At 60.5% G+C, this 115343-nt stretch carries 82 protein-coding genes, 3 tRNA genes and 1 CRISPR repeat array (1 of these 86 running past the window's edge); of the genes, 18 read left to right on the top strand and 67 right to left on the bottom strand.

Annotation, left to right across the window (positions count from 1 at the left end):
• From ACQQ92_RS02980 to ACQQ92_RS02955, 6 genes are all read right to left on the bottom strand, one after another.
• Positions 1-5699, bottom strand: the 5' portion of a protein-coding gene (locus tag ACQQ92_RS02980; protein WP_427795752.1) for an InlB B-repeat-containing protein. It extends 112 nt beyond the left edge of the window; only the first 5699 of its 5811 coding nucleotides appear in the window; it begins with the start codon at positions 5697-5699; its stop codon lies off the left edge, out of view.
• Between the two features lie 431 nt (positions 5700-6130).
• Positions 6131-7894: an ABC1 kinase family protein gene (locus ACQQ92_RS02975; RefSeq protein WP_427795751.1), complete on the bottom strand. Its 1764-nt coding sequence runs from the start codon at positions 7892-7894 to the stop codon at positions 6131-6133.
• Between the two features lie 8 nt (positions 7895-7902).
• Positions 7903-8313, bottom strand: a complete 411-nt coding sequence (locus tag ACQQ92_RS02970) for a hypothetical protein (RefSeq protein WP_229770640.1) — start codon at positions 8311-8313, stop codon at positions 7903-7905.
• 153 nt (positions 8314-8466) lie between these two features.
• On the bottom strand, positions 8467-9990 hold the full coding sequence (locus tag ACQQ92_RS02965; RefSeq protein ID WP_427795750.1) for a C69 family dipeptidase: 1524 nt from the start codon (positions 9988-9990) through the stop codon (positions 8467-8469).
• A 99-nt stretch (positions 9991-10089) separates the two neighbouring features.
• Positions 10090-10944 carry a bifunctional 5,10-methylenetetrahydrofolate dehydrogenase/5,10-methenyltetrahydrofolate cyclohydrolase gene (locus tag ACQQ92_RS02960; RefSeq protein ID WP_427795749.1) on the bottom strand — a complete coding sequence of 285 codons (855 nt, stop codon included), beginning with the start codon at positions 10942-10944 and terminating at the stop codon, positions 10090-10092.
• A gap of 2 nt (positions 10945-10946) precedes the next feature.
• A complete protein-coding gene (locus ACQQ92_RS02955; RefSeq protein WP_427795748.1) occupies positions 10947-11579 on the bottom strand; it encodes a cyclodeaminase/cyclohydrolase family protein in 633 nt (210 codons plus the stop codon).
• A gap of 449 nt (positions 11580-12028) precedes the next feature.
• On the opposite strand from ACQQ92_RS02955, the gene ACQQ92_RS02950 reads away from it, so the two are divergent.
• The 5 genes from ACQQ92_RS02950 to ACQQ92_RS02930 all read left to right on the top strand — a co-directional run bounded on the left by ACQQ92_RS02950 (position 12029) and on the right by ACQQ92_RS02930 (position 16941).
• The gene (locus ACQQ92_RS02950; protein WP_427795747.1) at positions 12029-13912 is read left to right on the top strand and encodes a hypothetical protein; all 1884 of its coding nucleotides are present in this window, start codon (positions 12029-12031) and stop codon (positions 13910-13912) included.
• Between the two features lie 438 nt (positions 13913-14350).
• Positions 14351-14944, top strand: a complete 594-nt coding sequence (locus ACQQ92_RS02945) for a hypothetical protein (protein ID WP_427795746.1) — start codon at positions 14351-14353, stop codon at positions 14942-14944.
• Between the two features lie 397 nt (positions 14945-15341).
• A complete protein-coding gene (locus tag ACQQ92_RS02940; protein ID WP_427795745.1) occupies positions 15342-15512 on the top strand; it encodes a type II toxin-antitoxin system HicA family toxin in 171 nt (56 codons plus the stop codon).
• Between the two features lie 45 nt (positions 15513-15557).
• Positions 15558-16010: a helix-turn-helix domain-containing protein gene (locus ACQQ92_RS02935; RefSeq protein ID WP_427795744.1), complete on the top strand. Its 453-nt coding sequence runs from the start codon at positions 15558-15560 to the stop codon at positions 16008-16010.
• A 142-nt stretch (positions 16011-16152) separates the two neighbouring features.
• Positions 16153-16941: an ADP-ribosylglycohydrolase family protein gene (locus tag ACQQ92_RS02930; protein ID WP_427795743.1), complete on the top strand. Its 789-nt coding sequence runs from the start codon at positions 16153-16155 to the stop codon at positions 16939-16941.
• On the opposite strand, the gene ACQQ92_RS02925 is transcribed toward ACQQ92_RS02930, so the two are convergent.
• The 12 genes from ACQQ92_RS02925 to ACQQ92_RS02870 form a co-directional block, all read right to left on the bottom strand.
• On the bottom strand, positions 16938-17132 hold the full coding sequence (locus tag ACQQ92_RS02925) for a hypothetical protein (protein WP_427795742.1): 195 nt from the start codon (positions 17130-17132) through the stop codon (positions 16938-16940). The genes ACQQ92_RS02930 and ACQQ92_RS02925 overlap by 4 nt on opposite strands.
• Before the next feature lie 102 nt (positions 17133-17234).
• Positions 17235-17319 (bottom strand) — tRNA-Leu (locus ACQQ92_RS02920).
• Positions 17320-17390: 71 nt separating this feature from the next.
• Positions 17391-18107: a hypothetical protein gene (locus ACQQ92_RS02915; RefSeq protein ID WP_427795741.1), complete on the bottom strand. Its 717-nt coding sequence runs from the start codon at positions 18105-18107 to the stop codon at positions 17391-17393.
• 18 nt (positions 18108-18125) lie between these two features.
• Positions 18126-19923: direct repeats of the CRISPR family, unit length 29 nt; unit sequence GGGATCATCCCCGCGCGTGCGGGGAGCAG.
• Positions 19924-19949: 26 nt separating this feature from the next.
• Positions 19950-20843 carry a type I-E CRISPR-associated endoribonuclease Cas2e gene (gene cas2e, locus ACQQ92_RS02910; RefSeq protein WP_427795740.1) on the bottom strand — a complete coding sequence of 298 codons (894 nt, stop codon included), beginning with the start codon at positions 20841-20843 and terminating at the stop codon, positions 19950-19952.
• A gap of 3 nt (positions 20844-20846) precedes the next feature.
• Positions 20847-21839 (bottom strand): type I-E CRISPR-associated endonuclease Cas1e, encoded by a 993-nt coding sequence (cas1e, locus tag ACQQ92_RS02905; protein ID WP_427795739.1) that lies wholly within the window; start codon positions 21837-21839, stop codon positions 20847-20849.
• A gap of 5 nt (positions 21840-21844) precedes the next feature.
• A complete protein-coding gene (gene cas6e, locus ACQQ92_RS02900) occupies positions 21845-22606 on the bottom strand; it encodes a type I-E CRISPR-associated protein Cas6/Cse3/CasE (protein ID WP_427795738.1) in 762 nt (253 codons plus the stop codon).
• A gap of 3 nt (positions 22607-22609) precedes the next feature.
• Positions 22610-23365: a type I-E CRISPR-associated protein Cas5/CasD gene (cas5e, locus tag ACQQ92_RS02895; RefSeq protein WP_427795737.1), complete on the bottom strand. Its 756-nt coding sequence runs from the start codon at positions 23363-23365 to the stop codon at positions 22610-22612.
• A 2-nt stretch (positions 23366-23367) separates the two neighbouring features.
• Entirely contained in the window at positions 23368-24534 is a 1167-nt protein-coding gene (gene cas7e, locus ACQQ92_RS02890) for a type I-E CRISPR-associated protein Cas7/Cse4/CasC (protein ID WP_427795736.1), read from the bottom strand.
• 33 nt (positions 24535-24567) lie between these two features.
• Complete coding sequence (gene casB, locus ACQQ92_RS02885) at positions 24568-25212, bottom strand: type I-E CRISPR-associated protein Cse2/CasB (protein ID WP_427795735.1); 645 nt, start codon at positions 25210-25212, stop codon at positions 24568-24570.
• A 2-nt stretch (positions 25213-25214) separates the two neighbouring features.
• A complete protein-coding gene (gene casA / locus ACQQ92_RS02880) occupies positions 25215-26873 on the bottom strand; it encodes a type I-E CRISPR-associated protein Cse1/CasA (protein WP_427795734.1) in 1659 nt (552 codons plus the stop codon).
• A complete protein-coding gene (gene cas3, locus ACQQ92_RS02875) occupies positions 26870-29815 on the bottom strand; it encodes a CRISPR-associated helicase Cas3' (RefSeq protein ID WP_427795733.1) in 2946 nt (981 codons plus the stop codon). The genes casA and cas3 overlap by 4 nt, the downstream gene beginning before the upstream one ends.
• A gap of 250 nt (positions 29816-30065) precedes the next feature.
• Entirely contained in the window at positions 30066-31403 is a 1338-nt protein-coding gene (locus ACQQ92_RS02870; RefSeq protein ID WP_427795732.1) for a hypothetical protein, read from the bottom strand.
• Between the two features lie 218 nt (positions 31404-31621).
• On the opposite strand from ACQQ92_RS02870, the gene ACQQ92_RS02865 reads away from it, so the two are divergent.
• The gene (locus ACQQ92_RS02865; protein ID WP_154515887.1) at positions 31622-32803 is read left to right on the top strand and encodes a cation diffusion facilitator family transporter; all 1182 of its coding nucleotides are present in this window, start codon (positions 31622-31624) and stop codon (positions 32801-32803) included.
• Positions 32804-32913: 110 nt separating this feature from the next.
• Here ACQQ92_RS02865 and ACQQ92_RS02860 read toward each other — a convergent pair whose 3' ends face one another.
• The 12 genes from ACQQ92_RS02860 to ACQQ92_RS02805 form a co-directional block, all read right to left on the bottom strand.
• Positions 32914-33870, bottom strand: a complete 957-nt coding sequence (locus ACQQ92_RS02860) for a hypothetical protein (protein WP_427795731.1) — start codon at positions 33868-33870, stop codon at positions 32914-32916.
• 180 nt (positions 33871-34050) lie between these two features.
• Entirely contained in the window at positions 34051-35718 is a 1668-nt protein-coding gene (locus tag ACQQ92_RS02855; RefSeq protein WP_427717820.1) for a formate--tetrahydrofolate ligase, read from the bottom strand.
• Between the two features lie 146 nt (positions 35719-35864).
• Positions 35865-36932 (bottom strand): Holliday junction branch migration DNA helicase RuvB, encoded by a 1068-nt coding sequence (ruvB, locus tag ACQQ92_RS02850; protein ID WP_427795730.1) that lies wholly within the window; start codon positions 36930-36932, stop codon positions 35865-35867.
• Complete coding sequence (ruvA, locus tag ACQQ92_RS02845) at positions 36932-37552, bottom strand: Holliday junction branch migration protein RuvA (protein WP_154515896.1); 621 nt, start codon at positions 37550-37552, stop codon at positions 36932-36934. Before ruvA ends, ruvB begins: the two co-directional genes overlap by 1 nt.
• On the bottom strand, positions 37552-38073 hold the full coding sequence (gene ruvC / locus ACQQ92_RS02840; RefSeq protein WP_035137351.1) for a crossover junction endodeoxyribonuclease RuvC: 522 nt from the start codon (positions 38071-38073) through the stop codon (positions 37552-37554). Before ruvC ends, ruvA begins: the two co-directional genes overlap by 1 nt.
• A gap of 137 nt (positions 38074-38210) precedes the next feature.
• Positions 38211-40196, bottom strand: a complete 1986-nt coding sequence (locus ACQQ92_RS02835; RefSeq protein ID WP_427795729.1) for a hypothetical protein — start codon at positions 40194-40196, stop codon at positions 38211-38213.
• 117 nt (positions 40197-40313) lie between these two features.
• Positions 40314-40676, bottom strand: a complete 363-nt coding sequence (locus ACQQ92_RS02830; RefSeq protein ID WP_427747728.1) for a desulfoferrodoxin family protein — start codon at positions 40674-40676, stop codon at positions 40314-40316.
• 165 nt (positions 40677-40841) lie between these two features.
• Positions 40842-44315: an SNF2-related protein gene (locus tag ACQQ92_RS02825; protein ID WP_427795728.1), complete on the bottom strand. Its 3474-nt coding sequence runs from the start codon at positions 44313-44315 to the stop codon at positions 40842-40844.
• Positions 44316-44477: 162 nt separating this feature from the next.
• Complete coding sequence (dnaE, locus tag ACQQ92_RS02820) at positions 44478-48281, bottom strand: DNA polymerase III subunit alpha (protein ID WP_427795727.1); 3804 nt, start codon at positions 48279-48281, stop codon at positions 44478-44480.
• 263 nt (positions 48282-48544) lie between these two features.
• The gene (locus ACQQ92_RS02815) at positions 48545-52171 is read right to left on the bottom strand and encodes a UvrD-helicase domain-containing protein (RefSeq protein WP_427795726.1); all 3627 of its coding nucleotides are present in this window, start codon (positions 52169-52171) and stop codon (positions 48545-48547) included.
• A 3-nt stretch (positions 52172-52174) separates the two neighbouring features.
• Complete coding sequence (locus ACQQ92_RS02810; protein ID WP_427795725.1) at positions 52175-55273, bottom strand: PD-(D/E)XK nuclease family protein; 3099 nt, start codon at positions 55271-55273, stop codon at positions 52175-52177.
• Between the two features lie 240 nt (positions 55274-55513).
• Entirely contained in the window at positions 55514-55813 is a 300-nt protein-coding gene (locus tag ACQQ92_RS02805) for a YerC/YecD family TrpR-related protein (protein ID WP_154515917.1), read from the bottom strand.
• Between the two features lie 326 nt (positions 55814-56139).
• Here ACQQ92_RS02805 and ACQQ92_RS02800 point away from each other — a divergent pair, with 326 nt between their 5' ends.
• Positions 56140-56505 (top strand): phage holin family protein, encoded by a 366-nt coding sequence (locus ACQQ92_RS02800; protein WP_427717799.1) that lies wholly within the window; start codon positions 56140-56142, stop codon positions 56503-56505.
• Positions 56506-56642: 137 nt separating this feature from the next.
• On the opposite strand, the gene ACQQ92_RS02795 is transcribed toward ACQQ92_RS02800, so the two are convergent.
• Positions 56643-57071, bottom strand: a complete 429-nt coding sequence (locus tag ACQQ92_RS02795) for an RrF2 family transcriptional regulator (RefSeq protein ID WP_154515923.1) — start codon at positions 57069-57071, stop codon at positions 56643-56645.
• A 252-nt stretch (positions 57072-57323) separates the two neighbouring features.
• Here ACQQ92_RS02795 and cysK point away from each other — a divergent pair, with 252 nt between their 5' ends.
• Together cysK and mnmA are read left to right on the top strand one after the other, a co-directional pair.
• Positions 57324-58262 carry a cysteine synthase A gene (cysK, locus tag ACQQ92_RS02790; protein ID WP_154515926.1) on the top strand — a complete coding sequence of 313 codons (939 nt, stop codon included), beginning with the start codon at positions 57324-57326 and terminating at the stop codon, positions 58260-58262.
• A gap of 17 nt (positions 58263-58279) precedes the next feature.
• Entirely contained in the window at positions 58280-59545 is a 1266-nt protein-coding gene (gene mnmA / locus ACQQ92_RS02785) for a tRNA 2-thiouridine(34) synthase MnmA (RefSeq protein ID WP_427795724.1), read from the top strand.
• 8 nt (positions 59546-59553) lie between these two features.
• Here the strand turns inward: mnmA and ACQQ92_RS02780 are convergent, their stop codons facing one another.
• The 4 genes from ACQQ92_RS02780 to ACQQ92_RS02765 all read right to left on the bottom strand — a co-directional run bounded on the left by ACQQ92_RS02780 (position 59554) and on the right by ACQQ92_RS02765 (position 64826).
• Positions 59554-60927: a hypothetical protein gene (locus tag ACQQ92_RS02780; RefSeq protein ID WP_427795723.1), complete on the bottom strand. Its 1374-nt coding sequence runs from the start codon at positions 60925-60927 to the stop codon at positions 59554-59556.
• A 138-nt stretch (positions 60928-61065) separates the two neighbouring features.
• A complete protein-coding gene (locus ACQQ92_RS02775) occupies positions 61066-62109 on the bottom strand; it encodes a M42 family metallopeptidase (RefSeq protein WP_427795722.1) in 1044 nt (347 codons plus the stop codon).
• 604 nt (positions 62110-62713) lie between these two features.
• The gene (gene fucO, locus ACQQ92_RS02770; RefSeq protein ID WP_427795721.1) at positions 62714-63880 is read right to left on the bottom strand and encodes a lactaldehyde reductase; all 1167 of its coding nucleotides are present in this window, start codon (positions 63878-63880) and stop codon (positions 62714-62716) included.
• Between the two features lie 229 nt (positions 63881-64109).
• On the bottom strand, positions 64110-64826 hold the full coding sequence (locus ACQQ92_RS02765) for a YoaK family protein (protein WP_154515938.1): 717 nt from the start codon (positions 64824-64826) through the stop codon (positions 64110-64112).
• A 250-nt stretch (positions 64827-65076) separates the two neighbouring features.
• Between ACQQ92_RS02765 and ACQQ92_RS02760 the strand changes: the two genes are divergently transcribed.
• Positions 65077-67221 (top strand): YgiQ family radical SAM protein, encoded by a 2145-nt coding sequence (locus ACQQ92_RS02760; RefSeq protein ID WP_427795720.1) that lies wholly within the window; start codon positions 65077-65079, stop codon positions 67219-67221.
• On the opposite strand, the gene ACQQ92_RS02755 is transcribed toward ACQQ92_RS02760, so the two are convergent.
• The 7 genes from ACQQ92_RS02755 to ACQQ92_RS02725 form a co-directional block, all read right to left on the bottom strand.
• Entirely contained in the window at positions 67218-68129 is a 912-nt protein-coding gene (locus ACQQ92_RS02755; RefSeq protein ID WP_427795719.1) for a CPBP family glutamic-type intramembrane protease, read from the bottom strand. The genes ACQQ92_RS02760 and ACQQ92_RS02755 overlap by 4 nt on opposite strands.
• Positions 68130-68217: 88 nt before the next feature.
• Positions 68218-68421: a type II toxin-antitoxin system RelB/DinJ family antitoxin gene (locus ACQQ92_RS02750; RefSeq protein WP_117647680.1), complete on the bottom strand. Its 204-nt coding sequence runs from the start codon at positions 68419-68421 to the stop codon at positions 68218-68220.
• A gap of 920 nt (positions 68422-69341) precedes the next feature.
• Entirely contained in the window at positions 69342-70724 is a 1383-nt protein-coding gene (locus ACQQ92_RS02745; protein WP_427795718.1) for a 6-phospho-alpha-glucosidase, read from the bottom strand.
• A gap of 3 nt (positions 70725-70727) precedes the next feature.
• Positions 70728-72344, bottom strand: a complete 1617-nt coding sequence (locus ACQQ92_RS02740; protein WP_427795717.1) for a PTS transporter subunit EIIC — start codon at positions 72342-72344, stop codon at positions 70728-70730.
• Positions 72345-72443: 99 nt separating this feature from the next.
• Positions 72444-73298: a PRD domain-containing protein gene (locus ACQQ92_RS02735; protein ID WP_427795716.1), complete on the bottom strand. Its 855-nt coding sequence runs from the start codon at positions 73296-73298 to the stop codon at positions 72444-72446.
• Between the two features lie 18 nt (positions 73299-73316).
• Positions 73317-73829 carry a PTS sugar transporter subunit IIA gene (locus ACQQ92_RS02730; protein WP_427795715.1) on the bottom strand — a complete coding sequence of 171 codons (513 nt, stop codon included), beginning with the start codon at positions 73827-73829 and terminating at the stop codon, positions 73317-73319.
• A 447-nt stretch (positions 73830-74276) separates the two neighbouring features.
• On the bottom strand, positions 74277-76481 hold the full coding sequence (locus ACQQ92_RS02725; RefSeq protein ID WP_427795714.1) for a DEAD/DEAH box helicase: 2205 nt from the start codon (positions 76479-76481) through the stop codon (positions 74277-74279).
• A gap of 638 nt (positions 76482-77119) precedes the next feature.
• Between ACQQ92_RS02725 and ACQQ92_RS02720 the strand changes: the two genes are divergently transcribed.
• The 4 genes from ACQQ92_RS02720 to ACQQ92_RS02705 all read left to right on the top strand — a co-directional run bounded on the left by ACQQ92_RS02720 (position 77120) and on the right by ACQQ92_RS02705 (position 80772).
• Positions 77120-79462: a heavy metal translocating P-type ATPase gene (locus ACQQ92_RS02720; protein ID WP_427795713.1), complete on the top strand. Its 2343-nt coding sequence runs from the start codon at positions 77120-77122 to the stop codon at positions 79460-79462.
• 147 nt (positions 79463-79609) lie between these two features.
• A complete protein-coding gene (locus ACQQ92_RS02715; RefSeq protein WP_154515953.1) occupies positions 79610-79831 on the top strand; it encodes a heavy-metal-associated domain-containing protein in 222 nt (73 codons plus the stop codon).
• Positions 79832-79882: 51 nt separating this feature from the next.
• The gene (locus ACQQ92_RS02710; RefSeq protein ID WP_427795712.1) at positions 79883-80152 is read left to right on the top strand and encodes a metal-sensing transcriptional repressor; all 270 of its coding nucleotides are present in this window, start codon (positions 79883-79885) and stop codon (positions 80150-80152) included.
• A gap of 146 nt (positions 80153-80298) precedes the next feature.
• A complete protein-coding gene (locus tag ACQQ92_RS02705; RefSeq protein WP_427795711.1) occupies positions 80299-80772 on the top strand; it encodes a hypothetical protein in 474 nt (157 codons plus the stop codon).
• 90 nt (positions 80773-80862) lie between these two features.
• Here the strand turns inward: ACQQ92_RS02705 and ACQQ92_RS02700 are convergent, their stop codons facing one another.
• The 5 genes from ACQQ92_RS02700 to gltB form a co-directional block, all read right to left on the bottom strand.
• A complete protein-coding gene (locus tag ACQQ92_RS02700; RefSeq protein ID WP_427795710.1) occupies positions 80863-82233 on the bottom strand; it encodes an amidohydrolase family protein in 1371 nt (456 codons plus the stop codon).
• Between the two features lie 491 nt (positions 82234-82724).
• Positions 82725-83801, bottom strand: a complete 1077-nt coding sequence (locus ACQQ92_RS02695) for a hypothetical protein (protein WP_427795709.1) — start codon at positions 83799-83801, stop codon at positions 82725-82727.
• 358 nt (positions 83802-84159) lie between these two features.
• Entirely contained in the window at positions 84160-84867 is a 708-nt protein-coding gene (locus ACQQ92_RS02690; RefSeq protein ID WP_427795708.1) for a hypothetical protein, read from the bottom strand.
• Positions 84868-85291: 424 nt separating this feature from the next.
• Entirely contained in the window at positions 85292-86773 is a 1482-nt protein-coding gene (locus tag ACQQ92_RS02685; RefSeq protein WP_427795707.1) for a glutamate synthase subunit beta, read from the bottom strand.
• Positions 86774-86778: 5 nt separating this feature from the next.
• A complete protein-coding gene (gltB, locus tag ACQQ92_RS02680) occupies positions 86779-91467 on the bottom strand; it encodes a glutamate synthase large subunit (RefSeq protein WP_427795706.1) in 4689 nt (1562 codons plus the stop codon).
• Between the two features lie 523 nt (positions 91468-91990).
• Between gltB and ACQQ92_RS02675 the strand changes: the two genes are divergently transcribed.
• Complete coding sequence (locus ACQQ92_RS02675; protein WP_427795705.1) at positions 91991-93247, top strand: Nramp family divalent metal transporter; 1257 nt, start codon at positions 91991-91993, stop codon at positions 93245-93247.
• A gap of 469 nt (positions 93248-93716) precedes the next feature.
• Here the strand turns inward: ACQQ92_RS02675 and ACQQ92_RS02670 are convergent, their stop codons facing one another.
• The 6 genes from ACQQ92_RS02670 to ACQQ92_RS02645 form a co-directional block, all read right to left on the bottom strand.
• A complete protein-coding gene (locus tag ACQQ92_RS02670; protein WP_035137395.1) occupies positions 93717-93860 on the bottom strand; it encodes a rubredoxin-like domain-containing protein in 144 nt (47 codons plus the stop codon).
• A gap of 90 nt (positions 93861-93950) precedes the next feature.
• Positions 93951-94454, bottom strand: coding sequence for a flavin reductase family protein (locus tag ACQQ92_RS02665; protein WP_427717758.1), 504 nt, complete (start codon positions 94452-94454; stop codon positions 93951-93953).
• A gap of 232 nt (positions 94455-94686) precedes the next feature.
• On the bottom strand, positions 94687-95157 hold the full coding sequence (gene smpB / locus ACQQ92_RS02660) for an SsrA-binding protein SmpB (RefSeq protein WP_006235325.1): 471 nt from the start codon (positions 95155-95157) through the stop codon (positions 94687-94689).
• Positions 95147-96064: a hypothetical protein gene (locus tag ACQQ92_RS02655; RefSeq protein ID WP_427727424.1), complete on the bottom strand. Its 918-nt coding sequence runs from the start codon at positions 96062-96064 to the stop codon at positions 95147-95149. The genes smpB and ACQQ92_RS02655 overlap by 11 nt, the downstream gene beginning before the upstream one ends.
• A 95-nt stretch (positions 96065-96159) precedes the next feature.
• A tRNA-Glu gene (locus ACQQ92_RS02650) sits at positions 96160-96236 on the bottom strand.
• 17 nt (positions 96237-96253) lie between these two features.
• A tRNA-Gln gene (locus tag ACQQ92_RS02645) sits at positions 96254-96327 on the bottom strand.
• A 258-nt stretch (positions 96328-96585) separates the two neighbouring features.
• On the opposite strand from ACQQ92_RS02645, the gene ACQQ92_RS02640 reads away from it, so the two are divergent.
• Positions 96586-96849, top strand: a complete 264-nt coding sequence (locus ACQQ92_RS02640) for a hypothetical protein (protein ID WP_427795704.1) — start codon at positions 96586-96588, stop codon at positions 96847-96849.
• 212 nt (positions 96850-97061) lie between these two features.
• Here the strand turns inward: ACQQ92_RS02640 and ACQQ92_RS02635 are convergent, their stop codons facing one another.
• The 14 genes from ACQQ92_RS02635 to rpmE form a co-directional block, all read right to left on the bottom strand.
• Complete coding sequence (locus tag ACQQ92_RS02635) at positions 97062-97427, bottom strand: arsenate reductase family protein (RefSeq protein WP_427717859.1); 366 nt, start codon at positions 97425-97427, stop codon at positions 97062-97064.
• Positions 97428-97543: 116 nt separating this feature from the next.
• Positions 97544-98101, bottom strand: coding sequence for a VanZ family protein (locus ACQQ92_RS02630; protein WP_427795703.1), 558 nt, complete (start codon positions 98099-98101; stop codon positions 97544-97546).
• 129 nt (positions 98102-98230) lie between these two features.
• Positions 98231-98836 (bottom strand): recombinase family protein, encoded by a 606-nt coding sequence (locus ACQQ92_RS02625; protein WP_427717749.1) that lies wholly within the window; start codon positions 98834-98836, stop codon positions 98231-98233.
• Between the two features lie 174 nt (positions 98837-99010).
• On the bottom strand, positions 99011-101146 hold the full coding sequence (locus tag ACQQ92_RS02620; protein ID WP_427795702.1) for a ribonuclease R family protein: 2136 nt from the start codon (positions 101144-101146) through the stop codon (positions 99011-99013).
• Between the two features lie 267 nt (positions 101147-101413).
• Positions 101414-102334, bottom strand: a complete 921-nt coding sequence (gene ftsX / locus ACQQ92_RS02615) for a permease-like cell division protein FtsX (RefSeq protein ID WP_154515997.1) — start codon at positions 102332-102334, stop codon at positions 101414-101416.
• Entirely contained in the window at positions 102321-103538 is a 1218-nt protein-coding gene (ftsE, locus tag ACQQ92_RS02610; protein WP_370450584.1) for a cell division ATP-binding protein FtsE, read from the bottom strand. The genes ftsX and ftsE overlap by 14 nt, the downstream gene beginning before the upstream one ends.
• Positions 103539-103988: 450 nt before the next feature.
• Complete coding sequence (locus ACQQ92_RS02605; protein WP_427793358.1) at positions 103989-104930, bottom strand: transketolase family protein; 942 nt, start codon at positions 104928-104930, stop codon at positions 103989-103991.
• 1 nt (position 104931) lies between these two features.
• Positions 104932-105762: a transketolase gene (locus ACQQ92_RS02600; protein ID WP_427795701.1), complete on the bottom strand. Its 831-nt coding sequence runs from the start codon at positions 105760-105762 to the stop codon at positions 104932-104934.
• A gap of 207 nt (positions 105763-105969) precedes the next feature.
• Positions 105970-106860, bottom strand: coding sequence for a YitT family protein (locus ACQQ92_RS02595; protein WP_427727413.1), 891 nt, complete (start codon positions 106858-106860; stop codon positions 105970-105972).
• A 162-nt stretch (positions 106861-107022) separates the two neighbouring features.
• Positions 107023-108171 (bottom strand): peptide chain release factor 2, encoded by a 1149-nt coding sequence (gene prfB / locus ACQQ92_RS02590; RefSeq protein WP_154516009.1) that lies wholly within the window; start codon positions 108169-108171, stop codon positions 107023-107025.
• The gene (gene secA, locus ACQQ92_RS02585) at positions 108171-110978 is read right to left on the bottom strand and encodes a preprotein translocase subunit SecA (protein WP_427794656.1); all 2808 of its coding nucleotides are present in this window, start codon (positions 110976-110978) and stop codon (positions 108171-108173) included. Before secA ends, prfB begins: the two co-directional genes overlap by 1 nt.
• Before the next feature lie 156 nt (positions 110979-111134).
• Positions 111135-111407, bottom strand: coding sequence for a hypothetical protein (locus tag ACQQ92_RS02580; RefSeq protein WP_427717734.1), 273 nt, complete (start codon positions 111405-111407; stop codon positions 111135-111137).
• Entirely contained in the window at positions 111394-112497 is a 1104-nt protein-coding gene (locus ACQQ92_RS02575; RefSeq protein WP_427717732.1) for a hypothetical protein, read from the bottom strand. Before ACQQ92_RS02575 ends, ACQQ92_RS02580 begins: the two co-directional genes overlap by 14 nt.
• Before the next feature lie 191 nt (positions 112498-112688).
• Positions 112689-113114, bottom strand: a complete 426-nt coding sequence (rpmE, locus tag ACQQ92_RS02570; RefSeq protein WP_154516018.1) for a 50S ribosomal protein L31 — start codon at positions 113112-113114, stop codon at positions 112689-112691.
• Between the two features lie 349 nt (positions 113115-113463).
• Between rpmE and ACQQ92_RS02565 the strand changes: the two genes are divergently transcribed.
• On the top strand, positions 113464-113751 hold the full coding sequence (locus tag ACQQ92_RS02565; RefSeq protein ID WP_006235289.1) for an ACT domain-containing protein: 288 nt from the start codon (positions 113464-113466) through the stop codon (positions 113749-113751).
• Positions 113752-113825: 74 nt separating this feature from the next.
• Positions 113826-115244, top strand: a complete 1419-nt coding sequence (locus ACQQ92_RS02560) for a citrate synthase (RefSeq protein ID WP_427717729.1) — start codon at positions 113826-113828, stop codon at positions 115242-115244.
• Positions 115245-115343: the final 99 nt, after the last annotated feature.

The following is a 115343-nucleotide window of genomic DNA, read 5'->3' as shown; positions in this document are numbered from 1 at the left end:
GCGGACTTCTTAGCGGTAGTCGCGGCAGCCGATCCCGTATCTGACTTGGAGCTGGACTTGCTGGACTTCTTGTCAGACTTCTTGCCGTCCTTCTTGTCGGACTTGTCGGAATCCTTCTTGGAATCCTTGCCGTCCTTGGTCTCGGTCGTGGTCGACGACACCGGCTTCTGCCCAGGCGAAACAGCGCCGCCGCTCTGCTGGCCGTTTGTGCCGTTACCGGAGCCAGAACCAGCACCGGCATTACCCGAACCGCCATTGGAGCCGCCATTGCCGCTATTGGAGCCAGAGTCACCGTTGCCGCCAGGGGTAACGGCATTCTTGGTCCACTTAGCGTAGAGCGTCATATCGGCCGTCACCGCAGCGCTAAAGTCATACGCCTCTGTGCAAGCCTCATCGGTATACCAGCCACCAAAGGTGTAGCCCTCACGCGTCGGATCGGCCGGCTTGGTGACGGTCGAGCCAGAAGCAGGCGTCTGATCGCCAGTCGCAGAGCCGCCCCGAGCATCAAACTTAACGCGATGGGCCTGGGACTTCACACAGAACAAGTGACCTGAGTCGTTCGTGTAGTAAAGGTTGCCGAACTCGTCGCAGACAACCGACGCCATGCAGTAGTTTGCATAACCAGAACCGGGAACAAACACTTCGGTCGCCTCGGCATCGCCCAGCTTGTACATATACACGCCGCCGCCCGAAGTGTAGTTAGGCCAGTTTCCCTTGGCGCCATTTAGGGTGAAGTACACATATGTTTCACCATCGCGCGTGGAGACGAGCGGCGTGCTCTTCGATTCAAAGCCGAGCTCTTCGCCATCGGCTTTCGTAATCTGCCTCACGCTCATATCAGAAAGATCGATGATCGACAGCAGGCCCTTAGCCTTCCAATTGTTCGCAGTCGCACCGCAAATAAAGGCATATTTGCCGCTAAACACGGGCGTTGAAGTCGAGTATGGAGCAAACTGCACCTTCCCGGCCTCGGTAATAGAGCCATCCGAACCAATAGTCAGCTTGTGCAACGTGCCATCATCGCGCGTAACGGCGTATACATAGCCATCGTGGACGGTAAGCGCCGAGCGGATATTGCCACCAGATAGCTTAAACGAGGCGACAAGCTTCGACAGATCGGCGGAATACACGCGCACCTGGCCGAAGTCGCTGCCGACAACGTAGTAGCCGTTGACCATCAGACCACCAGACCAGTAGAAGCCGCCATCGGTGACAGAAGCACTGCCGGCAACTGCGCCCGTGTGAATATTGATGCGCCTGACCGTACCGTTTTGCACGTCATTGCCATTGGCAGACCAATAATCAAGGGTATTGATATAGACGTAGTCGCCGTCAACGGTCAGCGAAGACAGGTTCTGGTTCGTAAACGCATCGGAATACCAAAGCGTCTCAAACGTTTTCGCCGAAACAGCCTGCAGATAGCCACCGGAAAGCGGAATCAGGATGATACCCTGAGCAATAACGGGACGGCAGGTGCTATCCATGGAAGAGCCAAGCTCAAGCGAGCGTACGACGGAACCCGTCTCGGGGTCGATCTCATTCAGAACGGCATTCCACGTCTTTCCGCCCCATACCGAAGCGCCCGTGACAAGGTACACCTTTCCGTTCGCGACAATGGGGTCAGACGCAGAGGCGCTTGCGCCTGCCTTCTGCTGCTCTTCGGTTAAAAGGTTGAGCGCCCAGGAAGGCGTATCGGTCTTTGTCGTAGGCGTAAGGGCATCCGTTGCGGATCCCGAGCCACCGTTCGCAAAGCCATTCCATGCCGTATCGACATCGGGATGCTCAGCCCCAGGATTGGTGGCAGGCGCCGACGAAGGCTTCTGTATGCCATCGCCCTTAACGTAACGGAACTCGACGCAATCGCCGTTCTTGAGGTAGTAGCTCGGAGCGCCGACGCTCGCGTACCCATTGTTCACAAAGAACGACCAATAGCTGTACGGCGCGGCGCTCGTTGTGCCCAGCACGCGGCCATCGGGCATCGTCGCACTCGTAAGACCCAAGGCGTTTGCCTCAAGGTTCGTACAACCGGCAGCCGTCATAAGCTGCTCGAGTACCGACTCGGCCGTCGTGTCATCGTCGGCGGGAAGCGTAAGCTCGGTCAAGGGCACCACCGATTGCTCGGTGTAGTTGCCGTCGGCATCACTTGCGGAGACGCCCGTGACCTTGGCCGTCACCGTAATGGTCTTGCCCTCGTTCGGGTTGTCGAGCCCCGTCGTTCCCTTGACGTTTACCGTCGCAGAAACATCCAAGCCGGCAAGCACCGCGTAGTCCGAATTGTCGGGATAGCGCTCGGCATAACGGGCAAAACGCTCACTCTTCAGACGGCCGCTAATCGTGACTTTCGTGTTGTATTCGGGCTGAGTGAGGATAAGGTTCTCATGCGCGATAACCCTCGGTTTGCTCGACTTGAGCAAACGATAGGTATTCTCCGTGCCACCGGGGAGCTCACTAAACACGAAGCCGTAATGTCCCGCAGCCTCTTCGGTGGAATAGCACCAGTTAACGCCGAGTCCTTGGCCATACACCTTAAGCGGTGCATGCAGGTTGCCCGTCACGCTGGAGGCATTTTGGCCATCAAGAATACCCAAGTAGAACGAAGACTTCGCAAGGCTAAGGTGGAACAACTCGGCATTGAGCTCGTCCTGATTCTGCGGAGAAATCGCAAAGTCGAGGGTCCTGCTTGCCGTGACTTCGGCGTTGGACTTATCGGTCACCGTAAGGGTGACTTTGGTCTTCGCTGCCTCGGCGCCAGGCAGCGGCTGATAGACCGTACCCTTGTAACCGTTAAACGTAATGTCATCGGTGCTGGCGGAGTACTCGACCTTGTAATACTTGCCGTCGACGCCAAGGTTCTTGGGCTGTGGCATTTGCAGGTCGGCGGTTAGGCCGTCCTTGTCGGCAACCGTTTTGGTGCCGTAGTACTTGATATTGTCGTAGGTAAAGGCCGCATCGACCTTTGCCTGCAGGTCGGCCTTGTCGGATGCAACCTTATCGGGGTCGCCCTTGACAGTAACGGCATGCGTGGCCCCACCGGTCACCTTGACATCGGAGACGTTCGACAACACCGAGACTTTGGCGGTCAGCGTGACCTCGCGGTCGCTCGACTTGCGCGCGACCTTGCCCGTGTAGTCGTCCCAGCCGTTGCCCGAAACAGACAGGGCATCGGTATCGGAGCTCGTCCACTCGACGGAGAACTTCTTGTTGGCGCCCGCCCTGTATGGCAGCGTCAGATTCTGGGTAACGCTCTCGGCGGTATCGCCCGTGGCATAGCCGATGGAAAGCTGCTCGGCGGCGTTGTCGAGCAGGTCCTGAAGCTTGCCTTCGTTCCAAGCGATTTCAACAGTTTTAGTCGGCTTGTATTCAACCGACTTGCCATCACGCGAGAGCACGAACGTAACGCTCGCGCGACGCAGCTGGTCAATGCTGCAGCCGCTAGACGCGTTGGGATCGAGATAGAAGAACGTGACATCGCCGTTAGTCTTATCGTACGTAGAGGAGATGCCGACCTCAGCGCCCTCATACGAAGAGCTGAAGCTGGCGGTCTTAGTCTTAACGTCGATATCATCAAAGCCGAGCTGCTTGAGCTGAGCCTTCAACGCGTCGTTGACGTTACCGCCATCAGCACTGTAGGCGACGCTTATCAGCGCGTTTTTATCGCTGAGCTTTTGGACTGCAGCCTCGAGCGAACCGGCCTTGATGACCTTGTTGGCCGAGACGACCTCGACCTCGGAAGAGCCACTCGCAGCAACAGCCTTAAGGTACTTGTTACCGGCCGCATCGGGAACCTGGATCTTGGCACCCGTTACTTCGAGCTTAGTCCAATCATCATCCGCCGCATCGGAGGCGTCGGCCGCATACCAAGAGATATCGGCGCTGTCGGCAGAAAGCTTAACGCCGTTAGTGGTCGAGCCGTTAGTGGTCGAGCCGTCGACGCGCTTAGCGTACACATCGGCAGAGACGCTATCGCCCGCGACAAGGTTGGTCGACTTGCTCTGGAGCTGAGGCGTGCTCACGACGCGCAGCAGGTTATACTCCCCCACCGGCAGCACCGTGTCCCTAGAGGTCCACGTAACGGTGTTGTCGAGCGCCGAGGCCTCGAGCTTGAGGGATTTGCCCACAAGCGCATCGGTGATAGTCAGCGCACCGGTGGAGGCGTCAAGGTTATCGGTGACCTTGGTCCAATTAGCGTCATCGGCGCCCTTGGCATACCAGGTGACGGTCAGCTTGGCGTCATCGGGCAGAGCGGAATCCGACCAACTCGAAGAGTCGGGGATACGGACCTTGGGCGTAAGCGTCGTGCCCACGTTGAGCGTAGCCGTCGAAGCCTCTGCCGGCTCGACAGATTTAAGCGTGTACTGACCGGCAAGCGTCACCGGACCCACGGGGTCAACCGAGGTGGTGCTGCCGTAGTACTTCTTCTGTGTGCTCTTAACGGAGTTTTCACTCGTGGCGATCACGCGGATGTACTTGCCCACCATATCGGCCGCAACCGTATAGCTGGCAGAGTCGGCGGCACCGTCGATATTCTTGAACGCGGCGTCGGACGTCGACTTGGCGTCGGCGTACTGCCACTGATAGTGAACGGTATCGGTAGATCCAACGTTCGTGTAAGAGTTGCCCTTGGTCGCCTTAGCCGTGAGCACGTTGCCCACATGCACGGCCCCAGTAGAAGAAGCGCCCTCGACCGTAACGCCGTACAGCTCGACCGCGCCAGCCTCCGAAACAGGACCAACGGCAACGTAAGGAGTAGTCTCGCCAGAAGCGCTCGTAGCTTTGGCAACGAGGTATTTGCCAAACAGGTCAGCCGTAACCGTAAAAGTACGACTCGTTGCCCCAGTGATTTTATTGGTGCAAGCGCTAACGGAACTCGAGTCGCCGTAGTACCACTGCCAGGAAACGCGAGAGTCCGCGGAGACGTCCGTTGTACCCGACTTCGCCGTTGCAGAAATCACATCTCCGACGTAAACCTTACCGCTCTTATCGAGGGTGACGCTCGAAACACTGACGCTATCGGCGGCGGTGACCAGAGTCGTCCCGCGATTAGCATATGAGTCGCCACCCGCTTTAGGTGTCACCACGCAACGGACAGACTTACCGGCATACTCGGCAAGCTTTAGGGTCTGCTCAGTAGCGCCGGGAATATCGGTGTAATCCGAGTCTTTCCTGCTCTGATTAGGACCCTCTTGCCACTGATAACTGAGATCGGATGAATCAATTTCGATCCTAGCCCCATTAACTTTTTGAAAGGCATGGACCAAAATCGTATCCGACGTAGTGTAACCGGCATAAGACTGCTTGCCGGTCGATAGGTTCTCGAACGTTAGAGAGAAAATCGTAAGTGCGTCATCGCTCTGCACCGCGACGGCACTGCTCCCCGCTGCGCTCTGGACAGCACTCGGCTGCGGTGCGCTCGACTGCTCGGAGGTCGCAACGGTACCGGAAGACGCGGCGGCATCCGTACCGGCAGCATCGGCGTCACCCTCGCCGGCAGCCTGCTCCTCCGCCGACTTCGTCTCCGCAGTCTGCGTCACGGCCTCGGCAATGCCCTCGGCGCCCTCGGCCCAAAGTTGCGCCGGCGTGGTGCCAAAAGCCATGGCAAAAGCCAGGAACGCCACCAGACCGCGCTTGGCTATGCCGCGGGCAATCGCTCCATGACGACGCCACGAGGCGCGCTGGCACTCGTCCTCAAACATATCCATTTGTCTCCTACTGTCTGCACTTGGAGCATTGCCCAGCGGCTGCCCCACGTCATCGCGCACATTGCGCTCGAGTACCCCCATCGGGGTCCCCCTTCCCTCCAGAGCCCAACGCGTACCGGCGGCATGCGCCGCGGCCGCGTGCAAGATGGGAGGCGATCCGACTTAACCTTACCGACCCGGGCGCGCCGTCCGATCTGCGGCGCGGCCATCCCGGGCCAAGAGGAATTACGGTTACTGGTACAGCCGGGGACTTGCACCCCGATTCTCCCAAACGCGCAGGAAAACCGCGCATTCGTGCGTCTCCGCACCACCATCTAGGCCATCGATTATTACTGTCAATATGGTAGCACGCAAAAGGGCCCCGCACGCAGGCGAAGCCCAAGGTAAAAGCTATTGTTTGCGATAGGAGAATGCGGTGACGGTCGCAGTCTCTACCGCTTGCCACCGTGACTGTTGCGCCAGATCTCGCGGCCCAGCATCAGCGCCAGCGCCAGCGCACTCACGTAGCCCATAAAGCCAATGACCGGGATACCGAACACAACCGGCTCGATGCGCGCGTAGTACACCACCGACGAGCCGATAAACAGGCCGGCGATCACAATTGCCATCGACATGCGGTCGACAATTCCACCCAGCTGTCGCAGCGCCTTATCGCTGCTCATGATCTGCGTGTTCACCTTAAGCTGGCCGCGCGTGAGCATGCGCGACGCCAAGCCCAGATACTCGGCCGCCTCGAGCGAGCCTTTTGCCGCGCGATAGCTGCTCGCGGCAAGATCGTGCCCCATTTCGCGGACGCGCGCATAGGTGCTCTTCTCGTTTTTGATGTGCGTCTGGATGATCTGGATCATGTTGACGTCGGGCATATATTCGGTCAGCAGACCCTCGAGTGTCACCATACCACGGGCGAACATCGTCACCACGCTCGGCAGCTCAACGTCGTTTTTGCGCGCCAGATTTAACAGCGAGGTTAAAAACTCGCCGATATCCAGGTCCTTAAGATCGAGCCCTGCAAAGTCGGCGACGATAAAGTCCAAGTCGGACAAAAAGGCCGAATGGTCGAGCTCGGCCGAATCGCCGCGCGTCACGGCAAAGCGCATAAGCGAATCCTTGAGCTTGGGAACGTCACCTTCGGCCACGGCGAAAATCATGTCCTTAACGATACCGCGGTCGTGACTCGACATGCGCCCGACCATGCCTAGGTCGATAAAGTAGACGATGCCGTCCTTGAGGATGATGTTTCCCGCATGCGGGTCGGCATGGAAAAAGCCATCGTCAAGCACCTGCGTCGAGTAGTCCTCGACGATCGCGGCGCCAATCTTTTCCAAGTCATAACCCTCGGCCTCAAGGCGCTTGGGGTCGGCAATGGAGATGCCGTCGATGTAGTCCATGACCACGACGTGTTCGGTGCAAAGGTCCAAGTAGGATTTGGGGCACGAGACGCCATGCACGCTTTTGTGGAAGTCATAGAAATCGTTGAGGTTTTTGGCCTCGGCCAAAAAGTTGGTCTCCTCGCGAAACGAGGTCCACAGCTCTTCGACCACGCCATGCAGGTCCACAAACTGATCAGTGTTGACGAACTTGGAAACGATGCGCACCACCGAGCGAATGATGTCGATGTCCTGAGCCATCACCTGCTGCGCGCCGGGGCGCTGCACCTTAACGGCCACGTCCTCGCCAGTCACCAGACGGGCGCGGTGCACCTGCGCGAGCGACGCGCTACCGAGCGGGTTGGGGTCGATCGCGTCGAATATCTGCCCCAGGCGCTGGCCGTATTCCTCTTCCAAACAGCGGAGCACTACCTCATACGGCACCGGCTCTACGTCGGAGCGCAGACGACGCAGCTCGTCGCAAAACCGCTGCGGCAAAATCTCGGAGCGGTTAGCCAGAATCTGCCCCATCTTGACGAACATGGGGCCGAGCTCTTCGAGCAGACGACGCAGGCGCACCGGCGTGAGGTTATCCCACACGCGGTACTTTTTGATCAGGCGAACGATCTGCCCAATGCGCTCACGACGACCTGCCGGCGTGAGCTGGTATTCCTCGTCCGGCGCCATCGCGTCGGGCTCCTCAGGGACCATATCGACAGCGCGCGGCTTCTTGCGAGCGCCCGAGACGGCGGCCTCGACCTCATCGACAACCGCCGTCTCGTCACCCAAGGGATCTTGATTGTTGTAATCGGTAGTGGAATCTGCCATCTGCGCTGCTACTCGGCCTCTTCGGCGTCCTCTGCGTCGTCGGGCTCAACGGACTCGACGGGCACCGAGGTCACGTTGTCCTCGACCGAATCGACGATGTCGCGCACATGGGCCAAAAAGGCCGTGCGCTCGGGGGCGGTCATGACGCGCACGCGGGCGAGGATGAGCTCGTCGAGCACGCGCTGGGCCGCAGTCTCGCCCTGCATGCCCAGGCGCTCGGTAAGGTCGGAGATGGTACCGCCGGCCTGCTCGAACATGTCGGACACGCTGCGGGCGATATCGGGGGTGCCGGCGTCCTTGCGCACCTGCTCGCCCTTGGCATTGAGGTCGTCGAGGACCTTCTTGCCGCCCTCGACGGCAACGGCGGCGGCACCGAAGCCCACGTTGATGGCACCGTTAACAAGCTGATCGAATTTCATAACCATGGTTGGCTCCAATCGTGAACAACTTCATTGGCCTACTTGTACCCAAGATTGAGCAAACGACACAAAATCGTTTGTCACCGGGATAGAAATCGAGCGAGGCAAAGCCTTTGACGGCGTTTGCCCCGCTCGTTCGCTGCAATGTGGCTTTTACCTAATGTTATCGTTCATCGCGAAGGAATTCTTCATGGCGCAGCTCGTGGTGTAGAGCACCTTGCCCAACAGGGCATCGGTCTCCACGCGCACAAGCTCGGCAAAGGCCTCGTTGGCGCGGGCGAGCTCGGCGGGCACCTCGGCCTCGGGCAGTACGGCTACAACGGCGTCAACGTCGTGGATCTGCTTGTGGCCCATGCCGCCGACCTTCTCCTGATAATCCTCGACCGCGCGACCGCACTCATGGAAGCGAACATCGGCCAAGGCGCCAATCAGGCGATTCGCCCAATAGAAATTCTCGGACGTCACGCGAGCCTGCGTGTCGGCATAGTACTCGGGCATGGTCTCGACATTGGCGTACAGTGGCACAAGCGCGTTAAACGAGTTAGAGCCAAACGCCATCCACTGCACGGCGCGATACGCCGGCTGCGCATAGGGGCGCAGCTGCAGCACGGCGAGCTGGCTGTTGCGGTTGATGCCGATGGGACGATAGGCGCCGCGCGTGGCGGGCGTACCCTTGCTGCCGTAGCAGTCGTACTCCGTGCCCTGGTAGTGGCTCGAAAGCACGTACTTGATGTCCTCGAGGGTCACCTTGCGCTCGGGCACGCGACTCCAGGGAATGTCGTCGCTCTCGGGCGTGTAGTCGGCGTCGGGACCGTCCCACACATCGCTGGGGTTGAGACAGCGCTGCATGTACCAGGCGCGCGGTGTGTTGTAGACGTGGTCGCTGTCGCTGTGCGAGCCAAAGGCCTCGCGCGGGTTAAAGACCGCGGCGGGACCGTCGCCCTTAACGCCCAGCGTCAAATCCAGATGCCACTCGGCCATCCAGGTGCGCAGGTCGGCCGAGCACATGTGGTCGACCTGCGCGCCCTCGGCGTCGTCCAGGTCAAAGCTGTCGATACCCAGCTGGTTGGGCATGGTCACATAGGCGTCGTCGGGCACGCGCTTGGCGATCCAGTGGTGGCCGCCGATGGTCTCGAGCCACCAGATCTCGTCAACGTCGCTAAAGGCGATGCCGTTGTTCTCGTAGGTGCCGTAGCGCTCGAGCAGGTCGCCCAGAATGCGCACACCGTCGCGGGCGGACTTGGCGTATGGCAGCACCAGGGTCACCATGTCCTCCTCGCCCAAACCGCCGGGCTGCGCCGGCGCATAGCCGTCCTCGCCCTCGTTGCCCTTGGCGGGCACGTAGTCCACGAGCGGATCGGCGCCGCGGACGCGCTCGTTGGTGGTGAGCGTCTCGGTTGCGGACATGCCAACATTGAGCTCGTTGAAGCCGGCCTCGGCCCAAATGCCATGACCCGGGACAACGTCGGGGACGCTTGTGTAACGCATGGGATTGTCGGGCAGCTCAACGGTCAGGTGGCTCAGGACACTCGTGTAGACACGAGGCTGCTCGTCGGGATGCACTACGCGCATGCGCTTGGGCTCAAATACCCCATTGGGCGAGTCCTCGTTGCGGGCAACCAGCGTCGACCCGTCGTAGCTCGCGTTCTTACCGACCAAAATCGTTGTGCACGGCATGCGCATCCTCCTTGAGCGAAGAAATCAAACGGCAACAGTGTATCGCTTCGGTGCAAAAAGGGCGAAACCACAGCCTCGGCAGCCCCCGTGGTCAAAAGCCTATTTCGATGTGCGCTCGGCCGCTTCGATCACGTGTTTGGCGAGAATCGCGGTGGTCACAGCCCCCACGCCGCCCGGCACGGGTGTGATGGCGTTAACGATTGGCTCCGCAGCATCAAAATCGACGTCGCCGACCAGCTTGCCGGCGGCCTCGTCCCAGTTAATGCCCACATCGATGATCGTCTGGCCCTCGCGAACCGCATCCGCGCCAATCGTACGCGCGCGTCCAACTGCCGCAACCACAACATCAGCCGCACGACACTCGGCAGCAAGGTCGCGCGTGTGCGTATGGCACGTCGTCACCGTGGCATTGCGAGCCGTAAGCATGGCGGCAACGGGACGGCCAATCACCAGAGACCGACCGACGACCGCGACCTTGGCCCCATCCAGCTCAACACCGTAATGGTCCAGCAACGCCAACACGGCCTCAGCCGTGCAAGGAGCAAAGCCCTCGCCTCGCCCCGAAAGCGTGGTAAGTAGCGAGGCCGGCGTCATGGAGTCGACATCCTTGGCGGGATCGAGTGCCGCAGCAACCGCATCCTCGTCAAGCCCAGCGGGCAGCGGGCGAAACACTAGGCAGCCATGAACGGCGGGGTCGGCATTGATGTCCTTAATAGCCGCCAGCAGCTCATCCTGCGAAGCATCGGCAGGAAGCAAAACGCGGCGAGCCTCAATGCCAGCCTTTTCACAGCGCTTGAGGGCGCCGCGCTCGTACGACAGATCGTCCTCGCGCTCGCCCACACGAACGATGGCCAGCGTCGGCACAATGCCGCGTTCGCGCAAAGCAACGCAGCGAGCGGCAAGCTCCTCGGTCAAAGTACGGGCAACGGGAGCCCCTTTGAGCAGCTCGGCCATGGCTATCCCCTCTTCCTGGCTGCGTCGGCGGCACGGCGCGCCAGCGCATCGGCACGCGGCAGCCACGTATCCAGCAGCTCATCGCACGCCGCCTCGAGCTCCTCGGCGCGTGCCCGGTCTTTCATAGACGTAGTGTTGGCAAAGAGTGTCAGACTCGCGCCCTGCATGGCGGCGCGGCAGAACACGGCGCCACAAGCCACGTCGGACAGCAGCTGGCGCGACCCCTTGTCCGCCATGTCCTCGAGCAGCGCCAGCGCGCGCCCGCAGGCATCCATAATGCGATACGGTGGCATAGCCGCCACGTGCAGCGCATCCTGAATCGCAGCCGGTCGAGCCGGATCGTCACGCGGAATACCGTACGCCGCGGACACCTGCCCGTAGGCACGAACGTCCTCGGCGACCAGACCCACAAGTTCCTGCGCCAACTCATCCGCCTGGGCAAATGCGCGCGTCAAATCGTCCGCGCGATCGGCAAGGGCGGGATTCGTCGCTCCGTAGCGAGCAACCATCCCGCACAGCGAGGCGCCCAGCGCGCCCACGAATGCGCTCGCGCTACCACCGCCGGGAACGGGCTCGCGCGCGGCAAGCGCCTCGGCAAACCCTCGGCAGGTCTTATCCATCATCTCTTGGCTCATGTGCATGCACCCTCAATGTTTGCCAAGCTAATCGGACAGTCGGCGCCGCCCGAACGCATCGTGTATTTCGTGGTGCCTAGTCTAGCCCATAAGAGCATTCGCGTCAGTGCGCCCAGTTATCGCACTTTTCTATGGCGGGCGATAGGCGCAACATCGCTGCGCTTATCGCCAAGCAATCAATCCCGACCCCCTGTCAAGGTCAGTCTTGCGCCCAGCCCATTGGGCCATAGACACACCAAATGCCATCGCGCAAACCACACCGGCAAAACAAATGCATCTTTGTTGCGCAATCCGATGCAACAAAGATGCAGGTATGCGGAATAAATATGCAAGAAGCGTGAGAAAGATTGGCGTACCGATAAAGGCGCGAAATAGAGGTTTAGTAAAATGTCAGAAGTTCTATAATATTAATGCTGATTTAATACTTTTAGAGTCGAAGGAGTCTCAGCATGAAGTCGTTTTTGAAAACGGCCTCTCGTGCGGTCGCAGCGCTGTTTGCCGTTGCGCTCGTCACGATGGGCGTAGCATCGCCTGCTTTTGCAGACGACGGTACCGGCACGGTTACTACCGGATCGATTACCATTGAACACGACGGTAAACCCACCGGTGTGATCTACAATGATCTTAAGACCGCTACCGCCGCAGCGCAGAGCGGCGACACCATCAAGCTCGGCGAGGGCAACTACACGCTTTACGGTGTGGACTCTGTAGTCACCACGAAGGGCAAGGACCTCACGTTTGAGGGCGCTGGTGCCGACAAGACCTCGTGGAGAATCGGCCGCGAGGTTCCCGATCCCGACTATGGCGGCGAGCGCAACGGTGACTACAGCTTTGATGGTGCCGGAACCGTGACGTTCAAGAACATGAGGCTCCGTTCTGCCGAGAAGGCAGTCGACTACCAGGGCTTCATCAGGATTGACAACACGGTCGTGAACAACTGCGTCATCGATGGCAAGACGTTCTACTGGGGTTACAAGACCGCGACGTTCACGAACACGACGTTCAACGCCCCGAGCGGCGACTATGCGATCTGGACGTACAGCTCGCCCGTCATGACGTTTGACAACTGCACGTTTAAGGCCAAGCGCGCGATGATCAAGGTCTACACCGATTACAGCGCAGGCAAGCATGACATCACCGTCAACGTGAACAAATGCACGTTCAATTCGCTGTCGTCTAAGTGGGACCCCTTAGGCTACTATAAGCAGGCGTTGAGCATCAATGACTCCAACATGGGGAACTTCAAGTACATCCTCAACATCACCAACAGCTCTGCCACGGCGCAGCGCGACGAGACCACCTGCTCGCAGCTCTTTGGCTTTGGTGGCAAGGCGAAACAATACAACACCGGCCGCACCGATGTCACCATCGACGGCACGAAGGTGTGGTCCAACGGCCAGAAGCTCACCCACAGCTACACCGACGGCGAGCACGATGATAATTTCAAAGACGAGAAAAAGTATGATTGGGAGAAGAAGCCCGATGGCTGGTACTGCACTGGCCACGCCAAGTGCGGCTATTGCGGCTATGAGATCGCTGAAACCGTGAAGGCAACCTCCGTAGACACGGCCACCTGCACTGAGAAGGGCACGAGGACCTACACCGCCACCTTTAGTCATAAGTGCTTCAAGCCCCAGACCAAGACAGAAGAAATCGCCGCCCTCGGCCACGACTGGGGCGAGCCCGAGTACAGCTGGGCCGAGAAGGACGGCGGTTGGTGCTGCACCGCCAAGCGCGTCTGCAAGCGCGACGCCAGCCATGTCGAGGAGGAGACCGTGAAGGCCTCCGCGAAGAACACCCCGGCGACCTGCACCGGGGCCGGCGAGGACGTCTACACCGCGACCTTCAGCAACAAGGCCTTCGAGGCGCAGACCAAGACCGAGGCCCTCGACCCGCTTGACCACGACTGGGGCGAGCCCGAGTACAGCTGGACCAAGCAGGACGACGGCTGGCACTGCACCGCCAAGCGCGTCTGCAAGCGCGACGCCAGCCACGTCGAGGAGGAGACCGTGAAGGCCACCTACGAGGTGACCACTCCCGCCACGACCGAGAAGGAGGGCGAGGGCACCTATACCGCCACCTTCGAGAATGAGGCTTTCGAAACCCAGACCAAGACTGAGCCGATCTCCAAGCTTCCCGTCAAGCCGCAGGACCCCGCAAAGCCCAAGGACGACAAGCCGAGCAAGACCGACAAGCCAAACAAGTCTGGCAAGACCAACAAGCAGACGCTCCCCGGAACGGGCGATTCCACCGCAAGCGTCATCATGGCGATGCTTTCCATGGCAACCATCTGCTTCGCCGGCAGCGCAATCGCTTCTAAGATGCGCAAGTAATAGCGACCTTCAGCGCACCGTCGCAACTAGCCTGCAGCACAACAGGGCCCGCACCACATAAGGTGCGGGCCCTTCTTTTTGCCCAAACGAATCCACAGTGGACGCTCGCGCCGATGACAATTAGATGCACCCGGTATCCAGGCACGCAGCCATTCCAGTCATTCACAGGCACGACCAACTCCCCTAACCAGCGCAAACATGGACCACATAGCTCTCCTTTCGGGACTCCCGAACAGCACAAACTGGGGCATACATATAACCCAACCCCGGGGAGGGCCGACAGCACCGGCTCTCCCCTCTTTTGCGCCCGGACATATTGCCACTTAACGGCGCAAATCCGGCCATCAGAATGGGACACATGGCCCACCCTAGCGAGCCGTCCACGCGTACAGTAAAGGCAGGTAATCCATGGGCGGTTACAGATGAGGAGACACGACCATGAAAAAGAAGGCCTTTGCGATTCTCACCCTCTGCATCAGTCTCTTTGCTGCAGTTGCCCTGGTGGGTTGCGGCGGAAGCGGTGGCGCTACCGGCAGTGGCGGTGGCGGCGGAGCAGAAAAACCAGCCTTGGATATGAGGACCGACTTCATCTGGTTTAAGGTCGAGGTCCCCGAGGGCGTCGAGATTACCGACGTCGCTGGCGACACCGCCGATAGGGCCCAGTTTAAGTTCACCGAGAGCGAGCACGCCAGCGATCGCTTCATCCCCGTCTTCGACTCTGACAAGAACGCCGACGAGCTGTTCGACTACGAGGCAAAGTGGAAGGCCAACTCCGGATGGACCGAGAGCGACCCCGTTAAGTACAACGGCAAGACCTGGCGCAGCGCCTACTTCACGCACTCCGGCGGTGTGACGACCGAGTACTTCACCGACGTTGACGGTGGCAGCGTGTATGTGCGCATCGACAACGTCGAAGAGCACAAGGACGCTGTCGAGACCATGATGAAGTCCCTGGAGTTTGCCGATGACATCGCCAAGGCCAAGACCGAGGCCATGGACGTCAAGCTCGACGATATCGAGATCAAGCGCTAAAGCTCCAACGGCATGCAGCAGCGCCGTTTTAGCTCAGCCGGGATGCAAGGTGTGACTCCTTGCATCCCGGTTTTTTGTGTTCGAAAGCGCCCGGTCACATCACCATATTGAGCACGTTGACGAATTCCTGCGCCTGGGAGCGGCTGCTCAGGCTAAAGACACAGGCAGTCAACAGCCGGTTACGTAGAAAAACGTCGCGGTCCTTGATCCTGTCGACCCTTTTCGCGGTCGCGCGCAGAACACCAAATCGTGTCCGCACGAGCAAATAAACTAATACCACAAGGAATATAAGCCGCCATCCAAGGATGGCGAAGTGAGACAAAGGGTTAGCAATAGCGAAGATTTAAGTCTAAAACCCTTAGGAAGTGCTAATATATAGTTATTGAAAGAGGCTAAGATGCAGAGACGCGAATTGATCCGCATCCTCGAAGAAGCCGGCTTCATCTCGAAAGGAGGCACTAATCACGAGAAGTTCGTCAAAGGAGATAAACTCGTGCTCGTGAAACGCCACCGAGAGATTGAGGATCAAATTACCAAAAGAATCTTAAGGCAGGCAGGACTTCGATAGCTCATCCTCATCACATTCCGCATCGAGTTTTAGAGGAGGTCTTACATGGTTTACATATGGGAATTCGAGTTCTTTGATTCGGACGGCGTTGTCGACGCTGTGCCATGTGGCTCGCTGGGCGGAGGTGGAACGTTCGGATCCGACCTAAACGACGCTGTCGAAAGCGCCGCTGATTTTCTCGCATGCATGGTCGATGACCACCTAATGGGCGGCGTCGACCTGCCTGCGCCGGACTTTGGCCACGAGCCGCAGCACGGTGGCAAGATTATCGCCGTCGCCGTCAGCCGCGAACTCGGCGACATCCCCGCCGTCACCGCAGCGGATGCCGCTCGTATGCTCGGTGTTAGCTCAGCACGGGTATCGCAACTGATAAATGCAGGACTGTTGGATTCATGGAAGGATGGCACCAAACGCATGGTGTCCAAAGCTTCCATCGAGGCACGACTCGCCGACGCCCCAAAGGCAGGACGCCCAAAAGAGGTCCCTATTGCTGTATAAAGCAATAGCGTTGCGGGTTTTTTCATTTGTCAGATTAGCTGACAAGCTCTCTCAATTCGGGACTCGCTGCGTCCCGAATTGAGCTGGACACACTGCCGCAGGTAGCCGCGCATCCTCAATCCAAAGTACGAGAGGTGTTCCCATGACAGACAGACCGAAAACAACGCTACGCGACTGCATCTATGGGCTTGCCGTCGGCGACGCGCTGGGCGTTCCTTACGAGTTCAGGCTCCGCGACACGTTCGAATGCACGGACATGATCGGCTACGGCACGCATGGGCAGCCCGCCGGTACCTGGAGCGACGACACATCTATGACGCTTGCTACCTGCGACTCGATTAGGGAGCTCGGGTATATCGACACTGCAGACATGCGCGACAAATTCGTAAGCTGGATTGCCCGTGGCGAATATACGATCGACGGCGTTTTCGATTGCGGCGGCACGACCGCTCGAGCCCTGCGCACCGGCAAAGGAGGCTCCGGCGAGCGCGACAACGGCAACGGTTCGCTCATGCGCATCGCGCCCCTGGCGTTCACCGATGCGACAGACGAAGAGATCAGCAAGGTCTCCGCGATCACGCACGCTCACAGAACGTCGACCGAGTCATGCGTCACGTTCATCGAGCTGATGAGGTCCGCGATGGACGGCGCACTCCCCTCGTGGGCGCTGCAGCTGAAAAGCGCGCCCGAGCACGAAATCAGATCCGGCGGCTTCGTGCGCGACACCCTTAAGGCCGCCAGCTGGTGCTTTGTCAACACTAACAGTTACGAAGATTGCGTCCTTGCCGCCGTCAACCTGGGCGACGACACCGACACCACCGCAGCCGTCGCAGGCGCCCTCGCCGGCACGGCCTACGGCATGGACGCAATTCCACAGGAGTGGATCGATACCCTACGAGGGAAGGATCTGATTGAGAACTGCCTGTTTTAGGGCGCATCGGTAGCAGAAACAAGCCAGAAGGCATCATGGAGAGGTCGATGTTGCGTGAGGCTGCGAAAGTCTTTGCGCGACTCATTCAGCGCGTTCTCGTAGAGCGCCTTGTAGTCGGGCTCTTGACCGGTCTCTCCGCCCTGTGCAGGGTCGATCGGATCGGTCTCGGCGGGCGTGGTCTCCTGGGCCATGCTCCCTCCATTTCCGCCCCGTGCGGGGCATCGTCTTGCCCCGTGCGGGGCGCTTTTCGGCATGAAAAAGGCCACCCGTGCGGATGGCCTGGTTCAACGTTTTGGTCGGGGCGGCGGGACTCGAACCCGCACGGGCGATGCCCACGTGCTCCTGAGGCACGCGCGTCTGCCATTCCGCCACGCCCCGATGTGGGGTATAATCAAGTCGACCGGAGAAAGCTTGGGCTACGGGGCCCGGGCAGACCTCCGGTCATTTTTTTAGCTCGTATATTCGGCCGTTTTTACCACGAAGATCTTCGTTATATCCGGATCATCGAGAAGCTGTGCCATGCGGACAAGTGCCTCATCTTCCGTGATTCGGCTTTCCGTAATATCCAGAAGAAACTCGGGGCCTTGCCTATCGAGCTTCGCGGTGATCTCCCCTACCGCCTTCTTGACCTTTGGGGAGCTGATTGTCTTGAAGTCGCAGGTGACGCCGTCGAGGAGGACGTCCGATGTGTTACCGTCCGTGCCTTTATGGTCGTTCGGGTTCCTGAATTTAATCTTATGGCCAGTTTTTGCCAGCCACATCGCCTCCTGAAGCTCCTTTCCGTCGAGTTTCGAGAAGTCCTCGATCTCGATTGGGTTTTCAGGAACCACGGAGCGGACAGCCTTTGCGTAGCATTCGCGATACGTAGTTTTTGTCGAACCGTTTTTTAGGTGAGCCGCCCACGCGTCGTCGAGGGCTCCTTGGAGCGCTTCGGCTTCCGCACCCGCATCATCAGGATAATCTGGAATCTCCTTTTTCGATTTCTTGGCATCCTCGACGCGGTCGCTCCATCTCTGTGCGTCCTTCGGATCGTGCCCCTCGACGAGCACTTCGTACTTGTCACCCGAGAAGCTCGGCACGATCTTGCACGTGCAGTGCCTGTGCCAGTGGTCGAACTGTCCTGCCGTCTTCCGGCTATGGTAGACCGCCCCGCGCCCGGCGAGCATCAGGCAGAACGCGCATGTGGGATCATCCCCGCGCGTGCGGGGAGCAGATGTTCGAGTTCCTGGCGGACGCGCGCTACTCGGGATCATCCCCGCGTGTGCGGGGAGCAGGAGACACCAAAGCACCGAAGCCTGGCAAGATCGGGATCATCCCCGCGTGTGCGGGGAGCAGCACCCCTCCGCGTCATCGCCTCGCCAGCGGCTGGGATCATCCCCGCGTGTGCGGGGAGCAGTACCCCTTCTCCTGCGCACGGTTGAAGTTCTCGGGATCATCCCCGCGTGTGCGGGGAGCAGTACCCCTTCTCCTGCGCACGGTTGAAGTTCTCGGGATCATCCCCGCGTGTGCGGGGAGCAGGGTTAGGTCTGGGCTTCGTTGCGATCTGCTTTGGGATCATCCCCGCGTGTGCGGGGAGCAGGATTTGTAACCAACCACTTATTTACCAACTGCGGGATAATCCCCGCGTGTGCGGGGAGCAGCCGTCTCCGCAGGCCCACGCGCGGTCGGTGTCGGGATCATCCCCGCGTGTGCGGGGAGCAGTCGAGGTCTGCAATGGCGAGGTCTACACCGTCGGGATCATCCCCGCGTGTGCGGGGAGCAGTGGGCGTTGACGTGCGCTGTGACGGCTCATTCGGGATCATCCCCGCGTGTGCGGGGAGCAGTAGCCGGAGCGGTAGCGGAAGGACCCGGCGACGGGATCATCCCCGCGTGTGCGGGGAGCAGTTCTCTTCGGCATCCGGCCCAGTCAGCGGCCTGGGATCATCCCCGCGCGTGCGGGGAGCAGGAGTTGATGACGTTGCGCACGTCCTCGTTTGTGGGATCATCCCCGCGCGTGCGGGGAGCAGCGCCTTACCGTTCGGCGATTACATGCTCGAAGGGGATCATCCCCGCGCGTGCGGGGAGCAGGTTGCGAAAGCCGTTCAGACGATTATCAATGCGGGATCATCCCCGCGCGTGCGGGGAGCAGCTTAGCGACAGAGCGTCGGCCTGGTGGGGGACGGGATCATCCCCGCGCGTGCGGGGAGCAGCGCGAGGGCAGCGCGACCGACAAGGCCGTACAGGGATCATCCCCGCGCGTGCGGGGAGCAGCGACATACATCAACGAGATGCGGTTCGACTACGGGATCATCCCCGCGCGTGCGGGGAGCAGCAGTCATATAATCCTCCTATCGCTGCTTACTGAGGATCATCCCCGCGCGTGCGGGGAGCAGTTGCAGCGCATGAAGTTCGCTCCGAGTACGGCGGGATCATCCCCGCGCGTGCGGGGAGCAGGCGTTCAGGTGGCATATGCGGCATTCAAGACCGGGATCATCCCCGCGCGTGCGGGGAGCAGCTCGCGCTGTAGATGCGCACATTGCCGCTGACGGGATCATCCCCGCGCGTGCGGGGAGCAGGGAAAGCCTTTGCCGTTCCGTGGCGGGGCTAAGGGATCATCCCCGCGCGTGCGGGGAGCAGGATGACACAGCGCCAATCGCCGCGCTGACGATGGGATCATCCCCGCGCGTGCGGGGAGCAGTGAATTGCGCGAAATCGTCCTTCGCGCTGCCCGGGATCATCCCCGCGCGTGCGGGGAGCAGGGTAAACACTACGACCGCCCCGACAAAGAACTGGGATCATCCCCGCGCGTGCGGGGAGCAGGCGAAATGGGACGAGCTGACGCATGGTCGCACGGGATCATCCCCGCGCGTGCGGGGAGCAGGGGGTCGGTATTAATTGCAGCAGTGAGAAGCTGGGATCATCCCCGCGCGTGCGGGGAGCAGAGCTCGTATATTTCGAGAGCCGCATTCTTGCCGGGATCATCCCCGCGCGTGCGGGGAGCAGACTTAAAAATCCCAGCTCAAAACACCCTATCCCTTTGATGTGGGCCCCATTTTAATCAGTTTTCTAAACAAGCTCAAGGTCGCCTCACAATCAGACTCGGCACGATGAGGTATTTGATTGTCAAGGTTCAAAAGGCCGAGCAGGGTCTTCAAGCGATAGTTCGGCGCATCGGGCATCTTCTTCTTTGCCAGTGTAATGGTGTCGATGCACTCATTGTCAAAATCGTCTAGGTCGCATTCTTCGCACGCTGCTTGCACGAAGCCGGTGTCGAACGAAGCGTTATGCGCAACCACTATGCGGCTCCCGACAAAGGAAAGCAGGCCGCTCACCGCTCGCTCAAGCTCGATCCCCTTTTCGGCAAGCATCTCATCGGTAATGCCTGTTAGCTCGACTATCTTCTTTGGGATGCCTTTCTCGTATCGAATAAGCTCATGGAGCCTGCCCGCCTCAACACCCTGCTCAACTTTGATGGCGGCTATCTCGATAATCGCATCTTTGTCTGGGTCCAGCCCCGTGGTCTCAACATCAAGTACAACGTATTCGCGCGGCTCGTCCGTTTCGGCTGCCACGCTCCCGCGACGTGCCTTCGATCGCATCGCCGCGTAACTCCAGCCCACTCTCTTCGTGCCAAGGGCCTTCATGCGCGAAGGCGAAGGCCGCATCATCAGCTTGATGCCATCAAAATCGATAGGTTCCCACGCGGTGTTGTGCACTCGATAGTTGAGGTGTTGCTCGTTGCGTGCAGAAAAAACCATCGTGGCACGCCCTGTTTTGCATTCTTTGCAAATACGACTCCAAAGCTCATCCCTTACACGCGCGCTCACCCTGCCGACATACACGCCTAGGCTAATCTCCTGCAACCATTTCGTTAGGTCGCCGCGAAGTGCAAGGGGGCATTTTTCCAAAACAACAACAATCACCCGTCATCCTTCCACAAGCACTCCGTTATTCTCTTCGGTGGCATCCACCTGGACGTCGTTTTCCTTGCCATAGGACACTCCAAAAGCAACGGCAGGGCGCCTCTCATCCCAGAGGAACATCGTATCGATATCAGGCTCGTCCTCTGTCTCGAAGTCGCCCAACAGCAGACCCCTGATATCGCGAGCACAGCGCTCCATTATCTTCCCGTCAAGAAACGCATCACGAGTGCACCGACGCGCTTCCGCCCCGATATCCTCTGGAGGATCGGAAGCCACTTCGAAAGCGATGGGAATCGTCACCTCTGCTTTATACAAATCGGCAATGTCATACACAAACGAGCGCTCATGGCCAACGTGGACAAATCCCAATGCCGGAGAGCACCCCAGCGCCACAATCACGCTGTGAACGACTCCGTAAAGGCATGCATGGGCAGCCGACAGCGCCTGATTGATTGGGCTTGCATCAAGAAAATCATCGGGGTTGTATTCCCTCCCATCCCATGGGACGTCGTATTGCTTCGACAGCCGCCGATAAAGTGTTCGAATCCGAGCTCCCTCGCGGCCACGGAGCTGCTGCATCGTGTAATTCGATACATCCTCGCCGGGAAAACGCATGCCGTACATCGCTCGTGCCACGGCAAGACGCCTTCGAGTGTTCGACACGAGTTCAGCCTGCGCGACAACCAACCGAGAAGAATGGGTGAGCGGGCGGCCGTGCGCATAGTAGCGAACGCCGTGCTCGCCCACCCAAATCACGCTTGTCCCCGAATCGCCGAGCAACTCAACCGCGCGATGAGAGATATTGGTCCCAGGCCCCAGCATAAGCACCCCAAGAGAAGCCGCGGGGACATACGCCGTTCCGCGCGCATCGGTTATGCTCACTGCGCTATCTTGCCTGCTCACAAGACATCGCTCGACATAAAGAAACGTCATTCGTTCCTTTATCGTGGGCAGTGCGCGCAAATCAGGCTTGATCATGCCAGGATTATCGCCCATGCCGCTCACCTATCCAGTGGAACCAGCGTGAGAAGGCCGCATCCGAATCCTTTGGCATGCCCGATGCCACACACAAGCGCATGGCGCAAGGCATCAGCATCGGTCACGCGCAACACGCCATCGTACTGGGCGCGCGTAAAGGTGACTTTGTCTCCTTGGACACCCTTGGTAAACGAGATTCTGTTGGAATTACTAACAATCAAGCTTGGACAGCCCTCATCGTCGCTCAAAACCTCAAAACCATTCCTTTGGGCACGTGATCCCCGCTCGGGCGCAAAAATGCTTGGCACTTCCTTGTCGGCGCCCTTATATGCTTGAGCTCCAACGAGCCAGGCAGTTTGCTCCAGAATGGTCAGGTGGCCAATTCTATTTCTCTTAGGTTCGCCCTCGCTGTTTAGCAGGTCGCTTTTGCCGCCACGCGTGCTTCTGTTGAGCGACGGATTCGCTACCAAGCGAAACGAATAGGTCTGTCCGTTCGAGATGCGCCCCAAAAACGGATCGTATCCGCGCGTGCCCCACTGCGGTTCGCAGTCGGGCCACCCGATTTGTTCATCAAGCCCTACCAAGCTCGGCTTGCCAGGGCTCACGATATAAAGGCGAGAACCCCCATCAGGCATTCTATCCACGCGCCAAAGCACGCGGCCGTCCCCGCTCGTCTGAGAAAAGGGGAAGCTGCCTGCAATCGCCGCATGCATGCGATAGGGCGAGGCGAGCATCGCACGCGACTCCCTCCGCGTCATATTGATGGGAAACTGGGTAAAGAACATCGGCTATACCTCCTTTCCTAGAGCAGACCAAGGATCATGGTCGGCCTGCGTGCCAACATATTTCGGGTTCCTAACCGTTGCTGTTGTATGGGCAACAGTACGAAAGCTGTATTGGCGATGCTCCTGCGAAAAGCTGATGGGCACGTCGCGCAGCGGAACATCGTAGCCCTCGCCTTCGTCAGAACCCTGCTTATCGTAGAGAATCTCCAGGTCAACGCTTTCTTTACCGCGGAACTTCCAGTTGCCCTGATATCTCTCGCTTGCTTCCCAGGGGTGACTGCGCAAAGCTTGGAGCAACGCCGCATCCTCAAACAGCCCAATATGTACTCTGCACGCGGGTGGACAGGAACGGCGACCTAGAAACAGGGGAAACGCCGGAGCGTCAAGCGCCTCGGCGCACCTTTGCAAGAGTCCCAAATCGCCCTCAAGGGCCGCAACAAACACAGCATCGGCCAGATAATGCCGACAAGTTAAAGGCAGGGCATCGCCCGACACCCATCGAGCGCTCTGCGAGTCCCACTTTCGTTTGTGCTCGGTTTGAAAGTCGCTTACAAATGTTCCAGGCTGATCGATACGCACGCCAAAGCGCAATGCTGCAAGGTCATCAACGGGATCTGTTCGGTAACGGCCCAAAGCTGAGGCAAGCAGACCCACAACGCCGCTCTTCGTCGGCTCGTGCTCTGTTCCGCGCTCAGCGAACCTACTCGAAGACCCCCACGATTGCAGCGGACCCGCCAATTTGAGCAGCAGGACCGCCATGGCTAGTCCACCTCTTCGGTTTGGTAGCCGTTTTCGGCAAGATAAGCAGCGCACGCTTGCGAGATTTGCGCAATTGCGGCGTCAAGACTACATGCCCCTTCGACACCCATGGCACCGGGAAGAGACTGCGCATCCGGAGATGCAGTTATAACGAACGTCTTTTGCGGGGTCGTTCCAAACGCCTTGTCAACCGCCTCTTCCTGCTTGGCCAAACGCTCACAGCCAATTTCAATCTGGCTTTTCCCATGCGATGCCTCAACAGGTTTTTCAAAGGCATTCACCAAGCTCACTGGTTGCGTATCCCTCAGTTGAAGGACAACCGCTCCGGGGAGCGTGCGGTTTGCAAACGAATTCTGCTTTCCCGTGGGCATGGAAGTGACGAATGCCTTCAAAAACGCCTCGATGCCGCGGCAAGCAACCGCAGCCGAACCAAGGTTTTCGCAAAGATGCAGCACATCAATAGTTGCATAGCGATACATTGTCGATGACGTGAACTCCGTTGTCTCAATCATTGCTGCGCCCGCATTGTCTTCGGGCGAGCAATCGTCAAGAGCAGTGAAATAATCGAATTCTGGATTCATCTTCCCGATGCCAATGGCGTGGGCAACCTGAACGGAGGCGTCGACATTCAAACTGGGATCAGTGGCGACCATTCTTCCGAACAGTGAAATATCTACCATATCTTTGGACGCGGATTCTTGACTCTTCTTGTTCTTTACCGCACTCTTTACTTTCGAAACATCCTGCAAGCCCGCAACGCACTTTGCAAGCTCCTGAACCTCATAAGGACTTATAAACAATAGCGCCTTAAGCTTATAAGGGTCTATTTTTTTATCCTCGAATTTTGGTTCGTTATTTCCCTTTAGATAGGCTTTTAGACTTTTCTTCGCACTCTCTAGAGCTTCCTGCTCATCAATCTGCGCATCAAGCTTAGTCGCCTCCTTCGCAATTAACCTAACGGCATATTTGGTACGTGTTCCAAGATTTGCCTCATCCAGAAAGTCAGGGAACAAATCGCGCGCGGCCTTCTTCCACGCTTGGCTTGAAACCCTTGAGCGCTTGACTCCGCCGAAATATGCCGTTTTTGGACTGCCCGTATCATCTCGATTGATATTGCTCGGGGGGACGGTCTGAAGAATGTGGATATCGATGAACTGGGGCTTTTTCATAGCAGGTCCTTTCTTGGTCATTTCCCTCATCAACTATTCTTCCGAAGGGCTGGCATCGATGCCGGACTCGGCCTTTGGTATTCGACTATATTCACGCCCCCACGCAAGACGCACCTTATCTGCTGTATAGGGGTTTTGCAGTGTGTATAGCTGTGCTGCAAAACGCGCGTAATCAACGGGAATCTCGGCAGCTCGCAGCTGCTGTATAAGCTGCCTTGCATAGTGAAGTGCCTCTTCCATGGAATCGGCCGTTATAAAGGCCCTAAACCTTCGAGGCATTTCGCCCTCTTCGAGATTCGAGTAACGTCCCTTATCACTCCGCACGAGCTGTCGCAGGGCTGCACCAAACGAATGTTCATCGCCAGGCACATACATTGGCTTGGTTTTGCCCTGTTGATGAACCGCATAGAGCGTGAGCGCGGCATGAACCGCCGTCTCGGCCCACGATGGTTCGGCACCCCTCCCCACAAGCTCGGCAGGCAGGCCCTCGAACTCAAGCGGCCATGCATCTGCATTTGAGCCCATGGGCATAAGAAACGCATGGCGCAATGTTGCCAGCTTTCGTGCTCCTCGTGGTTTTCCGCTGGCAGACAGATAGTCGTTTTGGATAGAGCATATGCGCCCGTGCACGAATGCGAGCATAAGCTGCTCTGGCTTTTGCGCGCTGTTTTCCGTCATATCTAAACCTCCTTATCTCTAGGTTCGTCTTCTTCAAGCGGCAGATACTTTTTTAGGGCAGTGTCGAGCATTGCCTTGGCTCGCGATGCCGTCATCCACCCGCTTATCTTGCCTGTTTTCATAGGAGCCCCAACGATTGCCTCTGGGCCAGCCTCGCGAAGAAGGGCGCTGGCATTTGCTTCGATAATCGCGCGGGCAGTGCGGCGCCACCGCTTCCGTTCAACTTCCGCGTTGCTGCTCTCGTTAAGGCCGGCAAGCCATTGACGAAACGGCATATCAATCTCGAAGAAAGTACGCGTCTCCGCTTTCTCTTTCGCGCCCTTAAGCTCATCTGCCCCATTTCCGCCAGACGCTACACAGAGGTTTGCGGCAAAGGTACCCAAGGTAAAAACCGAGTCCGACGTTGAAGAAGCAAGGCTTTTGGCAAGAGCAGCCAAGTCTTTCCCTTCGCTTGACAGGAGAAATGCGCTCAACTTAACCGTGTCATTGATGACATTGGAGACGACTGAGTTTTGTGTACCATATTCCATTCCAATCGCGTGGACTTGAATAAGCGCATCATCGAGCTGACATCCCGCATCTCTGCTCGCAAGATAAGAGACCCAACCTTTCAGCCCGGACCCAAGAACGGTTGAGTCCGCTTCTGGCGAACTGACGCCAAACACGGAATCGAGACCTCGCCAGAGGGCTCTTCTGGGCTGATGCGTCTTGGGCAGGTAAACGAGAGGCAGTTTCAACTGTCTTTCCTGGTTCGGACTACGCCTCCATGCCGTCATGGGTTCATAGTCCTGACGGTTAATCTGCGCCAGCTTGTCGCCGTTCGTCAAAACCACGGCAACCACGTAGCCGCTCTCAGGAATCAAACGAACTCTTCGAGCTTGCCACGTGTATAGATCAAGCCTGCCAGTCGGAGCAAGGTCATCGACTCCGGCGGGCGCCGTCGACTTCTCCCAACAGGGCAAGTCATCGTCCGAAAACAGCTCGTTTATCTCATCGCCACACAGAATAGAATTAAGCAAGAGGGTTTCTTTAAGCGAAGGGCCCTCAAAACACAACCCTCCTAAACAGCCCGACCATCCGGTACCAATTGGATAGCTCTTCCCTTTCTTAACGCGCGCATCGCCAACCGTTCCGCTTTTAATGCCAGCAGTATCAAAAGCGTGAACGTGAATAAGCCAGCGTGCGGATTCCGAGAAAGTCAGACGATCCGCCCCCTCACCGGATCGAAGCGAAAAGAGCGTATCCCCATCCGGTATATCAGCAATCACCTTTCTTATTTCAGAGAACTCGTTCTTTGCCGTATGCAGACCAGCGACCTGCATAAAAGGCTGTTCCTCGTCAAACAAATCGAAACGATGGTGCCACTCGTCGAGGTATTCGTGAATCTGGTCGATGGGCAGTTCGTGCGCACGCCATAGGCGCCCCCAAACCTCCGCTGGAACGTCGTCATCGTCGAGCGTCGGAGAAATTGCCCTTTGCAGCACTGCCAGCAAAACGCGCAGAATCGCAAAATCCTGTGTGGGTAGATCGTTAGCCAAGCACTTGATGCTTGACGCTTGCTCAAATAGCTCGAGCAGTGATACCTCGCGCGTCGCCCCGCCCAAATCGCGAACGCAGATCCATGGTTCGTCCACGAGGTTAAAACTCACATTCTGGTTCATTGCGCATCTCCTTTCTTCCTCACTGTTTCAACAAGTTCAAGCCCGGCCTTACGCGAATAGTGCATGCGATAGATAGCATCTTTCGTTTCTATTACCGTATCTAGGTTTGAATCAAACGCCAAGACCAGTTGACCTTGAAGCCATCTTGACTCTTGCCATCTGAGCGCCTGAGATTTTGTCTCCAGGGCATCAATTACCTGCTCAGACGATAGCCAGAATGGCAGGCTCACGGTACAACTCGCCGCAAGGCGGGCAACCTCATCGTCAGGCGCTTCACTTCCATCCCCTAAATAGCCCTGACACGGACGGCTCCCCTTTATGTCGGTGACCCAGGGAAGCAGCGTGAAACCGTCGTTGCCTACTTGGACCGCAATAACCTCAACCGTGTCACCAGAATCGCGAACGGCAGCGCGTGCTTTTGTCTCGTCTGAAAGCGAGAAGGTTTCATTCAGCCAGCCAATAAGACTTTGCGTCCCCTTCTGTGGCTTGCTCAGAAGCCAGGTATTTGCCTTGAACTGCTTGTTCTCTTTTGTCTTCTCCAGCTCTTCTTCTGCGCTTTGCAAAGCATGAACCCATTCCGGTGCTGCGCCCGCATCGCACAACTCTTCCGCCGCAATGCTTCGTGAATACGTCTGCTCGACAAGGCCAGCAATATCGTGAGGCAGATTGACCATAGCCGTCCCCCCATCGGTACTCTTTGCCCTCAGCGAAAGCAAGCTGCGCAAAAGCATCGCAGGGTGATAGACCTTCTCTATACCCCCATTCACCTTAGGCGGAGCAGTCGCCCAGTCCTCGATGCCCGTGATAAAGCAACGTGCTTGCCTGAGCTTCTCCGGACGCTGTCCCTGATTTTCCCCGCGTTCATGGCGGTGAAGGCGTCCCATTCGCTGCAGCAAAAGGTCGATAGGGGCTACATCGGTGATCATTACATCGAAATCAATGTCAAGGGATTGCTCGATCACCTGCGTGCCCACAACGATGAGCTTGCCGGGCCTATTGGCGGGATCGGGACCAAGCAGTCGCAGCAGTTCCGCATCGTTTTCCATGCGATCGACGGCAATGAAGCGCGAATGGACGAGCTTCACGCACGAATCGCCAAAGGCAGTCTTCAACTGCTCGTAGGCGCTTTGGGCACGGGAAACCGTGTCTCGCAACACGCATGCGCAACCGCCATCGGACAATAAGTCCTCCAGTTGCGCAACCAGCGTAGCATCGTCGTCTTCCAATCGTTCGATAATAACGTTTGTTCCGGTCGAAGGGTCATCGCATACTCGGTACATGCTATCGTCTAGCGCTCCATTTCGGGTTGCCGCTGTAACGAGCGGGTACGATGGCTCCCCCGGTGCTTTACGAGGAGCTTCCGGAATATCTTTCCGCTTCGATGCGCGACGAGTGGGTTTTCTATCCCTACCCCGATAGGCGTGGATAAGCTCGTTGCGGCGCTCAGCAGGAAGCGTTGCCGAAAGCAGTATGGTCGGCACGCCGTAAGCGCCAAGCCACGTGAGCACACGGTCAAGATAGACATTCATGTAGGCATCGTAGGCATGAACCTCATCGATTATGACAACCTTGCCGGCAAGGCCCAAGTGCCTAAGCTGCACGTGGCGCGCCTTAAGTGCCGCCATAAGCAGCTGGTCGACCGTGCCCACAACAAATGACGACAGGAGACCGCGCTTCCTTCCGCTAAACCATTGGTGGGCGATCGTGTCTTCCTCAGAGCACTTATTTGCATCGTCGCCCATCCATGTGCGTCCCCAGCTTCGCAAGCTGTCGTAGTCCGGGTTCAAAGCCGCCTTGCTATGCAAAAGTCGCATCGACTGCATGCTGCGGCCCCGCGAATCGGGAACGCCCTCGAGCCAATCTTTAACGCGCTTGAACATCGCGTTAGAAGTTGCCATTGTTGGCAAAAGATAGGCAATTCCCCCTGCCCCGGTTTTCGGAGCCATAACCTCTGAGCACATCAGCGCGGCCTCTGTTTTGCCATTACCCATGGGCGCTTCGATAATGAGCAGCCCTGGGCCGTCCATGTCGAATGCTGCCTGCAGTGCCTGCTCCTGCGCGGGTCGCAAGCTCGCATCCTTAGGAAGACCACTAAAGCGGTGATGAAACAGCTCTTGTCCCTCTTCCTTTACCGGCATCGCCTGCCACGCCGGGGGCAACGACAGCGAAGCCCATGCGGCATCGGTGCGCTTGATGAGTTCGTCGCATGAGTCAATGCTAGAGTCGAGAGGGAACAAATCAGAATTTGAGGCAATCCAATCGGCCATGATGACCAGTGCAGAGACGAGCGCTTGTCCTGACTGAGGAACGGGTGACGAGCTAAAAATACTCTCGAACTTCGCCATCCCCGACCCTTCAAACATCCAGTCAAGAAGTTCCTCTTGGACGGCGCACCAATCGTCATCACCCAAGTTCTCGTTGGGAAAATTGCGCGATGCGCTCGCTATACCTTTGAGCACACTATCGGACGATGGCGTGGTTCCATGGTGCGCTCCCAGAATGCACCCGAATGTCCACGAGCAACTCCAACCGCGCCTATCAAGCCAATCTTCGAGGATCACCTCACTCATGAAGGCGTGCGATGGAGGGCGGTTCATGATGCGGGGGCTCGGAACCTGAAGCCCCGCTTGTTCAACAAGTTCTGCCCGCTCCGAGACCTTGTACTGGAAGCCTGGCGTCGCCTTGCCAATGTCGTGGATACCAGCAAGCCAGGTAACGAGTGCCGCCGTTGCAGAGTCGTCACAGCCAAATGCGTTCACGATTTGGTACTTGACAGATTCCGGCAGCCATTCGTTCCAAAGCTTGCGCGCAACACCCGCAGAATCAACCATATGAACATAAAGAGGCGACCACAGGTTACGCTCTTCCGCGCCGCCGGTTTTTGCCCATAGTGCACGGGCACGTGAGCTTATGGGAATAGAGTCCATCATGGTCTTTTGCATTACTCTCCCATCCGCTTCTTCCTAGAACCCGAGAGGCTGGAAACGCCTTACGATTAGACTACTACCGCGAACGGACATTTTTTAATAGCTATCAGCAGACGTAATGTTGCTCAACGTTCGTGCTATGAGCGTGAGCGTTTAATGGAGTACCTGCGGGTCCTGTCGCCGCACAAAAACGGGGCGGCCCGCACCCCTGCGAGCCGCCCCGTGCCCCTAGCTATCGCGTCATAAGACTAACCGGCACCGCTCCCTACTTCCCAAATAGCGCACCCAGCAGGCCGCGACGTTTGGGCTTTTCCTCTCGGTAGGAGCCCTCGGCCACCGCTGCCACCTGACGCGGTTGCCCGCCGCCTCCATGGCGCACGATCTGGTACAGAAACGGCGATTTAACGTATTTGACCTCGATGGGCGTGGCGTGCACGGTGCTTTCGCTCGACAGCATCACGTTGGGATTGAGCGGTGCCACCACATGTGTCTCGCGCTTGTCGCTAAACACCACCGCGGCCGCACGACCCGTCTGGCCGTTTACGGCAATGCGCACCTGCTCGCCTTCGCGGCTGTCCGACGCCGGACGATCGACAAAGTAGACCGGCACCATCACCAGACCATCCTTGTGCTTGCGGGCCTTGCGCGCCCACGTGCGGATACTCTTTTTATTGAGCCCCAGCACCGCCTCGGCATCGTTGCCGGCAACGTCGAGCGCCAGCTTATCAATGACCACCTGGTCCTTGGTAGACGCATCGACGGAGACAACGCGGAAGTCGCCTTCCTGCATGGCAGGATCGAACGGCCCCACCTTGCCAAAGTCCCACGGCTCCAAAATGCCCATAAGACGAACGTCCAGGTAGTTTGCCCGCGGATATGCCCAGTCGAGCACCTCGTAGTACACCAAGGTCTCCTTGCTCAGCCCCTTGCCCGGGAAGGACGCCATCATGCGCAAATCCGCAAGCGCCATGGGAAAGTAGAAGAGCATCATGTCGTTTTGGATCGCGTCTTCTACATCGTGACCGGCAAAGGCTTCCGCATACTGGTGCACCAGCTGCAGCGCGTTGGCACGTGCCTGCTGCGGCGAGATTTCGCAGGGAATACCCTGATCGGGTACATACTCCGCACCAACGCCCATGGTCAGGCGCTTGCTAAAGGCACCGGGCTTGAGTAGGTCTGCAACGCCGATCTTATTGCCGCAGGACGGGCATTCAAACACGCGCTGGGTCGACTCGCCTTCGAAGGATGCGCCACAGAAGGGGCACGGGATGCTCACGTGCGTGGCCTCCTGGAACTCCTGCGCCGTGCCGCGATCCTCCCACAGTAGATGCTCCAGAACCGACTGGTTGCGCCAGTGCGCATGAAAGAAATACCAGTCGGGGTCCACCGGGCGCTCGAGCTGCGACACATGGGTGAGCTTAAGCAGCCCATCGACAACTGTCAGCGGCGCATGGCGAATGCCCAGGGCGCTCTTGGGCTCCCCCGCATCGGCCTGCCACGGAACGACCGTGCCGCAATAGGCGCACTCAAAGCTGCGTTTAGCCTGGTGCGAGTACATGGGGCCTCCGCAGTTTTGGCATTTAATGGCAAACATCTCGTCCATGGATACGTCCTCCTTTACGCAGGGGCTGTCGACATTAAGTATGTCGGGCAGGCAGGCACAAGCCCATACCCATGTGGCCCAAAATGGAGCACCCGGTCGGACAAGAAGCCCCGATCGTTAGCTCCAGCAGACCATTGCTGCATTTTCTGAGCATCGGCGCACGGCGTGCCCATGCGAGCTACACTATCCCCTTAAACGAGGATGCGAGGAGGTCCGCCATGCTATTTGTAAATCGGCTGGTACATACACTTGTTCCTGGCAGCGAGGGCGAGCCGGTCGATGCATCTTGTCGCACCAACGCGGGCTTTGCCGCAAGCCTCATCTGCATTGGCCTCAACATTACCCTGTGCCTGGCCAAGGGCATCGCGGGTCTGCTCGCCGGCTCTGTCTCGCTCATCGCCGATGCCTTTAACAACCTCTCCGACGCCTCGAGCAACATTGTGAGCTTGCTCGGGTTCCGCCTTGCCAGCCGCCCGGCAGACGAAGGCCACCCCTATGGCCACGGCCGTTACGAATATCTCGCCGGCTTGTTTGTCGCCGTCCTCGTTTGTGCCGTCGGCATCAACCTGGTGCTCGAGTCCATTACCAAGATCATCAAGCCCTCCCCCACCGCCTACACGCTGGTCTCCCTAGCCGCCCTCGTCTTGTCCATGCTCGTCAAATTATGGATGGCCGCATTCAACCGCGCGCTGGGCGACCGCATCGACTCGGAGACGCTCATCGCCACGGCGCAGGACTCCAAAAACGACGTCATCGCCTCGGGCTCGGTCTTGGCGGCGGCGCTTATTTCGCAGACGACCGGCTTTGACCTCGATGGCTGGGCAGGCCTGGGTGTGGGCATCTTCATCTGCATCAGCGGCATGGGCCTGGTGCGCGACGCCATCAGCCCGCTGTTGGGACAAGCGCCCGACCCCAAGCTCGTCCAGGAAATCCGCGACAGGATCATGTCGTACCCCCAGGTCTTGGGTACACACGACCTCATGGTGCACGACTACGGCCCCGGCCGTCAGTTTGCCAGCGCACACGTGGAAATGCCCGGCGAGGGCGATGCCTTTGAGCACCACGAGATCCTGGACACCATCGAACACGATATTAAACGCCAGATGGGCATCGACATCACGCTGCACTGCGACCCCATCGCCACCACCGGCGACGACCTGCGCAGCTGGGTCAAGCGTGGCGTCATGCAGATCGATCCCGCGCTCTCCATCCATGACCTGCACGAGCACGATGGCTTTGTGTCATTTGACCTGGTGCGTCCCGACGGCTTTCGCATCTCCGACGACGAGCTGTTGGAGCGCGTAACGCATATCGTGCACGAGCGCAGGCCCGATGCATCATGCGTTGTCACGTTTGACTCGGGCTTTAGCTCGCCCGACCGTCCGGCCGAACAGCTGTAATCGACAGCAAAACGGGACGCAGGACCGCCGACCAACGCGCCCGTGCGCCCGGTCACGCGATCCTACGTCCCGTTTTTGTTTGCACCGCTAAGGCTCTAGCCGCTCGGCCGCTAGTTTCCCTGCGCGCCCGAAATGCCATTTTGCAGGGCATCCCAGGCGTTCGTTGCCATATCGCCCAGGTTCTGTGCAGTATCGCCGAGATTCTGAGCCGTATCACCCAGCTCTTGGGCCTTATCCCCAAGCTCCTGCGCCTTGTTGCTCAGGTCCTCCAGCGTGTTGGAGCTCGAGCTGTCCGTGGTGCCTTGGTCGCCGGACGCGTTGCTCGACGAGCTGTCCTTGCGCGTAAGCTGGACCTCAAGGTTGCCGTCAGCGTTGTAGTAGGCAGATGTGACGACCCAGTTGGCATCGACGACGGGCGTCGAGCCGTCGTCGGTCAGAATCACGGCATTCGAAAGATCGGCCCCGCGCGACTTGAGGAGCTTCTTGGCGTTAGACCAATATTGCCCCGGGATATCGCTCAGGTCGACGGTGCCGGACTGGGCAGTCTCGGTCTGCTCGGCCGTGGTATCAGTCGTGGCGCCCCGCTTGTTGAGCATGCCCGACACGATGGCAAACACAACCGACAAGGCAAAGAAGATCGCCAGCACGATGAGGATCTTCTTAATCACGCTCGACGAACGCGAAGGCTTCTTCTCCTCGTCCTCGCCATACCGGGGGATGGACTTGGGATACTCACGATACGGCTCGCGCGCGTATCGGTCGTGCGACTCGTAGCGCGGCTGTGCCGTGCGCGGCATATATGTCGTCTGCTGAGGTTGTGGAATGGGATTTTGCAGCAGGTCATCATAAGGGTCTACCGCCGCGTTGCCGTAGGGGTTCTGCGATGAGACACCATGCGGGTCCTGCGCCGCGTTTCCGTAATTCACAACGCGCGTGGGATCGGCCGGCACCTGCGTCGTATCGGGGGCAGCGTAGCCGGGATTCGGCACGATACGGGTCGTGTCGGCGCCATTGCCCGTCCGCAGGGAGCCGTAGCCACCCATTACGGTCGTCTTGTCCTGGTCCATGCAACGATTCCTTTCCGTCGCCCGTAAGCATCAAGTTATCCATGCATTCTACCCGCGCAAAAGCCTATGATGGACAAAGCCCGCCGGTATCTACAAGACATGCGCGGGCCTAAGGATCAAAAAGCCCCGCCGGGCCTTGGTAGGCACGGCGGGGCGGGCAAGCGGCTATGAGCAGCAGGCTTAGAAAAGGCCGGTGATGTTGCCGTCGTTGTCGACGTCGATGTTCTCGGCCGCGGGAACCTTGGGTAGACCCGGCATGGTCAGAACGCTGCCGGTCAGCGCGACCACAAAGTGGGCACCGGCGGAAACCTTGAGCTCGCGCACGGTGATGCGGAAGTTCTCGGGCGCGCCCAGAGCCTTGGCGTTATCGCTAAAGCTGTACTGGGTCTTGGCGACGCACACCGGCAGGTTGCCAAAGCCGTTCTCGCGCAGCTCGGCGAGCTGGCGCTTGGCAGCCGGCGTAAAGTCGACGCCATCGGCGCGGTAGACCTTGGTGGCAACGGCCTCGAGGGCGTCGGCCACATCGGCACCGTCCTCGTAGGCGAACTTGAGCTCGCTCGGCTGCTCAATCAGGCGCATGACCTCATCAGCCAGATCGAGTGCGCCCTCGCCGCCCTTGGCCCAAACCTCGGACAGCTTAACGTTGACGCCGAGCTTCTGGCACTCGGACTCGATGAGCGCAAGTTCGGCCTCGGTGTCCGTCGGGAAGCGGTTGATGGCGACCACGCAGGGAAGACCATAGACGTTCTGGATGTTGTCGACGTGGCGCAGCAGGTTGGGCATACCGGCCTTAAGGGCCTCGAGGTTCTCGTCGTTGAGGTCGGCCTTGGCGACACCGCCGTTGTACTTAAGCGCGCGGGCAGTGGCGACGACCACGACGGCGCTGGGGCGAACGCCCGTCATGCGGCACTTGATGTCCAGGAACTTCTCGGCACCAAGGTCGGCGCCAAAGCCGGCCTCGGTAATCGCGACGTCACCAAAACGCATGGCCATGCGGGTGGCCATGATGGAGTTGCAGCCGTGGGCGATATTGGCGAAGGGACCGCCGTGGACAAACGCGGGCGTGCCCTCGAGCGTCTGCACCAGGTTGGGCTTGAGCGCATCCTTAAGCAGCGCGGCCATGGCGCCCTGGGCCTTAAGGTCGCGGGCGCGGACGGGCTCGCCGGCATAGCTGTAGCCGACAACGATCTCGCCCAAGCGCTCCTTAAGATCGTTGATGCTCGTGGACAGGCACAGAATCGCCATGACCTCGGAGGCAACGGTGATATCGAAGCCGTCCTCGCGCGGCACGCCCTGGGCCTTGCCGCCAATGCCATCGATAACATGGCGCAGTTGACGGTCGTTCATGTCGACGACGCGCTTCCAGGTGATGCGCTTAACATCGATGCCGAGCTGGTTGCCCTGCTGAATATGGTTGTCGAGCATGGCGGCCAGCAGGTTGTTGGCGGCACCGATAGCGTGGAAGTCTCCGGTAAAGTGCAGGTTGATGTCCTCCATGGGGATGACCTGGGCCCAGCCGCCGCCGGCGGCACCGCCCTTGACGCCAAAGACGGGGCCGAGCGAAGGCTCGCGCAGGGCCACGGCGCTCTTGACGCCGCGACGGCGCAGGCCATCGGCCAGACCGATGGTCGTGGTGGTCTTGCCCTCGCCCGCAGGCGTGGGATTGATAGCGGTCACGAGGACAAGCTTGGCCTGGTGATCGGTCGGCTCGTTGAGCAGGGAATAGTCGACCTTTGCCTTGTCAAAACCGTACGGAATCAGGTGCTTAACGTCGACGCCGGCGTTCTTGGCCACCTCGGTAATAGGTAGCGGCGTAACAGAACGTGCGATTTCGATGTCAGTAGGCATGGGCGGTCCTTTCGTTACCGGATGAGAAAAAGACCAATTCAGCATAGCACGGGCGCGCAATAGTAAAACGCCCATAACCGATGAACGGCGATATGTTTATCCAATGCCCAGCGATAGCCTACAGATGCGCTAAAACAAGCCCATTCCTACAGGGTCGGCTCGATACCCAAATGCTCGAATGTGCGCAGGGTTGCCTGGCGACCCTGCGGTGTGCGAATCATCAAGCCGCACTGCAACAGGTAGGGTTCGTAGACATCTTCGAGCGTACCCGGATCCTCGCCCACCGCGCTGGCAAGGGTCGTCAGGCCCACGGCACGGCCGGAGAACGTCTTGGCGAGCGTCTCCAAGATGCGAATGTCCATCCAGTCCAGACCAAGCTCATCAATCTCAAAGAACTCGAGCGCCTGACGGCAGATATCAAGCTCAATAGGACCGTTGCCGCGCACCTGGGCGTAATCGCGCACGCGCTTGAGCAAGCGGTTGGCAAGACGTGGCGTGCCACGCGAGCGTGAGCCGATCTCGAGTGCGCTGGGATGGTCTATTGTCACGCCCAAAATGGTTGCCGAGCGCGTCACAATCTGGGCAAGCTCCTCGACCGTGTAGTAGTCCAGGCGATACGAAATACCAAAACGGTCGCGCAGCGGGCCGGTCAGCATACCCGAGCGGGTCGTTGCCGCCACCAGCGTAAACTTGGGGATATCCAGGCGAATCGAGCGCGCCGCCGGGCCTTTACCGATAACGATATCGAGCGCAAAGTCCTCCATCGCGGGATACAGGACTTCCTCCACCGAACGGTTGAGACGGTGGATCTCGTCGATAAACAGCACGTCACCCGGCTGCAAGTTGGTAAGGATGGCCGCCAGGTCGCCGGTGCGCGCGATGGCCGGGCCACTCGTCGTCTTAATCTGAGCGCCCAGCTCGTTGGCGATAACGGTGGCCAGCGTGGTCTTGCCCAGGCCCGGAGGGCCCGAGAAGATCACGTGGTCGAGCGTCTCGCCGCGACTCTGCGCCGCCTCGATCAGCACGCGAAGGCTCTGCTTGATATGCTCCTGACCGCAGTAGTCGTCCAGGCGCTGGGGACGCAGGGTACGGTCGACATCGAGGTCCTCGGACGTCAGCTCCGAGCCCACCATGCGCTCACCGTGCGCCATGGATGCCGCCGGCGAGCTGCCGGGCGTCGCCCACAGGTCCTGAGAGTCATCGGCTTCCCACATCACGCATCCATTCCGAGTCGCTTAAGCGCCGCGCCGAGCAGATCCTCGACACGCATATCCTGCCCATCATACCCGCTCAGAGCGACATCGGCCTCCTGCGGGCTAAAGCCCATGGAAAGGAGTGCCGCGCGGGCATCATCGATGGCCGAGGGAGCGGCAGCAGGCACGGGCATCGCAACCTGTCCGGGAATCACGTCGACCGGCACAAAGCCCTTATCCTTGGCAAAGGTACTCTTGAGCTCCAGAATGAGGCGCTGAGCTGTCTTTTTACCCACACCGGGTACCTTGGCCATGCCCTTGTCGTCCTCGGCCATCACCAGCGAATACAGCTGCCCCACGGTATAGGTGGAAAGCACGGCGAGCGCCAAGCGCGGACCAACGCCCGAGACGGACACGAGCCGGTCGAACATCGTGCGCTCGTCCTTTGAGGAAAATCCGAAAAGTGTCATGGCGTCCTCGCGCACCTGCATACGCGTGTAGAGGCGGACCTCGCCGCCGGGCGTCGGCAACGTGGCCGCAGTGCTGCCCGAGATGCCGAGCTCAAAGCCCACGCCCGACACATCGACGACAGCAGAGCTCATCGTGGCCTCGACAAGCGTTCCGTGGAGCTGGGAGATCATCAGTATCCGGTTCCTCTCTGTTGATAGAACTCGCCGCCGGTAAGCGCTCGGGTGCGGCTGAGGTTAACGTGACAGATGGCGCAGGCCAGGGCATCGGCGGCATGGTCGGGGTGCGGGTCGTGATCGAGCTGCGTAAGCGTGCGCACCATGTAGGCGACCTGTCGCTTATCTGCAGCGCCGGTGCCCACAACAGCCTGCTTAATCTGCATAGGCGTGTATTCGCCAATCTCGAGCGCGCACTCCGAAAGCGCCACAAGCGCAGCGCCGCGGGCATGCGCCGTGGGGATGGCCGAACGAACGTTGGCGCCAAAGTAGATGCTCTCGATAGCAGCGGTATCGGGACGATAGCGTTCGACAACGCCCTTGAGGTCGCGAGCGATATGCGACAGGCGCACCGCGAGCGGACTTCCAGCACTGGTCTCGATGCAACCATAGGCACGACAGCGAACCTCGCCACGTCGCTCCTCGATAATCCCCCACCCCGTATGGGCCAAACCAGGGTCGATACCCAAGATAACCAAGCCAACCTCCCCTCGTCACAAGCGCAGCGCAAGGCAAGGCCCCACGCACTATTCACGAACGTCTGTTCTAGAATAACACAACAGGGCCAAGATGCTTAGTTAAAGCATCGGGGTTGGGAGCGAATCCTATCCCCAGTTTAGTTCTGCGAGAAAAAAGGAAACTGACGGGGATCCACCGGCGGATGTGGCATCGGCGTACCCTGGGGCCCGCCCTGCGGTCCGCCCTGGCCGCCCATCATCCTTTCGATGGCGCCCTGGACCTCGCCCTCGAACTTTTTCATTCCCTCGTGCAAACGACGCTGACCGTCCTCAGAGCGCAGCTCCTCCATCTGCTCGGGCGAAATACCCAACAGCTCACCCAACAGACCCATCATCTCACCGCGCATGCGATCGCCCGTATCGCTATCGGCAAAGCGGCGCACTTCGGCGCGCGCCAGTGAATCAACCGTCATGCGCTCCTTGCCGTTGAGCCCCAAATCGGACCACGCAAGCATGTACGGCCAAGCGCGCTCGGCAAACGAACGGGCCGAAACGATCGGCGCCGTCGGCAACATGCGACGGGCAGCCTCACCCTGTCGAACGAGCATCAGCAGCAGCGAGCAGGCCTCAGGCTTGCCAGCGGCCATCGGGATGTCGTCGAAAGATCGATTGCGGTCCACGTGCGCCTCGAGCGCGCCATCGACCTCACCCGGCTCAAGCCCGCCGAGCAGCTGTGCCGCGCGGTCGAGCATATCGACCGGACCGTCGAGCGTCGAGAGCGCCTGCGCCAGCACTCGCTCCATACAATCTTCCACCGCGTTGAGCGTCACGAGCTCTTGGGGCACCACGGCAGACGTGCGGTTGCGCACGCGCGCCACAAACTCAAGCGTCGACAGGTACACATCGCCAAAGGGCGCAAAGTCGCCCTGGTAGCCGCCGGACAGTGCGGGCGCCGCTAGCGCGTACTCGGTCTTGGAGAGCGGGCTCAACGCCATGGCGCCCAGCTCGAGCGCCGTATCCTCGAGCATCAGGCCCAGTGCACGCGAGCGCAGACGCTCGGCATCGCCCGCCGACACGTCGCGATCGAGCACACGCGCCGCATCCGGTGCATCGCGCTCGACGGTGCGAATGTGCAGGCGCTCGGCAATCGCGCGGACGGCGGCACAGCGGGCAGCCTCGGCCTCTTCCTGAGCCGGCGTAAAGATACGGTTGCGCCCCAGCACAAGGCCAATCACATTACGCGGGCCCAGAGCGTCAACGGCAAGTACCGCCAGCAGGGACGACGGCAAGTCACCCTCGAGTGCCACCACAGCACGCGACGCGCCGCGAGCGCGGGCATTGTCGCGCACGGCGAGCACCAGCGCCTGCCACAGCCACTCCTCGGAACGAAACTCGGGCAGTTCGTGATCTTCCAGGGCATCGAGCATCACGCCGCGCTGAATCTCCTGAACCAGCAGGCTCTCCTCAAAACACGGCGCCTGGGCCACCACGCGACCGCAGTCGTCGAGCACAAACGAACCGCCGGTATATACCGACTCGTCGTACGCACCGACCGGCGCCATGCAGGCAAACCACACGCTGCGCTTAGATGCGATCTTGCGGTAGGCACCGCTGCGAACGGCGGCGATGGCGGCAGTCTCGCGGTCGGTCATGTCAAACGCGTTGAATTGGAAATACGCAATGAGGTCAACACCGGTCGGCAACATCTCGAGTTCGCGGTCCAAGTCAAAAATCACGGCGATGCGCACGCCGTCCACGTCGAACACCGGCGGCGCCCAACGCGTGTCGTTGTTCTCGCCACGCTGCAGGGCAATGCTCGATCGCGCCGGCACCACATGACCGTCCTTGAGCATCATGTAGTCGAGCAGCGGCTGGCCCTCAAACGAAACCGCCGCGGGCACGATGCAGATCATGTCGAGCTCTTGGATACGCTCGGCAACACCGGTCAGGCCTGTCAGCATGTCGTGCTCAAAGTCGGCAGTACCCATCAGGCCGCCGGGCAGAGCACCCATAAAGAGCGGAGCCGGGACGCACAGCACGCGCGCCCCGCGCTCGTGGGCCAGACGAGCCTGGTCCTCGATGCGACCGCAAATGCCCTCAATATCACCCAGGCGCATATCGATCTGTGCAAGTGCGAGCTTCATGGCCCAGCCCTTTCCGTCGTAAACCATCGAAACCGTAGTAAAAGCGCCGGCCGCATAATGCAGCCGGCGCTTGCATGTGCATATGCTAGCTATGATACCCCGAGCGGGGGCGCGCTCCTAGAACGTCGCGGACCACAGCCCATGCAGGTTGCAGTAGGCATAGACGGTACCGGTCTTGGAGCCGCCAGCGAAAAACGTCGCGGGCTTCATGCCGGGCTCAAGGTAATGGACCTCCAGGCGGCCCTCGGCCTCAAGCGCGATCCACTCGATGTAGTGCTCGGGCAGCATGGGGTGCTCCGTCGAGCCCACGCGCGCACGAATGACGTGGCCGTCGCGCTCGGTCTCGACAACAGGCACGTGCTTCTCGTGCGCCGCATCCTCGGTGTTTGCCGTCAGCTCCGTGCAGCCGGCAGGGGTCGCAACGTCGTCGCCAAGAGCGGCAACGAGCTTGCCGTCGGAGTCTTTAAAGAATTTCGCCATGATGTTCTCCTTTGCTGATGTGCCAATGTACTCGATAGTTCTTATGCCCAAAGAGCGCCGAACCATCCATGGCATTTCAAATGAACACATAACGGGTGGGATAAACGGTCGGGCTAAGACGAACCGGCGACCTGGCCCAGCCCGGCAGCCCCATCCCGCGCGCAGCTAGCGACCGTCGCCACCGAGCAGCGCCAGAACATCCTCGCGGGTAAACAGCGCCGACGAGATGCCGTCACCGCCGAGCACACTGTTGACCAGGTCGCGCTTGGACTCCTGCATCTGCATGATGCGTTCCTCGATCGTGTCCTTGGCGATGAGCTTGTACACGGTCACGGTGTGCTGCTGGCCAATGCGGTGGGCGCGGTCGGTCGCCTGGTCTTGCGCCGCCACGTTCCACCACGGGTCGTAGTGGATGACCACGTCGGCAGCCGTCAAATTAAGGCCCACGCCGCCCGCCTTGAGCGAAATCAAGAACACCGGCACCTCGCCCGCTTGGAACTGCGCAACCATCTTGGCGCGGCTCTCTTTAGACGATGCGCCCGTAAGCTTAAGGAAGGCGATATCCTCCTTGGCCAGACGCTTGCCGATGATATCGAGCATGCCCGTAAACTGGCTGAACAGCAAGATGCGATGACCGCCGTCGAGCGCGCCGCGGACGAGCTCCATACACGTATCGAGCTTGGCGCTTCCCGCCTTGTAGTCCGCGTAATGCAGATGAGGATCACAGCAGATCTGGCGCAGCTTGGTGAGCTCGGCAAGTACCTTGAGCTTATCTTTTTTGAACTCCCCGGCCTCGCGGTGCTGCACTTGCTGGGCAATGCGGTCCTGGTTGGCCAGGTAGAGCTTGCGCTGCTCGCCGGTGAGCTGCGCCATCACCGTATCCTCGATCTTCTCGGGCAGGTCGGCCACCACGTCTTCCTTGACGCGGCGAAGCACAAACGGCGAAACAAGCGCCTGCAGACGAGCGGCGCTGTCACCCTCGTCGTGCTCGACCGGACTTTCAAAGCGCTTGGCAAACGACTCGCGCGTGCCGAGCAGGCCCGGCATCAAAAAGTCGAAGATGCTCCAGAGCTCGGACAGGCGGTTTTCGATGGGCGTGCCCGTCAGGGCAAAGCGCACACCGGCCGGCAGACGCTTGGCGGCACGTGCCACCTGCGTGAGTGGGTTTTTAATGTACTGGGCTTCATCCAGCACCACGCGGGCAAAGTCCTGCTCGACGTACTCGTCGATATCGCGGCGCATGAGGTCATACGACGTCACGACCACGTTATGCTCGGCCACGCCGGCTATCTGCACGCGACGTTGGGCCTTGGTGCCCACAATGGCGCACACATCAATCGAGGGGGCAAAGCGCTCCAGCTCGGCAGTCCAGTTGTACACGAGCGACGCGGGGCATACCACGAGCGTGGGCTTAGTGTCCCCCGCCTCCACGCGCGCCAGGATATGCGCGATCATCTGGAGCGTTTTGCCCAGGCCCATGTCGTCGGCCAAGATGCCGCCAAGGCCCAGATGCTCGAGCGAACCGAGCCACTGGTAGCCGTCAACCTGGTAGCCGCGCAGTGTGGCCTTGAGCGAGGCCGGCACCGTAAAGTCCATCTTGCCGAGCGTGTCCAGGCGCTCGACGGTGCGACGGAATGCAGCGTCGCGATCGGCTTCGAGCGCGGGCGTGCGCGCAAGCATGCTGTCGACGAACAGGGTACTCGACGCGGGAAGCGACACGCCGTCGAGCAGGTCGACAGCATCGACCCCCAGATCCTCGGCAAGACCAAACGCGGCGCGCGCTCCCTCGTCCAGGCGAATGATGTCGCCCGACGTGAGACGAGCAAACGTCTGGTGACGCTTGTAGGAATCGAGGTAGATGGCAAGGTCTGCCGCCGAAAGGCCGCTCGCGCCCAGTTCGACGTCGAGCAGGTTACTCTTGACGGTGGCGCGCACCGAAAGCTTGGGCGCAGGGCGGACCGAGATCTGGCGCAGGCGGTCGCTGAGCATGACCTCGCCCAGCTCGGACAGGGCAGACAGGCCCTCAGTCAGCAAGTGGAACAGGCTCTCGTCATCGCGTTCCTCAAACGCCAGGCCACCCTCGTAAAAGTCGAAATACAGAGCCGCCGTATCCATAACGCGAAACTCTGCCACCTCGTCGCGCGGCGGCACGCCCGGGCGCCGCTCTTCGAAGGGGCTGCCCGGAGCGCCCATGCTAAAGAGATCTGCCGACCAGTCGCCGTAGGTAACCGTAATGTTGCAGGTCACGAGCCCATCATCGACGCCGATCGCCATGGCAAAGCTTGGCTCGGGCGCCACGGTATCGAGCGCAGCGGGCGCGGTAAGGTCGGTGTAGTCGCGCAAGATAGGCAGCGCCATGCGGCAAAACTCACCCACCTGGTCGGCGGCGATATGGACCGGTGTGCGGCAGGGCAACAAGTGCGATAGGAACGGCGCGGCATGTTGGGCAAACGCCGTGTCGGTACGGCGCGCGCGGCGCGTATCGACCAGATAGGCGACGTCGCCCGAGGCAAAGCAGTACGTATCGGCCGGAAGGCGCAAGTCGTAGCTGCCCCCGGCTGCCGGCACAATCTTGGCAGCAATCAGCGGCGGGTGCTTAGCCGGGACTTCGCCCTCCCCTTCCGGCAACGACTCGACTGCCACCTCGTAGGCGCGGTGCGTCGTCGTCCCCCGCGACCAAGCAGGTTCAAAGGACATGGACCTGCCACGCAGCAGGTCCAGCACGGACACGATGGAATACTCGGATACCGGCAGCTGACGCTCGGCGACAAAACCGCTGCGGGCAAAGTCGTACGATGCCGAGCGCGAGCTCGTAATATCGCCTAGGTAGGCGACCGTCATTGCAACAAAGTCGAGCAGCTTTGCCGACACATCATCGAAAGCCTCGGGCACATGGGCAAACGTAAGCTTCTTGCCATAGGAGAACGTACCGCCGCGCGCATAGGCATCGGCCATGCCGTCGATATCCTTAACCACGTAGGACACCGAACCGCAGCGGATGCGGAACTCGAGCGCCCAGCTAAAGCGATCGGCAAACAGCGGATTGTAGTACGGCACCAGCGAGGGCTCCAGCACTGCTTTGGGCGCATCGGGGTCAATGGTGCCGGCGAGCTTGCGGCGCATGGCCACGAGTTTATCCATCCGCGCGTCCGAAAGATCGGAAAGTGCTGCCACAAGGCTCGGGCTCGTGGGCACGGGCGCCGGGAAGGGAAAGTTGGGGTTGACCGCAGATGCGCTGGGCGCGGGACGTGTGGGCTGCTTGGACTGTGCGGGCGACACCGTAAACGTGCGGACCGGCGTGCGCAAACCCTCGACGGGCTCGGCGCCGCTGGCATCCAGATACGCCAACGCCGTGGCGATGGCGTGCTTGCACATGCCGGAATAGCGGAAGGCGGCGGGGCAATCGCAGTCGTAGTCGACAACCTCGTGCTCGTCCATATCGAGCGCCACGTGCGTCTTATACAGGTCGCCGCGCGAACCACGCACCGTACCCTCGATATTCACGTTTTTGGAGAAGCGCGAGCCGGAGTCCTCAAACGACAGCACGGCGCCGTTGAGCATGAGCGAACGCCCCTTCATAAAGGTACTGCTGAGCGCCGCCTCCTTACGAAGCGCCTGCACAAACGTCCCCTGCGCCATCGCTTCCTCCAATCTCACCCGGGGTAGCTAATTTGGGACGGGGCTATTTTAGCTACCCCCATATGTCGGTTGAGATGTGTTCCGACCCCGACTCATTCGCCGTCAGCCAAAGGGTAGCTAAAAAAGCCCCGTCCCAAATTAGCTACCCCGCCAACGGCGTCCTTAGATCACCGTCACTCTGCCTTGGTTACCCACGATGGCCTTGGCCTCGGCCAACAGCGGAATCGAGCGTGCGTTGACCTTAGCAGGTACCTCGGCACGCAGCACGCGCCCGTCCGCCTGCTCGATAAAGATCTCTACGCGGTCGCCGCCCGGGTTGGCGGTGAGCACCGTGGCAAGACGCGCCATGTTGCCCTGGCTAAAGCGGCTGTTGGGCACCATGACCTCAAACACCTTGGGCTTGTTGTTCTCCTCGTTGAGCTCAAGCGGCACGATCTCCTGCGCGATGATCTGGTCGCCGCGGTCCGAGCGCTCGAGCTTGCCCTTAATGCGCACAAACGCGTCGGACAGCTGCGCGCCGGTCTCGGGATCGACCTCGCCGTACAGATACCCCTCGGCCTCCTTGAAGGTCTTGGGGAACACCACGACCGTGGCCTCGCCTTCCATATCCTCGAGCTGCACGATGCCCATGGGGTCGCCGTTTTTGGTCACGCGCTTGGACACGCTCGAGACCATACCGGCCCACCATAGCGCCTTGCCCTCGGGAATCTCCTGGTTGATGGTGCCGCCCGTGGGGTTTTGCACCTCGTAGCCGGTGTCGATCTGCGAGAACGAGAAGTCGCGCGCTTTGCTGAGCGCATACTCAAACGGGCGCAGCGGGTGGTCCGAGACATAGATGCCCAGAACCTCCTTCTCCTGGCTCAGCTTAAGATGGCGGTCCCATTCCTGGCCATCCGGATCGGGTACGCTCACCTCAAAGCCCGAGCCCTCAACGTCGCCAAACATGTCGAAGAACGACGTCTGGCCGCTCGCGCGATCCTTCTGGCGCTTTGCCGCGGCATCGATGATGTTCTCGGGGTTGTTCTTGTCCACAAAGTGCATCATCTGACGACGCGGATACCCCGTGGAGTCGAAGGCACCTGCCTTGATGAGCGATTCGATCACGCGACGGTTGGCCTGGCCCGAGTCCACGCGCTCGACAAAGTCATGCAGCGTCTTAAACGGACCGCCCGCCTCGCGCTCGGCGATAATCGCCTGCGCCACGCCGGTGCCCACGCCGCGGATGCCGGCCAGACCAAAGCGCACGCCTTCCTTGGTAGCCGTGAACTCGGTACCGGACTCGTTGACATCTGGCGAAAGCACGGGGATGCCGTCGTGACGGCATGCCGAGACGTAGTGCACGATCTTGTCGGTCTTGCCCGTATAGGACGTCAGGACGGCCGCCATGTACTCGTGCGGATAGTGCGCCTTGAGCCACGCCGTCTGCATAACCAAGATGGCGTAGCCGGCGGAGTGCGACTTGTTAAAGGCGTAGGACGCGAACTCGAGAACATCGTCCCAAATCTTCTGGGCGACCTCGCGCGTGTAGTTGTTCTTGATGGCGCCGTTCATCCAGTGGTCGTAGGTGGTCTCGTCCGAGCCATCCTCCCAGTGGAGCACCGTCGACGTGAGCAGCTTGATCTTCTTCTTAGCCACGGGTTTACGGATACGCGAGTCCGATTCGCCCTTGGAGAAGCCGCACATCTCGACGGAGATGAGCATAACCTGCTCCTGGTAGACCATGGTGCCGTAGGTTTCACCCAGGATGTCGTCCAGACGGTCGTCGTAGGAGACGGCCGGCTCCTTGCCGTTCATACGGTTGATGTAGGACGAAACCATGCCGGCGCCCAGCGGGCCCGGGCGGTACAGGGCGATCAATGCCACGACGTGCTTGTACTCGGTGGGCTTCATGTTCTTGATCGTGGCCGTCATGCCGGCGGACTCGACCTGGAAGACGCCGGCGGTGTGGCCGGAGCCCATGAGCTTAAAGATCTCGGGATCGTCAAAGGGAATCTCTTCCTCTTTGATGTCGATGCCGAAGTTCTTTTTGATGTTTGCCTTGGCCTTGGAGATAACCGTCAGCGTACGCAGACCCAAGAAGTCCATCTTGAGCAGGCCCATGTCGGCAACGGTATGGCCCTCGTACTGGGTAATCTCGACGCCGCCCTTGGTGTCGAGCTTGGTGGGCACGTGCTCGTTGACGGGGTCGCGGCAGATCAGAACGGCGCACGCATGCACGCCCTCGCCACGGGTGAGGCCCTCGATCGAGAGCGCCGTGTCGATGATGCGGCGGGCGTCGTCGTCCTTTTTATAGGCCTCGGCAAAGTCGGGGTTAAACAGGTCCTCTTTGCCGGGTTGTTTTTCGAGCACCTGCTTGAGCTTGACCTTGGGGTCGCTCGAGACCATCTTGGACAGGCGCTGGCCCATGTAGACCGGGTAGTCCAGGACGCGCGCGGCGTCGTTGATGGCCTGCTTGGCCTTAATGGTCGAGTAGGTGATGACGTGGGTGACCTTCTCGGGACCGTAGAGCTGGCGAACGTGCTCCACGACCTCGAGACGCCGCTCGTCGTCGAAGTCCATATCGATATCGGGCATCTCGGTACGCTGCGGGGACAGGAACCTCTCGAACATCAGACCGTTCTCGAGCGGGTCGAACGCGGTGATGTTCATGGCGTAGGCGACGATAGCGCCGGCGGCCGAGCCACGGCCGGGGCCGACGCCGATGCCGTTGTCCTTGGCCCATTGCACGTACTCGGCGACGATCAAAAAGTAGGCGGCAAAGCCCTTGTCGCAAATGACCTTGTATTCGTACTCAAAGCGCTCTTTGATGTTGACGCCACCGATCTCGCGCGTGGCCCAGTCGTCACCGTAGTGCTGGCGCAGGCCTTTCTCGCACTCGCGGCGGAACTGGCTCTCGTGCGTCTCGCCGGGATCGAGCAGCGGAAAGCGCGGCAGGATGATGGAGTCCCAGTCCAGCTCAACGTAGCACTTGTCGGCGATCTCGAGCGTGTTGTCGCAGGCCTCGGGGCAATACGGGAACATCGCCCGCATCTCCTCCTCGGTCTTCATGTAAAACTCCGAGCCGGTCATGCGCATGCGGTTGGGGTCGTCGACCTTGGCGTTCATGCCGATGCACATGATGACGTCCTGCACGGGCGCGTCCTCGCGGCGCAGGTAGTGGAAGTCGTTGGTGGCGATGACCTTGACGCCCACCTGTTTGGCGATATCAATGAGCGTGCGGTCCATCTGCTCGTCGGTCAGGCCGTTATCGGTGGTGATGCCGTGTTCCTGGATCTCGATGTAGAAGTCACCAGGCTCGAAGGTATCACGGAAGGTCTCGGCCCACTTGATGGCGCCTTCCATGTCACCGCGGTCGATGTATTTGGGGATGATGCCCGCGATGCAGGCGCTGGTGCAGATCATGCCCTTGGCGTGGCGGCGCAGGTTGTCGAGCGTCACGCGCGGCTTGTAGTAAAAGCCCTGCACGGCGGCCTCGGAGACCGTCTGCATCAGGTTGACGTAGCCCTCCTGGTCCTTGGCCAGAAGGATCATATGGTAGAGCTCGGGCTTGTGGTCGCGGGCGAGCGTCTCGTCCGGCGTAAAGTAGACCTCGCAGCCAAAGATGGGCTTGATGACCAGAGGCGGCTTGAGCTCGTCGATATTGCCCTTCTCGTCCCACATGGCCATGTCCTTCACATACTGGGCATGCTCGCGCGGGTTTGCCTCGGAATCGGGCTCCACCAGCTCGTCGCGGCGGTCCTTTTCCAAGAAGGCCTTGTCGTGGCTCCACGTTTTGTACTCGGGCGTATTGTGGTTGACGGCGTCGCAGGCCAGCGCCAGATCGGGCACGCCATACATGTAGCCGTGGTCGGTAATGGCCACGGCGGGCATGCCCAGCTCAACGGCACGGTTGACCATATCCTGGATACGGGTTGCGCCGTCGAGCATGGAGAAAACAGTGTGGTTGTGCAGATGGACGAATGCCATGTGATGAGCTCCGATGCGGGTTCGTGTTCTGACTGAACGATTTTACCCCACGGCACGGACAGCGCCCGAACCTAGCCAAACCCACACGGGTAGCTAATTTGGGACGGGGCTTTTTTAGCTACCCTTTGACTGACGGCGAACGAGTCGGGGTCGGAATACATCTCAGCCGATGTATGGGGGTAGCTAAAAGAGCCCCGTCCCAAATTAGCTACCCCTGAGCTGCAGTGGAATCGAAAAGGATTCCACCGCACGTTATCTGAGGGCTAGAGGTTGTAGGTGACCACCTGGGGCTCGGCGAGCTCGACTAAGACAGCTGGGGCCGTCTGCTCCACGCGGACGAACTTGACGGTCACCGTCTTAAAGCCCGCCTTATGCAGAACATCCGAATAGACGCGCGCCTGCAGGGCGTGCTTCTCGAGCAGCTGGTCGGGTGTCTCATCCGGCGTGCCACCCGTCTTGTAATCGATGACCAGTGCGCGTGACGGATCGGCCGGGTCGGTCGCCAGCGCATCGATGGCGCCCTCGGCATATGCACCGTAGCGGGCAATGTCCTTGTCCTCGCAGCCCAGCGAGAAGAACGGCACTTCGGCACGGACGCACGGCCAGGCAAGAAGCTCGGCACGGACCGACGACCTGAGCCAGCGATTCAGGGCAACGTCAAAACGCTCGCGCTGCTCCGGCGTCAGGCACCACAGGCGCGTCAGCGCATCGGCACGCTCAGCGGGCAGCGCATCGGCACCCATCTCGATGAGCCACTGGCAGGCGGCATGGAACGCCGAGCCCAGCGCCATGGGGTTGCCGGCGGGCTCGACAGCAGCCACGTCTGCATCGGCCATCTCCGAGCCATCCGACTCGGCATCGTCGCCCGCCTCATCCATGGGAACACGCGCCTCGGCGGCACGGTCTTCCGTCTCGGCATGGAGCGCCGCGGCGATCGACGAATAGCTGTACGAATCACGCGCCGGGAACGGACACGTGCCCATGCGCACGCCCGCCGCCTGGGGATATACGAGTTCAAACGAATCGGGCTTGGGGTCGGCAGGACCGGGCACGGTTGAGTGCGCAGCATTATCGGCGACATCGGTATCGCCACGAACGAGCCTGCCCTCGGCATCCAGCGAAGCGTTGGCCTCAAACGCCTGCTCGCCAAAGGTAAAGTCCGAAAGCGAAATGAGCTCGTAGTCGCCCGGCTGGGAGTTGTCGAATACCAGGCGGTCGGCATCGAGCTGCGGCATGTCCAGAGCGTCGGTCGGCAGAATGCGGCGCAGCACGTCGTAGGTCAGATCGGTCTCGACATCGAAGGTCGGCGCCGTCACCTTGCCACGGCTCACGCCGGCATCCATCGCCAAGATCACCAGCTCGCGCGCACGGGTCATGGCAACATAGAGCAAACGGGCCCGCTCCTCGAGCGAAAGCTGCAGGTCGTCGTTGCGCAGGCGGGCAAATGCCTCGGCGGGAGAACCCGTCGCACAGACGTCCTCCATGAGCTCCGGCGGTAGCCACAGCGACGTGCCCTTGCCCTTAAACGCATGCTCAAACTGCTTTTTGACGTCATCGCCCTTTACGAACGTACCGTCCGCGAGTTTAACGCCGTCGAAGCGTGCCGGCAGTGCCACGACCTGCGCTCCGCCCTCGACACGACCCATCTGTGCCGAACCCGAGGACTTACGCACGCCAAAGCACTCGGCGACCGCCACGACCGGATATTCCAGACCCTTGGAGGCGTGAACCGTCATGATGCGCACCGCGCCGTCGCCCTCCTCGTTGAGGGCGCCCGGGGCCTCCTTGCCCGCCAGGAAGCGATCGAAGGCAAGCGCAATGGAGCGCGGCGAGTTACCGAACTCGGCCTCCGCCTCGGCCACGGCATCGAGCGCCTTGAGCACGTTGGCGGCGATGGCCTTGCCCTCGGGGCCGCGCTGCGCCAGGCGCACGAACCAGCCGGAGGCATTGACCGCATCGCGCGCGATGGCGGCAAACGAATCACGCCCTACGCGACGCAGTGCGTAGCGCAGCACCTCGCGGGCACGCGTCACGAGCGGCAAGCCCTGCAAGCCCGGCACATCGGAATCGCTCATGATGCCCGCATCGATGTTGCGGCGTGACGTCTCGCCCGTCTGATCGTCGAGTTTGGTCGCCAGCGCCAGGAACTCCTGGGCGCCCAGCGCAAACATCGGCGAGGCCAGCAGTGGCATAAGACCCTGCGCCGTATCGGCCGGATTGGCGAGGGCACAAACCAGGGCGCGCACCGTCTGCACCTCGGCAGCTTGGGAAAAGACCGAGCCGCCCGCGATGACGCAGTCGAGCCCCTGGTCACGGAAGGCCTGTGCGTAGACGTCTGCGTTGGTCATGCGGCCCAGCAGCAGCACCATGCCGCCCTGGGGCTGGCCGGCATCGGCAAGCGCGCGGAATCGCTCCGCGATCGCGCGGGCCTTGGCCTGTGTGCGCTCCTGCGTACTGCCGCCGGCAACAAAGAGGGCCTGGCGGCGCGAGGCATCCGCCACCAGCGTGTCCTTGCGGCCGTCGCTCGCCTCAAGATCCAAAAAGCCCTGCATCAGGCCGCCGTCATCGCCGTCGAAGACGCGGGCCACATAGCGCAGCACCTCGTCGTGGCTGCGGAAGTTGCGCACGAGCTTGACGAGCTCGCCGGCGGGGGCATCGGACGTGGCAACCGTCTCCGACGCCGCCGCCGATCCCACCTTGCGCTCCTGGCGACGGAACACCTCGACCTCGGCGCCGCGGAAGCGATAGATCGACTGCTGCGCATCGCCCACGGTGCACAGCGCGCGCTCCCCCGCACCCGTCAGGTAACGGATCAGGTCGACCTGCATCTGGTCGGTATCCTGGAACTCGTCGATCATGACCATCTTAAAGCGGCCCTCGTACGCAGCACGAATGGCAGGGTAATCGCGCAGGGCCTCGTAGGCCATGCGCAGCAGGTCGTTATTATCGAGGGCGGACTGGGCAGCCTTCAGTGCGCGATACTCGGCCTCTACAGAGCGGGCCAAGCCCACCAGTGCATCGAGCGCGGGGCCACCGCAGGCAAGCACGATATTGATAAATGCATCGGCGGCCTCGGCCTTGAGCAGCTCGACCTGCTCCTTGGGGAATGCCTTGCTCGCGCGCGGCATGGCGCACGACATCATGAGTCGCGCCGCATCGGCCATGGTCTTGCCGCTCGCCTCGAACGCGTCGATGGCATCGAGCGCCGTCTGCGCCTTCTCGGTCGCCGCCTTGCTTGCGCCCAGCGCCGATCGATAGGCATCGGCGAGCGCCGAGGTATCGGCCTGGCCGCGCGCCACGCGCACGTCGTCCATGCCGCCCGGCAGCTGGCTCGAGAGCTCCAGCAGGTCGCGTACCAGGCCCTTGATGGTCGTGCCGGCGCCAAAGGGGCCGCCCTCGCCCGCCATGGGATACCAGGCGTAGAGGGCCTTGAGCGATGCCGCGAGCTCGGGGGCGGCATCGGGTGCCGTCGCGCGGGCCAGCACATGCTCAACAGCCTGGTCCATGAGCTCGTCGGTATCGGTGAGCACCGTGAACTCGGGGTCGATGCCCAACTCCAGCGCGTGTGCGCGCAGGATACGCGAGCACATGCCGTGAATGGTCGAGATCCACGCGTCGTCGACGGTCAGCGCTTCCTCGTCCATGCCCTCGTCGATAAGCGCACGGCGCACGCGATCGCGAATCTCGGCCGCGGCATCCTTGGTAAAGGTAATGGCGAGCACCTGGTCCAGATGCTCGACGAACGGGCCGGATTCGGGCGAGAGCGCGTAGACGATGCGGCGCGTGAGGGTAAAGGTCTTGCCCGAACCGGCGCCCGCCGAGACAAACAGCGGACGGTCGAGCGTCTTGACGATCTGCAGCTGTTGCGGCATCAAGGTCGAAAGATCCATGGTCTACACGTCCCTCCTTACAAACGTTCCTTCGTGGTTATACGAGCAGCGGGCATGCGCGGCCTGCGTCGACGCCGGGTCGACAGCAGTGACGTTGCCCGCCTCGAGTTCGCGCAAGCGCTCGGCGATGCCGGCCTCCACGCGATCGAGCAGGGCGTCGAAGTCCATGCTGCCACCCTCGCCGGGAAAACCTTTCTTAAGGCCCGGGATGCGACCGTCGCCACGCTCCTCCTCGAGCAGCTCGGCGCTCGCGGCACCGCGCAACGCGGGCTTGCCGCCCTTGGTCGAAAAATAGAGTGCCGCACGGGTATCCAAATCCAACGCCCGGCGCATGGCCTGGGCGTAGATGAGCGTTTGGGTATGTGGCGGCAACCAGCGCGGATCGTCGATAGGCGCCGTGCCCGATTCCTCGTCGCGCACCGTAGGGTCGGCGAGCTTAAACTCCTCAACGCCCGTGCGATGCTTGTAGTCAATCACCACAGCGCGATTCTCGGCATCCACATCCACGCGGTCGATGCGCCCGCCGAGCGGCCAGCCGGCATACTCGACCTGGAGCTCGTTGAACGCAAACTCCAGGTAGCGCGGAGCGAAGGGGGCAAGCGCCTCGGACTCGCAGGCAAGCACGCCCTCCAGCTGCGGCAAGATCTCGGCAACCTGACGCTCCTCCACCGGCGAGAGCGGCACCAGCGGGCCCTCGTTGCCACGCTTGCCGGCGTGCTCGGCCAAGGTCTCGGCAAAGACCTCGTGCAGCAGCTCCTGCGCACGCGGCAGGTTTTCGGGCGTCACACGCTCCATGCCCTCTTGGGGCAAACGGGCATGCAGATGTTCCAGCACGTCGTGGACAAAGTTGCCCTTCTCCATGTTGCCAAAACCCGCGTCGATAGACTGGGGCTTAACGCGATACGAGACGAACCAGCACAGCGGGCAGGTGGAATAGGCCTCGATCTGCGAGGCAGACGTCAGACGCGGTACAAGCGGCGCGTCCTCGCCCTCGCCGTCCCGACGGCGCAAGACCAGATATGGCACGGCCGCCTCGCTCAAATGCTGAGGAGCCTCGCATGCCACGCGCTCGCGCTTGAGGCCCTTGCCGGCTGCAGGGTCAAAATCACCTACGATATCGCCCTCGCCCACGCATGTCACCTGAGCGGCACCGGTGGCCTCGGCATGCGCCCGCAACTCGGTCCACACGGCAGCCGGATAGCACTCGCACGCCTGGCGATCGTGCGTCACGCGCGCAAGCGCAACCGGGCCACGTGCCGCCCGCATCGCGTGGCCAAAGCGCACGCGCAACAAGGCCGCAGGCTCAAGCGTCACGCCCTCGCGACCAAGGCTCGCAGCCAACGTGGCCAGCGGTCCTTCCTCGTGTGAGAGCGGATAGCTGTCCAGATCGACATCGGCAAACAGCACGGCATCGTAGCTGCCGGGGCGCAGAGCCGCCGCATCGGCAAGCGAGGCAAAGCGAACCTGGGCACGTGGCGCACCGTCAACCTCGTAGGTCTCGTAATCGTAGGCGGTGCTACGCTTGTCCACCTTGGTGCGAATGCCATCGAGCACGGGCACGGTCGCGGCCTGCGACACGTCGAGCGCGCGGGCGTCATTCATAAGGATGTCGATGGCGTGGCGCAGCAGGGCCGTCTCCGCTTGGCGACGAGCTTGGCCATCCAGGCTGCCCAGCGAGCGATCGGGCAACGCCTCGGCAACGGCAAGCATGGCCTTGAGCGCCGTCACAGGCTTGTCGCGCCACAGTGCCTGGAACACGTCCGAGACCACACACGGTACGTTCTTAAACCAGTTTTCGTCGCTCGCCGCCTTGCGTGCGCCCCTCACCTGGCCTTGCACGCTCTGCAGCAGGCTCTTAGCGCCCGCGGTAGTCTTGCTACGCGAGAGACGCATATTCTTATCGAAGATACGGGCATTGGCTGCATCAGCGCCCGAAAGCGGGCTGTAGATCCAGTCGGTAAGCTCCGGCGCGGGCCACCACTCGGTCTTTGACGCCACACCCTCATCGGCCGCCTTCATGCGCTCGATCAAGCTGGCAAGCGCCGCAAACTGCCTGCCCGCAATGGATTGGGAAAACGCCGTGAATTCAGTTGTCTCGGCAGCGATATGACGAGCCGCCAGACGAGAGGCGAGCTCACCGAACAGCTGGGGTGCCCGGGCAGAAACAACGAGCACGCGTACGGGGTCGGCGGAGAGGCCGGCGGTATCGTCGGCCCCGAAACCCTGGCACGCTTTTACCAGATCATCAATTGCGTCCGCATAAGCATGAGCACGGGCGTGGGGGCCAGCGACCTCAATAAAGGCAGGCTGAGCGGTAGCTCCACAAGCGGCATCAGACGCGACGGCGTCCTCCCCCAGCGGCGCGACCTCAAACAGCACACCGCTGGCATCAAATGCCGCGGCAAGTTCCTCGCGCATCGCCGCCTGCTCGCGAGCAAGCAGCACGACGACCTCTCCCCCACTGTTCGCCACAGCAGACAGCAGCTCGAGCAGACCGTGCGTAAACGACGTGACGCCGCGTACACAGACGGCACGGGCGCACGCCGGCAGATTATCGGCCAGGGCGCTGGCCATAATGTCAGCCGCCTCGCAGGGCTCGACCATATCTCGACGGTCCAAACCGCCCGCGTAGGCACGCAAAAGCTCGAACACACGAGCCTCGGCATCGCTTTTTGGCTCAGGCCGGCAATTGTTGCCACGGCATCGCTCGGCAGCTGTCCCCGCCACACCTGGCAGCACATCGCGGGCCATGCGCGCAAGCATGCGCACCGTGCCCTGGCTGCGCGAAAGCGGCTGCAGGTCGACATCATCGAGACGCGTGACCATGTCCGAAAACAGCATCTGGCGCTGCAGGTTGTCGACGAAACCGCGCCCGTCGCCCAAAAGCTCCCAAAGCGAGCGAAGCCACGACGCGGGCGTCTTGTAATCGATGCCCAGCGAAACGCCGGCTTCCGCCGCATCATGACGGCACAGGTCGAGCTCGGCAAACGTTGGCGCCAGCAGCACGGCACGCCCGTGGCGGGCAATAAGGTCGGCAAGCAGCGCCGATTCGGCATCGCTCAAATCCGTGCCGGCATTAGTGGTATAGATTCGAACAGGCATGGCCCTCCACTCAAACTGTTCGCAATAATCAATGCATCCATCCTACCCGCCCAAGCGGACACATTGCCACCGCAGCTTCATCTTTTGGCGCTTTGGAGACAAGTCGCTTTGCACCGCATTGGTGCCAAGGGGGCAGACTCGTCCGTTGGTGCAAGCGAACCTGGCCCCTTTGCACCAATTATTCGGCATATAAAAACCGCCCCCGGAGGAGCGGTTTTTCACAATTCGTTTTGCCGCGGCCTATTCGCCATCCTCCAGCTTAATGAGGATTTTGCGGTAGCCACCGTACTCGCCGTTGAGCGCCTTGGATACACGGCTCACCGTGGTGGACGAAGCGCCGGTACGGACCTGAACCTCGACATAGGGCTCGCCCTCGTCCAGGTAGCGCGCGACCTGCAGACGCTGCGATAGATCGCAAATCTCGCGCGGTGTGCAGATATCGGTCAAAAACGCTTGGATATCTTTCTCGTCGTCCAAAAGACTAAATGCGTGGACTAGCTGCTTGACATCAGGCTTGTCAAACATGTTCTCGATATTCATCGATCACCGCCAAACCCGCCAAAAGGCATCGAAGTTGATACTGGTACCGGGCATCGTTCGCCCACTCTATGCAATAGGGCAACGCATGTGGCTTTTGCCCGTAGCAGTTTAGCACACCACCAAACTAAAGTGACAAGACTCTCTGTCAGCGGCGCGTTTTTTAGGACGAACGCCGTTTTGAAACCGAATGCGCACGCAAGCTCCACGAATATCTGAGACAATGGGCGCCCAACGCAGAGGCGCACGCCAAGGCAACCATCCGATTCGCCGCGGCAAACGAGCTTACGCGCCACCAACACGTCACGCGCACCGGAAAGGAACCCACCATGCGCTTCTTGCTCAACTGGCTTTTGACCTCAATCGCTATCGCGATCGCCACGTTCCTCGTCCCCGGCATTCAGCCCTTCGGCATGGCCGACGCCTGGGTCTGCTTTGCCTTTGTGGGACTGTTCCTCAACGTCGTCGACTCGCTCGTCAAGCCGCTCCTGACGGTCATCTCGCTGCCGCTCACCATTATCACGCTGGGTATTTTTCAGCTTGTAGTCAACAGCTTTATGCTCGAGCTTGCCAGCTACCTATCGGTAAATCTGCTGGGCGCGGGCATCTCCATTGCCAGCTTTGGGTCGGCCTTTATGGGTAGCATTTTGGTGTCCATCACTCGAAGCATCTTCGACAGCATCGCCAGGAACTAAAGCAACCGGATACGGACCGCCACAACACGCCAAAACGAAGGCCGTCCATCGCAACGATGGACGGCCTTCGCCTTTGTCAAGCCTCAGAGGACAAGAAAATCTACCATTTCTACCCCGTCCCCAAATGGCTGGTGGGGCTAGATGACGTAGTCGTAGCCCCCGTTGGGGGCGACGAGCGCATCGAGCGTCACACCGTCGAGGTAGTCGTTGATGAGCTTGTCCAGGTTCTTCCACACGTCGAGCGTGGGGCACTCGTCAGATCGCGAGCAGCCCTTGCAGTCGCCATCCAGGCAGGCGACCGGCGCCAGGCTGCCCTCGGTCAGGCGCAAGATCTCTCCCACCGTATACTGCTCGGGCGGGCGCGTGAGCACGTAGCCGCCGCCCTTGCCGCGCATGCCCGAAAGCATGTTGGCGCGCACGAGCGTAGCCAAGATGTTCTCGAGATATTTCTCGGAAATCCCCTGTCGCGCCGCAATCTCTTTGAGCGGGATGCGACCGGCCGCCTGGTGCTCGGCCAGGTCGACCATAACGCGCAGGGCGTACCTGCCCTTAGTAGAAACCAACATATATAGTGCTGCCTTTCGGTCTTTTAATCCGTTGAAATTCTAGCCGAAAAATTGGCTTTGAAAATACCCATTCCAGTCAAGGTGGTTAATCAGCTCGTAATAATCTCCTATTTCCTATTGCATTACTAGGCTTTAGTGTCTACTATGCTTGCCAACAGCTAAACAAACAACCTATAAGGTTTATGGGTTTAGCTACTAGGCCACCGTAAAACCACACGGTATCCAGTCATTTGAACACTTTGGAGGTTCACCATGAGCAAGGTTTATACGTCCATCGATCAGCTTATCGGCCACACCCCGCTTTTGGAGCTCACTCACTTTGAGGCCGATGAGGACCTTAAGGCCCGCGTGCTCGTCAAATTGGAATACTTCAACCCCGCCGGGTCCGTCAAAGACCGCGTCGCCAAGAACATGATTGACGAGGCCGAGAAGGCCGGCAAGCTCGTGCGCGGCGGCGACTATACCATCATCGAGCCCACGAGCGGCAACACCGGCGTCGGCATCGCCTCGGTGGCGGCGGCTCGCGGCTACAAGGTGATCATCACCATGCCCGAAACCATGTCCGTCGAGCGCCGCAAGCTTATGCAGGCATACGGCGCACAGCTCGTGCTCACCGACGGCTCCAAGGGCATGAAGGGCGCCATCGCCAGGGCCGAGGAGCTGCAGAAGGAGACCCCCAACAGCATCATCGCCGGCCAGTTCGTGAACCCCGCCAACCCCGCCATCCATAAGGCCACGACCGGCCCCGAGATCTGGGACGACACCGACGGCAAGGTCGACATCTTCGTCGCCGGCGTTGGCACCGGCGGCACCGTGACCGGTGTGGGCGAGTTCCTCAAGGAGCAGAACCCCGAGATTCAGGTTGTCGCCGTCGAGCCCGCCACCTCCCCGGTACTCTCCAAGGGCCAGGCCGGTCCGCACAAGATTCAGGGCATCGGTGCCGGCTTTGTGCCCGACGTCCTCGACACCCAGGTCTATGACGAGATCATCCCCGTCGAGAACGACGACGCCTTTGCCACCGGCCGCGCCGTGGGCCACAAGGAGGGCGTGCTCGTGGGCATTTCGTCCGGTGCCGCCGTGTGGGCCGCGCTGCAGCTGGCCAAGCGCCCCGAGAACGAGGGCAAGACCATCGTGGCACTGCTCGCCGATACCGGTGAGCGCTACCTGTCCACGGCACTGTTCCAGGACTAGAGCCTTTTTCCCATAGGTTGAGCTCAGGGACGAACCTGCCTCCTCTCTCTCCCGACGGTCTGAGCCCATCCCGTCAGGGTGTCCCACGAGACGTCCGAACTTGCTACAATGTCTGCGGCGCGGAACCAGCCTCCCGCGCCGCTTTTCTTTTTTGGCCACATGCCACCAAGGAGAACCTCCCCATGCACAACAAGCGCGTGCTCGTCGCCATGAGCGGCGGCGTCGATTCCAGCGTGACTGCCTATCTGCTCAAGTGCCAAGGCTACGAATGCGTCGGTGCCACTATGCGCCTCACCTGCCCTGCGCCCGATCCCGTCACGGGCATGAGCAAGGTCGACCGTGACATCGCCGATGCAAAGGCCGTCGCCGATCGCCTGGGGATACCTCACCATGTGCTCGACCTGCAGCAGGCCTTCGACCGCAACGTTATCGAGCGCTTCGTGACCGCCTACCAGGAGGGGCTGACGCCCAACCCGTGCATCATCTGCAACCGCCATATTAAGTTTGGCGCGCTGCTCGACGCGGCACTCGATATGGGCTGCGACTACATTGCCACGGGTCACTACGCCAAAACGAGCCAAGCGCCCGATGGCACCTGGCAGCTGCACCGCGGCGAAGACTCCAAGAAGGACCAGAGTTACTTTTTGTATTCGCTCACGCAAGAGCGCCTGGCACGCACAATCTTTCCGCTGGCAGGGTTGGACAAAGAGCGCAACGTGCGCCGCATTGCCGCCGAGCAGGGCTTCATCAACGCCAAGAAGGCCGAGAGCGAGGATATCTGTTTTATCGCGGACGGCGACTACGCGGGCTATATCGAGCGCCGCTGTGGGCATGCCGCCGAGCCGGGCGATATTGTATGGCGCGACGGCAGCGTGGTCGGACGCCACAACGGCGCACTGCGCTATACCGTCGGCCAGCGCAAGGGCCTGGGCGTCGCGATGGCGCGCCCCGTGTATGTAACGGGCGTCGATGCCGCCAATAACATTGTGCATCTGGGCGAGGCTGAGGACCTGACGGCGACGGCACTCACGGCCAACGACTGGATCTGGAGCGCCCCTGCCGACCGCATGGAGGCAGAGCTCACGTCCGGCGACATTCGCGTGGGCACCAAGTACCGCTACCGTCAAAAGGACCAGGCAGCGACCCTTACACGTGGCGCCGACGGACAGATGCTTCTGACCTTTGACGAGCCGCAGCGAGCCATCGCCCCCGGCCAGGCCGTCGTTATCTATCGCGGCGACGTCGTCCTGGGCGGCGGCACGGTAACTGCCGCCATCAAGTAGCCGCAGGATTATCGCCGCACGTGTCGAAGCACTTCAACAGCAGCATTCACCTCGATAACGCGACGCTCGAGGCCGCGGCAAATGGACTCGAGCCGGCCCTCCGCTGTGGCCCATTCGCTCTGCGAAAGAATCTCGATCGCCTCATCAACAAATCCGTTGAGCCGCGATGAATCGAACCAATCGAGTGAGTCCGCAAGCGCCAGCTGGACGGAAGGGTCGGGCCCAAACGGCTTAGCAGAAAACCCAAACTCCCCAGCTGCGAGCACGGCAGTTGGTACGTTGTACCACAGGCAGTTGCCGCTATCGAACAGCGGAGCAGGCCTTATCTCCAGGGTGTCGACATTGCGGATGATGCCGAAGTTTCGCCAATGGCGATCGCTGTTGGCCAAAAGGGCATCGCAGACAATCATCTGCGACATAGACCTTCTCACGGCAGCCTCGTCTGCTCCATGTTTACCAAGGAAGCGGCAGTACCGGTCGTATGTCGAGTTTCCCCGCTGGCTACCAAGTGCGCCCTTAACGTAAACAGCCGGAACGTATTCCTCGCGGCCGTCAAGAAAGTCGTCGCACAGACACACAGGGCCATCGAACATCCGCTCAACCGTATAAGGAACAAACTCGCCCTCCGACAACAAGCGACGATGTAGAGCCGTTGCAACCGCCTCGTTAAAGGGACGCTGATCGTCCATGCCGCACCCCTTGACCAGAACGCGAACAGCGTTGCGAATCATCCACGATTTAGGAAGCTCGCCCTCGGATGTGTTGTCGGGATTTTTAAGACCGATGCCCTCCAGCCAACCCGAACGTCCCTCGGGCGCCGATCGCTCAAAATCATTCTCGAAGTAATTGAGGTTTCGCCATTTGAGCCCGTCGCATTCTGCCGGCCGCAGCCAATAGCAATCCGAAAGCGAGAGGCCCAGGCACTGAACCGGGACCTCGATGCCACTGGCAATTCCCAGTTCACGATAGCGCGAGACGAGTCCGGGGCGGACGTCAGGCACCGACCGATGGCTCCACCACACGTTGAGCTCCCGCTTATTCACCGTAGGAGAAGAGCTCGAGCACGTGCCAAACGGCATTCGTTGTGCATCGAGGACCTCCGCGATTTCGAAGGGAAATTCGCGCGACGGATCAAATGAGACATGCGCGACCTCATGGTCGGCCGACATCAGCGTAAACTTGCGCCCCACATCGGCCGCAGGACGGCGTCCTCGTTTGCGGACCTTTTGATAAGCGACCGCGGAATTGTACTCGACCATCTTCCGTCCGCCCACAATATCGCACGCGAGCGTTCCCGATGCGGCAAGTTGAGATATGCGGGCTTTCGTAACGCCCAGCAGGCGGGCAGCATCACCCATAGACAAGTACTCAGACGTATCCATACACCGCATCACCTCGTTAAGTAATTTACACGTTTAGTTAATAGATTACATATATCATAATACTAAACGACCAAAAGCGAAAAAAAGCCCGAGAAATCGGGCCTTAGCGATTGGTCAGCCGAGTCGCAAGCTGCTCCCCTAGCGCTGAACGTAGGCGCGAACCAGCTCGTAGGTATTGCGCACGCCGTCGATGTGGCTGCGCTCGTAGTTGTGGCTCGCGTACACGCCAGGGCCGATCAGGCCGTGACGGATGTCGTAGCCGGCGGAAAGCGTGGCCTCAACGTCCGAGCCGTAATGCGGGTACACGTCGATGGCGTAATCGAGCTCCAGCTCGCGCGCGATATTGGACAGCGTGGTCACCAGATCGTAGTTGTAGGGGCCGCCCGAATCCTTGGCGCAAATCGACACCATGCGCTCGGTGCAGCCCAGATCGTCACCCACGCAACCCATGTCAACGCTGATCATCTCGCGCGTGTCGGCTGGCACGAAAGCGCCACCGTGGCCGACCTCCTCGTACACCGTAAAGAGCAGTGAAACCTTGCGCGAAAGCGTCACCTCGCCAGCGGCGACGGCACGCGCCAAGCCCAGCAAAATGGAGGCCGACAGCTTGTCGTCCAAGAAGCGGCTCTTAATATAGCCGCTCTCCGTCACCGTGGTGCGCGGATCCATAGCGATGATGTCGCCCGTCTGAATGCCCAGCTCAAGCACGTCATCCTTGCTGTCGACATTCTCATCGAGCAGGATTTCCATGTTCTTCTCGATGGTCTTGACCGGCTCATCGGCCACGTGCGCCGAAGGCTCGGTATTGAGGACCACACCCGTGTACACATTGCCATCGCGCGTGTAGACGGTGCAGTTCTCGCCATCGGCCGTAGACCACTGATGCCCGCCGATCGTCGTGGGACGCAGGCGACCATTGTCCTTAATGGAGCGCACCATGGCGCCCAGGGTATCGACATGGCTCGCCAACACAAGCGGCTCGCCCTCGCCGCCAAGCTCAACCAGCACGTTGCCCTTATTGGAACGCTCGGGGCCAAAGCCCATATCGCGCAACGTTCCCATTAGATAATCAGTCGCCGCACGGGTATAGCCCGTAGGCGAAGCAATAGAAGTCAGCGTCTTAAGCTGTCCCGCGATATAGGAGAGCGTCTCCTCTAGAGAAGCATCAATATTAGAAGCCATATGCGTCCTTCCAAGTAAAACTAAGACCGAGTCCCGATTTTAACCGTTCTGCACGGTCAATGCCCTAGGAGCCGAGCCGCCTCCCGACGTCCCCGCACCGGTTTTGTGCACGCGCACGTCTTACAATCCCAATCTTGCATAAATCCTATCGGTATCTGCATAGAAATGAGGAATCTTTTTGCTTCGTCTCAGGGTACCCCACCTTGGGCCGTGCAAAAAACGGAGTATTCAGCACCGTGGGCCCCAACGACCCCATCGCGAACGACAAAACGACGCGGTTACAGCAGTGTTGCAGGTCGTCGCAAAGCAGAAACTCAGTAACAACCCCCTCCACTCATCGATAGCCCGCCCACAATGGCTGTCGATGGGCGCCTGTGGGCCACTACGGACCCTTCAAAACGTTATGCATTTTTAAGAGCTTGCTGAATACTCCCAAAAATGCACGCTGGAAAGTGCACCACCTATCCGCAGCGGGCAGCATGCTTTAGTTTTACCCGTCCCAAGACATCGACGCAGCACAAAAAGCCCCGCCGTGCGTAGCGCGGCGGGGCCAGCGGCAAGTCAAAAGACCATACGCCTACGGGCGAAGGACCACCAAACTGGGCTAGGCAGCCGGGCAGATCTTCTTGAAGAGCTCGATGACGTCGTCGAGCGTCGCCTCGCGCGGGTTGCCCGGGAAGCAAGCATCGGCCATGGCGTCCTTGGCCAGGACCTCGATCTCGTCAGCCTTCATGGCCTCACAGACGTGCGGGATGTTCACGTCAGCGGAGAGCTGCTTAACGGCGGCGATAGCGGCGTCGGCAGCCTCATCGGTGCTCATGCCCGTGGTGTCAACGCCCATGGCGACGGCGACCTTGGCCAGGCGCTCGGCGCAAACCGGCTTGTTGAACTCCATGGCAATCGGCAGCAGCATGGCGCAAGCGACGCCGTGCGGAGTGTCGTAGTGAGCGGACAGGGTGTGAGCCATGGCATGGTCGATGCCCAAGCCAACGTTAGAGAAGCCCATGCCGGCAACATACTGACCAAGAGCCATGCCCTCGCGGCCGGAGCCGGGCTGGCCGGACTTGGCCTCGGCAACGGAGTCGCGCAGGTTCTCGCTGATCAGCTTGATGGCCTCAAAGTGGAACATGTCGGAGAGCTCCCAAGCGCCCTTGGTGGTGTAGCCCTCAATGGCGTGGGTCAGAGCGTCCATGCCGGTGGAAGCGGTCAGGCCGGCGGGCATGGAAGCCAGCATGTCGGGGTCGACGACGGCGACCTCGGGGGCGTCGTTGGTGTCGACGCACACGAACTTGCGGACCTTCTCGGGGTCGGTGATGACGTAGTTGATGGTCACCTCAGCAGCGGTACCGGCGGTCGTCGGCACGGCGATGGTGAACACGGCGTGGTTCTTAGTGGGAGCAACGCCCTCGAGGCTGCGGACATCGGCGAACTCGGGGTTGTTGATGATGATGCCGATGGCCTTGGCAGTGTCCATAGAGGAGCCGCCACCGACGGTCACGATAGCATCAGCCTCGGCGGCCTTGAAGGCCTCGACGCCGTCCTTGACGTTCTGGATAGTGGGGTTGGGCTTGATCTCGGAGTAGAGGCTCCAAGCGATGCCGGCGGCATCGAGCTCGTCGGTCACCTTAGCGGTAACGCCAAACTTGACCAGATCGGGGTCGGAGCAGACGAAAATCTTCTTGTAGCCGCGACGCTGGAGCTCGCCGGGGATCTCCTTGATGGCGCCGGAACCATGATAAGAAATAGTGTTGAGAACGAAACGATTAGCCATTGATAGCCTCCCATCGTGTGCGGGGCACCCATTACGCCCCACGCTATAAGTCCCATCCTAACGCTTTTGAAGCGAAAAACGCGTGAGAACGTCAGATTATTTAAAGCGTTTCAACAACTGGTATCGTCACCGCCTGACCACTAAACAAAAAAGGGGCGGCCGAGATGACCGTCCCCTCCCCATTATTGATCAGTGTGGCAAGGGGTCAGCCCCTTGCCACATCCTGCCGCTATTTTTGGCAGGCCTCTTTCCAATCTTCGCAGGCGCGCTTCCAGCGAAAACGCAGGTCGCGCTCGCGGTCGATAAACATGATGGCAAACGCCACGAACAGCAGCACGCTCGCCACCGCAATAGCGTGCAGCCCCATGCGCTCAATACACCAGTTTCCCAGCACAGCGCCAAACACAAAGGTAAAGATCACGCCAAAGTACAGCAGGCCGTTTTCCAAAAAGCCGCGCTTGTGGGTGATGATGTAGTCGTCCACGTTTTGCAGCGCATTGCGCAGGTTACCGATGCACATGGTCGTGGCAATGCCGTGACCGTGGATCTTGCGGAAGCTCTCGACCTGCATACCGCAGGCAAACGAGATGAGGCAGTTGGCGAGCAAGTTGTAGCCGCCACCGGGGATAAAGCTCACGCCCAGCAAGATGACGGCTTCAAAGAACACCGTCACCTGGCGCCAGTGAATCACGCTGCCAAACCGTTCGTGTACCAGGTCGGCAAGCATAATGCCCACGGCAAACGACACCACAGGGAAGAAATAGCGCCCCGCGAGCGCCCAATTGCCCTCCGAGATGCTCACGCCCACCAGCAAGATGTTGCCCGTCTGCGCGTTGGCGAAAACATGGTCGCGCCCAATGTACGAATAAACGTCCATAAAGCCACCGGCGAGCGCCAAGATGATGCCCAGCTCAATAGACTCCGATATCTGTTTGGCACGCTGCATCGTCGTGCGCCCTCCTTGTTGACGACCCTCTCGTGCGTTGGCGGAAACATAGCCGCCGTTCATACTGTAACCCATTGACAACATGGCGCGCCCGCGAGACGGACTCCCCAACGCGCAGATACACCGTCTGGAAACAAACGGCGGGCGCGGCATCGACACCCGACACCTCGTGTACTCCACCAGTCTTTTTAGCCCCGTCCCAAAAAGACTGGTTACAATTACGTGCAGCATACAAACACCGGGAGGAATCGTGGCAAAAAAGCCCCAGGACGCTCAGCACAACCAGCACGGCAAGCATGCCCAACGCGGCCAGCAGCAAAAGCGTGGAAGCAAAGCCCAGGGCTCGCGCCCCGCGCATGCCCCGGCAGCGCCTGTCCGCCCCTGGCGCCCGGGCCGCGATAAGTTCCTCCCCGTCAGCCGCGCCGACATGGATGCGCGCGGCTGGGACCAGTGCGACTTTGTCTACATCTGCGGCGACGCTTACGTGGACCATCCCAGCTTTGGCATGGCCATCATCAGCCGCGTCCTCGACGCGCACGGCTACAAGGTGGGCATCATCTGCCAACCCGACTGGACCGACCCCGCCAGCATCACCGTGCTCGGCGAGCCGCGCCTGGGCTTTCTCGTCAGCGCCGGCAACATGGACTCCATGGTCAACCACTATTCGGTGACCAAGCACCGCCGCCACACCGACGCCTATACCCCCGGTGGCGAGGAGGGACACCGCCCCAACCGTGCCGTCACGGTCTACGGCAACCTCATCCGCCAGACATTCAAGGACGCCCCCATCATCATCGGCGGCATCGAGGCAAGCCTGCGTCGCTTGGCCCACTACGACTACTGGCAGGACAAGCTCAAGCGCTCGGTACTGCTCGACTCGGGCGCCGACATCCTCATCTACGGCATGGGCGAGCACGCGATTGTCGAGATCGCCGACGCGCTCGACGCGGGACTGCCCGTCGATCAGATTACCTATATCAACGGCACCGTCTACCGCACGGGTTCGCTCGACGAGGTCTACGACTATGACCTGCTGCCCAGTTGGGACGACCTTACCGCCGACAAGCTCAACTACGCGCGCAGCTTTAACGTGCAGCAGCAGAATATGGACCCCATCACCGGACATCGCCTGGTAGAGCCCTACCCCAACAGCGTCTATGTGGTGCAGAACCCGCCGTCGGCGACGCTCACCACCGACGAGATGGACGAGGTGGCCGAGCTCCCCTACGCACGCGATTGGCATCCCGATTACGACGCGGCGGGCGGCGTGCCGGCCTTTGCCGAGATCAAGTTTTCGATCAGCTCCAACCGCGGCTGTTTTGGCGAGTGCTCGTTTTGCGCGCTCACCTTCCACCAGGGCCGCGTGCTGCAGATGCGCAGCCACGACTCGATCATGCGCGAGGCCGAGCTGCTCACGCGCGATCCCGAGTTTAAGGGCTATATCAACGACGTGGGCGGGCCGACGGCCAACTTTAGCCGTCCCGCCTGCGACAAGCAGCTCAAGCACGGCGTATGCAAGAACAAGCGATGCCTGTGGCCGAGCGTGTGCAAGAACATGGTGGTCGACGAGAGCGGCTACACGCAGCTGCTGCGCGACCTGCGCCAGCTGCCGGGCGTCAAGAAGGTCTTTGTCCGCAGCGGCATCCGCTTCGACTACACCATGGCCGATGCCTCGGACGAGTTTTTGCGCGAGCTGCTGGAGCACCATGTCTCGGGCCAGCTACGCGTAGCACCCGAGCACGTGAGCGACGCGGTGCTTTCCGTGATGGGCAAACCGAGCCGAGCCGTCTACGACGCATTCTGCCGTAAATTTGAACGCTTGAACCGCGAGTACGGACTCAAGCAGTACGTGGTGCCGTATCTGATCTCGAGCCACCCCGGATCGACGATGAAGGAAGCCGTGGACCTTGCCGAGGCCGTGCGAGACATGGGCTACATGCCCGAGCAGGTGCAGGACTTCTACCCCACGCCGTCCACCATGTCGACGTGCATGTACTACACCGGCGTGGATCCGCGCACCATGGAGCCGATCTATGTGGCGCGCGACCCGCACGAGAAGGCCATGCAACGCGCACTCATCCAGTATCGCAAGCCCGAGAACTACAAGCTCGTGCGCGAGGCGCTAGAGAAAGCCGGCCGTCGCGATTTGATCGGCTACACCAAGCATTGCCTGATCCGCCCCGTGCCGCCACGCCCGGGCGAGACATCTGCCGGCGGCGGACATGGCACCGGTAAGAAGAGCGGCAAGGGCCACGGTGGCGCTGGCGACGCTGGAGCCAAGGGGCCCAAGGGCAGCAAGGGCCACGGCGGCATGTCGCGCGCGCAGAACACCGCCGGGCGCAACCGTGCGGCTCAGGGGCGTCAGGGTGCCAACGGAGGCGGTCGCCGCAACTAAGGCAGCAGTGCGCTCGCTGCGTCCATCCCACACGCGTGGCGCAACGAGCGCATTGCCTCAACGAGGATGACGCCGGCGATGGCAACCGTGACCGCCACGTCGAGCGGCGTGTTCACAAACCACAGCATGCCCATGAGATACGACCCGGCATTAAAGGCAAAGTGCAGCAGGATCGTGTAGCGGAGCTTTCCGGTCGTCACGAGCAACCAACCAAAGATGAGGCCGGCGGCACCCGCGTAGCAACCCTGCACCCAATTCATGTGCATAAAACCGAAGATTGCCGCCTGCAGCATAATCGCCGCGGCGACACCCCACGTGCTTGGGGCCGCCCAGGGCACTATGGCGCCGTCTTGCGCACTCGCACGACGCCGGCGCTTCCAGAGCGGACGGCACTGGGGATTAAACGCACGCAGCGAAAACTCAAAGATGACACCGCGCACCAGGAGCTCTTCGCAAAACGGCGCGCCGAGCACCGTGGTCAGGACGGCAAGAGGACTGGTATCGCCCATGCCCGTTTCCTCGACAAGCTCGCTGTAGTCGGCCGCGGCATCGGGCAACAGCGACAGCACGGCGTCGGTCACGTAGCTAACGACCACCTGCAGGGCAAGACCGATCACGATAACGCAGGCGATGCGCTTCCACGCCCCACGCGCTCCCCCGCCGAGCGAATGCTCGCTTTGCGAACGCGCCATAAACGAGCGCGGCCACAGATAACGCCACCACAGCAGCGCCATCAAAAACGACGCCGTCTGAGCGGCGGCTTGGAACCATTGAATATCGAGATTGTCAATCGGATAGCCCGTCAGCACCGACACGGCATCGAGAACAGAAAACAGAACCACCCTCAGGGCTATATCGGCAGCGACAACGCCAAAACAGGCGAGCGCCCACGCTATCGCATTGAGCATGCCAGCCTCCTCAAAACCCGGTACTTGGGGACGTTCCTTAACTGCCGGCAGAAAATGAACGTCCCCAAGTACCGACAGTTTGGGACAGTCATTGTTGATGAGAATCGGGTGCAGTGCCAAAGGCCCCGCTGGGCGAAATGTCGAACGGGAAGGTGCCGCAGCGATTGAACGCGGCGATAAACATGCGGATGGCGTTGGACGGCGTGGTGCCCACGAGCTGGGTTGCCGCCGCGAAGGCCGCCTTTTCCTCGGGCAAGACCTTCGCGACAACCGGGGTCATGTGTTCTGCCATGGCGCTTCCTTTTTGAAACAACGGTAGTGCGGATAGATGCGGGCCACGCGGCTGGGCGACGGGCTGTGAAGGCAACCCGATTGGCCCGCATCTGGAGTTTGTTTCTGCGGCGTTGGTATTACTTGGTATTCCTGCGTTATACCCGGCAGATAGAATACCACACCCGGCCCCATGGGGACGGAGAAAAGACGGATTATTTTGTTGCTGGGTTAGTATTTAGAGCGTGATGATGTCCGAGATATCGAGGTCCTAAGCGTCGGCGTATGGCGCGCCCAGGCTGGGTATCCGGCGCATGGCGCCCTATTGTCTTGCATAATTTCGCTTATGCCATGCATAAAAAGACGGGGGCACCCCTTCTCGTCCCAACGTACCCCCGCTTGGACCGTGCAAAAACCGGAGTTTTCAGCATCGCGGCCCCCGCAGGCGGTGCCGCAAATCGTGGACGCCGCGCGATTGGCGTCGTTTTGGGGCACGGCGCGACGCGAAACGCGCGTTATCGCCGCGCCGGACGCCGTCAGCCAACCCAAATCGACTGCCGAAGGATCCCGCTGGCTCAAAAAGACGATTCCGGCGCGTATGCAGTCACCCCGGCTTGCTGAAAACTCCCGAAAATGCACGGCGCGCCCCGGGGGACCCGTGCGCGCCACGAAAAACACGCCCGCATCCAAAAGAATGCGAGCGCGAAAGCCGGATGGCGGCAAGGGCGCCAGGCAGCGGGCGAAATCCCCGGCGTGTCCGCCCGGGCACCGCAGCCGCCGCGCGTCAGCAGAAAACCTCATGCCCTGCGTTGATGTCAGAGAGCCCATCCCCCGTATCAATCCTTTGCGCAAAACGGAAATGCCCCGTCCGCGCAAGCACGCGAACGAGGCATTAATCAAGTTTTGCGGTCAGCGACTCTTTTGCGCCAGCGTCTTCTGCCTTTAGCTAAGCTCGGGCCAGTAACCCTTGTTGGCCTCGATCATGTCGTCGAGAACCTCCTTGGCGACCTTCATCGACGGCACGGTCTTGTTCAGCGTAAAGGCCTTGAGCGCCTTCTCGTACGAACCCTCGATCGTAGCCTCGACCAGGAGCTTCTCGGAGTTCAGCTGCTGCATCATGAGGCCCTGCTGGAACAGCGGAATGTTGTCGCGGCTGATGACTTCGGGGCCGTTCTTGCCAATGTAGGCAGGCAGCTCGACCATGGCGTCGTAGGGCATGTTGGGGATAGCGCCCTTGTTCTCGCAAATGACCAGGAAGCGCTGCTTGGTGTCGTTCTTCAGAGCGATAGCCAGGTCGGCAATCCAGTCGCCGTGGCTGCCCGCATAGAACGTGCTCTCGTCGATCTCGCCCGTCTTCTCGTAGTGATCGATACCATCAAAAAGGTTCTTCTCGCGCGTCTCCTCGACCTCATTCGCACGGGTGCGCTCGGGGTTGGAGTGCTCGACGAACTCCTTCTGCTGCAGGTAGTAGTTCAGATACGTGTTGGGCAGATACTCCGGGAAGCACTCCATGATCTCGTACACGCCCTTCCAGACGTAGTACCAGCTGCCCTTGGTGTGACGGTTCTGCTCGGGATGCTCGTCGGTGGCCTCCTCGGGCTTCTTGGACATCAGCGAGCTCATGCCCTTGAGGTACGAATCGGCCAGCAGAATCTCATGCTCCTTGATGTACTCGCGCAGCTGCGGGAGCACCTCCTCGCCCTTGTGGCGGATCGAGGTGAACCAACCAAAGTGGTTGAGGCCAAAGTAATCGTACTCGACATCCTTCTTGTCGATATCGAGCGCGGCGCAAACCACGTCGATAATCGCGATCGGCATGTCGCAGATGTTGATGATGCGAGCATTGGGACGCAGAACGCGGCAGGCCTCGGAGACGATGGCGGCAGGGTTGGAGTAGTTGAGAATCCAGTAGTCCTTCTTGGCGTACTTCTCAACGTCATCGATCAGCTCGACCATGGGGAAGATGGTACGCATGCCATAGGCAAGGCCGCCGCAACCGCAAGTCTCCTGACCCACGCAGCCGTGACGCAGCGGAATCTTCTCGTCCTGCTCGCGCATGGCGTAGCCGCCCACGCGCATCTGGGCAAACACGAAGCTCGCGTCGGTAAAAGCCGTCTTTTTGTCGGTGGTCACCGTAAGCTTGATGTCCAGGCCAAGGTCCTCGTGCAAAATCCAGTCCACGAGAACGCCGATCTTGCGCTGACGCTCCTCGTTGATGTCGTACAGACGAATCTCGTCAACGTCGAGCTCGTCCTTGCGCAGGGCGATGGACTTGACGATGCCGGGGGTAAAGGTGGATCCGCCACCACACAGAGTAATGATCATTGTTTACTGCTCCTTCTCAATTGTGTTTTCGACCTTGTCACGCATCTCGGCGACCTTCATGCCAAAGATGATCTGGATATTGTTGCCGTTGCGGTTGATGCCACTGTTGGGCACGTGGTTGATGAGGTCCTCATCGATGAGGTCCGGGTTCTTAACGTTCACGCGGAGACGCGTAAAGCAGTTCTCGAGCTCCTCGATGTTGTCCTTGCCGCCAAGACCTGCGACCAGGTCGGCAATGCCTGCATCGACGCCCTCTGCGGGAGCCGCGGCAACAGCGCCCTGCTTCACCGCAACAGATGCGGCGGCCTCGCCCTCGGCAACGGACTCGGCGAGCTCGGACTCCTCCTCGCGACCGGGAGTGTGGAGGTTGAGCTTCTTGATAAGGAAGGTGAAGAGGAAGAAGTACAGAGCGGCGTTGACGACTCCAAGCACCAGCATAACCGGCCAGTTGGTCTTGTCGACACCCAGGACCAGGTTGGAAACCACGACGTTGATGATGCCGCCTGCAGTCGAAGCGGGCACGGAGAGGACCTTGAGCAGGACCAGGAAGATGCCGGAAAGAACCGAGTGAACGACAAAGAGCACGGGAGCGGCAAAGACAAAGAGGAAGTCCATGGGCTCGGTCACGCAGGAGAGCACGACGGTGATGATCAGCGGGATGATAACAGCCTTGGTCTTGTCCTTGTTCCCCTTGTAAGCAGTGAAGATAAAGGCGAGACCGATACCGATGTAGGGCCACAGGTTGTTGAAGGCATAGCTGTTGAAGTAGGTGCTATCGGAGAAGGGCTGGCCCGTCATTGCCATCTCGGCGACACGGATGGGATAGGCGCCGGCGATAACCTGATCGCCCAGCGTCAGGGTGCCACCCACATCGGAGAACTGGAACGGGATGGAGATGAGGTGGTGCAGACCGGTGGGAACGAGCAGCTTGTTGAGCATGCCGTAGATAAACAGACCGATGTTGCCCGACTCCTTAATGATGCCGGCAACGGAGGAGATAGCACCCTGAACCGGAGGCCAAACGATGCAAAAGCCAGCGCCCATAATCCAGGAGATGATGATCATGATCAGGAACGGAAAGCGAACGCCCGAGAACATCGACAGGGCAATGGGGAACTGCTTGTTCGAGTACTTGTTGAATACGGCACCGGTGATGCAACCAAGAATGATGCCGCCAAACACGCCGGTATCGAGCACTTGGATGCCCATAACGGTGCTCTGGCCAGTTCCGGTAAGGCCGAGCATGCCGCTCGCCTCGGCAAGAGAGCCGGTGGCGTTGAGCACGATGTTGTTAGCCTGCAGGAACAGGAAGAACGACATCAGGGCGATCAGCGAAGCATGGCCCTTGTTCTTCTTTGCCATGGCGCCGGCGATGCCCACGCAGAACAGAATCGAGAGGTTGTTGATGATAAACATCAGCGACTGATAGACAACGGCGCCCACGAGCTGGAACGGACCGAAGCCCAGCACAGGGACCATGGCGCAGATGGTCTTGTTGGTCAGAATAATGCCCACGATGAGCAGGATGCCGGCAACCGAGAGATACATCATCGGCTGGACGATCGATTTCGCGAACACCTCCAACGACGCTTTGAAATTGAACTTCTTTTTTGCGGTCATAGCGGTACTCCCCTTCCTTTTCCGCAAATTAAGACAGATGTGCCCTAGACAAGACCGTGAGCCTTGCCTTATATCAATCGATGTGTGGGCACGTTATGCCTAGAGACCAGGTTCTCCAAGCAGGTTAACAATGTGATATGCGAGATAACTCTTCTCGGCATCGGTAACGACAACGTTATAGGTAGACGACAAGTGGGCGGCTATGGCGTCCGCGCACGAGAATGCACACGGATACGCCGTTTCATCGATTCGGAACAGCGCGTCTCCGTTGATTTGCCCGGCCGTAGGATCGAGCGCTCGCTGTGCGAAAAACTGCAGGTGACGAACGAAACGTTCATAAGGCAGCGAGGTGTCATCGAGGGTCGTAGCATAGCGCTTGGAAACAATCGCGAGCACGTCACGAACAAGCTGGACCGAAACAATCAAACGATCGGAGCGTTGCGGCATGGTGGCGTTGACGATGTGCAGCGTAATGAAACCCTGCTCTTCTTCGCTCATCTGGATGCCCATATACTCCTTGACAATCTGCAACGCACGGCCCGCAAGCGCATACTCCTTGCGATAGAACTGCTGGATCTCGAGCAGCAACGGATTCTCACAGGAGACGCCCTTGCGCTCGCGCTCCAAAGCAAGGCTGATATGGTCTGCGAGAGCAATGAGAATCTTGTCGTTGATATCAACATTGAGCTCTCGACGGAGCATCTGAACAATGTCCTCGGCAATCACGAGGTTGACGGTGGGGATGGACTCCAAAAGATGCGCCAAGCGGTCAATCGTACGCGAATCCTGAGAAGTTCCCTCCTGCAACGCGTAGGTCTTTTCGATCGACGCCTCATCGATGGCATCGCCGGCATGACGGCCAAAGCAGAGGCCTCGACCGATGACGATGAGCTCGGAGCCATCGTCCGAAGTGACCATTGCGACGTTGTTGTTAAAAACTCGCTTGATAACCACGGTACCCACCACAAGAACTTACTCAGAAAGCCAGACGACAGACTCTTTAACAACAACAGGGCCGGAAGCATGCTCACGAAGAGTCGAGTTCTCTGAGCGCTCGCACACGATAACGAAGACCGTGGGATCGAAGCCGGCGGCGCGGACCGCGTCGAAATCGACCTCGACGAGGGGCTGGCCCGCGTCGACATGGTCACCCTGGGCAACAAGCGCATGGAAGCCCTTGCCTTCAAGCTTAACAGTATCGATTCCGATATGCAGCATCACCTGAGCAGAGCTGTCGTCGGACATGATGCCCAGCGCGTGCTCAGTCGGAAACAGCGCCGCAACGGTGCCTGAAACAGGAGCGCACACCGTTCCCTCTTGGGGAACCACGGCAACGCCATCGCCCACCGCACGGCTGCTAAAAGCGGGGTCATTGGTATTTTCTAGATGAACAAGCTCGCCGGAAACGGGAGCGAGGATTTCGAACTCGGAAGCTGCAGTCTTCTGCTCATCCGAACCGCCCATCAGGCGAGAAAAGAAACCCACGGTGGCATGTCCCTTCATAAATATAGCCCAACCAAAATCAAGCGAATGCATCCATAGAGACACACCCGTTCAAAGACTTTGGTTAGGCCCACGTCCGAGGGACTCGGTAACCTTCCGCATTTCTTTTACGGGAGTTATTGTAGACAAGCCCAAAGCCGGAACAACCATTATGACCGATGAACGGTATTTTTTCTTCGATAAACGGTATTTAGGCGACACTTGGGGACACTCCTTGTTTGGTGCATTGGGGACAGGTTACTTTGCACCAATCATGAGTTGCGGTGAAATAGGGACTGAAAAGCCGCTCAAAAGGCCAAAACAGTCCGTACTCCACCGCAACTTCAAGACGTTGGTGCATATGAACCCGTCCCCCTTGCACCAAAAAGGGCCCCGAGCGAAGTTGCTCGGGGCCCTTAGTTCACCTCGCTCTAGCGCGCGACGCGTATGTTACTTGCGCTTGCCGCCGCCGTCACCGGGGCGACGGGAGCTGCCGCCGCGCTTGCCGCCACGGCTGTTGCCATAGCTGCCACGGTTATCGCGACCGCCGGCACGGCCACCACGGGAGCCGGCCTGGTTGCTACCACGTCCGCCGCGATAGCCGCCGCGACGCTCTTCGCGGGTATCGTCGTAGTTGCGCCAATCATCGCGACGATCGCGGCTGGCACGCGGATCGCGACGATCGCGCGACTCGCCAGAACGGCCGGCGCCACTGCGGCCGCCATTGCCGCGAGCATCCTCGCGACGTTCACCGCCGCGGCCGCCGCGCTCTTCAAAGCGCTTGCCGCCACGGGACTCGCCGCCGCGGCCGCCGCGCTCGTCATCGCGACCGGAACGACGACGGTCGCTCGCGCCGCGCTTGCCGCCGCGCGAGCCACGGCCCTCGTCCTCGCGCTCAACACGGCGTCGACCGCCGCGATCCTCGTCCTCGCGGCGACGGCGATGTGCCTCGCCCTGGAACTGCTTGGCACGGCGCTCGGCACGGTTGCCGCGCGGGGCCGGCTCGACGGCACCAGCACCGCCGCGCTCCTCGGCAGCCACCTCGCGGGCCACACTCTCCACGGCCTCGTCCACGCGAGCCTGAACGCCCTCGCGCACGCGGGTCTTGCCGCCGCGCTTGGGACGGCTCGGGCGCTCGCTGTCGCCGCGACGCTCATCGCGACCGCGGTTGGAACGACCGGCCACATCGCCGTAATCGTCGCCGTTGCGTTTGCCGTCGCGACGCGCATGCTCAAGCTTCTTCTTGCTCTTGGCCTTGCCGCGCTTGGTCTTCTTCTTCACCTTAAAGGCCGCAGGGTCGCGCTCGGGGTCAACCGCGGGCGGATTGGGGCCCACGTGCAAGTCGCCGGCCTCGTAGATGTCGGCAGTCTTGTCCATGAGCTTCTCGATCTCGTAGAACTCATCCACGTCCTGCTCGGTCACAAACGTGATGGCCCAGCCCAGCTCGCCGGCGCGGCCCGTACGGCCAATACGGTGGATGTAGTCGGTCGGCTCGGCCGGCACGTCAAAGTTCACGACGTAGCGCACGTCGCTGATGTCGATGCCGCGGGCGAGCACGTCGGTTGCCACCAGCACGTCGACGGTACCGTCGCGGAAGGCCGAAAGCGCGCGCTCGCGCTGGGCCTGGCTGCGGTTGCCATGAATCGCGGCAGCCTTGATGCCCTTGCGCTCCAGACGACGGCAGCAGCTGTCGGCACGGTGCTTGGTGCGCATAAAGACGATGGTGCGCTCCGGGCCTTCCTTCTTGAGGAACTCGGGCAGCAGGTTGTTCTTGGCCTCGATGGACACCGGGAACACAAACTGGTCGACGGTGTCGGCGGTCGACGTGGCGGGCGCGATCTCCACGCGGGCCGGGTCGCTCACTAGGTCGGTAATCTCGCCCACGGCCTCCTCGTCGAGGGTCGCCGAGAACAGTAGCGTCTGGCGCTCGGCCGGCGTCTCGCGCACAATACGGCGAACGGCGGGCAAAAAGCCCATGTCGAGCATGCGGTCGGCTTCGTCGAGCACCAGCACCTTGACCTCGTCCAGGTGGCAAGCGCCCTGCTCGATCAGATCGACCAGACGGCCCGGCGTTGCGACCAGGATGTCGCAGCCGTACTTGAGGGCAGCGGTCTGCGGCTTGTAGCTCACGCCGCCCACGACGGTCACGGCAACATGGCCGGTGACGTCGGCGATCTTGCTCGCGACCTCGTCGATTTGCTGGGCGAGCTCGCGCGTAGGGGTGATGACGAGCATCACGGGGCCGCGGCCGTTGCCCTCGGGCTTTTTAGCACCGCGACGACGGTTACGGCCGCCGCGCTCGCGCACAGGTTTGGGAGGAGCGATGTGCTCCAGATTGTTCATGGTCGGCAGCAAAAAGGCGGCCGTCTTGCCGGTGCCGGTCTGAGCGGCGGCAAGCAGGTCGCGGCCCTCGAGCACCACGGGGATCGAGCCGGCCTGCACGGGCGTCGGCGCCGTGTAACCCAGGTTCTCGATGGCACGAAGTATCTCGTCCGAAAGACCCAGCTCGTCAAAGGCGGGCAGGTTCTCGATAGCGGACTCGACGGTCTCGGCGGCGCTGGCCTCGTCGGCCGCATCGAAGGCAGCCTGGGCCATGGCCTCGCGGGTCTCGTCCAGGATCTCGGCGTCGGTGACGTCGGATACAGAATTACGCATATGTTGTTGTTCCTTATCTGCACGCGCAAGGGGCACGGCATGCGGCCGCGCGGGCGTGCTTGGTAGTGCGCTAGTACATACAAAAACGGGTGCGCACAGAGAGGACGTTGCTCAGCACGCTGGCGATCGCTTTGGCAGCCATATCACGCGCCGTCCAGACGCAGCAGCTCTAAGCGATGGAGCAGATTCGCCGCGGGTTAGTATACCTGCACTCCGTATGCCCCCACGTAAACCACAGATGACGAGGCGGACGGGGTGGGTCTGGGCCAATTGTCTCAATCTGTAACAGTTACGAGGCAAAACCAGGTCTACACGTTACGAATCGAGACAAACCAAAACCTCGCAAAACAACATCTCGATCTGTAACAGATAGAGGTCATTTTCCCTGCCAGATGTTACAGATCGAGATGTTAAGCAACCGCCGAATTGTTTGTCTCAATCTGTAACAGTAACTCGGCAAAAACGGAACTAGATGTTACAGATTGAGACGAAGGGCGAGGATGGTGCGCTAACTTGGCAGTCGACCCCCGTATCGGAATGTCATACATTTCAACTTTTGCAATACACCCCCAGGGGGTATGGGTGTATAGTATCGAGAGATTAACAATTCCAACACCGAACCACAGAAAGGAGAGGCCATGGCTCAAGATAAGTTCGACGTAGGCGGCATGACATGCGCCGCCTGCCAGGCGCACGTGGACCGTGCCGTGAGCAAGCTCGACGGCGTCCAAAGCGTCGCGGTCAACCTACTCGCCGGTTCCATGATGGTCGACTACGACCCCGCGCAGGTCTCCCCCGACGATATCTGCACCGCCGTCGACCGCGCGGGCTACTCGGCCTCACCCGTCAGCACGGGCACCGGTGCCGCCGGCTCAGACGGCAGCGCACAAGCCAGGTCTGGCGCCGCCCATATGGAGTCGCCCACCAAAAAGCTGGAGGCCGCCGCCTCTGCCATGCGCACCCGCCTCATCGTCTCGATCGTCTTCCTCATCCCACTGTTCTACATAGGCATGGGACACATGCTCGGCTGGCCGCTGCCCGGCATTTTCACCGACCATATCCACAGCATGACGCTCGCCCTCACCGAGCTCGTTCTGCTCATCCCCATCGTCTACGTCAACGACGCGTACTTTATCAACGGGTTTAAATCGCTCGCGCACGGCGCACCCACCATGGATGCCCTTATTGCCGTGGGCGCCACCGCTTCCATTGCCTGGTCGCTCTATGCCATGTTCATCATGGCCGACCAGCTGGCCACGGGGCAGGTGCACGAAGCCATGATGACAGGCATGGACAATCTGTATTTTGAGAGCGCGGGCACGATCCTGTCGCTCGTCACCGTGGGCAAATACCTCGAGACGCGCAGTAAGTCCAAAACCGGCGGCGCCATCGAGGCGCTCATCGATCTGGCGCCTAAAACCGCGACCGTCGTTGCCGACAACGGCAGCGAAACCACCGTCGACGTCGATAGCATCCTTCCCGGCCAGGTCCTGCGCGTGCACCCCGGCGAGTCAATCCCCGTCGACGGCGTGGTGCTCGAGGGTAGCTCGGCCGTGGACGAGAGTGCGCTCACCGGCGAGTCAATCCCCGTGGAAAAGACCGCCGGCGACACCGTCAACGCCGCCACCGTCAACCGCACCGGCTCGTTTACCTTCCGCGCCACGCGGGTTGGTGCCGAGACATCACTCGCCAAGATCATCCAGCTCGTCGAGGACGCCAACGCCACCAAGGCGCCCATCGCCCGCATGGCCGACAAGGTCGCCGGCGTGTTCGTGCCCGTGGTGTTCGTGATCTCGGCCGTGACCTTTGCGGTGTGGATGGCACTGACCGGCAGCATAAACGAGGCACTTACCTCCGCCGTGGCCGTGCTGGTGATCAGTTGTCCCTGCGCGCTCGGCCTAGCCACGCCCGTCGCCATTATGGTAGGCACCGGCAAGGGCGCCGAGATGGGCATTCTGTTTAAGAGCGCCGAGGCGCTGGAGAACCTGCGCGGCGTGGGTACCGTGGTGCTCGATAAGACGGGTACGGTCACCCGCGGCAAACCTGCCGTGACCGATATCGCGGTAGCCACGCGCGCCGACGGCTCGCCCGCCATGAGTGAAAAGGCGTTACTGAAGCTCGCTGCCGCGCTGGAGCGCTCGAGCGAGCATCCGCTGGCCGAGGCGATTATGACCGAGTGCGAGGCGCGCGGAATCGTGGCGCGCATGGTCGAGGACTTTGCCGCCGTGCCTGGACGAGGCGTTACGGCGCGCGAGGGACAAAACGCCATCGCTGCCGGTAACGTTCGCCTGATGAGCGAGCTGGGTATCACCGTGCCCTCAGGACTTGCGGAGCGATTTGCCGCCGAGGGCAAGACACCGTTGTTCTTTGCCAAGAACGGCGAGCTTGTCGGCACCATTGCCGTAGCTGACGAGGTCAAGGAGACGAGCGCTGAGGCCATCGCTGTAATGTGTTCGCTCGGCGTCGACGTGCACATGCTCACCGGCGACAACCGTGTGACGGCCGAAGCAATCGCCCGCCGCGTAGGACTGAGCAGCAAGCAGGTCATTGCCGACGTGCTTCCCGCCGACAAGGAACGCCACGTGCGCGAACTGCAGGATGCGGGCGGCAAGGTCGCCATGGTGGGCGACGGCATCAACGACTCCCCTGCCCTGGCGCGCGCCGACGTGGGCCTTGCTATCGGCACCGGCGCCGACATCGCCAAGGAAGGGGCAGATGTGGTACTCATGCGCAGCGACCTCATGGACGTCGCCCGCGCTATCGAGCTTTCGCGCGCCACGATTCGCAACATCAAGCAAGACCTGTTCTGGGCGCTGTTCTACAACGGCATCGGCATTCCGCTCGCTGCGGGCGCGTTCTTCCCCCTCACCGGCTGGCAGCTCTCGCCGATGTTTGGCGCCGCGGCGATGAGCCTGTCGAGCGTGTGCGTCGTGTCCAATGCTCTGCGCCTGAAATCCTTTAAGCCTAAAGTGGCAAAATAGGCTCACCATTACGTCCATTTAGAACGGGTTTTCCAGGTGCACGAGATTGACCTGAAAGAGGAGCGACGCGTACTTTGGTACGCGAGCGACGGCTTGAAGGTCAAGGTCGGGTGCCTGGGAAAGCCAACATAACAGAGAGGAATACCCATGCGTTACACAATTAAGACTTCCGGCCTTATGTGTGGCCACTGCGACGCTACTGTCGAGACGGCACTGCTCAACGTTGCCGGCGTGACCGACGCCGATGCCGATCACGAGACTCAGACGGTACAGGTGGAGTGCGCCGACACCGTGGCCGCCGAGCAGCTCGCTGCCGCCGTCGAGAGCGCCGGCGAGAAGTTCCACGCCCTGTCCGTGACCGCAGCCTAGCAGCTACCAGAAGCATTCGACCCCATCGACCAGAAACGAGGACCCGCCATGATGGCAGACCACAAATCGGTGAACCGTATGCTCAAGACGGCGCGCGGCCAGATCGACGGCATCCTGCGGATGGTCGAGGAGGACCGCTACTGCGTCGATATTTCCACGCAGCTCATGGCCACACAGGCACTCCTCGCGCGCATTAACGCCGACGTGCTCAAGGCGCATATCGAGGGCTGCGTGACTTCGGCAATCGAATCGGGCGACGAAGACCTCAAAGCCGCGAAGCTCGCCGAGATCGAACACGTCGTCGACAAGCTCTCTAAGTAATCGGCGCATTGGGGACAGACCACTTTGCACCGTCTTGATGTTCCGAGGACAGGTATGTTTGCACCACATTGGTGCAGATTAACCTGTCCCCCTTGCTCTAAATCGGGTATAAAGGCGTGCGGCATATCGAACGAAAGGCAATTTGCATGAATGACTTTATGAAGGGCCGCAATGGCGCCGACGAGCTCACCATTGTGATGGGTTTTGCGGGCATCGTCATCGCGATGATCGGATCGATGGCCCGCGTCCAGTGGCTCAGTTGGGTCGCCATCGCCGTCATCGTGATCGGCGTGCTGCGCGGCCTGTCCAAAAACATCGACGCACGTCGCAAGGAGAACGAGGCCTTTGTCGCCGGCTCGGCTAAGGTCCCCGGCTTGGGCAAGTTTGTCGCCAGCTTGGGTGGCGGCGCTGCAGCGGCCAGCACCTCACGCGCGGCCGGCACCAGTAAGGAAGACTTTGAGCGTGCCAAGCGCACGGCCAAGAAGATGTGGAAGGGTCGCAAGACCACGGCATACCTCAAGTGCCCCAACTGCGGCCAGATGCTCTCCGTTCCCAAGGGCAAAGGCAAAATCCGCGTCACCTGCCCCAAGTGCCACGCCAAGATGGAGACGCGCTCGTAGCCGCCATACCGCAGGACAAAATAAAAGCCGAGGCCTCGCACTGGGACCTCGGCTTTTTTGAATGCGACAAAGGGCCCGCCCCCGTCACACCTACGCCACGCCGTCGCGGGCAAGCTCCTCGGCAAGCGCCTCGGCTGGCATGGCCATAATCGTGTCGAGCTCGGCGTCCACCTCGGGAATACGCTTCACCTTGAGTTTGCGCACCAAATCGCCACGACACATCACGTGCATCGGCTCGCGCAGAGCGCACAGGTCATCGAGCGGGTTCTCGCGCGTCACCAGGATATCGGCAGCCTTGCCGCACTCGATCGCACCGGTCTCGCCGCCCAGCCCCAGCAGCTCAGCATTGACCTGCGTAGCCGTATGCAGCGCAAACGCATTGCTCACGCCCACGTACTTGGCAAAATAGGCCACCTCGCGCCACATGTCGTACTGGGTCACGAACGGGCAGCTCGAATCCGTACCCAAACCTACCTTGATACCGGCTTCCAGCGCCGCACGAGCGCTCTCGATAATGCCCGAGCACACGATATCGCCGTTCTTCTTTTGCGTGTCAGTCGAATGAGTCTTCTCCGGATCGAGCAGCACAAACGGCAGTGCGGGGCTGATCGTGCAGGTCACACTCGGCGCACGCCCCTCGAGCTGAGTTCCCGCGGCGCCGCGGTACAGCTCCAGGATCTCGGGCGTCAACGGGGCGCCGTGCTCGATCGTATCGACGCCGGCCTCGAGCGCGGCCTTCACGCCCTCGGTGCTCTCGACATGAGCCATAACCGGAAGGCCCATATCGTGCGCTGCCTTGCACGCCGCCGCGGCAACCTCCACCGGCATACGCAGCACGCCCGGCTCGCCTACCTCGGTCGCATCGAACACACCGCCCGTTACGAACAGTTTAATGACGTCGGCACCGCGCGCATACAGGTCGCGCACCTGTTCGGCCGCCTCGGAGGGACTGTCGGCCACCTGGGCGAACAAGCCCGCGCCGTGGCCACCCGGCACCGTGACGCCCGTTCCCGGCGCCACCAAACGCGGACCCTGATACTTGCCGGCGTCGATAGCATCGCGCACGGCCAGATCGGCAAACAGCGGGTCGCCCGCGCCGCGCACCGTGGTCACGCCGCTTGCCAGCTGCTGTTGGGCGCTGCCCTTAAGAATATGGCGCACGATAGCGCGCCCCACGGGATTATCGAGCTTCTTCATCAGCGCGCCCGCATCGCCCGCCGAAACCGGCTTGCCCGAGCCGCACAGATGCACATGCATATTGATGAGGCCCGGCATGAGATACGCCCCGGCCAGGTCGAGGACCTCGGCACCTGCAGGCGCCTGCGCCACAGCACTCGGCCCCATCCACGTGATGACACCGCGCTCAACGGCCACGGCCATGTCGGGCTGCGGCTCCATATGCTCCGAACCATCCAGGACGGTCGCATTGATAAACAACGTGGAACGATCGGCAGACGCCATATCGAGCTCCTCCCTCACGATTAACTTGAACATTTGTCCATTATCACCTAATGCAGCAAACTAAAGTCGAACATATCGGTTAGCGGAGGGACGAGAGAGCTGTGAGGGCAAACGGAGACAGCACGGCAATGCTCCGGCCGTTCCAGCAAAACGTCTTGATTTGTAACAGGTAGACCAGGTTTTAGCAGCCAGATGTTACAGATCGAGATCTTTCGGCACCGCGGCCAACCTTTGTCTCAATCTGTAACAGTTGGGTCGAATTTTGGCCGTTAGATGTTACAGATCGAGATATTCTCCAGCCCTGTCGTCAAACATCTAAATCTGTAACATGTAGACAGGTTTTCGGCCTCTAGATGTTACAGATTTAGATCTTTTAGCGGCAGCCAACCTTCTGTCTCGATCTGTAACAGTTACGAGGCCAAACGGCCCCTTGTTGTTACAGATCGAGACAAACTCGACAGGAACAACCACATCCGCGTTAGTCGTATCCCTCAGCGCCCATACCACTGACGCTTCCATCCCTCAGCCAAATCGGCCCGCTGCGAAATACCCGCCAGCCTCATCTTTTCAGCCAGCTTCCCCGGGTTCTTGAGTTCATCAAACGTGAACCTCAGCACCTTGTGCCCGAGCAATGTCAGATGAGATTCCCGCTGACGCTCTGCTACGAACGGATCGACCGACTCCCGATCCCCACCATCCTGCAGGGTATACTTTCCTCTTCCGTCGAGCTCACCAATCACGCACGTCCCGTCCTCGAGCCTCCAGAAATAATCGACCCGAAACACCTGGCTCGAATCGAGCGGATCGCGAAACTCCACCTGCAACTCTGGCACCGGAAAACCGTATGCAATAAAGAACGCTCGGAACCGAGACTCGCCACCGTTTTCGGACAGCCCGTCCGCATGCGACGCAATCACCTGAGCTCTGCGATACCCGCGTCTGCCCTCGCAATCGGCCTGGAGCCGTTCGCAGAGATCGTCGCGCGATATGCCCTTCGCCCGCAGCGCAGAATCGGCAATCGCCAGACCATATGAAAACGGCGCACGCAGCAGACAATCCTCCACCGTGCGCCAAAACGGCGTCACTCGCACGCCGTCGACGCGCTCAAGCGCTCCCGCCGCCTGCGGACGCAGCAGCCTATATCCCGTACTCAACGCCACCGAACAACCCGTCTTGACCAAGTAACGCGGCCCGAGCAGATCATTCGGCACCTCCAGACCCCATATCAGCGCGGCGTCATACCCCCAAAACGCCCAATCGGGATGAAACTCCGCAAGCCCCTTGATGGTCCGCCGAGCCCGCTCCGGCGGCGTCAACGCATCCCATTCATGCTGAAAACAGAATAGGTGCGATTCGGGCTCCGCAATATCGTCTGTGCCCACATGGCGCCGCAGCCACATGAGCTCGGCATTATCGTGCGTCGCAAGCAGCACGCCTTGTTCAGCCACCTCCGTGAGTCTGGCAAGCATCCTATTCCGCGCCAAGGTGCTACGTGTTGCATGTTTGTGTTTGAAAACGGTATTAGACACTTTCATCACCACCACGTCAGACAAATGGACCATCGTCACCGTTGCCTCCGCTGACAAATGTCTTGATCTGTAACAGGAAGACAGTCTTTGAGCCTCTAGTTGTTACAGATTTAGATTGTTCGGCACCGCGTCCAGCCTTTGTCTCGATCTGTAACAGTTAGGTCGAATTTTGGCCTGCAGATGTTACAGATCGAGACATCCCCCCTGCCGGGTTCCAAACATCTCGATCTGTAACAGTTAGGCGTTCTCCAGACCCCTAAACGTTACAGATTTAGACAAACCAGCAACGCCCAAGCAGTCGTCTCGATCTGTAACGGGTAGACCGGTTTTTTGTCCCTAGACGTTACAGATCGAGATATAAAGGCAGAAGGCAAGGCAGGCGGCAGATGCCCATCCCCTACTCCCATTCCTGTTCGTAGATGTTGAGTGACTTTACGTAGCGCCCCTGGGCACCCATGATGTCGCGAACCAGCCTCAGAAAGAAGCTGATACACGAGGTATCGAAGCCATCTTCTAGGTCCTCAGGATGCACGGCGCCAGGCCCGTCGACCGCCGTGTCGCTCAGGCGCGCAATGTCGTAGAGGTAGAGCTGCCCCGCCGTCAGCCAGACATCGTCGACGCACGCGAGGCGCACCGCAATCGCGCCATCGCGCCAGTGCTCCTTTTGCACGATATGCGGATCGTAGACGTCAAAGCGACGGTCGGTACGCGTGTCACGCAGCGCGACCATACCGGTCGCGGGATCCTTATCCAAAATGCCAAAGCGCGAAAAATAGTGCGTGTCGCGCACCTGCTCGAGCCGCTTGAGCGAAGTAGGCGAAAGCGACGCCGGCGGCTCGTCAACATACAGCTCAAGCAGCGTCTTGCCATGGTAATAGGGACGCTCGAACAGCAGCCAATCGGTAAATGCCATGTTATAGGCCATGATTTCATTTTGCGAGGGCTCCTCGCAATAGCTGAGCCATGGATCGACTATCACTTCGAACTGTGTACGCGCCGACTCCAAAAACTGAAACTTGCGCAGCATCCAAAACTGGGCCATGCCGGCAATATCGTCACCGACGGCCTCGGCCAGACGTCCCCGGTCCAAAACATGATCAGCCATGGCATCCTCCTCAAACTGATAAACCTCAATTTGAGCTTACGAGGAGGGCGGGTGGTCGCCGCCATCACGGGCGAAATGGGCATCGGGCTGCAAACCAGATGCTGACCAAGCACTTGACGGGATACTTGCAGATTATACAAATTGCCACAAAATCGCGGGTAGAACTAGACGAATCACCCGCGCCGCTGTCCGCAAACAACTAAAGCCGCCACATAAACAGCAGAGCGCAACGGGCGCAAACGCCAACGGGTAGGCAGCCAAACGTCGGCAAACGAGCAAAACGCTCGCAAACCCGCAAGGAGTGTCCCCGGATGCCGGCACGTAAGGAACGTCCCCAGCTGCCGGCACTTGGGGACGTTCCTTATATGCCGGCCGTTGGGGACAGCCCTTGCCGATTCGATTGTTGAGTAACTCCGTGATTGTCTTACAGCCCCAGCGCCTCGGCGACCTCGGCTGCGCAGGCGAGGGCATCGGCCATGGCACTCACCACGAGCGAGCTGCCGTTGCGGGCATCGCCGGCCACATACACCGGCGCGGCATCCGCGGCAACGCCATCCACGCGAGCCGCAAGATGCGAGTCCTCGGAGGCCATCACGGGCAACGGACGGCCCGCCGTGGCAATAGGCACGTCAACAGCGTCGAACACGCCGTGCTCCGGACCCGTAAAGCCACAGGCGATCAGCACCAGCTGGGCCGGCACCTCGTGCTCGGAGCCCGCAATGCGCTCGGGCTTGCCGGCCGACCAGTCCAGATCGACCACGCGCAGGCCCGCGGCAGCGCCCTTCTTGTCCAGCAATACCTCGAGCGTATCCACGCCCCAAGCACGCATCTCGCCGCCCATGGCAGCGATAGCCTCCTGCTGACCGTAGTCGGTCTTCTTAACGTTGGGCCACTGTGGCCAGGGGTTGCTCGCCGCACGCTTATCGGGCGCGGCCGGCAAGAACTCAAACTGACGCACACTGCGTGCACCCTGGCGCACCGCGGTACCCACGCAGTCGTTGCCGGTATCGCCGCCGCCAATGACCACAACGTCCAGGCCGCGCGCGTTCACCGCGGGCTCGTCGCCGTCGAGCACCGAGACGGTCGAAGCCGTCAGGTAGTCCACGGCATACACCACGCCCGGGGCATCCACATTCGTAGCCAAAAGACCGCGGGGCGTACGAGCACCGGCAGCCACCACAACGGCGTCAAAACCATTGAGCTTGGCCGCCACCGCAGGGTTCGTAACGTCAGTACCCAGCTCAAAGACAATGCCCAGCTCGCGCATGAGCGCCACGCGGCGCTCGACCACGGACTTCTCGAGCTTCATGTTGGGAATGCCGTACATGAGCAAGCCACCCGGACGGTCGTCGCGCTCAAACACCGTCACGCGGGCACCGCGACGCGCAAGTTCCCATGCAGCCACCAGGCCAGCCGGGCCGGAGCCCACCACGGCGACCGAGGGCGCGTCCTCCCCTGCCGGCTCAAAGCGACGCGGGCCGCCGTTTGCCCATTCGTGGTCGCTGATCGCGCGCTCGTTATCGTGAATCGTTGTGGGCTGGCCGTCGACCGAACCCAGGTTGCACGCAGCCTCGCACAGTGCCGGGCACACGCGGCTCGTAAACTCGGGCATGGGCGAGGTGAGCGACAGGCGCTCGGCCGCCTCGTCCCAGCGACCGCGATACACCAGCTCGTTCCACTCGGGAATCAGGTTGTGCAGCGGACAGCCACTCGGACGCGCCTTGCCAAAGCTCGCACCCATCTGGCAAAACGCCACGCCGCACATCATGCAGCGGCTCGCCTGGGCGCGGCGCGCATCGTCGTCGAGCTCCACGTACAGCGGATCGAAATCGCGGCTGCGCTCCTCCACGGGGCGCAGCTCGTGGGTCACGCGATCGATATCAAGAAAAGCACCGGGCTTACCCATGGCACTTACGCCTCCTTCTTGGTCGAAGCAACAGAGCTGACAGCCACGGGCGCAGCACCGCCCGCGACATCAAAGCGAGCGACATCCGCGGCGCTCGCGCGGCCGGTCACGATGTCAAACGCCAACTCCTCGGCCTGCGCATGCGTCTTGCCCACGGCCTCGGCCGCAGCGACAATCGCCAGCACGCGCTCGTACTCGGTCGGAATGACCTTCACAAAGTGCTTGCTCATCGTCTCGAAGCTGTAGAGCAGCTTAATGCCGCGCGGGCTCTGTGTCGCGTCCACGTGCTCCTGGATGAGCGCGCGAATCTGTGCCAGCTCGCCAGCCGTCGGGGCCTTGAGTTCCACGCTCTCGTGGTTCACACGGGCCTCGAGCGTGCCGTACTGGTCAAAGACATAGGCCACGCCACCCGTCATACCGGCGGCGAAGTTCTGCCCGACCTCGCCCAAGATGAGCGCCAGGCCGCCCGTCATGTACTCGCAGCCATGGTTGCCGCAGCCCTCGACCACCACGGTGGCACCGGAGTTACGCACGGCAAAACGCTGTCCGGCAAGGCCGTTAATAAAGCCGCGGCCGCTCGTGGCACCAAAGAACGCCACGTTGCCCACGATGATGTTCTCGTCGAACTTGTAGGTCGCATGCGGGTTGGGGCGCACCGACACCTCGCCGCCCGAAAGGCCCTTGCCAAAGTAGTCGTTGGCGTCGCCGCACACGTTGAGCGTAATGCCGCGCGGCAGAAAGGCGCCAAAGCTCTGACCGGCCGAACCATCGCAATCGATGGTGATGGAGCCGGCGGGCAGGCCCTCGGGATGCGCCTTGGTCACCGCATTGCCCAGGATGGTGCCCACGCAGCGGTTGACGTTGGCGATATCGGCGCGGAACCGAATCGGGCGCAGGTGCGCACGGGCATCGGCCGTATAGGGCACGAACAACGTGGAGTCGAGCGTCTTGTCGAGCTCGCTGTCCGCAGCCATCTGCGGCAGGAAGTGGCGACCGTCGGCGCCCGGGATATGGGCACCGAACTCGCAGGTCGCGCTCGCCAGCACGGGCGACAGATCAAGCAGGTTGGCCTTGCGGTTGCCCGGTACCTCGATCTGGCGCAGGCACTCGGGATGGCCGACCATCTCGTCGACGGTGCGGAAGCCCAGGCTCGCCATGACCTCACGCAGCTGCTCGGCAACAAAGAGCATAAAGTGCTCAACGTGCTCGGGCTTGCCGCGGAAGCCGCGACGCAGGCGACAGTTTTGCGTGGCGATGCCGGCCGGGCAGGTATCCTGCTGGCAGTCGCGCTGCATGAGGCAGCCCATGGAGATGAGCGGCATGGTCGCAAAGCCAAACTCCTCGGCGCCCAGCAGGCAGGCGACGGCAACATCGGTGCCGTCCATGAGCTTGCCGTCGGCCTCGAGCACCACGCGGGAGCGCAGGCCGTTTTGCAGCAACGTCTGCTGAGCCTCGGCAAGGCCGAGCTCCAGCGGCAGGCCGGCGTGCCAAATGGAATCGCGCGCCGCGGCACCCGAGCCGCCATTGTGGCCGCTGATCAAGATCTTGTCGGCGGCACCCTTGGCCACACCGGTGGCGATGGTGCCGACGCCGGCCTCGCTGACCAGCTTGACCGACACGCGCGCACCGGGGTTGGCGTTCTTAAGATCAAAGATCAGCTCTGCCAGGTCCTCGATGGAGTAGATGTCGTGGTGCGGCGGAGGCGAGATCAGGCCGATGCCGGGCGTGGACTGACGGACCTCGGCGATCCAGGGGTAGACCTTCTTGCCGGGCAGGTGGCCACCCTCGCCGGGCTTGGCGCCCTGGGCCATCTTGATCTGAATCTCGAAGGCGCTGCACAGGTAGCGGCTCGTTACGCCAAAGCGCGCACTTGCCACCTGCTTGATGGCGGAGTTCTTGGAGTCACCGTTAGCCAGCGGGGTCTCGCGACGCGGATCCTCGCCGCCCTCGCCCGAGTTAGAGCGTCCATGCAGGCGGTTCATGGCGATGGCCATGCACTCGTGCGCCTCTTTGCTGATAGAACCGTACGACATGGCACCGGTGTTAAAGCGGCGGACGATGTTGCGCGCGGGCTCCACCTCGTCGAGCGAAACCGGCGTGCGGCCGTTGGCATTAAAGTCGAGCAAGTCACGCAGGCGCACGGCACGGCCGGTGCGGTGCAGGCGGGCGCTGTACTCCTTAAAGGTGTCGTAGCTGTCCTCACGGCAGGCGGTCTGAAGCAAGTAGACAGTCTGCGGATCGATGAGGTGATCCTCGCCGCCGAGCGGGCGCCACTTGGTCAGACCCAGCGTGGGCAGCTGATCGGGAGCCGGGCTCTTAAGGATAGCGAGCGCGGCGTCGTAGCGCTCGTTTTGCTCGCGCTCAACGTCCTCGACACCCATACCGCCCACACGGCTCACCGTGCCGGCGAAGTACGCGTTGACGAACTCCGACGTAAAGCCCACGGCCTCGAAGATCTGCGCCGAATGGTAGCTCTGCACCGTGGAGATGCCCATCTTGGACATGATGGAAACGATGCCGGCGGTCGCAGCCTTATTGTAGTTGGCGATGCCCTGCTCGGCTGTCACGTCCAGATCGCCGTGCGCCGCCAGGTCGCGAATGCACGCATGCGCGTTGTACGGATAGATGCCGCTCGCGGAGTAGCCCACCAGCGCCGCAAAGTCGTGCGGAGACACGGCGTCGCCACACTCCACCACGATGTCGGCAAAGGTACGCACGCCGGCGCGGATCAGGTGGTTGTGTACGCAGCCCACGGCGAGCAGTGACGGCACGGGCACCTCGTCCGCTCCGGCGCGATCGCTCAACACCACGATGTTCACGCCGTCGCGGACCGCAGCCTCAACGTCCTCTGCAAGCTGCTTGAGCGCAGCCTGCAGCGCGCCCTCGCCGGCATCGCGGCGGTAAACGGCACGGAAACGGCGGGTCTTAAAGCCAACACGGTCAATCGCGCAAATGCGGTCGAACTCCTCCTCGCTCAGCAGTGGGCGCTCCAGACGCACCAGTTGGCAGGCCGTACGAGAGTCCTCGAGCAGGTTGCCGTGGTTGCCCAGGTAGAGCGTGGTCGAGGTGACCATATGCTCGCGCAGGGCGTCGATCGGCGGGTTTGTGACCTGGGCGAACAGTTGATAGAAGTAGTCAAAGAACGAGCGTGTCTTCTTGGACAGGCAGGCCAGCGGCGCATCGATACCCATCGAGGCGAGCGGGGCCTTGCCCTGCTGGGCCATGGGGCGCACGACCTCGTCAACATCATCCCAGTGGTAGCCGAGCTTGGCCATACGCACGGCGGCAGGCACCTCGGCATCCTCGGCAGGCGTTGCCGCGGCGGGCTTGTCGAGCGCGTCAACGGTCAGCGTCTCCTCGGCAATCCAGTCGCGGTAGGGCTTTTCCTTGGCATAGCGGGCGCGCAGCTCGTCATTGTAGATCACACGGCCGCGGGCAAAATCGACCTCGAGCATCTGGCCCGGTCCCAAACAACCGCTTGTCAGGATATTCTCGGGGCGCACCTCGATGGTGCCCACCTCGCTTGCCAGCATAAAGCGGCCGTCGCGCGTCACGTAGTAGCGAGCCGGGCGCAGGCCGTTGCGGTCGAGGGCGGCACCCAGCGTACGGCCGTCGGTAAAGGCGATGGCCGCCGGGCCGTCCCAGGGCTCCATGAGCATGGACTGGTAGGCATCGTAGGCGCGACGCTCCTCGCTCAGGTTGTCGTTGTGGTCCCACGGCTCGGGCAGCAACATGGACGCGGCACGCGTGAGCGGACGGCCGTTCATGACCAAAAACTCGAGCACATTATCCAGAATCGCGGAGTCGGAACCCTCGCGGTTGATGATGGGCATCACACGCTCAAGATCATGCTGCAGCACGGGGCTGTACAGGTTAGGTTCGCGGGCGCGAATCCAGTTGACGTTGCCCTTGAGGGTGTTGATCTCGCCGTTGTGGATAATAAAGCGGTTGGGATGTGCGCGCTCCCAGCTAGGCGTGGTGTTGGTGGAGTAGCGCGAGTGGACGAGCGCCACGGCCGTCTTGACGGCGGCGTCGTTGAGATCGATAAAGAAGCGGCGCATCTGCGTGGCGACCAGCATGCCCTTGTACACGATGGTGCGCGAGCTCATGGAGCACACATAGAAGATCTTGTCACGCAGGGCAAACTCGGCGTCGGCCTTCTTTTCGATGGTGCGGCGGCACACGTACAGGCGACGCTCAAAGGCATCGCCGGCGGGCGTGTCGTCCGGACGGCCCAGGAAGGCCTGCAGGATGGTGGGCATGCAGGCGCGGGCCGTCTCGCCCAGATCGTGAGGGTCGACCGGCACCTCGCGCCAAAAGAGCAGCGGGACGCCGGCCTCGGCACAGCCTTCCTCAAACACGCGGCGGGCATCCTCCACGCCCTTGTCGTCCTGCGGGAAGAACAGCATGGCCACGCCATAGTCGCCCTCTGCCGGCAGAATCTGGCCGCACTTTTGAGCCTCTTTGCGGAAAAAGTGATGCGGAACCTGGAACAGGATGCCGGCGCCGTCGCCGGTATTCTTCTCGAGTCCCGTGCCACCGCGGTGCTCCAGGTTGACCAGAATGGACAGCGCATCGTCCAGAATCTGGTGGTGGCGCTCGCCGTTGATATCGGCAAGAGCGCCGATGCCACATGCATCGTGGTCGAATTCGGGGCGATAAAGGCCCTGCTGCTGAGCGGAATCTGCCTGCATCGCGATCCTCCCCTAGATATTTAGACAGTCAGTTGAATAGGCATACTAGAAGCATCGCCGGCCCATTGTGTTTCCCGCCCGTTTCGAAACAATTGCGTAACGCACGCCCTACGAGTGGACACCGCCGACCTCAAGGGCAACAACAAGGGCCCCAGGTTCGGCCTGTAAGCTCACCGCTTCAAACATCTCAATCTGTAACAGGAAGACCCAATTTCGACGACTAACTGTTACAGATTGAGATGTTCTCGAGAGACGGTTACGAATGTCTCAATCTGTAACACGAGGGGTCGGTTTTGGCGGTCAGCTGTTACGGATCGAGATTTTCCATAGGACCATTTCGTCCTGTCTCGATCTGTAACACCTAGGCCCAATTTCCATCCCTAGTTGTTACAGATCAAGACATTTCGGCAACCCCCTTTTACCACCCTATTCAAATACAACAATTTTGTTAGTCATGGTCAAATTTTGAGCCTAAAACGGGTATCCTTTGCGGCGTCAAACAAACGGCACGCAGGAGTGCACCATGATCGACCATCTCAAACATCACTTTGGCTCCCCGCGCACCGGCGGCCACGGCGGACTCGACATCGCACGGCATATCGGCCCCGGGCTGCTCGTGACCGTCGGCTTTATCGACCCGGGCAATTGGGCCTCCAATATGGCTGCCGGCTCGCAGTTTGGCTACGCGCTGCTGTGGATCGTCACGCTGTCCACGATCATGCTCATCGTGCTGCAACACAACGCGGCTCACTTGGGCATCGCCACGGGCATGTGTCTTGCCGAGGCCACGACGCGCCACCTGCCCCGCCTCGTCGGGCGTGCGATACTCGGCAGCGCGTATCTAGCCACGGTCGCCACCGCCATGGCCGAAGTCCTGGGCGGTGCGATCGCACTTCAAATGCTCTTTGGCCTGCCCGTACGTGCCGGCTGCATCATCGTGGCGGCGGCATCGATTGTCATGCTCATGACAAGCTCCTACAAACGCGCCGAACGCTGGATCATCGCCTTCGTGGGCGTGGTGGGACTTTCGTTTTTAGCCGAGCTTCTGCTGGTCAGGGTCGACTGGCCGCAAGCCGCCACAAGCTGGATCACACCCAGTATGCCCACCGGCTCAGTCGCGATTATCGTAAGTGTCCTAGGCGCGGTCGTTATGCCCCACAACCTCTTCCTGCACTCCGAGGTCATCCAATCCATGCACTTCGAAGGCCAAGGCGAGCAGGTTATCGAAGAACGCCTGCACTACGAGCTCTTCGACACGCTCTTTTCGATGGGTGTGGGCTGGGCAATCAACTCGGCCATGGTCATCCTGGCCGCAACGACCTTCTTTGCGCACGGCATTGTCGTAGACGACCTCGCCGTCGCAGCGGCCACGCTCTCCCCCATTCTGGGCCCGGCAAGCTCGACCATCTTTGCGGTGGCACTGCTGTTTGCGGGCATATCGAGTAGCGTGACGGCGGGCATGGCGGCGGGCACCATCACCGCGGGCATATTCGACGAGGAATACGACATCCACGACCGACATTCCTCGATCGGAGTGGCGGCCTGTTTCGTCGGCGCAGTGGCGGCGTGCCTGATCGTCCCGAATCCTTTTGAGGGTCTCATTTGGAGTCAGGCACTGTTGTCGCTTCAGCTGCCGATTACGGTCTTTGTGCTCATACGACTCACCAGCTCGCCCCGCGTCATGGGCAAATACGCCAACTCGCGCCCGCTCAACGCGTTGCTCGTAGGGATCGGTGTCATCGTGACGATTCTCGACATCGTGCTGCTAACGGGGATGTAATGGGATGGCGTGACTGTCCAGATATAACGTCTCAATCTGTAACACGTGAGGCCGTTTTGAGCCCTTAGATGTTACAGATTGAGATTTTCTGAGAGATAGTTTCAGTTTGTCTCGATCTGTAACAAGTGGACCCAATTTCCGCGCCCAGATGTTACAGATCGAGATATTTCTTCAGCCCCAACCTTTTGTCTCGATCTGTAACAAGTAGAGGGGTTTTACGTGCCTAAATGTTATAGATTGAGATTTTGAGAATGATGGTTTTGGTTTGTCTCGTTCTGTAACAGGAAGACCCGTTTTGAGCCGTTAGATGTTGCAGGTTAAGACAAAAGGTCGGCCGGACTCACAACAGACAGGATCGGCTAATAGCAGCCGTGATCCCTTGGGGACGGAGGAAAAGGGCCCCGGCCGGGATATCCGACCGGGGCCCTTGGACAGAGCTATATGTTGCTGCAAGTCGTGTGTCTACGAGCTACTCCTCGACGAGCTCAAACTGATCGGGACCGACGCCACACACCGGGCACACGTAATCCTCGGGCAGTTCGGGCGTGTCGACCTCTACCTCGTAACCGCAAACGGTGCACACGAACTTGTACGTCTTCTTTTCCTCGGCCATGATGTTCTCCTCTCGAACGTGGCTGCTGGTGTACTTTGCTTAATTAGTATATATTCTTAATAATATAATACAAGCGGTTTTACCGCATTTCTACCCTTGGTACGAAGACGCCTTGGGCGGCGTCTTGCCCTTCAGGACCTTATGGTAGTAATCGTAGGTGAGCGGCGTCTCGTCGCTCAGGCGCTCGGCATCCTCGACCTCGCCGATAAACAGTAGATGCGTGCCCACATCCACTGTGTCGATCAAACGGCAGCTAAACAAGGCCGCCGCATGCTCGGGAACATAGGGCATGCCCAGTGCGGTCTCGCGCGTCTCGTACTTGGCAAATTTGTCATAGTTGCTGCTGGTACGGAATCCAAAGTTACCAATGTAGGGCATATCGGCCGTCTGATCGATCACGGTCAGCGCAAAGGCCTTGGCAGACGAGATAACGCCAGACGTGACATTTTCCTTGTTCACGGCAACCGAAATGCGCGGCGGCGTGGACGTCACCTGCACCGCGGTGTTGATAATGCAGCCGGCGCGCGACCCATCTGCCGCGGCACTCACCACATACAGCCCGCACGGCATCGTAAAGAACGCAGTTTTATCCAAAACGATCACTCCCCTAACTCGGAATTGAGCCTTGCAGACGTATATACCCACAATGAGACATATGTGTCAGAACGGTAAGAAAAATGAGCCACACGCAGTTGCGGTGAAAAAGTCCCTGTTTAAGCCTGGATACCCAACAAACAGGAACTATTCCACCGCAACTTGCGAGGAGCAGACCGGGAGTACGACAACAGTGATGGATGAACATCCCCGCCCGCCCGGATATCAACCCTTAGCGATTACGCTCCTTAAGCGCGCGATCGATTTCGCGCTGAACGTCACGTTTGGCCATGTCCTCGCGTTTGTCGTAGAGCTTTTTGCCACGGCCCAGGCCCAACAGCAGCTTAACGCGACCATCGGTATTAAAGTAGAGCTCGAGCGGCACCAGTGCATAGCCGCGGTTGCGTAGTTTGCCGTCAAGAAAATCAATCTCCTTGCGATGCAGCAGCAGACGGCGCCGGCGATCGGGATCACGGTTCCACACGCCACCGTGACTATAGGGATGGATGTGCAAACCCACCAGCCAGCACTCGCCGCCGCGAATCAGCGCAAAAGTATCGGTAATCTGACAGGCGCGCTCGCGAATCGACTTGACCTCGGTACCGCTCAGCTCAATGCCGCATTCGAATGTCTCGTCGATAAAGTATTCGTGATGCGCCGAACGATTCTTGGAGATGAGCTTGCGCTCGCGCTTACTGGGCATCGCCGGCCTCCTCGGCGTCATCGGCTTTCCCGCTCGCGGCCTCGCGTTTGGCCTTGCGCTCGGCGTTGAGCTCGGCATCGCTTTCGCGCACCAGCTTAATGATCGCCGCGCATGCCTCCTCGCCCACCAGGTCGCGGGCACGGACCGTCAGGCGTGTAGCCTCCTGCTTGTCACCGTCACCCGCAGCATCGGTCGCACACATAATCAGACAAATGGCAATCTCGGCCGAAGGCGAGGTCGGTACGCCCTGCAACGCCAGCTCGCCCATCACATGCTCATCACTCTCGTCGGCGGCATCCGGATAGGTGGCATGGATCTTGCTGAGCAAGCGCGTCGTATGTGAATCGCCAGGGGCCAAGCGCAGCGCCAGACGTGCGCAACCCACGGCCGCCGAGACGTTCTCGGTCTCGGGCTCCAAAAAGTACTGGCCCAAGTTGGCGTAGGCGCGGGCGGCGCACCTGCCGTCACTCGCACGCTCCAGCACCGAAAACGAAAGCGAAGCCCACTCCTGCTTGTCCTCGAGCGCACGGAACAGCTCGGCCAGATCCAGTCGGTAGTTGCAGTTCATGGGGTCCCAGCGCACGGCCTGCATCAAGGCATTGCGGGCGCTCACATAATCCTGCTGACGGATGTAGGCAAACGCCATGTCGGAGTACAGGCGATCAAACGGCACCTCGACCTGCACCAGCTCGCGTGGATCCTTTTCCACGCGGCGGTAGGCCAGGCGCTCAAACTTGCTATCGAAGCTAAAGTACTGGCGGTTCTCCTCCGTTTTGCACTCGGCATCGATATACTCCTCGGCGAGCTCCACCAAACGCTCCAGCAGCGGCGTCGCCGTGGCCAGGTCTCCCTGCGCCAGGTAATTCTCGGCATACGTAATGTCTTGTAGGCTGATGGGCAGGTCCATGGCAACTCCTCGGTCCAGGTGAAACGCGGCTCATTCCACACATGCGGTGTATACACAAAACCCGGGTCTCTTGCGAGGCCCGGGCATTCAATTTGTGGTAGCCCGTACCAGATTCGAACTGGTGATCTCCGCCTTGAGAGGGCGGCGTCCTAAACCGCTAGACGAACGGGCCATATGTAGCAAATGCAATGGCTGGGATGGAGGGAGTCGAACCCCCATTGACGGAACCAGAATCCGCTGTCCTGCCATTAGACGACATCCCAATGACTGCATCGCTGCGCTCGGCTGTGCCTTTGCGCAAGAAAGAAATATACGGGAAGCATCGCGATGACGCAAGTCTTAATTTTGACTTTTTTAAAATTCGGTCAAATTGGCCTAATTTCGTCCAGCCCGTGAAGGACCTGTGAAGCCGACCGCTGTGCACGAAGGGCAAAACGCCGCGAGCGGTAGCCGTCAACCGTTGGCAGATACTAACGCGAAAACGATAGCACCAGGCAACACAATCGAAGTATCTTTTGATCATGCGGACGTCATGGCATGCGGCGCTCCCCGACCTCAAGCGCATCCAGGCAAGCCTCGTCGAGCTGTCCGGCATGCCGACCGTCATATCCGAGACGAACCTGGAGCGGCGGCAGCGCGAGCGCCTGCAGCGGCAACGAATTCCGTTTATCTGCCCCGGCACTCAGGCATACCTGCCCTTTATGGACGAAGAGTACTGGAGCGACACGCCCGACAAGCACGTAAAGATCTACGACCCACACGAATGGGCGCAGCTGAAGGACTGACTGGGGCAGGCCCGCCCTGGAGTAGGCCCGCCGGCAGAAAGCGCATCCCAGATTTCAAGCTCAAACTGGTCCCCACTTTCCCGTCGAGCCCTCAACCGGAAACCGTGTCCCAGAATCAGCGCTCGAAACGGGATGTCATTTCCGATAGAGCCCTCAACCGGAAAGCACATCCCAGAATCAGCACTCAAAATGGGACGCACTTTCCGAAGCCGCTACAGCAACGCCTCGGTCCAAGCCGCTTCCCTAAAGCCGGGGATCGCAAAGTCGTCGCCCACCAGCAGCGGGCGCTTAACCAGCATGCCGTCAGTCGCCAGCAGCTCGCAGCATTCCTGGTCCGTCATACCCGCATCCAGGCGCGCTTTCAGACCAAGCTCTCGATATTTCATGCCCGACGAGTTAAAGAAGCGTCGCACCGGCAGCCCCGAACGAGCAATCCAGGTCGCAAGTTCCTCAGCCGAAGGATTGTCTGTAACAATATCGCGATCGACGTACTCAACCCCATGCTCGTCCAACCAGGCCTTGGCCTTTTTACACGTCGAGCATTTGGGGTATTCAACAAACAGCACTGCCATGGGGATTCCCTTCTTAGAAAAGACAAGTGTCTGGCAAACAGCGCATCGATGGCCATCTGCGACCGATGCCGATATTGTAACCAGCGCCGACGTACAGGCGGTCGCGATTTTCCATCTTGAGGTTAGCGCCTCGCATGGGCGCCAATGGGACAGGACGCGCACCGAGCCAGCGCGGCCGCCAACAGCACCAACAGCATGGCGACAACGTAACCCGCGGCATCGAAGCCCAGGTCGATCATGTCGAAATGACGACCAGGAACAAAGATCTTGTGCACTTGGTCACCGACAGAGCAGACGGCGCAAAAGAGCAGAGCGAGTACGTACCGGAATCGCGCGCATGGCAGGCACTCGCCCAGGCATGCCACTGTCGCCGAAGCAAACAGTCCTACAAAGAAGAACTCAACGGTATGTGCGACGCGACGAATGTTGGCACCCATCCACAGACGAACGGGCGCAAGCGGGTCGGGATGAACAGTGGCAGTCGTTGAATCCGTGCCCTCGACGGCATCCCCCGCCTGGAACTCCTGCGTGGCGTCGGGCCGCACGTCCGCGGCCCGTCCTTCCACCGCGCGCGCGGTGGACTCGCTGAGCGACGACGTCTGCTCCACGTTTTGCTCCGTCAGCATCCAAATACTTGCCAGCGTCACGACCAGCAGGACAATCGAAATCCATCCGACCATGTGCTTCACACGCGCTAAGGGCTAACCTCCGTCATTTTTTGAGCAGCAGCGAGTGTACCCCCAAATGCAGTTGTCGCCGTAGCGAAATCCAAAATGTTCGAATCGGGGCGCCAAAGGACCGTGGCGCCCCTACTCCATCTCGCGCATCCAGCGATCGAACGTCCCCACGCACACGCCTAGCCGCTTTGCCGCCTGACTCCGCGTGATATCACCCGCCTCGTAGGCATCGCGTACCAGCTCGAATTGCGGGGGACAGGGCTTGCGGGGCCGGCCAAAGCGCACGCCGCGCGCTCGCGCCGCCGCAATGCCCTCGGCTTGGCGCCGGTGGATGTTCTCGCGCTCCACCTGCGCCACATAGCTCAGCAGCTGCAAAACAATATCGGCAATCAACGTACTCGTCACGTCCGACCCACCACAGTCTCTGGCGCGCGTGTCGAGCAATGGCATGTCCAGCACCACGATGGCGGCGCCGAGCTCTTTGGTTATGCACCGCCATTCCTCGAGGATCTCGCTGTAGTTACGGCCCAGCCGATCAATGGAAAGTACCACCAGCACATCGCCGGAATCCAACGCGCACAGCAGCTCGCGATACCGCGGTCGATCGAAGTCCTTGCCACTCGCATGGTCGGCAAAGATATTCGCCGGTTCCACGCCATAGGCGCCCAGCGCATCCAGCTGCCGATTCAGATTTTGATCACGCGAGCTCACCCGCGCATACCCGTACACCGTTGTCATCTCATCCCCGCTCTCTCGTAAACCTCCCAAAAAGGGACAGGTTTATTTTGGTAGGTTTTATCTCCCCTATAGCAGGCGGAAGACGCAAGCGCGCGAGCGGCAAGACGATTGAACCGCCACGAAAAAGGCAGCCCCAAAAGACCGCCCCGTTCTCTATCAATCACCAAATTCCGGCTAATGAATAAGCCTGAAATCCAAGTGCCCGCGGGTCGTGTTGACGCGCGAGACCTCGATGATCACGCGTTGCCCCAACTCAAAACGGCGCCCCGTGTCGGCACCCGTCAACGTGAGCGCGTCCTCGTCAAACTCGAACCACTCGCTTCCCAAGCTCTTAATCGAGACCAAGCCCTCGACCTGTGTCAGGTCGAGGCGCACAAAGAGGCCCATGCTGCTGACCCACGAAATGGTTCCGGCATAGCGCTCGCCCAGACGATCCTCGTAATACTGGGCGATCTTGATCTTTTGCGTCGCATGGCTGGCGGCGTCGGCCGCACGCTCGGCATCGCTGCATGCACGGCAAATCTGCGGCAAGATGCGCGGCAGCGACTCGCGACCCTTGCCGATCAGCCGCGGCGTGCGCGCCAAGGCATCCTTGCCGCCCAGCTGCTCATACACCAGTTGCAATTTGAGCACGCGATGGACAACAAGGTCCGGATAGCGTCGGATAGGGCTCGTAAAGTGGCAGTAGCACGGCGCGGCGAGCGCAAAGTGGCCCTCGTTGCGCGGCTTGTACAGCGCGCGCTGCATGCTGCGCAATAGCAACGTGTTGACAAGCGGGGCATTTGCCGTGCCAGCGGCAGCGTCAACCGCCGCCTGCAGCTCATCGGGACTTCCCAGGGCAATGCCGGCCGCGCGGCGATCGTCGATGATACCCAGCTGCGCCAGCGCCACAGCGGCCCCGTGCAAGCTGTCGGGGCTGGGATCCTCATGCACGCGATAGCATGCCTCAATATCGCGGTCTGCCAGCCACTCGGCAACGCACTCGTTGGCAAGCAGCATAGCTTCCTCGATGAGCGACGTGGCACACGAGCGCTCGCGGGCCACGATCTGCACGGGAATGCCGTCCTCGTCCAGCAAAGCGCGAATCTCCGCCGTGTCAAAGTCGACCGAGCCGCGCGCACGGCGAATGCGACGGCGTCGCTCGGCAAGCTCGTTGGCAGCGACTAGAAAATCGCTCAGATCCACGTCGTAGTCGCGGGCAGTCTCTTCGCAAGTCAAACCGCGCTCAAGCGCCTCCTCGCGCGACGCCTCGGCTGCAGCAACATCCTCGGCGGCACCTTCCAACACGGAGTACTCCACCGCACCGGCACGCACCAGCAATGCCTCGGCACCGTCATAGTCCATGCGCACGCGCGAGCGAATCACGCTGGGATACGGATCGTAGTGGCGGACGTGCCCCTGCGCATCGAGCTCGATGTCGACGGTAAACGCCAGGCGATCCTCGTCGGGGCGCAAGGAACACAGGTCATTCGACAGGCGCTCGGGCAACATGGGGAGCACGCGATCGGCAAGGTACACCGACGTCGTGCGATGGCGAGCCTCTAGGTCGATGTGTCCATCCCAGGCCACATAATGCGATACATCGGCGATATGGACACCCAGCTTGTAGCCGCCCTGCGTCGTGCGCTCCAAAGAGATGGCGTCGTCAAAGTCGCGCGCGTCGACCGGATCAATCGTGATGATAAAACGGTCGCGCAGATCACGGCGAAGTGGGTCCTTAAGAGCTGTCGCCACGTCGAGCGATAGCTCCTCGGCCTCGGCAAGGGCGGTCTCGGGATAACTATCGGTATAGCCGTAACGAGCCATGACATATTGAACGCCCAAGTCGGGTGCATCGTCGCCGCCAATGCGGCGCTCAAGAGTCACGGTGCCCGATTCCAAGCGTGTCGGATAGCTCAAAATGCGTGCGACGACTGCATCGCCCGGATGCACGCCCAAACGCTCCGCCGAAGTATCCTCGGGCAAAATAAAGAAATCGGCCTTGAGACGCGAATCAAGCGGCTCGATCACACCGAGGGGGCCTGCCGTCTGATACGTGCCCACCACGCTTATGGCCGCGCGCTCGACAACGCCCTCGATCACGGCACGGCGATCGCCGCGCGGTCCGGTCTTAATGCTCACGGCCACGATGTCGCCGTCCATAATCTCGCGCTTGCCGCGACCCATAACCTTATAGTCGCCATTATCGGTGACAACATAGGCGCTGTGCTCATGGAGCTGCACGCGGCCCGTCAGGCTGGGACGCCGCTCGCTGCGCACCAGCGCGCGCTTGTTGCGAGCGCTACGCTTATGTTTGTTATTGCGCCCCATGGCGCCTCCTTACTATCTGTTGCGGGGCCCGCAGGCGCAACCGCATCATGTCAAAACACCGTGCAGGCCTAAACCGCACGCATCAAAGAGTCTACCCAATCAATAACAGGGCACGCACCTCGCGTCATGATCCCTATGTGACGGAGAAAATCGAATTATCGAAACAAGCCGAACTGCCGGTGAGCCCTTTTCCTCCGTCGCACGGGATCAAAAAACGGGCCGCCCCAGAGCGGGACGGCCCGTTAGCAAAACTAATTCCAGCTGTGTCTACACGCGCAGGTAGCGACGCATGGCAATGGCGGAACCAAAGAGACCGATGATCACGCCGACCAGGATCAGTGCGGCATACGTCACCAGGTAGTATTGCATCGGCAGCGCAAACGACATCCAGCCAATGCTCTCCTGAAGACGCGGAACCAACAGGTTGCGAAGCAGCTCCAAAACACCGATGGAAAGCAGCGAGCCCAAAACGGCCTGCAGCACGCCCTCGGTGATAAACGGACCGCGAATAAAGCCATTGCTGGCGCCCACCAGGCGCATGATAGCAATCTCGCGGCGGCGAGCCGTAATCGACAGGCGAATCGTGTTGTTGATAAAGATGAACGCGATAAACGTCAGCAAACCAACAAGCACAACGGCAGCGATGCGGATGTAGTTCGTCACCTGGAACAGGCGGCTCACTTCCTCCTGACCGTACAGAACGCTCGCGTCAACGTCACCGTCATCCGCGATCTTCTGGAAATCGGAGTTCTTCTTGAGCTTCTTGGCCGTGCTCTCGACCTGGGACGGATCGTCCATCTCGATCGCGAACGAAGCAGGCAGCGGATTCTGGCCGTCAAGCGCGCTCAGAGTGGCGTCGGCGTTACCCGACATCTTGCTCGTGTACTCGGCCAGCGCGTCGTCCTTGTCCTTATAGGTCACGGACTTAACATTGTTCCACGTCTTGAGCTCACTCTCGAAAGCCTGGACGTCGGCCTGGTCGGCGTCATCGCTAATAAACGCGTTGATAACAACCTGGTCCTCAACGGTGCCGATCACGGAGTTCAGCATCGCGGAACCCATGATGAACAGGCCGATGATAAACAGCGAAAGGAAAATCGTGATGACGGCGCCGAGCGAGGTGGTCCAGTTACGGAAGAAGTGGCTCATTGCCTCTTTGAGCGAATAGCCCACGTTAGTTGGTGCCATAGTTGCCGTAACCTCCCCTCTCCTGGTCGCGGATTACGTGGCCGCCCTCGAGGGCGATCACGCGACGATGCATGCTATCGACCATCTCGCGATCGTGGGTAGCCACGATCACGGTCGTGCCGGTGCGGTTAATGCGCTCGAGCAGCTTCATGATGCCGAGCGAAATTGCCGGGTCGAGGTTGCCCGTTGGCTCGTCGCAAATCAGCAGCGGCGGACGGTTGACCATGGCGCGGGCGACGGCCACGCGCTGTTGCTCGCCGCCGGAAAGCTGATCGGGCAGCGAGTCCATCTGATCGGCCAAACCGACCAGACGCAGTACCTCGGGCACCTGGCTGCGAATGACGCCCTTGGGCTTGCCTATGCACTGCAGGGCAAACGCCACGTTTTCATAGGCGGTCTTTTGCGGCAAAAGCTTAAAGTCCTGGAACACGGCGCCAATCTGGCGGCGCAGGAAGGGAACCTTGCGGTTCTTGATTTTCATGAGATCCTGACCGGCGACCAAAATGCGACCGCTCGTAGGCCTGACATCACGGTTGAGCGTGGAAAGCAGCGTGGTCTTACCCGATCCGGAATGACCGACCAAGAAGACGAACTCACCCGGATAGATCTCGATGTTGATGTCGTCGAGTGCGGGCTTGTTGGGCTGTGCCGGGTAGATCTTGGTGACATGCTCCATCAGAATGACGGGCTCGACACCGGCCTGCTTGGCCATCTTCTTGCGACTTGCCTGCGGATCGATAGGCGCGAACACCGACGTAAAATCGGGGTTGTTGAGCGCATTGTCAAGACTTGCGACCTCGGCAGCCTGATCATTCTCGACCATGGGCGCAGCGGGCTGCGTAGGATCGGGAATGCCGGCAAAGAGGCCGGACTGCGCCGGCTGCGGCGCGGGCGTAGCAGGAACCATGGGATCGGGAATGCCCGCCATGGTCGGCTGAGGCTCGGCTGACGTCTGAGGCTGGTTCACGCGAGCAGTCACCTTTTGGACGGGCTCAAAGCCCGCAGCGGCGGAAAGCTCGACATCGCTGGTGGGATTGTAGGCAAAGGGATCGGATGCCGGCCGTGCCTGATCTGCCGGCTGTGCGGGGGCCTGGGCAATATGCTGGCCCTCTGAATCCGGAGTGGCGAAACGTGTGCCCGGGACACCTTGCCGTGTCTTGGGGGCCTCATCGCCCGCACCGGAGGTACGGAAGTGGTTACCCACTGGTGCTCCTTATCATCGTGCGTTTAAACTACATGAGCGCTTTGTATTTTAGCAGCATTAGCTTCGCTGCACATAAGAAGCATGGCAGGGTTTTGGTCTCACCGGCCGCGCACAGGGCTACCTCCCAAATCGTCCTCGGACATGTCGGAGTCCCCGCTGCGCGCTTCGCGCTGCGGGGACTCCTCCGTCCTGCGGAATGATTTGGGAGGTAGCCCTGTGCGCGGCCTGCGGCTACTAAGGAGTCGCCGCGTTTTTCTTGGGGTGCTGCATATACAAAGTTGGAAGGGCTGAGTTGCACTTTGCTGGCCTGGGCCCGCTTCCCTGAGGAAGCCCTTGCTTGGTGCGGGCCTAATTTGTTTGTTACCGACAAAAACAGGGGCGCCCTCTTTGGGGGCGCCCCTGTTCTGGCTTGCTTACGGTTGCTAAAGCGATACTTTGCCTCGTCTTGCCCTAGGCCAAGAACTCCTTGGTGGTTGCCACGATGTTGGCGGCATCCAGGCCGTACTTGTGCAGGAGCTCGGCGCCCGGGCCGGACTCGCCAAAGGTATCGTTGACGCCAATCTTCTTGAGCGGCGTCGGGCACTGCTCGCAGAGCACGTCGGCAACGGCGCTGCCCAGGCCGCCGATCACGGAGTGCTCCTCGACGGTCACGACGTGGCCGGTCTTGGCGGCGCTCTTGACGATCAGATCGGCGTCGATGGGCTTAATGGTGTGCATGTTGATGACCTCGGCGTCGATGCCCTCGGCAGCGAGCTGCTCGGCAGCCTCGAGAGCCTCGCCAACCATCAGGCCGCAGGCGATGATGGTCACATCGGCGCCCTCACGCATGACGATGCCGCGGCCCAGCTCGAACTTGTAGGTCTCGGGGTCGTTGATGACCGGCGAGGCCAAACGGGCAAAGCGCATGTACACGGGGCCGTCGCACTCGTAGGCGGCGCGGACCACGGCGCGGGCCTCCACGTCGTCGGCCGGGACAATCACGGTCATGCCAGGGATAACACGCATAAGGGCGATATCCTCGCAGCACTGGTGCGTGGCACCGTCCTCGCCCACCGAAATACCGGCGTGCGTGGCGCCGATCTTGACGTTGAGGTGCGGATAGCCGATGGAGTTACGGACCTGCTCAAAAGCGCGGCCGGCGGCAAACATGGCAAAGGTGCTCGCAAAGGCAGTACGACCGGTGGTCGCGATACCGGCGGCGACACCCATCAGGTTGCTCTCGGCAATGCCCACGTCAAAGAAGCGGTCGGGGCAGGCGGCCTTAAACTTACCGGTCTGCGTGGCGGCAGCCAGGTCGGCGTCGAGGACCACAAAGTCGTCGTGCTCGGCAGCGAGCTCAACGAGGGCCTCGCCGTAGCTTACACGCGTGGCGATTTTCTTGACGTCTGCCATCCTAGAGCTCCTCTCCGGCGGCCGTGAGCTCTGCCATGGCCTGCTCAAACTGTTCATCGTTGGGGGCCTTGCCGTGCCAACCAACCTGGTTCTCCATAAAGGAAACGCCCTTGCCCTTCATGGTCTCGGCGATAATGGCGGTAGGCTGACCCTTGGTGGCGCGAGCCTCGGCAAAGGCGGCGCGAATCTGACCGAAGTCGTTGCCGTCGGCGAGCTCCACCACGTGGAACTTAAAGGCGCGGAACTTGTCGGCGAGCGGCATGGGATCGTTGACCTCCTCGACGGGACCGTCAATCTGCAGACCGTTGTGGTCAACGATCACGCAGAGGTTGTCGAGCTGCTGATTGCCGGCAAACATGGCGGCCTCCCAGACCTGGCCCTCCTCGCTCTCGCCGTCGCCCAGCAGGGCGTACGTGCGGTAAGTATCGCCCCAGTGCTTGGCGGCGACGGCCATGCCCACGGCGGCGGAGATGCCCTGGCCCAGCGAGCCGGTGGACATGTCGACGCCCGGGGTGTCGTTCATGTTGGGGTGGCCCTGCAGGTGGCTGCCGATATGGCGCAGCGTCTCGAGGTCCTCCTTGGGGAAGAATCCGCGCTCGGCGAGCACGGCGTACAGACCCGGAGCGCAATGGCCCTTGGAGAGCACAAAGCGGTCGCGGTCGGCCTTGCGAGGATCGGCCGGGTCGATATTCATTTCCTCAAAGTACAGATAAGTCATGATGTCGGCAGAGCCGAGCGAACCGCCCGGATGGCCGGACTTGGCAGCGTGCACGCCGGTGACGATGCCCTTCCTTACCTCGTTGGCAACCTTTTTGAGCTCTTCGTCGCTCATTGTGCCTTCCTTTCATCCTCTTTAGACAAGATGCGCACGGCGCAGAAGGTAATCCCAACCCAGCCGCAATGCACGTGCGCCATTCATTATGCTGGAAACTGAAGGCTTTACCAGAGTTTTTATCATTATTTGAATAATTTAGCTGGCAGACCCGCTGATGAATCGGTTTATCAATGTGAACGTCTTTTGGATGGAGCGCAGTCTGCCCTACGCGTTAATGTCCTTGAACCCCTCACCGAAGGCTTCCGTAACGTCGGCGACCGTCACGATAGCTTGAGGATCGCGCTCGCGCACGATGGTCTTGAGTGTATTGAGCTCGCGGCGGCTAACGATCACCATAATCACCGGCTTCTCCGCGCCCGAATACATGCCGGTCGCCTTAAATTTAGTGCAGCCGCGACCCAGGCCATACATGATATCGGCCGCGATATCGGGGAAATTGTCCGAGATGATGAGCACCATACGGCGCTTGTTGCCGCCATCGACCACAGCGTCGATCACATAGCCGCTAATTACCATCGAAAGCCCTGCATACAGCGCGTTCTCTAGAGAGAAGACGGGGGCCGATGCCGCGCATACGGCGACATCGATCGCCATGACGGTCGAACCCACCGGCAGCGAGGTATTACGCGAGATAATCTGGCCGATGGTGTCGGAGCCGCCGGTGTTGGCGCCGGCGCGTAACACCATGCCGTAACCAATGCCCGTGATAATGCCGCCCCACATAGCGGGAAGCATCAGGTCTGCATCTGCCAGAGGCGCTACAAACGGGGCAAACAGGTCGGTAAAGAAGCCCAGTAGCACAAAGCCTGTCGCCGTCTGTACCACATAGAACATGCCGCCCTCGCGCATTACGACCAGCAACAGCAAGGCGTTCATCACGATGGTTTGGATACCGACGGGCAGCGACACGCCCCGCGCGGCACCGACCGCCTGGATAATAGTCGCAAGGCCCGTAACGCCACCGGCGGCAAGACCGTTGGGAATCAAAAACAGGTCGGTCGCGATGGCCGCCAAAGCGCACCCAAGCATGATCTGGGGTAGATCGTGGAAGAAGTTCATTGAAAGAATGCGCTTAATATCCAGACGATATGCCATGCTACCTCCCTCAAAAAAGCGCACCCCATTGGGTGCGCTTTGAACTTCTTACCGTATTTGATTCTACCGATTCGCCGAGGAAAAACCACCCCGCGGCGGGTTTGCTCTGGATATAAAACCGCCTGTCCAGAGTTTAGTGTCGGTCCGTGACTCACCCGGGGCTTAAGCGGACGGAGACTCCGCATCAGCATTGCCGGTAGCCCAGCGATGGTAGCCGATCACAAACGGATCCAAGTCGCCATCGTCGAGAACGGCGTCGACGTTGCTGGTCTCCACGCCCGAGCGCAGGTCCTTGACCATCTGATACGGATAGAGCACGTAGCTGCGGATCTGGTTGCCAAAGCCAATCGTGGTCTTGGGACCGCGGATCTCGTCGAGCGCCTCGGCGCGCTTCTCGAGCTCAATCTCGTACAGGCGGGCCTTGAGAATCTGCATACACGCGGCCTTGTTCTGAATCTGGCTGCGCTCATTTTGGCAGGTCACTACAATGCCGCTGGGAAAATGCGTCACGCGCACGGCGGAGTCGGTGGTGTTGACGCCCTGGCCGCCCGGGCCGCTTGCGTGGTACACGTCGACGCGGATATCGTCGGGGTTGATCTCGATATCGATATCGTCGGGCAGCACCGGAATGACCTCGACGCCGGCAAACGTAGTCTGTCGACGCTTCTTGTCATCGGTGGGGCTAATGCGCACCAAACGGTGAACGCCGGCCTCGGCACGAAGCATACCGAAGGCATCCTTGCCCTCAACGGTAAAGGTCGCGCGATCAATGCCAATGACCTCGGCAGCGGGGCAATCGTTGATGGTGACCTTCCAGCCGCGGCGCTGGCAGTACTTCATGTACATCTTAAAGAGCATGAAGGTCCAGTCCTGCGCCTCCAAGCCGCCCTGTCCGGGCTTGATGGTCACAATCGCGTCACCGTGATCGAACTCGCCGGTAAACCAGCTCGAAAGTTCGAGCTCGTCGATGGCGCGCGCCAGACGATCAGCCGTGGCGGCAGCCTCCTCACGCAGTGCAGCGGCATCGGGGTCATCGCCCATTTCCTCGGCAAGTTCCAGCGCCGCGCGGGCATCGGAGAGCTCGCCGCGCGCGGTATCCACGGCGGCAATATCCTCCTTGGCGCGCGCAATCTCTTCCATCGTGGCGCGAGCGGCATCGGCGTCGTCCCAAAAGCCGGGAGCGACGCTCTTGGCCTCAAGCTCGGTCACGTGGGTGCGCTTCTCGTCCAAATGGAGATACGACTCAACCTCGCCGAGCCGGTCCGCAAACGCGTCCAGCTCGGCGGGCGTTACTTCTAAAGCCTCGGCCATTAACGATTCCTGCCGTGGCAGTGCTTGAACTTCTTGCCGCTGCCGCAAGGGCACGGTTCGTTGCGGCCCACGTTGACATACGGGTCGTCGCTCTCGGACTTGCGGTAGGTGGTCACCTTAGCGCCGTTGTTGACAGCTGCCGGTCCGCCCTGGACGGCCGTGCGAGCCTGTGCCCGTGCCTCCTTGCGCAGGACCGAGTTGCCGTTGTCGCCATCGACGTCGGCGGGGCCGGAGAAGCGCGCACCCTCGAGCGCGGGGTCCTCCTTGCGCTCCACAGCGTGCGGGGCGGCCTTGATCTCGATGCGCAGGACGGTGCGCAGGTAATCCTCGTACATGGTGTCAACGAGCATCTGGAAGGCACCATAGGCCTCAGTCTTGTACTCGACCAGCGGGTCGCGCTGACCAAAGCCGCGCAGGCCGATACCGGTCTTGAGGTAGTCCATCTCCTGCAGGTAGTTCATCCAGCGGGTATCGATGACGCGCAACATAACCTGAGTATTGAGCTCGCGCATGAGGTCCTCGCCCAAGCGCTCGGCCTTCATGTTGTAGCACTTCTCGACGTAGGCTAGGACATCGGCAGCAAGGGCCTCGTAATCCTCGTCGGGGAACTTGGGCGTATCGATATGGCCGGTCAGCTCCACGACCCACTTGCGCAGGCCATCGAGGTCGCGCTCGCCGTCGTGGCTGTCCTTAGTGCAAAACTCCTGCACGCAGCGGTACACGGTGTCGTGCATGACCTCGGTGATGTGGTCGGTCAGGTCCTTACCATCCAGAATCTTGTTGCGCTCGGCGTAGATAACCTGGCGCTGCTTGTTCATCACGTCGTCGTACTCAAGAACGCTCTTGCGCATGGAGAAGTTGATGCTCTCGACCTTGTGCTGGGCGCTCTCGACGGCCTTGGAGATGATCTTGTGCTGGATGGGCATGTCGTCGCCCATTTCTGCCGTGACCATCATCTTGGAGACGCGGTCCATCTTGTCGCCACCGAACAGGCGCATCAGATCGTCCTCGAGCGACAGGTAGAACTGGGTCTCGCCCGGATCGCCCTGACGGCCAGAACGGCCACGCAGCTGATTGTCGATACGACGGGACTCATGGCGCTCGGTACCGATGACGGTCAGGCCGCCGGCGGCAAGCACGCGCTCGCGCTCGGCCTTGCAGGTCTCCTTGGCCTCGGCGTTAAACTGCTCGAGCTGCTCGGGCGTCACGTCCTCCATGGTCAGGCCCTCGTACTCCAGGCGCTCGCGCACCAGCTCGTCGGGGTTGCCGCCCAGCAAGATGTCCGTACCACGACCGGCCATGTTGGTGGCGATGGTCACGGCGCCGTAACGACCGGCCTGGGCAACGATATGAGCCTCGCGCTCGTGGTGCTTTGCGTTGAGGACCTCGTGTGCGATGCCGCGCTTGGTAAGGGCTGCCGACAGCTTCTCGGAACTCTCGATGGAGACGGTACCGACCAGGACCGGCTGGCCCTTGGCGTGACGTTGCTCGACATCATCGGCAACGGCGTTGTACTTGGCCTGGATGGTGCGGTAGACCAGGTCCTCGTGATCGACACGCTGCACGGGCTTGTTGGAGGGGATGACCTCGACGGGCAGCTTGTAGATCTCGCGGAACTCGGCATCCTCGGTAAGCGCCGTACCGGTCATGCCGGAGAGCTTGTCATACAGACGGAAGTAATTCTGCAGGGTGATGGTGGCAAGGGTCTGGTTTTCCTCGCGCACGAGCACGCCCTCTTTGGCCTCGATGGCCTGATGCAGGCCCTCGGAGTAGCGACGGCCCTCCATGATGCGGCCGGTGAACTCATCGACAATCTTGACCTCGCCGTTGGTAACGACGTACTGCTTGTCGCGGTGGAACATGTATTGGGCCTTCAACGCCTGCTGCAGGTGGTTGACCAGCTGGCCCGAAAGGTCGGCGTAGATGTCCTCGATACCCAGGCGGCGCTCGATCTTCTTGAGGCCGCGCTCGGTGGCGGCAATGGTGTGCTTGGCCTCGTCCATGACGTAGTCGCCCGTGGGCTCCACATCCTCGGTGGCGGTGAGCATATCGTGCGACACGTCCTCGCCGCGCTCCAGACCGCGCACGGCGCGCGCGAAGTCCTTGTAGGTGCTGGCCGACTTGGTGCCGGCGCCCGAGATGATCAGCGGGGTCCTGGCCTCGTCGATCAGGATGGAGTCGACCTCGTCGACGATGGCGTAGCTGTGGCCGCGCTGGACGCGCTGCTCGGGGCGGGTGACCATGTTGTCGCGCAGGTAGTCAAAGCCAAACTCGGAGTTGGTGCCGTAGGTGACATCAGCCTGGTAGGCCGGGCGCTTAAGCTCGAGCGGCATGTTGTTCTGCAGCAGGCCGACGGTCATGCCCAAATACTTGTAGATGCGGCCCATCCACTCGGAGTCGCGCTTTGCCAGGTAGTCGTTGACAGTAACGACATGCACGCCCTTGCCGGCGATGGCGTTAAGATAGCCGGCCAGGGTGGAGACGAGTGTCTTGCCCTCGCCGGTCTTCATCTCGGCGATATGACCCTCGTGCAGCGCCATGGCGCCGATGAGCTGTACGTCAAAGTGACGCATGCCCGTGATGCGCTTTGAAGCCTCGCGCACGGTGGCAAAGGCCTCGGGGAGCATGTCGTCAAGCGACTCGCCGTTAGCGTAACGCTCGCGGAACTTGTCGGTCTGGCCGCGAAGCTCCTCCTCGGTCATCTTCTCAAACTGAGGCTCAAGCCCGTTGATCTGGTCAACGATCTTGTAGTAGCGCTTAAGGTCCTTATCGGATCCAAAGGACAGCAGCTTTGACATGAATCCCATGTGGTTTTCCTTTTTTGGCCATCGCCCGTAGCGCACCGCACTGGGCGAGTTAAACACAGATAGTTGTACTTTAGCCAAACGGGACGCACGCTATACGCTCGACCTCATCCCCCACGTAATAACTACGACCGACCTGCCAAAAAGGGACGTTTTATTTTAGTGGCTACGGCCCAGATAGGCGCCGATAACTTTGCGCTGCTCGGCGCTCGCCCGATAGTAGACGCGAAGCTCGCCTTCGGCATTCAAATCAAAGCGCGTCTCGTCAATCAGGCCATTCTTGTGCGCGGTCATGAGCGCCTCCTGCATGCGCGGCCTTGCAAAGGCGGCAAACGATGCGTACTCGGCCGCGAGATCGGCCATCACATCGTCGACGCAAGCCTCGTCATGGCAAACAAAATAATCGAGCATGGCATAGTTAAGCGGAAGCATCCCGATCACCGTCCTTTTTAACCATGTCGAGGGGATTCACGGCGATCAGGCAAATGCCGACGAGGTTGACGACGGCCGCCACCCATGCGACGGACGGAAGCGCGTAGCCGTCAAAGCCCAAGACCAGGCCGACGATAATCCACGTAAACAGCGGCGCTGTAAAGGTATAGGTGCCGTTGATGGCCATGCCCAGCGCCGTGCCGCACATGGAGTTGGCGCGATACCAGCTCATAAACGAAAAGTAGGCGGCAAAACCGGAGCAGGCGAAAAACACGACGGAGGATTTGTCGGTGAGCGCTTGGGCGACAAGGACGTAACTCTGACCAAGGGGCTCTCCGCATGCCAAGGTTAGGGCCGGCAGTACCAAGCACAGGTTGCCGACGCCCGAGACAAGCTGACGGATGTTGATGGCGATCTGAGGATCGATCATGCAGGTGGCGCGGCCGCCCACGCATCCCTCGACGCCCCAGCACAGGGCGGCTAACAGCGCCAGGCCCAAGCCAAGCGGCATGCCGGAAGATGCCTGCCCGCTCAGGCCGGCGCTACCGATCATAGCGCCGGCGACCACGCAGACAACGATGCCGGTGACGACACGGGGGCTAAGTGGCTGTCGGTAGAGCACGCGGGCGAGCACCGCACCGATCGCGGGGTTGAGCGCGGCGATGGGCACGGCAAGCGTGCCTGCCTGCGAAAGCGCGATAACGTAGGCGGCAGAAGCGATGGGCCCGCCAATGAAGGCGGCGGCGATAACGATGACGCCGGGCTTTGAGGCGATGCAGCGGCCTAGGTCGGCGAGTTTGCCCTGACCGGCAGTGAAAAACGTGGCCCAGACGGCACTCAGCACGTCATTGACGCCCGAGGCGATTGTGGGCAAGATGAATACCGCCAAAAGGCCGGAGGGAGCAAATGCATCGAACCAACCGGCCCAAACGCCAAAGAGCTGACCGGCGGTAACAAAGGCCGTGTACAGCGCATACATACAGCTCGAAAGCGCCGCGACAGCGATACCCTTCCTAAAATAGGCAGCATCGAGCGCACGCTTCTTTGCCACCGCGAGCTCGCGATTGCCCAAGGACGTCGATGTGTCCACGTAGCCTCCTATCGGTTACCTGCCAAAAAGGGACAGGTTTATTTTGGCAGGTTTTATCTGGGCAAACGAAAAATCCCCACCGTTCGGTGCAAAGAGGACGTGCTACTTTGCGTCGATAAGAAAAGGGCCGTGCACCCAATTGGATGCACGGCCCTTTTGCCATGAATGCGAGCGATTCCTCGGCGAGCTATTTACTCAGCAGCCTCGGTGGTCTCGGCCTCGGCAGCGGCCTCCTCGACGGGAGCCTCTGCGGGAGCCTCGGCGGCCTGCTTGGCAGCCTCCTCGGCAAACTTAGCGGCACGCTTGGCCTTCTCGGCAGCCTTAGCCTCAGCGGCGGCCTTGCGAGCGGCCTCGGCCTCAGCAGCCTTGGCGGCCTTGGCAGCCTTGGCCTCCTCGGCCTTCTTGAGCTGGGCGGCAGCGGCGCCACCGAACTTGTCGGCGAAGCGCTGGACGCGTCCACCGGTGTCGACGAACTTCTGCTGGCCGGTGTAGAACGGGTGGCACTCGTTGCAAAGCTCGACCCTCATCTCGGACACGGTAGCGTGCGTCTTGAAGGTGTTGCCGCAGGAGCACGTCACCGTGCACTCGACATACTGGGGATGGATACCCTGCTTCATGGTAGGACTCCTTATTGGTCAGGCGCTGGTTACCGATCAGCGCATAAGGCGTCTTGGTTTCCGACCAAGACAACAAACTCGGCTATGTTACCACGGCGTCGAGCGTCCCACAAAAGGTTCACGGTCTTTACGCCGGAGCGCACAGGCAAATCTGCCCGATCGCGGCGCCAACAGAGCCGCCCGAGCTGTCCAGGGTGCCAAAAATACACCCTACGAGACAAGCGCTCCATGTTGCAGACGTGTAACGCCACAGCAAAGGTGCCCCTTTTTGCACGGGACAGGTACAATGATGAACACTGTACCGTAGCGGAGCGCCGCCGCGCGCCGCTAACACGCGAAAGGGTTTCCCATGGCCGAGATCTCGTCCTCCCGTATCGTCATCACCGTCCTTGGCAAGAACCGCCCCGGCATTGTCGCCGGCGTCACCCGCGTCCTGGGCGAAGCCAATGTCGACATCCGCGACATTACGCAGTCCATTATCGAGGACATCTTCACCATGACCATGCTGGCCGACACCGCCGAGTCCAAGCTCGACTTCGCCGAGCTGCAGAAGGCCCTGGCCGAGGCCGGCGAGCTTTCGGGCGTTAACGTGTCCATCCAGCGCGAGGACGTCTTTAACTTTATGTACCGCCTGTAGCGAACAGGCTGCGTGACGACGGCCCAACGTGCGCCCAGGCGCAACGTCGCCACATGGCCCGGAGAGGAGCGCACATGGCCTACGACGCCAAGAAAATCTATTACCGCTTCGACGACCACCTGAGCCGCTTGGTCTTGGACTACGAAGCAAGCCGCCAGATTTCGCCCGAAAGCGAAAATCTATACTACGGCCTGCCGACCAACCCTTATGACGAGGACCTGTTTGTCGAGCACGATGTCAAGCGCGGCCTGCGCAATGCAGATGGCTCGGGCGTGGTTGCGGGCCTCACTCGCATCTCGGATGTGCATGGCTACAACAAGGTCGACGGAAAGGTTGTGCCCGATCAGGGTAAGCTCACGCTTCGTGGCTACAGCATCGAAGATCTGGTCAACAATGCCCAGGCCGAGAACCGCTACGGCTACGAAGAAGTCGCCTACCTGCTCATCACGGGCTCTCTGCCCACCAAGGAAGAGCTTGACGGTTTTTGCGAACGCCTGGGTGCTTTTAGGCACCTGAGCGACGAATACGTCCGCGTGTTCCCCATGACCACGGTATCCTCGAGCATCATGAACGTGCTTCAGCGCGCCGTGTTGCTGCTCTATGCCTTCGATGCCGAGCCCGATGTAATCACACCCGAGCACGAGATCGACGTTGCCATTTCCATGCTGGCACGTCTGCCCCGCATCGCCGCTTTTGCGCACATGGCTTCGATCGCAAAGTGCCACGGTTCGGAGATGCACGTGCCGCACCCCACGCCCGGTCTCTCCACCGCCGAGACCATTCTGCAGGTCCTGCGCGGCGGCATGGCGTTCACCCGCGACGAGGCCATGCTGCTCGACGTGATGCTCATGCTCCACGCCGAGCACGGCGGCGGTAACAACTCCACCTTCGCCTGCCGCGTGCTGTCGTCTTCGGCCACCGACCCGTATTCCGCCTACGCCGCGGCTATCGGCTCGCTCAAGGGCCCGCGTCACGGCGGTGCCAACTCCAAGGTCGTATCCATGCACGAGGACATTCGCGCGCATGTTTCCAACTGGGAAGACGATGACGAGGTCGCTGCATATCTGAGCAAGATTCTCGACAAGCAGGCCTTTGACGGCACGGGGCTCATCTACGGCATGGGGCACGCCGTCTACACGCTCAGCGACCCGCGTGCCGAGGTCTGCCGCCACTACGCACGTTCGCTCGCCGCCAAGAAAGATCTGGGCGAGGAATTCGCGTTGATCGAGCGCATCGAGCGCCTGGCGCCCCAGGTCATGCGCGACCACGGCATGACCAAGCCTATCTGCGCCAATATTGACCTGTACACGGGCTTTATCTACAAGATGCTCGGCGTACCCGAGACACTCTTTACGCCGATGTTCGCCGTGGCCCGCATGGCAGGCTGGTCGGCACACCGCATGGAAGAGCTCTTCTGCGCACACCGTATTATTCGCCCGGCATACCGTCCGGTAATCGAGCCACTGGAGTACAAGCCACTCGCCGACCGTTAGGACGCGCACCGTTATAGAACACGAGCGTGGCCAGGGTATCACCGCCCTCGGCCACGCTTTTTATGCCAGCAGAAAGGGCTGCATCGAATGATTGTTTTT

This window comes from Collinsella sp. SGI.241 (assembly GCF_050312955.1).
In the GTDB taxonomy this organism is placed as follows: Bacteria; Actinomycetota; Coriobacteriia; order Coriobacteriales; family Coriobacteriaceae; genus Collinsella.
The sequence above is the reverse complement of the archived record's forward strand: the minus strand, read 5'-3'. Positions and strand labels throughout refer to the sequence as shown.

Excerpts from the sequence above, each read along its gene's own strand:
- ACQQ92_RS02975 (WP_427795751.1), bottom strand. The coding sequence starts at position 7,894 with ATGGCAGATTCCACTACCGATTACAACAATCAAGATCCCTTGGGTGAC.
- ACQQ92_RS02970 (WP_229770640.1), bottom strand. The coding sequence starts at position 8,313 with ATGAAATTCGATCAGCTTGTTAACGGTGCCATCAACGTGGGCTTCGGT.
- ACQQ92_RS02965 (WP_427795750.1), bottom strand. The coding sequence starts at position 9,990 with ATGCCGTGCACAACGATTTTGGTCGGTAAGAACGCGAGCTACGACGGG.
- ACQQ92_RS02960 (WP_427795749.1), bottom strand. The coding sequence starts at position 10,944 with ATGGCCGAGCTGCTCAAAGGGGCTCCCGTTGCCCGTACTTTGACCGAG.
- ACQQ92_RS02955 (WP_427795748.1), bottom strand. The coding sequence starts at position 11,579 with ATGAGCCAAGAGATGATGGATAAGACCTGCCGAGGGTTTGCCGAGGCG.
- ACQQ92_RS02950 (WP_427795747.1), top strand. The coding sequence starts at position 12,029 with ATGAAGTCGTTTTTGAAAACGGCCTCTCGTGCGGTCGCAGCGCTGTTT.
- ACQQ92_RS02945 (WP_427795746.1), top strand. The coding sequence starts at position 14,351 with ATGAAAAAGAAGGCCTTTGCGATTCTCACCCTCTGCATCAGTCTCTTT.
- ACQQ92_RS02940 (WP_427795745.1), top strand. The coding sequence starts at position 15,342 with ATGCAGAGACGCGAATTGATCCGCATCCTCGAAGAAGCCGGCTTCATC.
- ACQQ92_RS02935 (WP_427795744.1), top strand. The coding sequence starts at position 15,558 with ATGGTTTACATATGGGAATTCGAGTTCTTTGATTCGGACGGCGTTGTC.
- ACQQ92_RS02930 (WP_427795743.1), top strand. The coding sequence starts at position 16,153 with ATGACAGACAGACCGAAAACAACGCTACGCGACTGCATCTATGGGCTT.
- ACQQ92_RS02925 (WP_427795742.1), bottom strand. The coding sequence starts at position 17,132 with ATGGCCCAGGAGACCACGCCCGCCGAGACCGATCCGATCGACCCTGCA.
- ACQQ92_RS02915 (WP_427795741.1), bottom strand. The coding sequence starts at position 18,107 with ATGCTCGCCGGGCGCGGGGCGGTCTACCATAGCCGGAAGACGGCAGGA.
- cas1e (WP_427795739.1), bottom strand. The coding sequence starts at position 21,839 with ATGGGCGATAATCCTGGCATGATCAAGCCTGATTTGCGCGCACTGCCC.
- cas6e (WP_427795738.1), bottom strand. The coding sequence starts at position 22,606 with ATGTTCTTTACCCAGTTTCCCATCAATATGACGCGGAGGGAGTCGCGT.
- cas5e (WP_427795737.1), bottom strand. The coding sequence starts at position 23,365 with ATGGCGGTCCTGCTGCTCAAATTGGCGGGTCCGCTGCAATCGTGGGGG.
- cas7e (WP_427795736.1), bottom strand. The coding sequence starts at position 24,534 with ATGAAAAAGCCCCAGTTCATCGATATCCACATTCTTCAGACCGTCCCC.
- casB (WP_427795735.1), bottom strand. The coding sequence starts at position 25,212 with ATGACGGAAAACAGCGCGCAAAAGCCAGAGCAGCTTATGCTCGCATTC.
- casA (WP_427795734.1), bottom strand. The coding sequence starts at position 26,873 with ATGAACCAGAATGTGAGTTTTAACCTCGTGGACGAACCATGGATCTGC.
- cas3 (WP_427795733.1), bottom strand. The coding sequence starts at position 29,815 with ATGCAAAAGACCATGATGGACTCTATTCCCATAAGCTCACGTGCCCGT.
- ACQQ92_RS02870 (WP_427795732.1), bottom strand. The coding sequence starts at position 31,403 with ATGGACGAGATGTTTGCCATTAAATGCCAAAACTGCGGAGGCCCCATG.
- ACQQ92_RS02865 (WP_154515887.1), top strand. The coding sequence starts at position 31,622 with ATGCTATTTGTAAATCGGCTGGTACATACACTTGTTCCTGGCAGCGAG.
- ACQQ92_RS02860 (WP_427795731.1), bottom strand. The coding sequence starts at position 33,870 with ATGGACCAGGACAAGACGACCGTAATGGGTGGCTACGGCTCCCTGCGG.
- ACQQ92_RS02855 (WP_427717820.1), bottom strand. The coding sequence starts at position 35,718 with ATGCCTACTGACATCGAAATCGCACGTTCTGTTACGCCGCTACCTATT.
- ruvB (WP_427795730.1), bottom strand. The coding sequence starts at position 36,932 with ATGTGGGAAGCCGATGACTCTCAGGACCTGTGGGCGACGCCCGGCAGC.
- ruvA (WP_154515896.1), bottom strand. The coding sequence starts at position 37,552 with ATGATCTCCCAGCTCCACGGAACGCTTGTCGAGGCCACGATGAGCTCT.
- ACQQ92_RS02835 (WP_427795729.1), bottom strand. The coding sequence starts at position 40,196 with ATGAAGCTCGCACTTGCACAGATCGATATGCGCCTGGGTGATATTGAG.
- ACQQ92_RS02830 (WP_427747728.1), bottom strand. The coding sequence starts at position 40,676 with ATGGCGAAATTCTTTAAAGACTCCGACGGCAAGCTCGTTGCCGCTCTT.
- ACQQ92_RS02825 (WP_427795728.1), bottom strand. The coding sequence starts at position 44,315 with ATGGCGCAGGGGACGTTTGTGCAGGCGCTTCGTAAGGAGGCGGCGCTC.
- dnaE (WP_427795727.1), bottom strand. The coding sequence starts at position 48,281 with ATGGCATTCGTCCATCTGCACAACCACACTGTTTTCTCCATGCTCGAC.
- ACQQ92_RS02815 (WP_427795726.1), bottom strand. The coding sequence starts at position 52,171 with ATGGATCTTTCGACCTTGATGCCGCAACAGCTGCAGATCGTCAAGACG.
- ACQQ92_RS02810 (WP_427795725.1), bottom strand. The coding sequence starts at position 55,273 with ATGCCTGTTCGAATCTATACCACTAATGCCGGCACGGATTTGAGCGAT.
- ACQQ92_RS02805 (WP_154515917.1), bottom strand. The coding sequence starts at position 55,813 with ATGAATATCGAGAACATGTTTGACAAGCCTGATGTCAAGCAGCTAGTC.
- ACQQ92_RS02800 (WP_427717799.1), top strand. The coding sequence starts at position 56,140 with ATGCGCTTCTTGCTCAACTGGCTTTTGACCTCAATCGCTATCGCGATC.
- ACQQ92_RS02795 (WP_154515923.1), bottom strand. The coding sequence starts at position 57,071 with ATGTTGGTTTCTACTAAGGGCAGGTACGCCCTGCGCGTTATGGTCGAC.
- cysK (WP_154515926.1), top strand. The coding sequence starts at position 57,324 with ATGAGCAAGGTTTATACGTCCATCGATCAGCTTATCGGCCACACCCCG.
- ACQQ92_RS02780 (WP_427795723.1), bottom strand. The coding sequence starts at position 60,927 with ATGGATACGTCTGAGTACTTGTCTATGGGTGATGCTGCCCGCCTGCTG.
- ACQQ92_RS02775 (WP_427795722.1), bottom strand. The coding sequence starts at position 62,109 with ATGGCTTCTAATATTGATGCTTCTCTAGAGGAGACGCTCTCCTATATC.
- fucO (WP_427795721.1), bottom strand. The coding sequence starts at position 63,880 with ATGGCTAATCGTTTCGTTCTCAACACTATTTCTTATCATGGTTCCGGC.
- ACQQ92_RS02765 (WP_154515938.1), bottom strand. The coding sequence starts at position 64,826 with ATGCAGCGTGCCAAACAGATATCGGAGTCTATTGAGCTGGGCATCATC.
- ACQQ92_RS02755 (WP_427795719.1), bottom strand. The coding sequence starts at position 68,129 with ATGCTCAATGCGATAGCGTGGGCGCTCGCCTGTTTTGGCGTTGTCGCT.
- ACQQ92_RS02750 (WP_117647680.1), bottom strand. The coding sequence starts at position 68,421 with ATGGCAGAACACATGACCCCGGTTGTCGCGAAGGTCTTGCCCGAGGAA.
- ACQQ92_RS02745 (WP_427795718.1), bottom strand. The coding sequence starts at position 70,724 with ATGATCATTACTCTGTGTGGTGGCGGATCCACCTTTACCCCCGGCATC.
- ACQQ92_RS02740 (WP_427795717.1), bottom strand. The coding sequence starts at position 72,344 with ATGACCGCAAAAAAGAAGTTCAATTTCAAAGCGTCGTTGGAGGTGTTC.
- ACQQ92_RS02725 (WP_427795714.1), bottom strand. The coding sequence starts at position 76,481 with ATGCGTAATTCTGTATCCGACGTCACCGACGCCGAGATCCTGGACGAG.
- ACQQ92_RS02720 (WP_427795713.1), top strand. The coding sequence starts at position 77,120 with ATGGCTCAAGATAAGTTCGACGTAGGCGGCATGACATGCGCCGCCTGC.
- ACQQ92_RS02715 (WP_154515953.1), top strand. The coding sequence starts at position 79,610 with ATGCGTTACACAATTAAGACTTCCGGCCTTATGTGTGGCCACTGCGAC.
- ACQQ92_RS02710 (WP_427795712.1), top strand. The coding sequence starts at position 79,883 with ATGGCAGACCACAAATCGGTGAACCGTATGCTCAAGACGGCGCGCGGC.
- ACQQ92_RS02705 (WP_427795711.1), top strand. The coding sequence starts at position 80,299 with ATGAATGACTTTATGAAGGGCCGCAATGGCGCCGACGAGCTCACCATT.
- ACQQ92_RS02700 (WP_427795710.1), bottom strand. The coding sequence starts at position 82,233 with ATGGCGTCTGCCGATCGTTCCACGTTGTTTATCAATGCGACCGTCCTG.
- ACQQ92_RS02690 (WP_427795708.1), bottom strand. The coding sequence starts at position 84,867 with ATGGCTGATCATGTTTTGGACCGGGGACGTCTGGCCGAGGCCGTCGGT.
- ACQQ92_RS02685 (WP_427795707.1), bottom strand. The coding sequence starts at position 86,773 with ATGGGTAAGCCCGGTGCTTTTCTTGATATCGATCGCGTGACCCACGAG.
- gltB (WP_427795706.1), bottom strand. The coding sequence starts at position 91,467 with ATGCAGGCAGATTCCGCTCAGCAGCAGGGCCTTTATCGCCCCGAATTC.
- ACQQ92_RS02675 (WP_427795705.1), top strand. The coding sequence starts at position 91,991 with ATGATCGACCATCTCAAACATCACTTTGGCTCCCCGCGCACCGGCGGC.
- ACQQ92_RS02670 (WP_035137395.1), bottom strand. The coding sequence starts at position 93,860 with ATGGCCGAGGAAAAGAAGACGTACAAGTTCGTGTGCACCGTTTGCGGT.
- smpB (WP_006235325.1), bottom strand. The coding sequence starts at position 95,157 with ATGCCCAGTAAGCGCGAGCGCAAGCTCATCTCCAAGAATCGTTCGGCG.
- ACQQ92_RS02655 (WP_427727424.1), bottom strand. The coding sequence starts at position 96,064 with ATGGACCTGCCCATCAGCCTACAAGACATTACGTATGCCGAGAATTAC.
- ACQQ92_RS02640 (WP_427795704.1), top strand. The coding sequence starts at position 96,586 with ATGCGGACGTCATGGCATGCGGCGCTCCCCGACCTCAAGCGCATCCAG.
- ACQQ92_RS02630 (WP_427795703.1), bottom strand. The coding sequence starts at position 98,101 with ATGGTCGGATGGATTTCGATTGTCCTGCTGGTCGTGACGCTGGCAAGT.
- ACQQ92_RS02625 (WP_427717749.1), bottom strand. The coding sequence starts at position 98,836 with ATGACAACGGTGTACGGGTATGCGCGGGTGAGCTCGCGTGATCAAAAT.
- ACQQ92_RS02620 (WP_427795702.1), bottom strand. The coding sequence starts at position 101,146 with ATGGGGCGCAATAACAAACATAAGCGTAGCGCTCGCAACAAGCGCGCG.
- ftsX (WP_154515997.1), bottom strand. The coding sequence starts at position 102,334 with ATGGCACCAACTAACGTGGGCTATTCGCTCAAAGAGGCAATGAGCCAC.
- ACQQ92_RS02605 (WP_427793358.1), bottom strand. The coding sequence starts at position 104,930 with ATGGCAGACGTCAAGAAAATCGCCACGCGTGTAAGCTACGGCGAGGCC.
- ACQQ92_RS02600 (WP_427795701.1), bottom strand. The coding sequence starts at position 105,762 with ATGAGCGACGAAGAGCTCAAAAAGGTTGCCAACGAGGTAAGGAAGGGC.
- ACQQ92_RS02595 (WP_427727413.1), bottom strand. The coding sequence starts at position 106,860 with ATGGCATATCGTCTGGATATTAAGCGCATTCTTTCAATGAACTTCTTC.
- prfB (WP_154516009.1), bottom strand. The coding sequence starts at position 108,171 with ATGGCCGAGGCTTTAGAAGTAACGCCCGCCGAGCTGGACGCGTTTGCG.
- secA (WP_427794656.1), bottom strand. The coding sequence starts at position 110,978 with ATGGGATTCATGTCAAAGCTGCTGTCCTTTGGATCCGATAAGGACCTT.
- ACQQ92_RS02580 (WP_427717734.1), bottom strand. The coding sequence starts at position 111,407 with ATGCTTCCGCTTAACTATGCCATGCTCGATTATTTTGTTTGCCATGAC.
- rpmE (WP_154516018.1), bottom strand. The coding sequence starts at position 113,114 with ATGAAGCAGGGTATCCATCCCCAGTATGTCGAGTGCACGGTGACGTGC.
- ACQQ92_RS02565 (WP_006235289.1), top strand. The coding sequence starts at position 113,464 with ATGGCCGAGATCTCGTCCTCCCGTATCGTCATCACCGTCCTTGGCAAG.
- ACQQ92_RS02560 (WP_427717729.1), top strand. The coding sequence starts at position 113,826 with ATGGCCTACGACGCCAAGAAAATCTATTACCGCTTCGACGACCACCTG.